Raw genomic sequence first — 115,343 nt, forward strand, 5'->3', positions numbered from 1 at the left:
GCCGGGCGGGGCGCGGCCGGTCCAGCGGGAGTTCGGGGGCGGGCGGCAGGTCGGCGTCGGGCTCGGGGGCGTGCTCCGGGAGCGGCCGGGACGAGACGGTCCGCTGCACGGGCCGGGCCTCGGCGGCGGCCCCCGTCACCTCGCCGACCGCCGCCCCGTACGCCTCACCCGCCTCCCGCAGCAGGCCCCTGGCGGACGCCTCGTCGCCCACCAGCCGGTGGAGCACGACCACCAGCAGGTGGTCGGTGGCCCCGCACCGGATCAGGCAGGCGCGCGCGAGCGGCCCGGCCGCCAGGTCGAACGGTGCACGGACGGCCGCGGCCACCAGTTCGTCGGTACGGGACGCCCGCGCGTCCGCGTCGAGGCCGCTCACGTCGTGCTCGGTCAGCGGCAGCGCACCCTCAGCGGCGGGCGTGCGGACCGGCACGCCGTCGGCCACGCCGAAGCGCTCGCCGAGGGACGGCCGTGCGGCTGCCGCGGTACGCACGGCTGCCGCGAGGGCGCGCGGGTCCAGTTCGCCGCGCAGCCGGACCGCCACGGGAACGTGCGCGAGGGGACTGTCCGGCGCCGAGCGGCTGATCAGCCACGCCTGCTGCTGGGCGGACGAGAGAGCCGCCGGGCCGGCCGGGGATGGGGATAGCGTCATGGAGACTGCCTCGGGATCGTGGGGAGTCACGCGGTGACGGGGGGCGTGGGCGGTGGGCCGGTCAGGGCGTGACCGGGGCCGTGGCCGCCGGGTGGCGGATGCTGCCGCTCCAGCGGCCGAGCATCGACTGGTGCAGCTGCGTGGTGCCCTCGATGATCTCCATGACCTTCGCGTCCCGGTACAGCCGGCCGACCGGGGCGTCCGGTCCGACACCGTGCGCGCCGAGGATCTGTACGGCGTCGGACGCCACCCGGTTCGCGGTGACCGAGGCGAAGTACTTGGCCAGCAGGGTCTGGTTCACGGCGTCCGGGTCACCCTGCTCCTTGCCGGCTCCGGCCTCGTGGCACAGCAGCCGGGCCGCGCGCGACCCGGCGACCATGTCGGCGAGCATCCGCTGCACCAGCTGGTGGTCGATGAGGGGCGAGCCGTACTGCGCGCGGTCCTGGGCGTACCGGGAGGCGGTCTCCAGGCACGCCTGGGCGAGGCCGACGCAGCCCCAGGCCGTGCTGTAGCGGCCGATGTCGAGTGAGGTGGACGCGACGAAGGCCAGTCCGGCACCGGGCCGCCCCACCATGGCGCCGGCCGGCAGCCGGCAGTCGTCGAAGGTGATCTCGGCCAGGGACGAGCCGCGCAGTCCGAGCAGGTCCCGCAGGGGCTCGACGCTCAGACCAGGGGTGTCGCGTTCGACGAGGAAGGCGGTGTGCCGCCCCTCGTACTGCGCGAAGACCAGGAAGACGTCGGCGATGTCCGCGAAGCTGATCCACTTCTTGCGGCCGGTGAGGACGATACCGGAACCGTCTGGGCGGGCCTGGGTCCGCACGCTCTTGGCGTCGCTGCCGACGTCCGGCTCGGTCAGCGCGAAGGAGGCCACGGCGTCGCCCTCGGCCAAGGGTTTGAGCCAGGTCTCCCGCTGTTCGGCTGTGCCCCACCGCCAGAGGGCGTGCGAGACCATGTCGGCGCAGGCCACGAAGTTGCGGACGTTGGAGCAGGTGCGGCCCAGCTCCTCGGCCAGCAGGCCGTAGCTCACCGTGTCCAGGGCCGAGCCGCCGGCCTCGGCGGGCAGCAGCGCGGAGATCCGGCCCTCGCGGGCGAGGTCCTTGACGAGGTCGCGCGGCATCGCCTGGCCCCCGTCGACGGCCTGCGCCCGGGGCGCCACCACCCGGTCGGCGAATTCCCGGAAGGAGCTCCAGGCGCTCCGCTGCGCCGGCGTCAGCTGACTGATCATCAGGGGTTCCTTCCCTGTCGGTGCGGTCCACGGCGGTGCGGTGTACGGGCGCGGGTCACGGCCCGGTGACCAGGTGGGCCGCCAGCTTCGCCAGGAACGCGTCCTCGTGGTCACGGAGGAAGAAGTGGTCGCCGTCGATCTCCTCGACGGTGACCGGGGCATGGGTGTACTTCGACCAGGCGTCCGCCGCGGCGCGGTCGGCCTCCTGGTCGTCGGCGCCGCAGAAGACCGAGACGGGGCAGTCCAGGGGGTCGGCGGCGGGGGCGCGGTAGTGGTCCAGGATCGTGTAGTCCGCCCGGATGACCGGGAGGTAGAGCTCCAGCAGCTCGGGGTTGGACAGCAGCTCTTCGGGGGTGCCGCGCAAGGCCCGCAGACGGGCGGTGAGTTCGGCGTCCGGCAGGTCGTGGTTGGTCTCGGCGGGGGTGGCCTCGTGCGGAGCCAGGCAGGCGGAGACCACCAGGCGGCGCGGTGCCGGGAAGCCGTGGGCTGTCAGGTGCCGGGTGAGTTCGTAGGCGAGGATGCCGCCGAAGCTGTGGCCGAAGACGGCGTAGGGCGCCTGCCGTGCCTCGCCCATGCCGCCGGTCACGTCGTCCAGCAGGGCGCCGAGTTCGCGGGCGGGCGGGTCGGTCCAGCGGGAGCCCCGGCCGGGCAGCTCCAGCGGCCGTACCGTCACCGTGGGCGGCAGCTTCGCGGCCCACGGCTCGTAGATGCGCGCCGACGCACCCGCGTACGGGAGGCAGTAGAGCGTCAGGCCGGGCGCCCCGCCGTCGTCCGGGGCTTCCGTCGCGGCCCGGTGCGACGCGGCGAGGCCGAGCAGCCCGCCGACCGTGGGGTGGTCGTGGATCTGCCGCAGGGTGACGCGGTGGCCGAGCGCCTCGGACAGCCGGCGCTGGAACTCCACGACCAGGATGGAGTTCCCGCCGGCCGCGAAGAAGTCCTCGTCGTCGGAGGCGGCGTCCGCCTCCAGGGTCTCCCGCCAGGCCCGCAGGACGGCGGCCCGGCGTGCGGAGGTGGCATCGTTCATGGCGCGCGTTCCTTACCGGCCGGCGTCGGCCAGAGAAGCGCGGTCCACCTTGCCGGAGCTGTTCCGGGGCAGGGACCGCACCACGTGGATCTTGCTCGGGCAGTGGCTCGCGGGCAGCCGGGTACGGATCCAGGCGGCGACCGAAGCGGCGGTCAGGTCCTCGGGCGCCACCACGTGCGCGGCGATGTGGGCGCGCTCCGGCCGGCCCGCGTCGTGGACCACCGCCACCGCCTCGGTCACCGCGGGGTGCTCCTCCAGTACGGACTCCACCTCGCCCAGTTCGACCCGGTGGCCGCGCAGCTTGATCTGCCCGTCGACGCGCCCGAGGTACTCCAGGGTGCCGTCGGCCGTGCGGCGGGCGCGGTCGCCGGTGCGGTAGGCGCGGGCCGGTCCGTGCGGTGTCCGCCGTACGGCGAAGCGTTCCGCGGTGGTGTCCGGGCGGCCCAGGTAGCCCGAGGCCAGGCCGTCGCCGTAGAGGAGGATTTCGCCGTCCTCCAGGAAGACGCCGCTGCCCGGCAGCGGGTCGCCCAGGTGGACGGCGTCCGGCGTGGTGACGTGGGCCGCGGTGGCCCAGATGGTGGCCTCGGTGGGTCCGTAGAGGTTCCACAGTTCGCTGCCGTGGCCGAGCAGGGCGGCGGCGAGGCTGGGGGTGAGCGCTTCGCCGCCGCACCAGACGCGGGGGCGGTGCGCGGCCGGCGGGGCGCCGGCGGCGAGCAGCAGCCGCCAGAAGCTGGGGGTCGCCTGGATGACGTCCGGGGTGTGCCGGGCGGTGAACTCCGCGAAGACCGCGGGGTCCGTGCGTGCCTCGGCGGGCACGGTGACGAACCGGGCCCCGACGGCCAGCGGCACCAGCATCTCGGCGAGCGAGATGTCGAACGACAGCGCCGTCATGGCGAACATCGTCTCCCCCTCCCGCAGCCCGGGGGTGCGGGCCAGGGCGCGGATGCGGGAGGCGAGGGAGTCGTGCGGGACCATGACGCCTTTGGGCCGTCCCGTGGAGCCCGAGGTGTACATGACGTAGGCGACGTCGTGGAGCGCGCGGCCGTCGTCCCCGTCCGATCCTGCGGCCTCGGCGTACTCGGTGGGCTCGACGGTGAAGACGCCTTCCTGCGGGGCGCGGAGCAGCCCCGCAGGCCGGGCGTCGGCGAGGACGCGGGCGCGGTGCGCGGGCGGGGCGTCGAGGTTGACCGGGAGGAGCGCGCAGCCGGCCTGGGCGCCTGCCGACAGGGCGATCGCCCCGTTCACCGGGTTCGCCGTCTCCAGGGCGAGCAGCGTTCCCGGCCGTACCGTCCGCCGGATCAGGGCGGCCAGTTCACCGGCCTGCCGGGCGATGTCCCGGTACGTGTGGACGCGCTCGCCGACAGCGGCCGGTGCCAGCGGGGTGCGCTCCGCCTGCGCGCGCACCAGGTCCCAGACCGTTTCCATCCGCGTCACTCCCCCTCGGCCCGTACCTGCTCCGCCACCCGCGCGGCGAAGTCGGCGAAGACCGGGCTGCTGAACATCACCTCGAACGGCAGGGTGATGCCGAACGCCTTCCGGGTCGTGGCGAGGACGCGGGCGGCCTTCAGGGAGTGCCCGCCGATCTGGAAGAAGTTGTCGGCGGGGGCCGGGGTGCGGCCCAGCACCTCCCGCCAGATGTCCGCGACCCGGTCCGTGACGGAGTCGCCCGCCGGGCCGCCGTCCGGCTCGCCGCCGGGCGCGGGGTCCGGGGGCAGCAGTGCGAGCAGGGCGTCGCGGTCGAGTTTGCCGTTGGCGTTCAGCGGCAGGGTTTCCAGCTTGCGCAGTACGGCCGGGCGCAGGTACTCCGGCAGGACCTCGGCGAGCGCGTCGCGCAGCCCGGCCCCGCCGGCCGTACCGGCGTAGAAGCCCCACAGTTCGCCGCCGTCCTCATCGGGGCGGAGCACGACCGCCGCCTGGTGCACACCGGGGACGCGGAGGGCGGCCCGCTCGACCTCGGCGGGCTCGACGCGGTGGCCGCGCAGGCTGAGCTGCCCGTCGCGGCGCCCGGCGAACTCCAGCTCGCCGTCGGCGGTCCAGCGGCAGATGTCCCCGGAGGTGTACCACCGGCCGCCGTCCGGCCGGTGGACGAACAGCTTGCGGGTGAGGGCCGCGTCGTGCCGGTAGCCGAGAGCCAGCACCTCGCCCCCGATGAGCAGTTCGCCGGGGACGCCCGGTTCGGTGACGGTCGTACCGTCCTCCGCGACCAGCAGCACCTCGGCGCCCGGGATCGGCCGCCCGATGGCCGGTGCGCCGTCCTCCTCCGCGGCCTCCGGCCCCTGCCGCAGGTCGCCGCCCGCCGTCGTGACCACGGTCGCCTCGGTGGGCCCGTAGTGGTTGAACACCGCGGCCGGGAAGCCGGCCGGCGGGCGCACACGCAGGCGGTCGCCGCCGGTGGTGAGGACCTGGAGCGCGCGGGGCGGCCGGGGGGCCGCGAACATCCGCTCGGCCAGCGGGGTGCTCAGGAAGCACTGCCGCACGGACCACCGGTCCATGAAGCGACACAGCGCCTCGGTGTCGGTGGTGGCCAGGCCCTCGGGCAGGACGAGGGTGGCGCCGCCGGCGAGGGCCGACCACACCTCCCACGCCGAGGCGTCGAAGCCGAGGCCGGCAAAGGCGCCGACGCGTACGCCGGGCCCGGTCCCGTACGTACGGGTGTGCCAGCGGACCAGGTTGCCCAGGCTCGCGTGGCCGACCTCGACGCCTTTGGGGGTGCCGGTCGAGCCGGAGGTGTAGATGACGTACGCGGTGCCGTCCCCGGCCTCCGGGTCCACCGCCTCGCCCGTGAGGTCCACCGTGACGGCGTCCGGCGCGTCGCCGTCCGGTGAGAGCACGGCGAAGGGCCGGGCGTCACCGAGGATCGTCGCGCGCCGCGCCTGCGGCTGGGTCACGTCCAGCGGCAGGTAGGCGGCGCCCGCCCGCCAGGCGCCCAGCTGGGCGGCGAGGTTCCGGATGCCGCGCGGGAAGGCGGTGGCGACGAGCGTGCCGGGGACGAAGCCCGGCAGCGCCGCCAGCCGGTCCGCGACGGCGCCCGCGGCGTCCCACAGGTCACGGTAGGTGATCCGTACGGAGCCGCCGGACGGGTCCCCGGAGATGACGGCCACCGTGCCGGGGCCACGGGCCACCCGGTCCTCGACCAGTTGCGGCACGGTGCCCTGTGCGGTCTTCGCGGTCACAACCACTCCTGTTCAACGGCTCTCGGCTCTTTCGGGGGCCCACGGTCCGGGGACGGTCAGCGGCGCACGCGCAGTGTGAGGTGTTCGAGCACGGTGACGCCGTGGTGCGGGCGCAGCACCGGCGGCCCGGCCTGTTCGACGTGGCGCCACCGCCGGGCGAGGCCGCCGAGCGCGGCGCCCGCCTCGATGCGGGCGAGGCCGGAGCCCAGGCAGTAGTGCGTCCCGTACCCGAAGGTCAGGTGCCTGCCGGTGCGGCGCCCGGGGTCCAGGACGTCCGGGTTCTGGTGGACGCGGGGGTCGCGGTTGGCCACGCCGAGCATGAGGAGGACCAGGTCGCCCGGTGCGATCCGCTGCCCGGCGGCCTCCACGGGGGCCACCGCGACGCGGGCGACCTGCTGTACGGAGGTGTCGAAGCGCAGCAGTTCCTCGACGGTCGCGGAGATGTCCCGGGCGGTGGCGGTGCTCCACTGCCCGGTGTGCAGGAGGGCGCGGACGGCCTTGCCGATGAAGGTCGAGGTGGTGTCGAACCCGGCGAAGACCAGCAGGCTGGCGGTGGCCGCGATGTCCTCGTACTCGATCAGGCCTTCGTCGTGGGCGCGCGACAGGACCTCCAGCACGGTCCCCTCGAGTGTGCCGGACGTCTTCAGCGCCGCCCCCACGACCTCTTCGATCTCCGCCAGCGCGCCGGTGCCGCGCTCCACCACCTCGGGCAGGTAGTCGGAGACGAGCAGCGCCGCGATGTTCAGCGCCCAGCCGGCGAGCCGGGGCGCCACTTCTTCCCCGACGCCCAGCAGCCGGCACACGACACGGCCGGCCAGCGGCACCGCGAGGTCGGCCATCACGTCGACCTCGTCGGTCACGCCGTCCAGCAGCCGGTCGACGGTGTCCTCGACGAACGGCTGGAGTTCGGCGAGCCGCCGGGTGGCGAACAGCGGGGTGATCAGGCCGCGCAGCAGCTGGTGGCGCGGCTCGTCCTGGAACATGAACCAGCGGCGGACGATGCCGGCGGTGCGCGGTGCGCCGCCGTGGCCGTCCTGTTCGTCGTGGAGGCGGGTCCTGCCGCGCTCCGGCCAGGCGGCGGACAGCGCCGGGCTGCGCAGCAGGGCGGTGACCTCGGCGGCGCCGGTGACGACCCAGACGCCGAGGTCGTCCTCGCGCCGTACGGGTTCGGCGTCCCGGAGGGCGAGGTAGTCCATGCAGGGGTCCACCGGCAGCAGTCCGGGGTCCCGTCGGTAGGGACACGTGAGGTCCATGTGGCGTCGCCTCTGCGTGGTCGGGGGCAGGCCGCGGCTCGCCCGTACGGTGCGCGGGTCCTACGGGGTGAGGACCGCGGCGAGGACCGCTGCGGCCCCGGCGTGGGAGAACAGGCCCACGGGGTCCGTGCGGAAGCGGTGGACCCGGTCCGGTGGTGCGGCGTCCCACTCGGCCGCCTCGCTGAGCAGGACGTGGTCCGGCTGCCTGGGCAGCGTGCGGCCGCGCGCGCTCGCCGCCAGGGTGTAGCTCATCCAGGCCCGCTGCTGTGCGGTGAGCGTCTCGAAGATGTCGTCGGGCAGGTCGGGTGCGCAGCGCTCGACGAGGGAGCGCAGGAAGGCCCGGACCACGGCCAGGGCGTCGTCCGGGTCGCGGCCCAGGATGCCGGGCACGTCCGCCGGGTCGAGGGCCTCGTCCATGCCGGTGGCCATCTCGGCCAGCAGGTCCTGGGTCTCGGCGGGGGTCGGGAAGACCGGGTCGGCCAGTACCAGCAGGGTGTCAGGGCCGAGGCGGGCGGCGAGTTCGGAGGCGAAGCCGGAGCCGGAGCAGTAGCCCAGCACCGCGGCCGGCCGCTCGCCGTTCCCGGCCTTCGGCGCCCAGTGCTCCGCCTGCTCGCCGATCGTGCGGACGGCCTTGCCGATGTCCGGGTGGTCGAGCGGGTCGATCCGCAGGCAGTTGTCCCGTACGGCCGGCGGGAGCAGTGGGCCGAACGAACGCGGTGTGGTCTCCCGGGCGAATTCGACCGCGATCACGCGGTACGGCTGGGCGGGCATGGCGTTCCCCTTCGATCGGGCGGCCGGGGCGGTGGGTACCAGGGGGTGTCCGACGGGTCAGGGTCGGACACCCTCTAGGGCAGCACCGGCAGCACCACACGGGACGGGTACCGGGGCCCCCGGTGGATCCGCACCACGGGCGCGGGGCTGATCTCCTCGACGTGGGCGTTGTCCCGGTCGCAGCACGTGACGCTGATGCGCAGGCGCCGTCCGGCGGCGAAGGCGTACGACGTCGGGTGCAGGTCGACGACCAGTTCCGCCGGTGCGTCCGGGAGGGGTGCGACGGCGTCCCGGGTGCCGCGGTGGTAGGGCAGGCCCATGGTGTCGAACGGTGCGTCGCCGAGGGCCCGGTGGGATGCGCGGACCGCGCCTTCGGTGACGTAGTGCGAGCGGCCCGCGTCGTCCACCTCGCTGAGGTGGACGAAGAACGCGGCGTCCGGGTGGGAGGCGGTCACCCACAGGTGGACGACGGGGTGGCCGGTGACCTCCAGGTCGCGGGGCAGGACCGGCGAGGTGTAGGTCAGCGCCTTGCGGTCGTTGGGCGTCAGGTCGTAGTGGAACCCGCCGGCGTAACCGTCGGCCCACCGGGTCGTGGTGCCCGAGGTGGTGGTGTAGTCGATCCGGTAGGCGTCCGCGGTGTCGCCGGTGGCGGCGGGCTGTTCCGGCCCGTCCAGCCGCCCGTCGTTGACCGAGGCGATGGTGCCGGTCGGGCCCGTACCGAAGCGGAACTCCGTGGGCCGGGCCTGTGGGGGCGGCCACTGCTCGGCCGTGTGCCAGCCGGTCCGCGCGGTGGTGCCCATGGTGTGGTAGCGGACCGGCGGCTCGTCCATGACGCCGTTGTCGACGCCCTTGAGCCAGTGGTCGTACCAGCGCAGGTGTTCTCGGGCCAGGTCCTCGTTGGTCCAGTTGTTGTGGCTCCACGGGCCGATGACCATCCGCTGCGGGTTGGTCAGGTTGCGGAACCACAAGGTGGTGTCGCGGGCCCAGATGTCGTGCCAGCCGCCGAGGTGGCAGACGGGGATGCCGGAGGCGCTGACCGCCGCGCACACGGCGGCCGGGTTGACGTCCTCGTACGGTGCCAGGCCCGTCACCGGGTCCCTGCTGTCCCGGAACTCCAGCTCCGCCGCCTGCCGGAAGACGTCCGCGTTGGACCGGTGCGCGCTGAGGAAGCCGTCCCCCGCGCCGGCGCCGTCCGCCCCCGCCTCGGTGTCCAGGCGCCGCACCAGCTCGCTCCAGTTGCGGGCGAAGTCGTCCCGGAAGACGCCGCCCGGCCGCAGGAACGCGTACAGGTCGAACAGGGCCATCTGCGGGAGGATCGCCGTCAGGTGGGGCGGCGCGGTGCCGGCCGCGAGAAGCTGGTTGATGCCGGAGTACGACAGTCCGTACATCCCGACGTGGCCGTCGCACCAGGGCTGCGCGGCCAGCCACTCGGTGACGGCGTAGGCGTCGGCGGACTCCTCCGCGCTGAACTCGATGCGCCGGGTGCCCTCCGAGGCACCGCTGCCGCGCGCGTCGACCACGGCGACCACGTACCCGTTGCGCAGCAACTCCTTGAGCCAGGGCTGCGCGTCCAGCTTCGTCAGAACGCCGCCGTCCACGGTCTGGGCCCGCCGGTAGCGCTCGTGGCACCACACGACGGGCAGCGGTTCGCCGGTCACCACGCCGTCGCGCTTGGGGCGGAAGACGTCGGCGGCCAGCCGGGTCCCGTCGGGCACGCTGATCCGTACGCTGGTGCGCTCGGCGATGTCGGCCTCGGCCAGGAAGGCGACGATCTCCGCCTTGCGCGCGGCCAGTTGGGCGCGCAGCGCCGCCGTCATGGCGCCGGCCGGGGCGTCGAACCGCAGCCTGCCCTGATCGGCCCACAGGGCGATGCCGTCGGCCCGCAGCGCGAGCAGGAGGTCGACGACGCCGGCGTCGGAGGGCTGTGCGGGTGCCGTCACAGTTCGCCCTGTTCGCGTTCGCCGGTGGTGTCCACGGCGGTCTCCTGGCTGCCCAGTGCCCAGCGCAGCGACTCGATGTGGGTGGCCAGGCCCTCGATGGTCGGTGTGTCGACGACGGCGCGCACCGGGATGTCCAGGCCCAGTTCCTCGCGGAGCCTGCCGACGACCGCGAGCAGGGAGAACGAGTCGCCGCCGCTCTCGAAGAAGTTGGCCCGCACGTTGACGGCGTCCAGGTGCAGCACATCGGCCCAGGCCGCCGCGACGGTGCGTTCCATCGCGGTGCGCGGCGGCAGCGCCACGGCCTCGGGGGCGGGTGCGGCCGACGGCCGGGGCAGCCGCGCCCGGTCGGTCTTGCCGGTCGGCGAGGCGGGCAGGGCGTCGAGCCACACGTACACGGCGGGCTGCATCACGATGGGCAGCTTGGGCGCCACGTGGGCGCGTACGGCGGCCTCGTCACGGTCACCGCCCGGGCCCGGTACGAGGTAGCCGATCAGCCGGCCGGATTCGAGCACCACCACGGCATCGGCCACGCCCGGGTGGCCGCGCAGCACGGACTCGATCTCCTCCAGCTCGACGCGTACGCCACGGATCTTGACCTGGCTGTCCACCCGGCCCAGGAACTCCAGCTCGCCGTTGGGCAGCCGGCGCACCAGGTCGCCCGTACGGTAGAGGCGGCGGCCGGGGCGGGCCGGGTCCGGGACGAACTTCTCGGCGGTCAGGGCGGGCCGGTTGCGGTAGCCGCGGGCGACACCGTCCCCGCCGATCCACAGCTCCCCCGGGATGCCGATCGGCTGGGGGTTGCCCCACCGGTCGACGACGGCGCAGGTGGCGTTGGCGATCAGTTCGCCCAGCGGCATAGCGGTGCGCTCCGGCGGTTCGTCGCCCATCCGGCCGACAAGGGCCGCGCCCGCGGTCTCGGTGGGCCCGTACTCGTTCCAGATCTCGCAGCTCCCGGAGACGACCTTGCGGGTACGGGCGACGAGGTCGGCGTCGAGGTTCTCGCCGCCCATGGAGACGTGGCGCAGCGTCGGCAGGGCGATGCCCGCGTCGGCGATGCCGCGCATCTGGGTGGGTGTCAGGTAGAGCAGGTGGATGGAGCGGTCGTTGAGGAAGCGGGCGGTGGCCACCGGATCGGCGCGTACCTCGCGCTCCATCATGACCAGGCAGGCGCCGGCGGTCAGCGCGTGGAACATCTGCTCCACGGACCAGTCGAAGTGGTAGAAGAGGTTGTGCACGACCCGGGTGCCCGGGCCGATCGGCCGGATGTCCTGCGCCCACTGGAGCCACGGGGTGACCGCGGAGTGCGGCAGCCCGACGCCCTTCGGGTTGCCGGTGGTCCCGGAGGTGTACATCAGGTAGACGAGCTGCTCCGGGTCGAGCGCGGAGCCGGGGGCTGCGGTGGCAGCGGCCGGGCTCTGCTGTACGGCGCTCACGACTTCCACGTCCTGGACGGCCGCGGCCGGCAGCTGGTTCCGCAGTTCCTCGCTCGTGACGAGAATCCGCATGCCGCTGTCGGCGACGACGTACGCCAGGCGCTCGGCGGGTGCGATCGGGTCGAGGGGCACGTACGCGGCACCGGCCTTGAGGATGCCGAGGATGCCGACGATCAGGTCCACGGACGGCTCGGCGCACAGGCCCACGAGGTGGTCCGTGCCGACGCCCCGCGCGGCCAGCTCTGTCGCCAGCGCACCGGCCCGCCGGTCCAGTTCACCGTAGCTGACCCGTTCGGCAGCGGACTCGACGGCGTCCGCGTCGGGCGTCCGGCGCGCCTGCTCCTCGAAGAGGCGGTGCAGGAAGCGGTCGGCGGGGTACGGACCGCAGCGCGCCGACGACCAGCGCTCGATCTGCAGGCGTTCGTCGTCCGGGAGGAGGGTGAGCTGCGACAGCCGCTTGCCGGGGGCGGCCACCGCGTCGGCGGCCAGCACGCGCAGGTGCTCCAGGATGCGCCACGCCTTGTCCTCGACGAACAGGCCGGTGTGGTACTCCAGGGCGATCCGGTAGGTCGACTCGGTCTCGGTGACCGCGAACACCAGGTCGAACTTGACCGCCTGCACGTCCAGGTCGACGCTCTCGATCGCCAGGCCGGGCAGCCGCGGCATCGGCACCTCGTGCTGGAAGGCCAGCATCACCCGGAACGGGCTCCGCGACCGGTCGGCGGAGACGGCGTTGACGACACGCTCGTACGGCACGTCCTGGTGGGCGAAGGCGGCCAGCGTGGTCTTCCGTACGGCGCCGAGCAGTTCGGCGAACGTCGGGTCGCCGGACAGGTCGCTGCGTACCGCCAGGGTGTTGAGGAAGCAGCCGAGCATGTCCGCCAGCTCCGGCAGGTCCCGGTTGGCGCTCGGGGTGCCGACGATGATGTCCGTCTGGCCGCTGTAGCGGTGCAGCAGCACATCGATCAGGGTGAGGACGGTCATGAACGGGGTGGCGTCGTGCTCCTGGGACAGCTCCCGCAGCCGTCGGGCGACGGCCCGGGGCAGCTCGACGGCCACCGAGGCGCCGCGCCCGGCCGGCACGTCGCGCGCCGGCAGGTCGGTGGGCAGCTCCAGCACGGGCAGTGGACCCCTCAACTGCCGCTTCCAGTAGGCCAGTTGCTCATCCAGTGCGGCGTCCCCGACGGTACGCCGCTGCCAGGCGGCGAAGTCCGCGTACTGGACGGCGGGCCGTTGCCCGGCTGCCGCCCCCGTACCGCTCCCGGCCTGCGCGTACAGCTCCAGCAGCTCGGCGACGGCCCGCTCGAAGGAGTGGACGTCGGTGATGATGTGGTGCTGGTTGACGAGCAGGACGTGCCACTGCTCGTCCAGCCGGTACAGCTCCGCCCGGAACAGCGGGCCGCGCTCCACGTCGAACGGCCGCTGCGCGGACTCCAGCAGCCGGTCGGCCATGGCCTGCTCGCGCCGCTCCTCCGGTTCGGACCGCAGGTCGACGACGGTCAGCGGCAGGCCCACGGCGGGCAGGACGACCTGCTGGGGCACCCCGTCGACGGCACGGACGACCGTACGGAACACCTCGTGCCGCTCCACCAGCGTCCCGACCGCCGACCGCAGCGCCGCCACGTCGAGGGGCCCCTCGATCTCCACCGCGGCGGGGACGTTGTAGCGGGAGCTGGGCCCGTGGATGTGCTCCTCCACCCACATGCGCTGCTGGGCGAAGGAGGTCGGCGCCTGGAACTCCTCCCCCTCGGGACGGTCGAGCGGCTCGATGGTCGCCCGGACCTCCGGCGCGGCGGCGGGCGCCGACGCGCGCAGCTCCTCGATCGTGGCGGCCAGCGCACCGGCCGTCTGGCTCTCGAACAGCACGCTGAGCGGGATGTGCAGCCCCAGTTCCTCGCGGAGCCTGCTGATCGCGCGGGCGCCCTGGAGCGAGTTGCCGCCGAGGGCGAAGAAGTTGGCGTCGGGCCCGGGGACCTCGGTACGCAGCACGGCAGCCCACACCGCCGAGACGACCTCCGCCACGGACGCGGGCGGCCGGCCGTCCCCCGGCCCGGTCGCGGACTGCTCAGTCATGTCGTTCCACCCATTCCCTCGTCGTTCCCAGGAGCCCGGAAGGCGGCGCGGTGCGGCTCGGCGGGGAGCCGTCGCGGCGGTGTGCCGGGTACGTGCCGGAGGTCCCGGCGGTGGTGCCGTCAGACGGCGCGGTGCGCGGCGGCGAGCCGCCCGGCGATCTCCGCCAGGACGGCGGGGCGCGCCGCGTGCACGAAGAAGTGGTCGCCGGGGAACATCCGCAGGTCGAACCCGCCGGCCGTCAGCTCGCCCCAGCGCTCCAGCGGCGCCCCGTCGGCCGGGCCGTCCTCCGTGCCGCCGAAGGCGGTGACCGGGCAGGCCAGCGGGGTCGACGCGGCGAACCGGTGGTTCTCCACGACGGCCAGGTCGGCCCGGATCGCGGGCAGCAGCAGCGCCATCAGCTCCGGGTCCGCGAGGACGGCCTCGGGGGTGGCGTGCCAGTCCCGCAGCGTACGGATCAGGTCCGCGTCGGGGCGGGTGTGCAGCGGCGGGTCGGGGACGGTCCGGCTCTGCGGCGGCACGCATCCGGAGACGAACAGCCGCTGCGGTGCGCCCGCCTCCAGCCGTTGCAGCGCACGCGCCAGCTCCCAGGCGATCAGGGCGCCCATGCTGTGCCCGAAGAACGCGAACGGCCGGTCCAGGCAGGGGATCACGGCCGGGACGAGGGCGTTGAGCACCTGGCTCATCCGGTCGAGCGGCGGCGCCCCGGTGCGGTCCTCGCGGCCGGGCAGCTGCACCGCCCACGGCTCGACGGCGTCCGGCAGCCCGTCGGCCCACCCGCGGAAGGCCGAGAGCCCGCCTCCGGCGTACGGGAAGCAGAACAGCCGGGTGTCCGCGCGCGGGCGGACGGCGAGCGGTCTGAGCAGTGCGTTCACCGGGTGGCTCCGTCCGTCGCGCGCTGCCGCAGGCTCCCCAGCCGGCGGCCCTTGGCCGGGGCGGCCAGGCGTTCGCGCCGCGCCGCGCGCAGCGGCTCGGCCAGGCCGGACAGGGTCACGGTCGCGTCCTCCAGTGCCTGCCGCAATACGGCGAGGAAGCCCGCCTGGATGTCCAGCACCTCGCTCCGGGTGAGGCGGCGGGAGTTGTAGTTGAAGCGCAGGGCGAGCCCGTCGTCGCTCGGCTTGCCGTACAGGCAGATGTCGAGCTGCGAGGTCTGGTAGGCCGGGGGCAGGAAGTCCGTGAACTGGAACGCGCAGGAGAAGACCGGGTTGCGGCCGGTCCGTGCCGCTGCGCCGACCTGTTCCACCAGCCGCGCGAACGGGTAGCGGCTGTGCGCGTACGAGCCGACGCTCTTGCGCTGGGCGCGGCGGACCAGGTCACCGAAGGTGTCGGTGCCGGACATCGTCAGGCGCACCGACAGCGGGTTGACGAACGTGCCCACCATGCCTTCCAGTTCCTTGGTGTCCCGGCCGGAGAACGGCACGCAGACCACGATGTCGTCGTCCCCGCCCACGTCGCGCAGCGCGGCCGCGAACGCGCTGAGCAGCAGGACGTGCAGGGTGACGTCCAGCTCCTTGGCCAGCCGGCCCAGTCCCGCGGTGAGGTCGGGCCCGGCCGTGAAGTCCAGCGTTTCGTTGACGACGTCCTCGGTGGGCCCGTCGTAGTCCCCCACGTGCAGCGTCGGCAGCGGGGCGCGCAGTTCGCCGAGCCAGTAGGCGCGCATCGCCTCGCTGTCCGGTCCGGCCAGCCACTCCCGCCGGTCGCGTACGAACCCTTCGAACGTCACCGGCAGGGGTGGCAGCGGTGGTGCCTCACCCGCCACGACCGCCTGGTAGGTGGTGAGCAGCTCCCGCAGCAGGATGCCCATGCTGGTGCCGTCCGCGACGATGTGGTGCACGTTCAGGTAGACGCAGTGGTGCGCGGCGGCCAGCCGGTAGATCTTGACGCGGACCGGCGGTGCAGCCAGGTCGTCGAACGGGGTCGCGTTGTCCTGGTGGATGAGGCGTTCCGCCTCGCCGGCCGGGTCTGCGGCCGCCGAGAGGTCGATCAGCGGTACGTCCGGGGTGTGGTCACGCAGCACCTTCTGGCGCGGCCCGTGCTCGGTGTCCTCGAAGGCGAGCCGCAGGGCCTGGTGCCGTTCGGCGAGGAAGGCGATGGCCGTACGGAAGGCCGGCACGTCGACCTCTTCGTGGACGTACTGCCACACCGGCAGGTTCAGCTCCGCGCGGCCCTCCCCCAGCTGGTGCTGGAGCCAGAGCCCCTGCTGGGCGTTCCACAGCTCGAAACCGGCGCCGGTGCCGGTGGCTCCGTCGTGGCGGGCGCCCGTGTCCTCGTGCTTGCGCGCGGCCCCGGAGGCGTCCTGCTCCGGTGCCAGGTGGGCCGCGAGGTCGGCGACGGTCGGGTGGGCGAACAGGTCGGCGATGGTCAGTCGGACGCCGAGGGCCTGCTGGAGGCTGTTGGCCAGGCGCAGGGCGAGCAGTGAGTCACCGCCGAGGTCGAAGAGGCTCGCGGAGATGTTGATCTCGCCGAGGCCGAACTCGGCCGCCCACAGGCGCCCCAGGTCGCGTTCGAGGCCGGTGTACGCGTCGTCGGCGCGGCCGAGCAGAGTGACGGCGGTGGGTGCCGCCGGGGCGGTCGCGGACTGAGGCCGGCCGGCCGCGGCCGAGCGCGCGGCCACGGTCCGCCGGATCGGCTCACTCAGCAGCAGGGGCGCGGTCGCCATCCGGGCGCGCAGCGCTTCGGGGTCCAGCATCCCCAGCATGTCGTGGTTGATCTCGCCGACGATCACCTGGGTGAGCGGCGACCGGGTGATCGCCTCGTAGCTCGCGACGCCGTCCTCGATACCGACGGAGCGGAAGAACCCCTGGTCCTGCTGGACCCCGTGGTCGGCGGCCATGCCGGTGCCGAGCCAGTCCGTCCAGTTGACGGTGACCGTGCGCGCGCCGCGCTTCGTGCGCCAGGCCGCGAAGCCGTCGAGGTGGAGGTTGGCGGCCGTGTAGTCGCTCTGTCCCGCCGCGCCGAACAGCGAGGTGGTCGAGCTGAACAGGATCATCTCCGGCGGGTCGTCGGCGGTGACGGTGTCCAGTACCAGCGCGCCGTTGGCCTTGGGCGCGAGGGTGGCGGCGAAGACCTCGGCCGGTTTGCGCAGCAGGAAGCCGTCACCGGCCGTGCCCGCCGCGTGCACGACCCGGGTGATCCGGCCGAGGTCCTCGCGTACGGCGGCGACGACCCGCGCCATGTCGGCCTCGTCCGCGACATCGCCCTGGTGACAGACGACGTGAGCGCCCCGCTCGGCCAGCTCCTGGAGCGCCCGGACCTGTCCGGCCTGCCGGGCCGGGCCGTCCCGCAGGATCGCGGGCCACTTCTCGCGGGGCGGCACCGCCCTCCGGCCGACCAGAGCGATCTTCGCGCCGGGCCGCCGGGCGCCGACGGACCGGGCGATCTCCAGGCCGAGGCCGCCGAGACCGCCGGTGATGAGGTGCACGCCGTCGCCGGCCGGCCCGTCCTCCGTATCGGCGGTGTCCAGTGCCGCCGCGACGAGCTCTGCGGCGTACCGGTCCTGCGCGCGGAGGGCGACCTGCCCGAGGGGGTCGCCGGACAGGATCTCCGCCACCAGCGTCTGCGGCGGCACGTCGTCCGCGACGTCCATGCAACGGCAGCTGATCTGGTGGTGCTCCTGGCCGATGACCTTGGCGAGTCCGAACAGCGCCGAGTGAGCGGGTACGAGATACGGCTCGTCGCCGGTGACGCTGTTGACGTACGGCGCGACGACCGTGATCCGCCGGGCGTCGGCGCCCCGCTGTCCCAGTTCCTGCGCCAGGCGCAGCAGGCCCATGACGCCGCTGTCGAACAGCCGTCGCTGGGCGGGCAGGTCGTAGGGGCCGTCCGCGGCGCCCTCCGCCACGTACACGATGTCCGCCGGCAGGTCGTGGCCGGTCCAGTCGGTGTCCGGCGCGGCCGTCTCCACGTGTACGCCCGCGTCCCGCAGGCACGCCGTCGTCGTGTCGCGCAGGGCCGACGGCGCACCGGCCACCAGCGCCCGCCGGACCTCGCGCGGCTCGTGCCCGCCGGGTGCGGCGGGGATCCAGTGCAGGGTGTGGTGCACGGCCGTGGCGCGCGCGTTCTGGATGGTGCGCCGGGGGCTGTTGACCCGCTTCGCCGTGAAACCCTCGATGTCCAGGACGACGGTGCCGTCCATGGCGCAGACCAGGACGTCGGCCTTACGGATCTCCGCGCTCTGCCGGAACCCGTCGGTGGGCCGGATGAAGCTCAGGCAGCGGGCGGGCATCGGGGCGTGGACGGTCAGCCGGTCGTAGGCCAGCGGCAGGTAGAAGCCGCCGCCGGTGCCGTCCCCGCCCTGGTCGCCGTCCTGTGCGCCGTCGAACATCGCCCACTGGTGGAACCCGGTCGCCTGGTCGAGCAGTGCCGGGTGCAGCTGGTAGGTGCCGGTCTCGTCCGCGTACGGGGCGGGCAGCTCCAGCCGCCCGGCGGCACAGCGGACACCGACATCGACCGTCCGCAGGCTGCCCTGCCAGCGGCTGCCGAAGTCCATCACCTGGTGGGCGGCCTGGAGCGCCGCGGTGTCCACGGTCTTGAGGCCGCAGCGGGACAGCAGTTCGTCCACGTCCTCGGGCGGCCGGGCCGGCTGCGCGTCGGCGGTGAGGCTGCCGCGTACGTGCAGGGTCCACTGCTGTCCCGCGGGGGCGGCCGGGTCGTGGCTGACCACCTTGAACTCGGCGCCGCCGGTGGCGTGCCGGACGATGGTGTGCGCGGTCCGCGGCCGGTCCGCCGTGACCAGCAGCGGGATCTGGAACTCCGTCTCGGTGACGGCCGTCACCGGCGCGCCGAGGAGCACCGAGCCCGCCGCGCGCGCCATCTCCAGGTACGTCGTCCCGGGCACGATGGCCTCGGACAGCATCTTGTGCTCGCTGAGCACCCAGTGCCGTTCGAGGTCGAAGTCGGTGCGGAAGACCACCTCGTCGACCGTGTGGACCAGCAGCTCGTCGAGGAGCGGGTGCGGCCCGGCGGCCGGCCGCGCGGCCGGGGCGGCGGGGGCGGCGGGCGCGGCTTCGAGCCAGTAGCGCTTGCGCTCGAAGGGGTAGGTCGGCAGCGGTACGCGGTGGGGGTTCTCGTTCTGGTGGTAAGCGGCCCAGTCGGGGGCGACGCCGGCCTGCCACAGCAGGCCCAGCGCGCGCTGCGCGGACGCCAGTTTGCCGCGTCCGGAGCGCGGGTGCGGCAGCGAGGCGGCGACGGTGCGCGGGTCGTCGTCAGGGAGGCACCGTGTGACCAGACTGCGCAGGGTCTGGCCGGGGCCGACTTCGAGGAAGGCCAGGTCCGGTTCCTCGGCGAGGGTCGCGATGCCGTCGGCGAACGCGACGGTGGCGAGGAGGTGCCGTCCCCAGTAGGCGGGGTCGGTCGCCTGCTCGGCGGTGATCCAGGTGCCGGTGACGTTGGAGACGAACGGCAGGGTGGGCTCGCCGCGCGGCACCGCGGCCACGGCCTCGGTGAACGGCTCCACCACGGGCCGCATCAGCGCCGAGTGGAAGGCGTGGGACGTCGGTACGGGCCGGGCCGCGATGCCCTGGCGCGCCGCGGCGTCCGCGTACCGGGCGACTGCCTCGGCGGGGCCCGCGACGACGCAGTCGGCCGGGCCGTTGTGCGCCGCCAGGGACAGCCCTTCGGTCAGCAGGGCCTCGGCGGTGGCCCGGTCGGCGGAGACGCTGAGCATGGCGCCGGGCGCCTGCTGCTGCATCAGCCGCCCGCGCAGGCTCACCAGGCGCAGTGCGTCGTCGAGGGTGAAGACGCCGGCCAGGCAGGCGGCCACGTACTCGCCGAGGCTGTGCCCGATCATGGCGCTCGGAGTGACGCCCCAGGAGTTCCACAGCCGCGCCAGCGCGTATTCGAGGGTGAACAGGGCAGGCTGGGCGTACTCGGTACGAGCCGGCAGCCGGTCGGCCTCGGCGTCCCCGGCGCCGCGGACGAGCAGGTCGCGTACGTCCCGGTCCAGCTCGGCGGCCAGCACGGCGGCGCAGCGGTCGACGGCGGCCCGGAACACCGGCTCCTGGGCGTACAGTTCGTCGGCCGTACCGGCGTACTGGGAACCCTGGCCGGTGAAGAGCATCGCGACGGACGGCGGGGCGCCGGCGGCCTCGCCGGTCGAGACCAGCGCCGGGTCGCGGGCGAGGAGCGCCGCGGCGGCCTCGGCGGCGGTCGCGGCGACGACGGTGCGGCGGTGGCGGAACTCCGCGCGGCCCAGGGCGAGCGTGAAGGCGGTGTCGACGAGCGGCTGCGGTTCGCCGCTCAGGTGCGCCGCGAGCCGGTCGGTGGCCTGGTCCAGGGCCTGTGGGGTACGGGCGGACAGGACGAGCACCTGCGACGGGCGGGCCGGGGCCGGCGCGTCCGGCGCGGGGGCCTCCTCCAGGACGACGTGGGCGTTGGTGCCGCCGAAGCCGAAGGCGCTGACACCGGCGCGGCGCGGTCCGTCCTGCCGCTCCCAGGGGGTCAGCTCCCCCTGGACGCGGAACGGGGTCCGGGCGAAGTCGATGTCGGCGTTGGGCTCGGTGAAGTGGACCGTGGGCGGCACCATGCCGTGCCGCAGGGAGAGGGTGGTCTTGAGCAGTCCGGCGATGCCCGCGGCGGCGTCGAGGTGGCCGAGGTTGGACTTGACCGAGCCGAGGGCGCAGTAGCCGGTGCGGTCGGTGCTCTGCCGGAAGGCCCTGGTCAGCGCCTCGACCTCGATGGAGTCGCCGATCTTCGTGCCGCTCCCGTGCGCCTCGACGTAGCTGATGCTGTCGGCGCCCACGTCGGCGACGCCCAGCGCCTCCAGGACGACGGCGGACTGGCCGGCTACGCCCGGCGCGGTGAAACTCGCCTTGCCGGAACCGTCGTTGTTGACCGCGGTGCCCTTGATGACGGCGTGGATCGTGTCGTTCGCGGCCAGCGCGTCGGCCAGCCGCTTCAGGACGACGGCGCCCACACCGTTGTTGAAGACCGTGCCGTCGCCGTGCGCGTCGAACGGCCGGCAGTGGCCGTCCGGCGACATGATGCCGCTCTCCTGGTAGCGGTAGCCCCGCAGCGGCGGCACCTTGAAGGCGACGCCGCCCGCGATCGCCGTACCGCACTCGTGGTTCAGCAGGCTCTGGCACGCCAGGTGGACCGCGACCAGGGAGCTGGAGCACGCCGTGTGCACGGGGACGCTCGGGCCCCTGAGGTCGAGCTTGTAGGAGATCCGGGTGGTCAGGAAGCCCAGTTCGTTGCCGATGCCGACGTTGGAGGCGCCGATGGCGGCGCCGCCTTCCAGGTTCGCGAACACGTGGGAGAGGTACGCGCTGGTGCCCGCGCCGCCGAAGACGCCGACGCCGCCCTCGGCGCGGTCGGGGCGGCAGCCGGCGTTCTCCAGCGCCTCCCACACCGTCTCCAGGAAGATCCGGTGCTGCGGGTCCATGATCGCGGCTTCCCGCGGGGTGTAGCCGAAGAACTCGGCGTCGAAGAGGTCGATGCCTTCCGTGCGGGCACCGGCCTTGACGTAGTCGGGCCGGGAGAATTCCTGCGCGGGTACGCCCGCCGCGGCCAGTTCGTCGTCGTCGAAGAAACTGACGGTTTCTTTACCGTCGCACAGGTTGCGCCAGAACCGGTCGAGATCGGGAGCGCCGGGAAAACGTCCGGCCATGCCGACAATGGCGACGTCGCAGCCGAATTCCTGCTCACCATAGGCGTCTTGCACTGGGCCACCCATTCTGTCGCCGGATTGCGCCCGCCCGCCAGGACGGCTTCTCGGTACGGCGCGGCAATGCCCCGTTCGCGAGGGGCGGTCACGCACACCGGCCCGGCGACCGTGCACACGGTCGGCGGGCCGGGATACGCGGCGCACGCGCGCCGGGAGGAGAAAGAAGGAGAAAGGCGACGGGCCGGTGCGGACACTCGGGACCGGTTCTACCGCCGCGACCAGATTGACCAGACACTTTGGCCACTCTGAGATACATATTCTTAGCCGGGTGACACCCGTGTCAAGAGCTTTCTGCCGTACGGGTTCCGCCGCCCCGGGTGCCGGCACCGGATCCGGGGCGACGGCCTCCGGTCAGAGCGCCGTCAGACGCGCCAGCCGGCCGGGGAAGCACGCGCCGAGTGCGGTGGCGAACGCGGCCGGGACCCGGTCGGGCCGGTAGCTGACGACCAGATGCGGCCCGTCGGCGCGGTACGGCCGTATCTCGGCGACCAGTTCGCTGGGGATCCCGAAGGGCGCGGGGCGGAAGAACGCGCTGCGGGCCCCTGGCAGGTCCAGCGGCGCGGGCGCGTTGTCCTGCAGCGCGAACATCGTCTGGAACAGCGGCGGCCGCTCGTCGCGTGGCGGGTTCAGCAGCCGTACGACGTCGCCGAGGGGCACGTCCTGGGCGGCGAAGGCGCCCCGTACGGTCGCGGTGACCGCGGCCAGGTCCTCGGCGTCGGTCGCCCCCGCGGTGAACCGCAGCCGCATGCACAGCACGTCGATCAGGCAGCTCACCGCGGTGTCCAGCACGCTGTCACCGCGCAGCGCGACCGGGGTGCCGACGCCGAAGTCCCGCCGGCCCGCCACCTCGGCCACCGCCCTGCCGTACGCGGTCAGGAGGACGGCGTACGGGGTCGTCCCGTGCGCCTCCGCGCGGCACGCGACCTGGTCGAGCGCTCCCGGAGGCAGCGGCACCTCCAGCACCTCGGGGCGGCCGCGGGGCCCGAGCTCTCCGGGCCCCTGCGGGTACACCAGTTGGGGTATGTCCGCCAGCTCCGCCAGCCAGTGGTCCTGCTGTGCCTGCACCTCCGCGCCGTCCAGATGGGTGTGGCGCGCCCGGGCCACCTGGCGCAGCGTGGGTGCCGGGGCGAGGGCGGGGGCGCGTCCGGCCAGTGCCGCCTCGTAGGCGGTGGCCAGCTCCCTCGCCATGATCGACTCGGACCAGCCGTCGACGGCGATGTGGTGGGCGGCGATGCCCAGCAGGTGGGACGTGCTGCCCGCGACCGTGACCACGGCGACCCGCCAGATCTCCGCCGTTTCCAGCGTGAACGGCTGCCCGAGTACGTCCCGCAGGACGGCGTGGGCCTGCTCGGCCGTCGGTGCCGTCCGTACCGTCACCTCGGGCGGCGGCACGTCGGCCGGTTCGGCGACCGGCTCCTCCTCCAGCCGGTAGGAGGTCCGCAGCGCCTCGTGCCGCCGGTGCAGGTGCCCGACGGCGCTGCGCAGCGCCCCGGTGTCCAGTTCGCCGTCGATCCGCCAGCCCATCGTGCAGTGCTCGTTGAGGCCGTCGGGGTCGAAGACGTGCTGGACGAGCATGTCGGCCTGCTGCGGGCTGAGCAGGCCGGCCGGCTCCGGGGGCTGCGGCGTGCCGGGCGGGTCCGCCCGGCCGAGCCACCGGGCGAGTCCCGCGGCGGTCGGGGTGCGGTAGATCTGCGACAGCGGCAGTTTCCGGTACCGCGGTTCCTCGAAGGCGGCGCGGATGCGGTGGAGGAGGCCGGTGGCGAGGAGCGAATGGCCGCCCAGTTCGAAGAAGTCGTCGTAGATGCCGACCGGTTCGCGTTCCAGCAGCTCGGCGAAGAGCGAGCAGAGCATCGTTTCTTCACCGGTCCGGGGTGCGACGGCCGCCCGGCCGGTCGCGGTGACGTCCGGGAGCGCGGCCCGGTCCAGCTTGCCGTTGCCGGTGAGCGGCAGCGCGTCCAGCGTTCCGATCGCCGCGGGGACCATGTAGGGCGGCAGTTCCCGAGCGGCGAACACACGGATCGCGCGGAGGTCCGGTACGGTCCCGGGCACCGGGACCACGTGCCCGAGCAGCCTCGGGGTGCCGTCGCGGGACTCCCGTACGGCGGCCGCGGCCTGACTCACCCCCGGGTGACGCGCCAGAGCGGCCTCCACCTCGCCCAGTTCGATACGGAACCCGCGGATCTTCACCTGGCTGTCGGCCCGGCCCAGGTACTCCAGGAGTCCGTCGGCGCGCAGGCGGGCCAGGTCTCCCGACCGGTAGCCCCGGACGGGCCGCCCGTCCCGGCCCGGCAGTGTCACGAAGCGCTCGGCGGTCAGCTCCGGGCGCCCGAGGTAACCGAGGCTGACGCCGGGACCGGTCACCACCATCTCGCCCGCCTCCCCCGGAGCGACGGGGCCGAGGTCCGCGTCGACCAGGTGCAGGTCGAGGTCGGGCAGCGGGCGGCCGATGACGCTGGGCCCGGCCGCCACGTCCGCCCGGCGTATCCGGTGGTAGGACGCGTGCACGGTGGTCTCGGTGATGCCGTACATGTTGACCAGGGACGGCGCGGTGTCGCCGTACTTGTCCGTCCACCCCGCGAGCCCGGCGAAGTCCAGGGCCTCGCCGCCGAAGACGACGTGGCGCAGCGGGAGCCGCCCGGGGTGGCGCGCGTCCTCGGCCGCGAGCTGCCAAAACGCCGAGGGCGTCTGGTTGAGGACGGTCACCCGCTCGCGCCCGAGGAGTTCGCGGAAGGCGGCCGGGTCCTTGGCGACGTCGCCGGGAACGATCACGGCGCAGCCGCCGTACAGGAGCGCGCCCCAGATCTCCCAGACCGAGAAGTCGAAGGCGAAGGAATGGAAGACCGTCCATACGTCGTCGGCGGTGAAACCGAAGAGGTTCTCGGTCGCCGAGAAGAGCCGCAGCACGTTCGCGTGCGAGACCTCCACGCCTTTGGGGCGGCCCGTCGTACCGGAGGTGAAGATGACGTACGCGCGCTGTCCGGCCGGTATCGGCTCGGATTCGGGGCCGGCGTCCGGCCCGTCCCGCAGGCATTCCTCCACCGGAATGCTGTTGATTCCCGGGGGCGGTTCCGCAGCCGGCTGCCGTGAAATCACCACGGCGGCAGGCTCGGCTTCCTGGAGAATGTACGCGTTTCTCGCCACCGGAGACGCCGGGTCCAGCGGAAGGTAGGAAGCTCCCGCTTTCAGTACGGCGACGGCCGCCACCACCATCTCGACGGACCGGTCGAGCAGAATGGCGACCGGTTGTCCAGGGGAAGGCGCTGTTTTGCGTATGTGTACCGCGAGCCGGGAGGATTCCCGGTCGAGGTCCGCGTAGGTGAGGCTCCGCCCGGCGCATTTCACCGCGGTCCGCAGCGGATGTGCGGCCACTGTCGCTCGGAAGGCGTCCAGCAGCGATATGGGGGCCTTCGTCGTGCGTGACGTACGGTCGTTCATGGTGCGCTCGCTCCTTCGCCGGAGGTCGTGTGGCGTGTGGGCCGGTGCACCCCTGGCAGGTGGCCGGCGGTCCGGCCTCAGCCGACGGACGCGAGCACATCGGCCTTGAAGTAATAGACGCGGCGGCCGCTCGTGCGGCGGCGCCAGCTGTTCTCGGAGGCGAGCCGGTAGACGTTGCTGATGGACAGCCGCCAGAGCTGCGAGACCTCCTTGGCGGTCAGCCAGCGCAGACCGGACTGGCTCTGCCGGGTCACCTGCCGTTCCAGCTCCCGCCACTGGTGCGCGGGCCAGACGTGCTGGGTGTCCACGTCGCAGCGGACCTCGCTGGGCAGCAGTTGTTCGTCGGCGCGGATCACGGCGACCAGCGAGCCGCCGCAGCTGACCTCGACGCAGGGGCCGACCCGGAACCGGCGGGTCTGCTGCGGATAGGCGGCGCGGGTCGCGGTGGCCGCGGTCTCGGCGATCTCGGTCACCACGTCGCCGGCCGCCGGGTGGCCGCACAGCCACCGTGCGTGCCGCAGCAGGAAGGAGGTCATGGCTTCGACGGTGCGTTCCGGCGGGGCGCCGCCGTCCGCCGTGTCGGGGGCGCGTTCCGCGGCCACCAGGTCGCACCAGGCCAGCAGGCGGGCCCGCAAGGTGTCCCGGGCCTCCACCGCGACCGCGTTGAGCTTGATGCCGTAGGACCGGGTGCCGGAGACCTTCTGGCCTTCCTGGGGCGCCGCCGCCAGCATGTTCTCGCACTGCCGGTAGAGCGCGGGCAGGGATTTCAGGGTGTGGCGGAACCCGTCGAAGCACCGCGCGCAGATCCGCAGGTCTCCCGTCACCGGACGGGGCGCCCGGTCGGTTCCCGTCTGGCGGCCGGTACATTCACCACTCTGACATGCATCCATCAAAACAGACCTCGCTGTACGAATCGTGCGGACCGTGAGGAGAGGAATGAAGGGTGTTTCCGGCGTCTGACCGCGCCGGGACGGAACGCTTCCGGCGCAGCCGGAAGCGTCCGGAGGTGAAGGATCAGGAAGGGCGCGGCGGCAGGCGGAGGGCCGGTACCGGCAGCGGGGCCGGCTCAGGCCCGTACCACCGCGCCGTCATGGGATCGGCGAGACGTACACCGAAGGAGAGGAAGTGCGCGACGCCGGTCAGCGGCCGACGGCCGCGGCGCGGCGAAGCCCGTCGCGGTACGGCCGGAGCGGCGCACCCGGACAGGAAAGGAGAGCGTCACATGCGGTGTCTCAGGGCCGCACGGCCCCTCGCCCGTCCCGCACCGACGGCGGGTGACGCTTTGTGGACAGATGCCTGGCTCCGGCGTGGGCGCGCGGGTGCGTACCGCACCGGCACCTGGTCACCGGGCAGGACGCGCAGTACGCACCTGCCGGGACGCAGCCCGGGACGTACCCCGCCGGCCGGTGTCCCCCTGCTGCCACCGTGCGCACGACAAGCGCAGGCGGCCCGTGTTTTTCTCGGATTCCTCATGCGGAACCGTCCCCCGTTCGGCATTTACCTGACACAGCGGAGTCACGACAGCCGATGCGCGCCCTGACGGCGGCCGGCCGCAGGAAGCCCCCTGCGCCCGGGCCACACGTGAGAAGCGGCTAATCCGACACGGCGGGACGCGCCCGCCCGAAGAGTTCCGCCGGCGCCGAAGCGGCAGCGATGCGGCTCGCTGCTGCCGGACGGCCGGGTGCGGCCCGGTCCGGCAGCACACCGCCGGACGGATCAGGGCCTGCCGGGAACGAGGCGTGGCGATCCACGGGTCGTTCCGTCAACCGGCCTGCTGCCCGCTCCCCCATCGACAACTCCAGTCGTTGTGCGCGGCGTTCGTCTCACGACCCCACTGGTCCGCAGATCTTGGCTGGCGGCCCGGAGCCCGTCAATCCCTTTGTGATCCACGTCACCCTCCGAGCATACACCGCGCTCCGCTTGGCCCTTGGCGCGGACGGAAGGATCAACTCCGGGGAGGGGAAAAGCCGAGCAACAGCGCCCAATGACCGCCCTGAAGACGGCAGCGCCCAACCGGTTCCGGAAAGGCGCTGGAACCTTTCGTTCACCCCCGATGGCAGTACCGCACAAACCCGGTACCGGCGCACTCCGCGATCTCCGGCGCACACCGCTGAAGGGACCTGCGGCGGCCCCGGATCAACCCCTGGTCCGCACCCCTCGGCCCGCGGCGCATTCGCTCCGGAGGCCACCACTTCGACCCACCCGGCAAAAGCGGACTTCTCCCTTCAATCTCCTGAACGCGATTGACGTATACGCCCCGGAAACCGACCGTTTCCGCGTCCTCCATTACCGCCCGGCGGGCGGCGAACAGCCCACCGGTGTCCCGCTCCATTCACACTCCGTCGCCCCCGCCCCTCTTCTCCCGTGATCTCCGGCAATTCGGGCCGGGCACGGCACGATCGCCGGCCCCGGCCCAGGCCCGGAGCCTCAGCGCCCGACGTACTCCCGCAGGTGCCGGGCCGTCAACGTGTCCGCTTCGGCGACCAGTTCGGCGGGCGTGCCCGTGAAGACCACCTGGCCGCCGTCGTGTCCGCCTCCCGGGCCGAGGTCCACGATCCAGTCGGCGTGCGCCATCACCGCCTGGTGGTGCTCGATGACGATCACCGAGTTGCCGTCGTCCACCAGCCGGTCGAGCAGGGCGAGCAACTGGTCGACGTCGGCCATGTGCAGTCCGGTGGTGGGCTCGTCCAGGACGTACGTCGTCGTTTTCTCGTTCATGTGGATGGCCAGTTTGAGGCGCTGCCGTTCGCCGCCGGAGAGGGTGTTGAGCGGCTGGCCCAGCCGCAGATAGCCCAGCCCCACGTCGGCGAGCCGCCCGAGGAGGGCGTGCGCCTGGCCGGACGGGAAGAAGCCGCACGCCTCCGCCACGGACATCCCCAGCACCTCGCTGATGTCCTTGCCGCGCAGCTTGTACGTGAGCACCTTCGGCGTGAACCGCTTGCCCTCGCACTCCTCGCACACCGACGCCACCCCCGCCATCATCGCGAGGTCGGTGTAGACCAGCCCGATGCCGTTGCAGTGCGGGCAGGCGCCCTCCGAGTTGGCGCTGAACAGAGCGGCCTTGACGCCGTTGGCCTTGGCGAATGCGGTACGGACCGGGCCCAGCAGTCCGGTGTAGGTGGCCGGGTTGGAGCGGCGCGAGCCGCGGATCGGTGACTGGTCGGCGACGGCGACGCCCGGGCGCCCCGCGACGTACCCGTGGATCAGCGAACTCTTGCCGGAGCCCGCCACGCCGGTGACGACGGTCAGCACGCCCAGCGGTATCTCCACGTCGACGTTCCGCAGGTTGTGCCGGCCCGCGCCCTCGACTCTCAGGGCGCCGCGCGGCGTGCGCACCGTCTCGCGCAGCCGGGCCCGGTGGCCCAGGTACCGCCCGGTCAGCGTCCCGGAGGCGCGCAGACCGGGCACGTCCCCGGAGTAGCAGATCCGCCCGCCGTCCGTGCCGGCGCCCGGGCCGAGGTCCACGACGTGGTCGGCGATGGTGATGACCTCCGGCTTGTGCTCCACGACGAGCACCGTGTTGCCCTTGTCGCGCAGGCGCAGCAACAGGTCGTTCATGCGCTGGATGTCGTGCGGATGGAGCCCGACGGTCGGTTCGTCGAAGACGTACGTGACGTCGCTGAGGCTGGATCCGAGGTGCCGCACCATCTTCACGCGCTGCGCCTCGCCGCCGGAGAGGGTGCCGGCGGGCCGGTCCAGGCTCAGGTAGCCGAGGCCGATCTCCACGAGGGAGTCGAGCAGGTGGCGCAGGTTGGCGAGGAGCGGCGCCACGGAGGGGTCCTCGACCGCGCGCAGGAAGGCGGCGAGGTCGCTGATCTGCATGGCCGAGCACTGGGCGATGCCGACGCCGTCGATGGTGACGGAGAGCGCGGCGGCGCTCAGCCGGGTGCCCTGGCAGGCGGGGCAGTCGGCGAAGGTGACGGCCCGGTCCACGAAGGCCCGGATGTGGGGCTGGAGCGCGTCGCGGTCCTTGGACAGGTACAGCCGCCGGACCTTGGTGACGAGCCCTTCGTACGTGGTGTTGAGGGCGGCGGCCTTCACCTTGGTCGCGGGCTTGTACAGGAAGTCCTGCCACTCCTGCTCGGTGTAGTCCTTGAGCTTCTTGTCCGGCGGGAAGAAGCCGGAGCCCGCCATGACCTGCCAGTACCAGGAGTCCACGGTGAAGTTGGGCACCGTGATCGCGCCTTCGTCGAGGGAGCGTTCCCGGTCCACGAGCTGGTCGATGTCGATCGTCGACACCTGGCCGATGCCCTCGCACTCCGGGCACATGCCCTCGGCGCTGTTGAAGCTGAAGGCGCTGGAGGTGCCGATGTGCGGGGTGCCGAGGCGGCTGAAGACGATCCGCAGCATGGTGTACGCGTCGGTGGCGGTGCCCACCGTGGAGCGGGAGTTGGCGCCCATCCGCTCCTGGTCGACGATGATCGCGGCGCTCAGGTTGCGCAGCGCGTCCACGTCCGGGCGCCCGAGGCTCGGCATGAACGACTGGATGAACGCGGTGTACGTCTCGTTGATCAGCCGCTGCGCCTCGGCGGCGATGGTCCCGAAGACGAGCGAGGACTTGCCCGATCCGGAGACCCCGGTGAAGACGGTGAGCCGCCGCTTGGGCAGGTCCAGGGAGACGTCGGCGAGGTTGTTCTCCCGCGCGCCGCGCACCTCGATGACGTGGTGCAGGTCCGCGGCGGCCGGCTGGTGGCTGGAGGGGGCAGCGGGCATGTCGGTCTTCCTTCTCCTCTGTACGGCGGTACGGCGGCCGGGCGGTGGTGCCCCGTGCGGCCGGGCGGGCAGAGGGCGGGCGGATGACCCGGACCCCCGTCGCGTCGGAGTACTCTCCCACACTTTCCGCGTACGGTGTACGGAGATTGTGGGCCGGCCGGTCCGGTGGGCTGCCGCGCTCCCGCCCGCCGCCGGGCCCCGCGGCACGGTTCACGGCCGCCGCCGGACCGTAGTGCGATCACTGTGGTCGGTCTACGGTCCGGCCGTAGAGACGTGCCCAGCGGGCGGTGGTGACACTCGGGGGCGATCCGCCGACCCCGAGGACAGACCATGCGACCGAAACTCAAGCCCGACGTGCTGTACGTGCCCACCGCGGACGGGGTGCACCTGTTCGGTGCCGGCGCCAACCTCGAACTGCGGGGCGGCGCCATCTACCGGTGGGTGGACCGGCTGGCGCCGCACCTGAACGGGACCACCACCCTGGAGGGCCTGCTGCACGGCCTGCCGGACGACAAGCGAGCCGTGGTCACGGCCCTGCTGCGGCGCCTGGAGGAGGGCGGCTGCCTGACCGACGCGGAGGAGGACGAGCCGCACGGCCTGACGGCCCGTGAACTGGAGACGTACGCGCCGGAGATCGCCTTCGTCGCGTACTACCGCGGTTCGGCGACCCGGCGTTTCGAGGCGTACCGCAACAGCTCGGTGGTGGTGCTGGGCGCCGGGCCCGCGTTCACTGCGCTGATCGCTTCGGCGCTGCACTCGGGCGTCCGCCGGCTGCGTGCGGTGCGCACCCCGGAGTTCCCCACCGACGAGGACCGGCTGACCGAGCTGACCGGCGGGTCCGAACGGCGCGACGCGGACCAGGAGCTGATCCGGACGGCCCTGTCCGGTGACTCCGACGCGGAACTCGCGGCGGCGCTGGAGGGGGCCGACGCCGTCGTGCACGTGTCCTCGGCGCCGGTGGCGGAGCGGGCCGTACGGCTGCATCGGCTGTGCGAGCAGGCGGGTCAACTGCTGGTGCAGGGCGTCGTACTGGACGACGTCGCGTGGCTGGGGCCGTCCGGCGCCGCCTGGGCGTCGGCCTGGCAGCGCCTGTCCGCGCCGGAGCCGTCGCGGCCCAGCACCTTCCTCACCGGCCCGGCCGCGGCCGTGGTCGCCGGTCATCTGGGCCTGGCCTGCTTCACCGCGCTGACGGGCGCCCGGGACGACGAGCAGCCGGCGCTGACCCGGATCGACCTGGAGACCCTGCGCACCTCGACGCACTCCTTCCTCCCGCACCCGTCCGCCGTGGACGCGCCGGAGGAGAGCGCCGAGGAGTTCGGGCAGCGCGTCGAACGGCTCCGCTCGGCCGGCCCGCTGAGCGCCGAGGAGTTCTCCGCACGCGCCGCGACCTGCTTCGACCGGTACACGGGGGTGCTGCGGGCCCTGGAGGAGGGCGACTTCACGCAGCTGCCGCTGCACGTGACCGAAGCGGTACGGCCCGAGGAGGACGGCGAGCGGGTCTTCGGCTGGGGCACCGGCTTCGCGCAGGCCCGGCAGCGGGCGGCGCTGCGCGGGCTGGCCCGGTACGCGGTGACGGCGCCCGACCCGCGGCGGTGCACCGGCGACGGCTCGGTACGGGGCTGGGACCTGGCCGGCAAGGAGGTCACGACGGTGCCGGCCGGGGACGTGTTCACGCCGGGCCCCGGCGTGGCCACCGCGCTCGACTGGACCGAGGCGGTCACCGCGGCGGTCGCGCAGCAGTGTGCGCGGCTGGCGGTGGAGGACGCACGGACCGGTGCCGTCGAGCCGGTCCGGCTGGACGTGGCGGGCGCGCCGCTGGACGAAGCGGGCCGCCGCCACCTGGACATGCTGCGCCCGGCGGGCGGCGAGGCCGTGGCCGCCGACATCGGCACGGCGCTCGGTGTGCCGGTCCTGGCCTGGTGGCAGGGCAGCCGGCCGGCCGGTGTGACCTGCGGCCCCGGCGCGGTGACCGACGGGCTCGAGCTGGTCCTGCTGGACCGGCAGTCCGAGCTGACCGGCGAGTCCGCGTACGCACCGCGACCGGTCCCGGAGCTGGGGGCACCGCCGCGCGGGCCGGGCGGCACGGCCGTACCGGCGGACGCGGACCTGCCCGCGCTGGTGGAGGCGCTGGCGTCGCGGGGGCGGTCCCCCGTCGTGGTGCCGCTCGACCACGACCCGGCCGTGCACGAGGTGCTGCCGAACATCGTCCGGGTGGTGCTCGCCGGATGACCGGGGCCACCACCGGCCGGGCCGGGACGCCGGGACTGCGGTTCTGGTACGACACCTTCGAGGGCGTACGGGAGCTGTTCGCCGAAGGGCACGGTTCCGAGGGCGGGCCGGACGATCCGCTGCCGAGCAAGACCTACCGCGGGCTGCCCCGCCACGTGCTGGCCGCCCCGCCCCGGCGTATCGGTGACGCGCGCTGGTCGTTCCCCGGCTTCCGCGACCGGCATCCCGGAGGTCCGCCGCGCAGGCCCTGGGACGGGAGCACGCTGTCCGCGCTGCTGCACCACACCTACGGTCTGGGCCGCATGGAGCTGGGCCCGCAGGCCGCTTGGCCGTACCACCGGCTGGTGGCCTCGGCGCGCTGCTTCTACCCGGTGGAGCTGTACGTGTGGCTGGGCGGTGACACCGGGGACGTACCGGCGGGGTGTCACCACTACGACCCGCTCCACCACGCGCTGACCGCACTGCGGCCCGGCGGCATCCCGGACGAGCTGCGGGCTGCGGTGACCTGCAAGGGCCGGGACACGACCGCACTGCTCCTGCTCTCCGCCTACTTCCGCAAGACCGCCTTCCGGTACCGCGACTACGCCTACCGGCTGTGCGCACAGGAGTCCGGCATGGTCATCGGCAACGCGCTCATGGTCGCCGGAGCACTCGGCCTGGACGCCCGCGTGCACCATCGGTTCCTGGACGAGCCGGTGAACCGGGCACTGGGCCTGGACAGTACGGAGGAGACCGCGTTCGCCGTGCTGGAGATCGGGGCGCGGGACGGTGTGCCCGCGGCCCCGGCGCCCGGTCTGCCGCCCCTCGTGACGGACCATGTGCGTACCAACCGGGAGGATCCGGCACGCTGGACGCGGCTGACCACGCTGGACGCCGGCAGCCGGCTGACCGGTGACGCCCGCTTCGCGCCGGTCGACCCGGCACCGTTCCACCGGCCCGCCGGCGGTCCCGCCGAACCGTTCGCCGACGACGACCGGCCGCCGGAGAGCGTGGAGCTGGGCGACGCGCTGCGCCGCAGGGACTCGGGCGGGCGGATGTTCCTGCCGGCCGGTACGGCGTTGCCGCGGCAGCAGCTCGCGGACCTGCTCCGGTACGTACTGGAACCGGTGCCCTCGGACCACGGGGACGCGCCGCTGCGGCCGCTGCTGGACTGCCACGTACTGACCCTCAACACCACCGGCCAGGCCGCCGGGCTGTACCGGCTGGACCCGTCCCCCGCGCTCGTCCCGGTGCCCGGACGCGACGGGCGGCCCACGGTGGCCATGCTGTGCGACCGCACGCCGTCGGTGAACACCGCGCGCGCCAACGCGGTCGTCTTCCTCACCGTGGACCGCTACGAGGGCGACCGCGGGTTCGGGGACCGCGGCTACCGGATCCTGCACCACGAGGGCGGCATCGCGGCCCAGCGCCTGAGCGTGCTGGCCGCCGCCGAGGGCCTCTCGGCCCGGATCACCAACGGGTACGACGACCGGGTCGTGCGGCAGCTGCTCGGCGGCGGTGACGCGCACGTGCCGGTCTTCGCGGTCGTGCTGGGCCGGCGGCAGGCCACGTCCCAGTACGAGCCCCCGCTGGACTGGTGACCACAGGCACCGTAGGGCCCCGCTCCCGGGCGAACCCTACGGGCCTCCCGTAGAGACCCGCGGCCTTCGCGGATCACAGAATCAGCTCGGACAGCGGGCGACCGCCGTCCGCAACCGTCACCCACAGAGGAAGGAGGGACACGACATGGACACGAACCTGGTGCTGGACCTCGACGACCTGAGCGTGGACCAGCTCGACATCCTGCCGACCGCCCCCGGCTCCACCCTGGAGTCGATCAACGTCGGCCACGCCATGGTCGAGATCGGCGCATCGAACTGCACCTCGCAGGGCTCCCCCGCGAGCTGCTGCTCTTGTTGCTGCTGCTGATCAGGCCGCACGGCAGGGCCGTGCCCGGCGCGTCGTACGCGTCGGGCACGGCCCGGTGCCGCTGAGGGGACGGGAAAGACGGGACGTGCGAAGGATGCAAAAGGGGAACGTGCCGGACCGGCCGACCGGACTCGCGGTACGGGGCGAAGGACTGCTCGCACAGGCGGTCCGCGACGCGGTCTCCCGCCGGCACCCGCCGGCCGCCGAGGACAGCGACCGGTGCGCCGCGCTGCTCACCGTGGACGACGGCTGGCAGGACACCGTCGGGACGAACCGCCCGGCCCTGCCGTGGCTGCCCGTCCGGGTGGAACTGGGCAACGTCGTCATCGGGCCGCTCGTCCTGCCGGGACGCCCGGGCTGCGCGCTGTGCGCCCGTACCCGCAGGGAACGCGCCCTCGGTCCGGACAGCCCGCGCACCGAACTGCTGCGCCGCCACGGCGAGGAGCTGGCCGGCCGGCCGTCGCCGCTGCTGTCCGCCTGGGCGCGCGACGCGGTAGCGGCCGTCGTGGAGGCGGAGGCCACCGCCGTCCTCGACGACCCCGAGCGCGCCGGCACCCGCAACGCGATCACGATCATCGGCCTGGCCGGCCTCACCGCCGACTCCCACCCGTTCCTGCCCGACCCCTGCTGCCCCCGGTGCGGCAGCCTCCCCGACGACCGGCCGCCGGTCCTGACGGACACCCCACGGCCCAAACTCGCCCGGGACACCTACCGCGTGCGCAGCCTGGACACCGGCTGGGACGACCTGCTCCGTACGTACGTGGACGGGCACACCGGCATCGTCCGGCAGCTGGACGTACGGACCGACTACGCCTACCCCATGGTCTCCGCGCCCCTGCGGCTGCCCGACGGCATCCAGGAGGCGGGCTTCGGACGCGGCCTGGACTACGGCGGATGCGAACGCACCGCGCTGGCCGAGGCCCTGGAGCGGCTGGGCGGCGCGCGTCCGGGCGGCCGGCGGACGACCGTGCGCGCGGGCTACGAGCAGGTCGCCGACCGTGCGGTCTGCCCGACCGACCTGGGCCTGTACCCGCCGGAACGGTACGCGGACCCGGAGTTTCCCTACCCGGAGTTCACCCCGGACCTGGAGATCAACTGGGTGTGGGGGCACTCCTTCGGCCGCGACGCGCCCGTGCTGGTGCCCGAGGACTACGCCTACTACCGCACCCGGCACGGCAGTTCCACGGCCCGCCCGCTGGCGTACGAGGTCTCCAACGGCTGCGCCCTCGGCGGCTGCCTGGAGGAGGCCGCGCTGCACGGCATCCTGGAACTGGCCGAGCGCGACGCGTTCCTGCTCACCTGGTACGCCCGGCTGCCCGTGCCGCGTATCGACCTGGGGACCGTGGCCGATCCGGCGGTACGACTGCTGGCCGAGCGCATCCGGCAGGACACCGGCCACCGGGTCGCCGCCTTCGCCACCACGCCCGAGCACGGCATCGCGACGTCCTGGGTGATGGCCGTGCACCCCGGGGACGGGCTGGAGCCCGCCGCGATCTGTGCCGCGGGGGCTCACTTCGTCCCCGAGAAGGCCCTGCTCAACGGCCTGCTGGAGCTGACCGCGAACCTGGGCTGGAACCGCGCCGCCTACCGCGAGGAACTGCGCCGGATCGAGGCGATGGTCGCCGACCCGGACCAGGTGCGGGAGATGCGCGACCACGCGCTGCTGTACTGCCACCCGGACGCCTACGGCCGGTTCGGCTTCCTGCCCGGTGAGGACGCGGAGCAGCCGGTGGCCGAGGCGTTCGCCCGGGCGACGTGCCGGCCGCGCAACGCGGACCTGCGCGACGACCTCACCGAGGTGGTCGAGCGCTTCACCGAGCGCGGCCTGGACGTGATCGTGGTCGACCAGAGCACCGACGAGCACCGCGCCGCCGGCTTCGCCTGCGCGAAGGTGATCATCCCCGGGCTGCTGCCGATGACCTTCGGGCACCGGATGCGCCGTACCCACGGCCTGCCCCGGCTGCGTGAACTGCCGGCCCGGCTCGGCCACCGGAACGGGCCGCTGGAGCCCGCGGACGTCAACCCGCACCCGCACCCGTTCCCGTGACACTCCGGCCGCCCCCTCCCCGTACGGCCGGACCCGCCCGTACGCAACGACCAGAGCCGACCCGCACGCGAAGGCAGGGACAACGATGAGTGGCTTCCACGTCGCGGACACGTTCGGCGTACGCATCGGCGGGCTGCCGGTGCCGGTGCTCGACAGCCTGCGGTCGGACGAGGTGTGGCGGCGGACCGGCACGCTGCTCGACGGCGCGCGCGAACTGGCCGAGCGCGGCGCGGAACTGTCCGACGCGCTGTACGAGCTGATCGGGCGGGCCCCCGCCGTCAAGCCGGCGCTGGTCGCGCTGCGCCGGGCGGTGCACAACCGGCGGACACCGGGCGGGCGCTGCTGGAACGACGAGGTACGCGCCGCTCTGCCTGCCGGGGTGGTGGCGGACATCGAACGGTGGTCGCAACTCCTGGCGGCCCACCGGGAGGACACCGCCCACCTGGACCGCCTGCTCCCCCAGGACGCGGCCTGCCGCCACGCCGCGCTGCGCGAGGCGGTAGCGCACCCGGTGTTCCGGCACGGCCTGATCCAGGGCAGCCCGGTCCTCCACGAGCAGTTGCGCAAGTGGCTCCAGCGGCCCGAAGGCACCCCGCCGGACCGGAAGCTGGCCCTGCGGCTGGCCAAGTACCTGTCCCGGGTGACGGCCAAGACCAGCCCGTTCAGCACCTTCACCGTCAGCGGGCTGGGCCGGTGGGACGGCCCGCGCGGGGACGCGGCCGGGCTCGCGGTGCGCGACACCGTCGAAATCAACCTCTGGGTCGTCCAGCAGCTGGTCCGCCGGCTGCGCGAGCACCCGGCCCTGGCGCCCGCCGCCCGGCTGCGGGTCAACCCGAGCACGCTCCTGGCGGACGGGCACTGGGAGTTCCTGGGGCCGGGCGAGGAGGAGCCGCTGCGTACCCTGCCGGTGTCCGCGCCGGTGCGGGCCTGCCTGGACCTCGTCTCCGACGGTGCCCGGACGCGCCGCGAGGTGGCCGCCCGCCTGGCCGATCGGAGCGGCGCCACACCGGAACAGGCCGAGCGCTACCTCGCGCGGCTGACCGAACTCGGTGCGCTGGAGACCGTGGCCCCGTTCCCCGAACAGGCGGCGGACCCGCTCGCCGAACTGCGGGCCTGGGTGGACACCGGGGGCCCGGGCCTGGCCGAGGTGTCGGCGCGCCTGAAGGAGGTGGCCGCGCTGCTGGACGGATATCCGGAGCTGCGCGACCCGGACGACCGCCACCGGCGCAACCACGAGATCCACCAGGCCCTGGAGCGGATCGCCGAACTCGTCGGGCCGGAGCGGGTCACCGTGCCGCCCAAGAACCACATCATCGAGAACGCCCTGCTCGTCGGGCCGCCCCCGGCCCAGGACCGGCGGGCGTGGGAACCGGTGCTGCGCGACCTGGACACCGTCCGCCGCTGCTACGCGGCGCTCGATCCGGCGCTGCCCGGCCGGGTGGCGCTGGCCCGGCTGTTCACCACACGCTTCGGGCCCGGCGCCGGCGTGCCGTTCCTCGCGTTCCACCGTGCCGTACAGGAAGAGCTGCGCACGGACCCGCAGTTGCCCGGCCTGCTGTCCGTCTCGCAGCACGGCTACGCTCCGCTCGCCGACAGCCCGCTGCCCCGGATCAAGGAGCTGCTGCGGGTACGGGCCGGACTCACCGGCGCGGCCCTGAACGCGCGGCCGGACGCCGACGGGGTGGTGCACGTCGACCCCGCCCGGCTGGAGGCGCTTGCCGGCACCTGGCCCGCGTGGATGCGGCCGCCCGGGTCGGTCGCGTTCTACGGCCAGCTGACCGGCGGGCCGCAGGACCCGGCCGGGTTCGTGGTCAACGCCGTCAACGCGGGGCACGGGCGGGGCCGCGACCGGATCCGCCGGCTGCTCGGCCAGGCCGGTGTCACCGTGGCGGGCGAACCGTCCGGCCCGCCCGGCGACGTGATCCTGGCGGACACCTGCCGCCACTACGGCAGCAACGTCGGTCTGCGCGACCTGACCATGACCGACGAGATCGACTACCCCGGCGCGGCGAGCCCGCGCCCCGCGGACCGCCGCATCCCGCTGCGCGACCTGGAGGTGCGCCACGACCCCGCGCTGGACCTCCTCGTCCTGTGGTCGCGCACCCGCGACCGCGAGGTGCGTCCGGTGCACCCCAGCCTGATCGCGGAGTTCTGGCTGCCACCGGCGATGCGGCTGCTGATCCAGGCGTTCGGCGACACACCGACCCTGCTGATCCCCGGCCGGCGGATGTTCGGCGACATCTCCCCCGCCACCGCGCGGGGCGTGCTGCGCGAGCCCAGGATCACGATCGGTACGGTCACGGTCAGCCGCCGCCAGTGGGTGTTCCGCACCGACGAGGCGCCGGTCCGTGCCAAGGGCGAGGCGGACCGCCCGTACCTGCTGCGGCTGGCCTCCTGGCTGCGCGAACACGGCATTCCGGAGCGCTGCTTCGTGCGCGCGCTGGACCCGTCGTCGCTGACCGGCGGCAACGTCTGGCAGCTGAAGTCACGCAAGCCGCTGTACATCGACTTCGCGAACCTGCTGCTGACCGGGCTGTTCGAGCGGATGCTCACCGAGGAGGGGAATCTGCTGTTCCTCCAGGAGGCGCTGCCCGACCCGTCCGCCGCGCCGCACTACGGCGACGCCGGAGCGCGCGTCACCGAACACCTCGTGGAGGTCGGTCACGATGCCCGCCGCTGACCATCCGCTGGATCCCGGCACCGCCGGCGCGTCCGACTGGGTGTGCGCCCACGTCTTCCAGGACACCGGCCACGACGCCCTGCTCACCGACTGCGTACGGCCCCTGGTCGCCGGGCTGGCCTCCGACGGGCTGCTGCACCGGTACTTCTTCCTGCGGTACTGGGAAGGCGGCCCGCACGTACGGCTGCGGCTGCTGCCCACCGGTACGGGAGCGGCCCACGAGGTACGGGAGCGGGTTACCACGGCGATCGGCGCCCACCTGCGGGACCACCCGGCACCGGACACCGTGAACCGCACGCGTTACGCCGGACTCGCCGGCGAACTGGCCTCCCTGGAGGGCCTTCCTGAGCACGACCGGGTGCTGCGCCCGAACAACACGGCCGAGTTCCTGCCGTACCGGCGCGAGCACGCGGTGTACGGGCACGGCGCGGCCATGGCCGCCACCGAGGAACACTTCCAGGAGTCCAGCGAACTGGCCCTGGCGCTGATCGCTGCCGGCGCGTCCGGCCAGCAGCGGGCGGCGATCGCCCTGGACCTGATGCTGGCCGTACTGGCCCTGTGCGACGAACTGCGCGCGCAGTGGGTGGCCGGCGGGCAACCGCTCGTCCCGTTCGCCGACGGCACCGAACCCGCCGCCACCGAAGAGCACTACCAGGCCAGGCGGGAACACCTGCGGGAACGCGCGCTCCGGGTGTGGAAGCTCGCCCCCGCCCCCACTGGAGCGACCCCGCAGGCGCACTGGCTGCGGTCGCTCCACCGGCTGCGGGACCGGCTCAGCGGCTGGGAGGACTCCGGCACGTTCACCTCCGAGTGGGCGCGCTCGCCGCTGGCCCAGGGCCCCGACCTGGCCGCGCTGCCGCACCCGGCCACCACGCTGATCCTGCTGCGCTGCGTGCACCTGGCCGACAACCGGCTCGGCCTGACCCTGGACCAGGAGAACCACCTGCGCTTCCTGGCCGGCCGGATCGTCGCCGACCTGCCCTCGCTCCCGGTCCGCTGATCCGGGCGACGCGGTCCGCCGGTCGTGGCGGCGCGGTCCGCTGACCCGGGGCACGCCCGCCCGTCACCTCGACGGGCTGGGCCGCAGTCCCGCGGGCCGGGAGCCGTTGTGCCACCGGGACGCCCGTACCGGGGCGTCGGAGCACGGTGGCTCGGGCGGCGCGGCCCGGGAGCAGGAGCACGGGTCGGGCCCGGTGCGGCGGGCCCGGCCGACGGCCGGCGGGGCGGCCGGGCGCGCCCGGCCGTCCGGCGGCTCGGCGGGAGGCTCCGCCGGGATCGCCGCGGCCAGTTCCCGGCGTCCGGAGATGCTCAGCTTCCGGTAGACGCCGGACAGGTGGAACTCCACCGTGCGCATGGTCAGGAACAGCATCTGGGATATCTGCCGGTTGGTGTGGCCGCTCCGGGCCAGCCCGGCGATCTTGAGTTCCTGCGGTGTCAGCAGCGGATGTGTACGGAGCGGCTTGTCGTGGGCCGGAGCGGGCTCCGGTGCCGCCCGCAGCCGCCGGGCCAGCGGCGCGGCACCGCACTCACCGGCCAGGGCCAGCGCCGCGGCGCCTTCGCGGTCCGCCTCGGCCGCCCGGCCGGCGGCACGCAACGCGGCGGCCAGGTCGGCCCTGGCCACGGCGAGTTCCAGTCGGGCAGGTGACGCTTCGAGGTGGCGCACCGCCTCGGCCAGCAGCGTGAGCCTGCGCTCGCCCGACCGGGTCATCGCCAGCGCGTGCCGGGCCACGCCGATCGTGCGTGCCGTCCCCCAGCGGCGGGCGGCCTCCAGTTCCTCGCGCGCCAGGGTCTCGGCCCGGTCGGCGGCGCCGTCGGCGGCCAACACGAGCGCCGCGCGGGAGCGCCACGGCACGACCGCCGGGTTGACGGCGCCCCGGCGCGTCAACTGCCGCCCGGCGGCCAGCAGGTCGTCGGCCGCGCGGCCCTGTTCCCCGCGCAGCCGCCACAGTGCCGCCCGTGCGGCGAGCAGGTACGGGCCCTCGTACCGGCCGTGCAGATCGTCGTCCGGCCCGTGTTCCGCGGGACCGTGCGCGGCCAGCAGCTCGGCGGCCCCGTCCTCGTCACCGGCCAGTGCCAGCGCCTCCACCAGACCGGCCACCGCGAAGCCGGTGATGATCGGCAGTCCGCCGCGGCCGGGGCCGATCTCCTCGACCACCGGCCGCAGGATCGCCACGGCGCCGGGCAGGTCGCCGGCGACCCGGCAGATCCGGGCGCGGAAGATGTCCGCCGTCAGGCAGGCCCGGCGGCCGGACATGGCGCGGCTGAGCCTGCCGGTACGCCAGCAGTGGGCCCGTGCCTCGACGAGTTCGTCGGCCCGGATCAGGGCGGCGCAGCTCTGCCAGATGCGCGCGAGGTCGCCGTCCTCGACACCGGTCAGCGCCTGCCGTGCCGCTGCGAGGGCTGCCTGCCGGTCCGTTCCCCGGTCGGCGGCGATCGCGGCCCGCAGGTTGGCCAGTTCCCTGCTCCGCCCGCCGGCCGGCTCGGGTGCGTCCGCGAGCCGGCGGGCCTCCGCCGAGGGGCCCGCCGGGTCGAGCAGGGAGACGGTCGCCTTCCGGAGCGTGAGCCTGCGCACCGCCGCCGGGTGGCCGCTGCCGATCCGGCCGGTCGTCTCCTCCAGTACGGAGACGGCGTCCACCGGCCTGCCCCGGTCGATCAGCATGCCGGCCACGTCCAGCGCCAGTCCGGCGCAGACTTCGAGGTCCTCGGACTCGCGCAGCAGGGTGTCCAGCTCGCTGAGCGCGAGGTCCGGGTCGACGAAGGTCTCGGCCTCGGCCAGTTCCCGCCGTACGGCCGAGCGGACGTCCGCGGGCAGCCGGTCCCGCAGCACGCACCGCAGATAGCGGCTGGCCTCCTCGGCCCGCCCCTCGTGCAGCAGTTTGCGGGCGGCGGTACGCAGCGGCTCTACCGCCCAGTCCAGGCCGGTCGGGCCCGCCGCGGCGAGCTGCGGGGCGATCCGTTCCGCGCCCCACTGCTCGTCGCGCATGATCCGGGCCACCTTCAGGTGCGCGGCTATCCGGGAGCCGACGGGCATTGCGGCGAGCACCGCGGCGCCCAGCAGCGGATGGCGGAACGCCGGCGGCACCCGGTTGGCGAGCACCTGCCGTGCCACGAGCGTGTCGATCGCGTGCAGGGCGTCGGACACCGGCAGCTCGGCCAGCGTGGCGGCGTGGGCGACCTCCGCGCTGTCGCCCAGAACCGCGACAGCCCTGGCCATGGCCAGGGCTGGTCGGGGCAGGTCGTCGAGCCACCGGCGGGTACATCGCAGTACTTCGGGACCGACCGCGCCGCGCAGCTCCCGGGCCGTGACGGCCGTGCCCGGGCGGCCCGCGAGGTGGGCCAGCAGCAGTCCGGGGTTGCCGCCGGTCAGTTCGTGGCACACGGCGGCCGCGGCGGCGTCGAGCGTGAGGCCGCACTGCCGCGCGGCGAACTCGGCGATCCCGTCCGCCGGCAGGCCGGTCAGTTCGATGTGCTCGGCGCGGGCGAGGAGTTCGGCCACCCCGGCCGGCCGGCCGCACCCCGCCTCGTCGCCGACCGCTCCGACGATCAGCAGCGGTACGGGCCGGTCGAGCGAGGTTAGGGCCACCAGCCAGCGCGCCGAGGACGCGTCCACGTCCATGAGGTCGTCGACGCACACCGCGAGGGGTGCGCGCGCCAGCGCGTCCCGGCCGAGGCCGACGTAGCCGTCCAGGGATTCCGGTCCGTCGCCGTCCGGGCGGCCGAGAGCCTGGCGGGCCACGGCGAACAGGGAGTCCCGTACGGCCGGCCCGCCGGCGGCGGTCCCCACCCGGAAGCCCGCGTCAGCGGCGCGGGCAACGGCCGCCTCCAGCAGCGCGCTCTTGCCGGCGCCCCGCTCCCCCCGCACCGCGATGATCACCGGTACGCCGCCACCGGCCCGCCCGATCAGCCCGTCCAGCCGGGCCAGCTCCGCTTCACGACCGGTTAACGGCATCGACAGCCCTCCCCATAGACATGAATATGTCGGGACGTCCTTACACCCGACAGGTTCGTCCATCTTTCATACTGATACGTGCCACGCCCGGACAGCTACGGCCGACCGGGCCAAGAACGGCCGGTTCAGCGCCCCTGACGGCTGGTTCCGCACTGCCGAAAGCGCGGTTCCGGGATGTCGGACAACCGCTCCGGCTTCCGCCCCGGGCCGGGCCCTGAACGTCCTCGTCCCGCCGCCTCCGGAGCACGTCCGCACCGCCGCCACCCCGAAACTCCCAGCCGCCCGCCCCCCGTCTAAGGTGCGGCAATGACCTCGCACAGGTACCTCACCGAACTGTTCTCGCTGGACGGCATGGTCGCCGTGGTGACCGGCGGCAGCTCCGGAATCGGGCGTTCCATCAGCGGCGCCCTCGCCCGTGCCGGCGCGGGCGTCGTGGTCGTGGCGCGCAAGGAGGCGGAGCTCAGGGCCACGGCCGACGAGCTGACGGCCGACGGCTGCCGGGCCGCGTGGGTGAGCGCCGACCTCGGTACGCGTACGGCCGTGCGCGCGGCGGCCGACGAGGCGGCCGGCGTGTTCGGCGAGCCCGACATCCTCGTCAACTGCGCCGGGACCAACCTGCGTCCGCCGATGAGCGAGCTGGACGACGCGGTGTGGGACAGCACGATGGCGGTCAACCTGGAGGCGCCCTACCTGCTGGGGCAGCGCTTCGGCCCCGGCATGGCCGAGCGGGGTTTCGGCCTGATCATCCACATCACCTCCCAGCAGGCGCACCGCGCGTTCGTCCAGAGCGGCGCGTACGGCGTGTCCAAGGGTGCGCTGGAGTCGCTGGCCCGCTCCCAGGCCGAGGCGTGGTCGCCGTACGGCGTCACCTGCAACACGCTCGTGCCGGGCTTCGTCATGACGCCGCTCAACGCCCGTCTGTCGTCCGACCCCGAGAAGGTGGCGGAGCTGGCCGCCCGCACCATGGTCGGACGCAACGGTCTCGCCGAGGACTTCGCGGGCGCCGCGGTCTTCCTCGCGAGCCGCGCCTCGGCGTACGTCACCGGACAGGCGCTCTTCGTGGACGGCGGCCTCTCCGTCCACTGAACGTCCGGGCCCGGCGCGGTGACCGAAGGCCCCGGCCCGGTGCGGCCGCCTGTCCACGGTCAAGGCCGGCTGCCCCCACTACACTTCTCGCGGCGCGGCCCAGTCGCACCGCACCTGATCCGGACGGACGGCGAAGGAGTGGCACATGAACCGCTGCAGGCCCGGGAACCCGGAACCGCTCCGGCGGACGCCATGAGCGCCGGGACGGAGCACCGCACCGAACGCATCGCCCTGACCCCGGCGGCCGAGGAGCTGATCCGGCGGCTCCGGGCCGTACACGGGCCGTTGATGTTCCATCAGTCGGGCGGGTGCTGCGACGGCAGCTCCCCGATGTGCTACCCGGCGGGCGAGTTCCGTACGGGAGCGTCGGACGTGCTGCTGGGGCGGCTGACCGTGCCGGGCGTCGCCGAGGCGGTGGACTTCTGGATGGCCGCGGACCAGTTCGCCCGCTGGCGGCACACCCATCTGACGGTGGACGTCGTACCGGGGCGCGGCGGGGGCTTCTCCCTCGAAGCTCCCGAGGGGGTGCGCTTCCTGATCCGCTCGCGGCTGTTCAGCGACGAGGAGCGGGCGCGGCTGGGCGACTGAGGCCGGCCGGCGCTCCCGGCCGTGGACCTGGTGAGGCCCCGCGCACGGGGGATGACGCGGGGCCTCACCCAGATTGAACGACCGAACCGGGGAAGGGGTTCCCCACCGAGACGGACTTTACGAAAAGTTTTCGTCACCAGGCGCAGACGCACGCCCGAGGCTCAGCCGCAGGCCCGCAGTACAGGCGCACGCCCGCTGTGCTCACGCCTCGTCCTGCACCAGCCGCTCCAGCATGTCCTGGAAGTCGATGTCCACGACCACCCGCAACCCGTCCCCGTCCGGCTCGCTCAGCCGCGTCATCGTGCCGCGCCGCCACCAGTACACGTTGGGGCTGATCGCGCCCGCCGCGTCCGCGTGGCCCGCCGCGGCGAACTGCGCCATGGCCTGGAGCGCCGGGACGACCTGCGCGTCATGGATGGGGTGGAAGGCCAGTTGGTGGCGGAAGGGCATCGCGACCAGCGCGCCGTCCCCCGTCAGCGGCGTCCCCATGATCCGCTCGACCAGGTCCTCCAGGACCAGCACCCGGCTGGCGGTGAAGAACGAGTCGCCCAGCACCACCTCGAAGGCCGAGCCGTCACCGCGCCGTACCGTCTCGTGCCCCTCGACCGGCAGTGCGCGCAGGTTGTTCAGCGCCCTGATGCGCAGCTCGGGCACCTCGCCGAGGTCCGCCAGGGAGTCCTCGCTGAGCATCTGCACGGCTTCGGGCAGGTCCAGGGCGAGGACCTCGCGCAGCCCGGGGGCGGGCGCGCGCCCGTAGCGGAAGGAGTCGGCGGGCGGCAGTGTGTCCTCGGCGACCACCCGCGGGAACAGCCGGGCCCGGATCTCGTCCTCCGAGAGGGTCTCCATCGGCTGCGGCCCGTCCATGGTGCGCAGCACCTTGCCCACGTGGTCGCGGATCATCGCGGGCCACACCCGCTCGCCGCGCCGGTCGCGGTGGCAGACCGCGGCGAGGTTGCCCAGGCCGAACTGGCGGCCGCCGGAGTCGGCGACCACGCCCGCGTACACCGTGACCTCCAGGCCGCGTTCGGCGAACGCCTGCCGGACCTGCGAGCGGAAGACGCCGCCCTCCCGCTCCGAGAAGAACGCGAACTCCCCGTCGCGCGGGCCTTCGCGCGGGTCCCGCTTCGGTCCACGGCGGAACAAGCCCATCTCTTCCTCCCGGCGACGGCCACGATGCCGCCGATCGTAACGGGTGTGCCGAAGCCCCAGACCGGCCCCGGCCCGGTCATGCCCCGGCTCCCCCGCCTCACCGCCGCACGGCCGGCCGGGGTCCTGCATGGTCATACTGCCCAGGACGGGGGCCGGTCATGGCGCCCGCGAGCAGCGGGTACGGAGGAGGGGCGGCGGGCGCGCGGGCAGGCACCTCCGGGACCGCGATACGCTGCCGGGGCCTGCCGTGACGGGTGACCGGGCCCCGGCGGCACCCACCGCGGCCGCCCGTACCCGGCCGCACCCGCCGTCGGTGCGCCGAGCGCCGTCCGCCGTATCCGCCCTGCCGTGACCAGCCGGAATGCGACGTCCGATTCCCGCCAGCCGTCGCGTCCCCGCGGCGGCACAGTGGACGTGACGGACGAGCCGGTGAACGGCGCGAGAGCACAGAGAAAGGGGCCGGACGATGACGGCCACGACGGTCCACACGACACTCGGCAGCCCGCTGGGCGACCTGCTGCTGGTGGGCGAGCGGTCCGCCGCCGCGCCCGGCGGCACCGCACTGGCCTCCCTGTCCGTACCGGACCAGAAGGGCGGCGCCACGGTCGACGGGAGCTGGACCCACGACCCCGCGGCCTTCACGGAGATCGCCGCGCAGCTCACCGCCTACTTCGAGGGCGGTCGCACCCGCTTCGCCATCGCGTACGCGCCCGGGGGCACCCCCTTCCAGCAGCGCGTCTGGCAGGCCGTGGAGGCCATCCCCTACGGCGAGACGTGCACCTACGGCGACATCGCCGCCCGTATCGGCGCCCCACGCGCCGCGGTCCGCGCGGTCGGCACCGCCATCGGCCGGAACCCGCTGCTGATCGTCCGTCCCTGCCACCGCGTCATCGGTGCCGACGGCACCCTCACCGGGTACGCGGGCGGTCTGCACCGCAAGGAACGACTCCTCCGCCTCGAAGGCGCGGCGTGCGTGGCGGACACCCTCACGGCCTGAGCCCTGTCACGGCCTGAACGCTCCCATGACCTGAGTTCTGCCATGACCTGAGTTCCGTCATGGCCCGGCCCGTCCCGGCCGGCGCGGGCAAGAAGAACGGCGCCAAGCCCCCCGCCCGGCGCCGTTCCGCCCGCCGCTCCTCCCTTCCCCCCACCGCCCGCGTACGCGGGCCGGGAGGAGCGGCCGGGCTGTGGCTGGACCCGAGTCGGGCAATCCCCCGCATCACCCAACCCAGGCAGCCTCGCTCGGAGCCCGTCCTTGGTGGGCCGGGCGTCCGAAGCCATGCCGAGTATATTGGCTCCGGGCCAGTCAACGCAGCGGCTGCACCATGACCGTTTTCGAGCGGCCCCCTCCGCACCCCCGACGATCATGGTTCGAACCGCCTCCAGCGTGACTTCCCGGCGCGGCGACCACGGCAGTCACACCCGTATTCGTACACTTGAGCGACCTGGCGGCGAGGGGCCGCGGCAACGGAAAAAGGGGCGGACGTGAGGGGTGCCGAAGGACTTGCGGCGGTCGGCGAGGGGGCGTATGTGCTGCGCAATGCGGCCAGCGGCCTGCTGCTGGAGGTCGAGGACGGCCGCAAGGGCAGCGGGGCGAACGTGCGGCAGGGCCCGGAGGACGGATCACCGGCCCAGCTGTGGCGGGTCACCGAGGTGCACCCCGGCAGCGGACTGCGCCATCTGACCAACGTGGGCAGCGGCAAGCGCCTGGACGTCACCGGCGCCTCCACCGAGAACGGCGCCAACGTCCAGCAGTGGAAGGCGAACCACTACGGCGCGCAGGAGTGGCTGCTGGAACAGGACGTGGCCGCGCCAGGCACGTTCACGCTGACCAACTACGCCAGCGGCCTGCTGCTGGAGGTCGCCGACGACAGTACGGAGCCGGGCGCCAACGTCCAGCAGTGGGAGGACCGGGACCGCCCGGGCCAGTGGTGGAGGCTGGAGCGCCGCTGACACCGGCGGCCGGGCCCGGTACCTCTCAGAAGCCGGCGGCGCGCTCGATACGGTCGAGGAGGCGGTGGCGGCGTGCGGCGTGGCCGAAGTCGGGGGCGTGGTGGGTGCCGTCCGTGAGGTCGGTCCGGATCTGCTCGTAGGCGTGGGCCACGGTGTACGCCACCTCCGTGGTGCGGCCGGCGAGCGCGGGGAGCGCCGCGTCGTAGGAGTCCGGGACCGGCAGTTCCGCGAGTGCCGTCTGCTCGCCCCGGGCGCCGTACACGGTGACCTGGCCGAACTGCAGATGGCCCGAGTCGCCGGTGACCAGCAGGTCGCCGGCGGTCCCGTTGATCTCCCAGTGGAAGTCGGTGGCGCGGGACAGGCCGCCGCGGAAGTGGACCGAGGCGACCGCGCCGCCTTCGAGGACGCCGTTGACGGCGATCTGGTCCGGCACGTCCATCCGGGCCGGCTCGCCGGTCACCTCGTCGTGCACCTCCGGACGGCGGGTCGCCATGGTGGCGCCCAGGTCGGTGAACTCGCCGAGGACCATGGTCAGGGCGTCGACGGTGTGCCCGAAAGGGATGGTGAGCAGGGAGCCGCCGTTGTCGCGGTCGAGGAGGTAGGCGCCGCCCGGCTCGAACAGCGGCCCCCAGCGGCGGCCCGAGGCGATGACACTGGTGGACAGGACGTCCCCGACGTACCCGTCGGCGACGAGGTCCCGTACGTACCGGACGGGCGGCGCGGAGCGGGCCTGGAGACCGACGAAGGTACGGACGCCCCTCGCTTCGGCGACGGCGGCCAGCTCCTCGGTCTGCGCGAGGCCGTTGCCCAGCGGCCATTCGCTGAGCACCATTTTCCCGGCTTCGAGGGCGGCCAGGACCAGTTCGCGGTGGTGCGGGATCTTCACGGCGACGACCACGAGGTCGACCTCGTCGCGCCGTACGAGTTCCCGGGCGCTGCCGAAGGCCAGCGGAACGCCGTACTTCCGCCCCGCCGCCCGCGCGGATTCCGGGGTACTGGCGGACAGGGCGCGCAGCTCGTAGCCCGGTACGGCGGCGAGCGCGGGCAGGTGGGCGCGGGCGGCCCAGCCGCCGGAGGCGCTGAGGCCGATGATGCCGACGCCGATCGGGGCGGCGGAGGGGGTGCGCGCGGGCATGGCGGATTCCTTTCACCGGACACGCGGTGGTGCGCTCGGTCGAGCGGTGATCATGACGGTAACCCATGTTCACTTAGAAGTGAACATGGGTCCGGGACGGTCATACGGGCGAGGCGGTGGGGGATACTGAGGACATGGCCAGCCGTACGTCCTCCCCCCTGCTCCACCCCGACGAGCGGGACTTCGATCTGTTCGCCGTCATGAGCGCGCTCACCGACCCGGTCCGGCTGAGCATCGTGCTCAAGCTCGCCACCGAATCGGCGGTGCCCTGCGGCACCTTCGACCTGCCCATCGCCAAGTCCGCGCTCAGCCGGCACCTGCGGGTGCTGCGTGAGGCGGGCGTCATCAGCCAGCGGGACGAAGGCACCCGCCGGGTCAACTCGCTGCGCGCACAGGAGCTGGACCGCCGCTTCCCCGGCCTGCTCAGCTTGGTGCTCAAGGAAGGCGCCGAGCGGGGCGCGCCGCAGCCGGTGGCCGGCTGAGGCCCATGCTGACCACGGCGCAGGAATGGCAGCTGGCCGCACGGCCCGTAGGGCGCCCGGCGCCCGGTGACTTCCGACTGGTGGAGCGGGAGTTGCCGCCGCTCGCCGAGGGCGAGGTACTGGTGCGGAACCGGTTCCTCTCGGTGGACCCGTACATGCGGGCCCTGATGAGTACCGAGCGCGCCGGCTCCCTGGCCTACCGGCTGGACCGGCCGATGAGCGGCGGCGCCGTCGGCGAGGTGGTGGAGTCGCGGTCGGCCCGTCTCGCCCCGGGCGATCTGGTGCTCAGCGATCTGGGCTGGCGCACGGCCGCCGTCGCGCCCGCGACGTGCTGCACGAAGCGGGAGCGGATCGCGGACGTGCCGGACTCCGCCTACCTCGGGGTGCTCGGGATGCCGGGCCTCAGCGCGTACGTCGGCCTCACCGAGATCGCCGGGCTGCGGGCGGGCGATACCGTGTTCGTCTCCGGCGCGGCCGGCGCGGTGGGCAGTCTGGCCGGCCAGATCGCCCGGCTGCGCGGCGCCGCGGCGGTGTACGGCAGCGCCGGGTCGCCGGAGAAGGTGGCGTACCTGACGGACACGCTCGGGTTCACCGCCGCCTTCGACTACAAGGACGGCGATGTACGCGGTCAGCTCGCGCGGATCGCGCCGGACGGCATCGACGTGTACTTCGACAACGTCGGGGGCGAACACCTGGAGGCCGCCATCGGCCTGTTGAACCGCGACGGCCGGGCGGCGCTCTGCGGAGCCGTCTCCGAGTACAACGCGACCACGGCGCCCCAGGGGCCCCGCAACATGACCGAACTGGTCAAGAAGCGCCTCACCCTGCGCGGCTTCGAGGTCGGCGACCACGCCGGCCTGCGCCCGCAGTTCGAACGCGAGGCGGCCCGGTGGCTGGCCGACGGACAGCTCGTCTTCCGGGAGACGGTCGAGGACGGCATCGCCCGCGCGGTGGACGCCTTCCTCGGGATGATGGACGGCCGCAACACCGGCAAGATGCTGGTACGGCTCTAGGGGGTGCCGATCCTGACCCGTCGGCGCCCCCAGGACGTGCCGCACGTACGAGCCCCCTCCCAGCAGTGTGTCAGGAGGGGGCTCGGGAGCGCTCACAGCGCTCAGGCGGTCAGCCGGACCTCCGAAGTGTCCGCGGGGGCGGCGTTCGCCGTGTCCTTGATCCGGTGCGAGGCGTCCGTCACCCGGGGCGCGGCCGCGAGCTGGCGGCGCGCGACGGCCAGGGCATCCTCGATCTTCCGGGTTCCCGTCGAGACGCACAGGGTGTACGAGACGTCCTCCAGCGGCTGCCGCGAGGTGTGCGTGCCCTGCTCCGCATGGAGCGTCCGCAGCGTCTCGTACTGCTCGACAAGATCCCGCAGGATCGCGGGGTGGGCCATCAACACGGTCTTTCCCTCCATGGTCGTAGGGGTGCTTCGCACAGGGGCGTCGGGCGGGGCGTCAGGCTTCGACGCACAGGCCCGTACGGAGCTTACCGAGGGTGCGGGCCAGGAGCCGGGACACATGCATCTGGGAGATGCCGAGCGCTTCTCCTATCTTGGACTGCGTCATCTCCTGCCCGAACCGCATCTCGATGATCTGGCGTTCGCGCTCGTCCAGTTCCTGGAGCAGCGGGGCGAGGGCGTGCAGGTTCTCGACGGTCTCGATGGCGGGGTCGGTCTCGCCCATGGTGTCGGCCACCGTGCGGGCCTTGCCGCTCGCCGGGCCGTCCTCGGACTGCTCGTTGGGCGAGTCCAGGGAGCCGGCGGCGTAGCCGTTGGCGGCGATGAGGCCGTCGAGCACCTCTTCCTCGGTGATCTTCAGATGGGCGGCCAGGTCCTTGACCGTGGGGTCGCGGTCGAGGGTGCCCGCGAGCTGCTCCTTGGCCTTGGCTATCTCCACCCGCAGCTCCTGGAGCCGGCGCGGGACGTGCACCGCCCAGCTGGTGTCGCGGAAGAAGCGCTTGATCTCGCCGACGATGTACGGCACCGCGAAGGAGGTGAACTCCACCTCGCGGGACAGGTCGAACCGGTCGATGGCCTTGATCAGGCCGATCGTGCCGACCTGGATGATGTCTTCCATCTCGCCGCTGCCGCGGTTGCGGAACCTGCTGGCGGCGAACCGCACCAGGGACAGGTTCATTTCGATGAGCGTGTTGCGCGCGTACTGGTATTCGTGTGTGCCTTCTTCAAGGCGGCCGAGCCGCTCGAAGAACAGCTTCGACAGCTCACGCGCGTCCTTGGGAGCGATCTTCCCCGCGTCCTCGACCCACGGCAGTCCCTCGGCAACACCCCGTGTCTCGCTCGCCGGCCGGTCCGTACCGGCCGCCTGTCCGAGTTCCACAGTCTGCACTGCTGCCGTTGTCATGACTCGCCCTTTCCTGCGTCGACGACGATGTGAGGAAGCGGGTTCCCAGATCGACACCGCTCATTCCTGACAGATCAAAAACAGTCGGCGCAGGTCGTGCCATGAGTGGCGCAATACAGACCAACGGACGGGACGGTAGGGACATTGGTCCCGAATTTCACGAAGTCCGACAACCGCGTCAAACCGTATCGCGCACGGAGAGCGCTTCAGGGGGCGGGCGTCGTCGGCAGGGGCGCCTCCGGGGGCGTCTCGCTGAACGCGTCCGCCGGTATGTTGGGCATGGCCTGGCTGGTGATCCGGTAGCGCCCGTCCAACGGCCCCTCGGCGCAGGTCACGTGGACGGTGAGCGGCCCGGCCCACTCGTAGTCGTGCTCAGCGGCGTGCCGGGCCAGGACGTCGGTCAGCTCCTGGCCGATCTGTCCGTCACGCTCGCCGAGCTGTCCGTGTACGGCGGCGGCGAGTTCCACCTTGTAGGCGTTGGGGACCAGGACGCGGCGCCGGCCGCACACCACGGCGTGACTGTCGCATTCGCGCCGCAGGTCGTCGCAGAGCTCGACCGGATCGTTGCCGAGCACCTTGTCGACCAGCGCGCTCTCCCAGTGCTCCACCGTCTTTTCCATGCGCGTGAGCATTCCCATGCCCCGCCGGGTGCCCGGTTCGGGGTATCCCATTCGGGGCGTCGGACGACGGTGGCGACGACCCGGCCGCGCGTTCTCCGTACCGGTTACGGGTCTTCCCGTACCGCTACGGGTGACGGATCTCCGGCGGCACCGGAGGCGCGGGAGCCACGGGAGCCGCCGGGGCCTCGAACGGCGGCGGCTCCTCGGCCGCCGACTTCGGGCGGGCCGGCTGCGGCACGGCCGGAGCCGGGGGCGGGGCGGGCGCGGCGGGCTCGGGGGCGGTCGGCCGGGGCGGTGCCGGAATCCGGACCTCGAATTCCGTGTTCTCGGACGATGTGTGCGAGGTGCTCATGGTCGTTTCCTTCTGGTAGTCCGGCCGCATGCGGCCGAGTTCGACTGGAACGGCTGGAGACGGCGCGTGCCCGGCGGGCGTACCGCCGCTCTCGGCTGGGGCGTTTCTGATGGATCTCCGTGGAGGGCATCGAGCGGCGTTCGGTGCGTGCGCTCGGGGTGCGGTGTGAAGGGTCATGTGGCGGAGCCACCTGTCCCTTCGCGCCGTGCGGCGAGGGTGCGTGCCGGGCGTCGCGAGGCCACGGAGATCTGTCAGAAGCGCCCTAGCGCATGACACGGCGGGCAAACGAGCGCATGGCGAGCCATACGAAGCCCGCCGCGCCCACGAAGAGGGCGAGCAGGAAGGCCCAGGTGGGCATGGAGCCGATCTGGGGTGTGAGGACGGCGCGCAGGCCTTCGTTCATGTAGACCATCGGGTTGAGGAGTACGGCGTACTGGAGCCAGGGGGTGCTTTCCAGCGCCGTCCAGGGGAAGTAGACGCAGCCGAGCATCATCGCGGGGAACATCACCAGGGTGAACAGGACCTGGATCTGGCGCGGGTCGATGCGGGTGGCCAGGTACATGCCGATCGAGGAGGCCAGTACCGCGCCCGCCAGCAGGACGAAGACGAGCATCGGCCAGTTGGCGACCTGCACGGCGGGCCCGTGGCCCTGGGCGTGTACGAGCAGGACGACGGGGAAGACCAGGATGCCGGCGACCAGGCCCTCGACGACGGCGGAGAGGATCTTCTGCAGTCCCAGTACCCGGACCGACACCGGCGCGAGCGCCCGGTCCTCGATGGCGCCGGGTCCGGACAACTCCATGACCAGCGGGAAGGTCACGGCGGCCATCGCCTGCAGGACCATGGAGGAGCCCACCAGCCCCGGCACCATGATCGTCGAGAAGGCCTCTCCCCCGGGTCCGGCGCCGCCCGAGCCAACCTTCGGCAGCACATAGGCGAAGACGAAGACGAACAGCAGCGGTTGGATGACGACGCGGACGGCGCTCATCACGAAGTTGCGCCGCAGCACTCTGGCGTCGCGCGCCATCATGGCCGCGAAGGTGTGCAGCGCGCGGGTCTTGGCGGCCGGCGCCTCGGTCAGCACGGTGGTGGTCATTCGCGGAACTCCCGTCCGGTGAGCGTCAGGAACACGGTTTCCAGGCTGGGGCTGATCTGGGACGCGTCGACGACGGCCAGCCCCGCCTTGGCGGCCAGTGCCACCAGGTCGCTGAGCACCCCGTCGGGGTCGGCGGCGAAGACCCGTACCTGTCCGTCCGCGGCCTCCACCCGGTCGGCCCGCGCCATCGCGCGGACCGCGGCGAGGTCGAAGGCGCCGCCTTCGTACACGACGGTGACGACGGTCTCCGCGCCGATCGATTCCCGCAGCGCCTTGACGCTGTCGCAGGCCAGGACCCGGCCGTGGTCGATCACGGCGACCCGGTCGCAGAGCGTCTCGGCCTCTTCCATGTAGTGCGTGGTGAGCAGGATCGTCTGGCCCTCGGCCTGCAGGCCGCGCAGGATGTCCCAGAGGTGGATACGGGACTGCGGGTCGAGTCCGGCGGTCGGCTCGTCGAGGAAGAGCACCTCCGGGCTGTGCACGAGGGCTCGCGCGATCATGACGCGCTTGAGCTGCCCGCCGGAGAGTTCGAAGATCCGCGCCCGGGCACGGTCGGTCAGCCCGAAGAGGTCCAGCAGCGCCTGCGACCTGGCCCGGGCGGCCCGGCGGCCGAGGCCGAAGTAGCGGCCGCGGAACTCCAGATTCTCGGCCACGGTCAGCTCGATGTCGAGGGTGTTGTCCTGTGCCACCACCCCGATGCGCCGCTTGACCGCCACCGCGTCGGCGGCCACGTCCAGGCCGCAGACCTCGGCGCGGCCCGCCGTGGGCCGGGCCATCGTGGTCAGCATGCCGATGGTGGTGGACTTGCCGGCGCCGTTGGGCCCGAGCAGTCCGAAGAACTCCCCTCTGTCCACGCTCAGTCCGAGGCCGCGTACGGCCTCCACCTCGCCACCGCCCGGACCTGGGAAACTCTTGCGCAGACCGTCGGCGTGGATCGCCAGATTGCCGGACATCCGGGCACCTTCCTGTTGTCGCCGCCCCGTCGGCGGGGCCGTTGTCGCGGGGTATCGGGTCATGTCGTGGGGCTCGCGTCCTGGTGGAGGGCTCCGCCGACCGCCGCGCCGTCCACCGGCGTGCCGGGCGCCGCCACGCCGTCCGGCGGGTCGATCCGGAGCCGGCCGATCCTGGCCGCGGGTTCCGCCGCGACCTGCCGCAGTACGCCGGTCAGCTGGGCGGCGAGGGCTTCGACGGTCCGCCGCTCGTACACGTCCGCGCTGTACCAGACGACCCCTTCGACGCCGGCCGGGCCGCTTCCGGGAGCCCGCAGCTCCCGCAGGGTGACGGCCAGTTCGCTGCGGGCCGCGCCCCGGTTGCGGTGGGCGGGCCGCAGTGGCTCCGCCGTCAGTCCCGGCAGGTCCCAGGGCGGTTCGGGCAGGTTCTCCATGCCGGTGATCATCTGGAACGGCCGGTGTCCGAGGCGGTCCTCGACGAGCTGGGACGGCAGGTCCTGGTGGGCGTAGGCGGCGAGGTCGGCGGTGCGGACCCGGCGTACGAGTTCGGCGAAGGCCGGGTCACCGCCCGCGTCCGCGCGGAGCACCAGGTGGTCGGCGAACAGGCCCACGACGTCGCTCGTCGCGTGGTCGGCCCGGCCGGCGGAGACCGTGCCCATCGGTACGTTCTCGGCGCCCCGCCGCGCCCACAGGGCGGCGATGGCCGCCCGCAGCACCATGAACAGCGTCGCCCGCTCGCGCCGGGCGGTCTCCAGCAGCGCGCGGTGCGCGGCCTCGTCGACCGTGAAGGTGACGTTGCCGCCCAGCCCGGTGGGCTCCGCCGGCGGTGTCCGGTCCCACCGGAGCAGAGGCTGTTCCGGCAGGTCGGCGAGTACGTCGCTCCAGTACGCGAGGCGGCGTGCGAAGGGGCTGTCCGGCTCGTCCAGGCGCGCTGCCTGTTCGTGCAGGTGCACGGCGAAGTCCGCGTACTGGACGGGCAGCGGCGCCCACCGGGGTGCGCCGCCGGCCGCCCGCGCGGCGTACGCCGTGGACAGGTCGCGGGCGATCAGCCCGGTGGACCAGCCGTCCGCGGCGATGTGGTGCGCCACGATCTGGAGCACGTGGTCGTCGGGGGCGAGGGCGAAGAGGGTCATCCTCGCCGGTGGTCCGGTGGCCAGGTCGAAGGGGCGTGCGTGGTCCGCGTCCAGTGCCCCGGACAGGTCGTCCTCGGTGACGGGGACGACGGTCAGTGGCGTCCGGGCGGGGGCGGTGACCTCCTGTCCGCCGGTCTCCGGGAAGCGGGTGCGCAGGGCTTCGTGCCGGGCCGTCACGTCGTACCAGGCCGCTTCCAGCGCGTCCGTGCGCAGCGGGCCGCCGAGGCGGACCGACAGCGGGATGTTGTACCTGCGCTCGCCGGAGACCATGGTCCGCTGGCCGGGGGTGAGCGGTATGACGTCCGGGCGCGGCCCGGCGGCCGGTCCGTCCCGGTCACCGGTGCCCGCCAGCCGTGCGGCCAGGGCGGCCGGGGAGGGCGCTTCGAAGAGCGCCCGCACTTCGAGGTCCTTGCCGAGGACGGCCTGGACGCGGCCGGCCAGACGGGTCGCCAGCAGCGAGTCGCCGCCCAGGTCGAAGAACCCTTCCTCGGCGCCGACCCGTGCCGCGCCGAGGACTTCGGCGAACAGGGAGCAGAGGATCTCCTCGACGGGTGAGCTGGGGCCGCGTCCGCTGTAGCCCGCCGGGTGGTCGGGGGCGGGCAGGGCGGCCCGGTCGACCTTGCCGTTGGCGGTCAGCGGCAGCTCGTCCAGGACGACCGTCGCCGACGGCACCATGTAGTCCGGCAGCCGCTCGGCCGCGAAGTCCCGTGTTCCGGAGGCGTCCCCGACGACGTACGCGATCAGCCGCTTGTCACCGGGCCGGTCCTCGCGCATGATCGCCGCCGCCTGCCGGACCCCCGGGCACTGTCCGAGCACCGCCTCGACCTCGGCCGGTTCGATCCGGAAGCCCCGCACCTTGACCTGGTCGTCGGCCCGCCCCAGGAAGACCAGGTTGCCGTCGTGGTCCCAGCGCACCAGGTCGCCGGTCCGGTACATCCGCCCGCCGCCGTACGGGCACGCCACGAACCGCTCCGCCGTCGGGGCCGGGCGGCCGAGGTACCCGCGGGCGACGCCCTGTCCGGCGATGTACAGCTCGCCGGTGGCCTCGGGCGGGACCGGCCGCAGCGCCGCGTCCAGCACGTACACCTGAACCGCGTCGCGCGGCCCGCCGATCGGCAGGACGGCCGGGGCGGGTGTGCCGGGCCCGACGGCGAGGTTCGTGGCGCAGAGGGTGGTCTCGGTCGGCCCGTACAGGTGGCTGACGGTGACGTCGGGGCAGGTGTCCCGGACGGTGGCGACGGCCTCGGCCGGGACCGCGTCCCCGCCCGTCAGGACGTGCCGGAGACCGGTGAAGCACTCGGGGGACTCCTGCGCGAGGACGCGGAAGAGCCCGGCCGTCAGGTGCACGGCCGTCAGCCCGTGGTCGGTGACCAGGCGGGCCAGCGCCTTCGCGGTGAGATCGGCCGGGGGCGCGATCACCACGCGGCCGCCGTTGAGGAGCGGGACCCACAGTTCGAGGGTGGAGGCGTCGAAGGTGTGCGGGGCGTGGAAGAGGACGTGTCCGGTGGCGATGCCGTCCCAGCAGGTGTCCTGGGCGAGGGCGGCGATGTTGCCGTGGGTGGCGACGACGCCCTTGGGGGTTCCCGTGGAGCCGGAGGTGTACATCACGTACAGGCCGGAGTCCGGTGTGACGGGGGCCGCGAGCGGGGCGCCGGAGCGGTGGCGCAGGGCGTCCTCGACGTCGGCGTCCGTCAGGACGACGGCGGGCGCGGCGTCGTCGAACAGGGTCCGTACCCGCTTGGCGGGCTGTGCGGTGTCCACCGGTACGGCGACGGCGCCGGCCTTGGCGATGCCCAGCAGCGCCACGACCAGTTCGGGCGAGCGGGCGAGCGTGACGACCACCCGGTCCCCCGGCCGGGCGCCCGACGCGTGCAGGTGCCGGGCGACCTGGTTGGCCCGGGCGTCGAGATCGTCGTACGTCAGGGTGGTCTCGCCGGACACCAGCGCGGTGTCGTGCCGGTGCTGCCGTACGGTCCGTTCGAAGAGGCCGGTGACGGTCGTCGGCGCGGCTCCCGTGGCACCGGTGTTCACGCCGCGCAGCAGCCGGTCCCGTTCGCCGGGCACCAGGATGTCGATGTCACCGGGGCGGATGTCCGGGTCGGCCACCAGCTGTTCCAGGATGCCGGTGAACCGGTCGGCGAGGAGTTCCGCGCTGCGGGCGCTGATCAGCTCCGGGCGGTGCGTCAGGAGGAACAGCAGCTCGGGGCCCGGGAAGACGGCCAGGCTGACCGGGTAGTGGCTGACGTTGTGCCCGCGTACGGGGGTCAGCTCCAGCGGCGGCCCGCCCTCCTCCGCCAGCGCGCCGCGCGGGAAGCTCTCGTAGACCAGCAGGCTGTCGAACTCGGCTCCGGGGCCGCCGGCCCGCTGGATCTCGCTGAGCCCCACATACTGGTGGGACATCAGGGCGCCCTGGCGGGTCTGTACGTCGGTGAGCAGCTCGGACACCGGCCGGGAGGCCGTCAGGGGCACCCGGACCGGGACGGTGTTGATGAAGAGCCCGAGCATGGACTCGACGCCGCGCAGCTCGGCGGGCCGGGCCGCCACGGTCGCGCCGAACACCACGTCGTCCCGGCCCAGCAGACGGCCGAGGAGCAGCGCCCAGGCCCCCTGGACGAAGGTGTTGGGGGTCAGGCCGTGGCGGCGGGCGAGGTCGGTGAGCGCCTCGGTGGCCGGCCGGTCCAGCTTCGCGTGCACCTGGCCGTGTCCGGCGGCGGCCTGCTGCCGGCCGGCCGCGGGTGCCAGCAGTGTCGGCTCGCGCAGCCCGGCGAGGTCGGCCCGCCAGGCGGCGCGCGCCGACTCCTTGTCCTGGGCGTTCAGCCAGCCGAGGTAGTCACGGTAGGGGGTGACGGGCGGCAGGCCGGCGGGGTCGCCGCCCGCCTCGTAGAGGGTCCACAGCTCGTGCTGGAGGGTCGGCAGTGACCAGCCGTCCATCAGGATGTGGTGGTTGGTGAGGATCAGCCGGTGCCGGTCCGGTCCGAGCCGGAGCAGGACGAGCCGCAGCAGCGGCGGTACGGCCAGGTCGAAGCGCCGGGCGCGTTCCTCGTCCGCGAGGCGCTCCGCCTCGGCGAGGGCGTCCTGGGGCGGCCTGCCGGTCAGGTCGACGTCCCGCCAGGGCAGTGTCACCCGGGCCGGGATGACCTGGACGGGGTGTTCGAGGCCCGGCGGCTGGCGGAAGCAGGCCCGCAGGGTGGCGTGCCGGGCCACCAGGGCCCGCCAGGACGCCTGGAGCGCGGCCGCGTCGAGGTCCCCTCCGATGTCCAGGACGTCCTGGACGACGTAGCTGTCCTCGGCCTGACCGTCGTACAGGGAGTGGAACAGCAGTCCCTCCTGCAGCGGTGTCAGCGGCCACACGTCTTCTATGCGGCGGTCCACGGCATACCTCCTCCACCGGGTGCTTCGTTGAAGTCGTCCTCCAGCGCCTCCAGCTGACCCAGCGTCAGGTCGACCAGCGGCAAATCGGAGGGGGTCAGGCCGCCCGCGTCCGGTGCCTCGGAGAGTGCGGCCAGGCCGGCCAGCAGGCCGGTCCAGCGGTCGGCGAGCCGGTCGGCGCCGTCCTCGGTGAGGACCCCTTCCAGCCACGACACCAGCAGCACCAGTTCCGGGCCGCCGTCGCCGTCGCGGACCAGGCCGCCGAACTCCAGCGCGTGCAGGGCGGGCAGCTCCGGGTCGGCGTCGGCGCCCATGGAACGGGGCCCGGCCGGCTGCCAGTCGCCCGTGTCGGGGCCGGCGACGGCGAACCGGCCCAGGTAGTTGAACCCGGCCGTGGGCGCGGGCAGCCCGTCCCCGTACGGCTGGGCGGCCTGTTCCCTGACCCGTTTGAGCAGCCGGCCGGCGGCCGGGCCGCCCGCGCGCACCTCGTCGAAGTCGGTGACGCCCGCGTCCAGCCGGACCGGGCGCAGGGTGGTGAACCAGCCCACCGTGCGGGAGAGGTCCAGGCCGCCGTCGCGGCCGTGCCCTTCGACGTCCAGGTCGACCGGGCCCGGCCGGTCCTCGGTGAGGGCCGCGGTGAGCGCGGCGAGCAGCACGTCGCCCGTCGTGGCGTGGAAGGCGGCGGGGACGGTGGTCAGCACGGCGGCCGCCGTCCGCGCGGGCACGGTGAAGGTGCGCTGCCGCAGCTGCCCTTCGGTGCCCTGTGCCGGTCCGGTGGTCCGCCGCGGCCCGGCCGCCACCTGCCGGGCGTACGTGCGGAACGAGGCGGCGACCGGGGCCAGCCGCGTGTCGGGGTCCGTCCAGGCCGCGGCGAGGTCGGGCAGCAGGATGCGCCAGGACACCGCGTCGAAGACGAGGTGGTGGACGACGATCGCGAGCCGCCCGGGCCGTCCGCTTCCCCGGTCGAACCAGACCGCGCGCAGGGTGGTGCCGGTCCGCGGGTCGAGGCGGCCGGACGCCGCCCGCGCCTCGGTGTCGATCAGCTCCTCGAACGCCTGGTCCGTCAGTCCGGAGGCGTCGACGCGCCGGACCCGGTCCGGTACGGGCGCCGCGTCACCGACCTCCAAGTACGGCTCGGCGCCGTCCGGGACGACCAGGCGGGCCCGCAGCATCGCGTGGTGGGCCACCACCTTCTCGACGGCCCGGGTCAGACGGTCCAGCCCGGCGCGGGCGGGGACGCGTACGACGGTCCACTGCGCGAACCTGGCGGCCAGTGTGGCCGGGCCGCCGCGCGCGGTCAGCTCCCGCATGACCGGCGTGAGGGGAACGGTCCCGTGGCCGTCCTCGTGCTGGACGTCGTCCTCCGTGACCGGCTGGGCGACCAGGGCGAGGGCCTCGGGGGTCTTGTGCTGGAAGACGTCCGACGCGCTGATGCGGTACCCGGCCTTGGCGGCGCGGGCGACGAGCAGCAGCGAGACGATGCTGTCACCGCCGAGTTCGAAGAAACCGGCGTCCGCCGCGACCGGGAGGCCCGGCCCCTCCGGCGTACCGGCTTCCGTTTCCGGCGTGCCGAGGCCCAGGAGGTCCGCGAAGAGACGGCAGAAGAGCGTTTCGAGCGGGGTGCGGGGCGCGCGTCCCGCGGACGCCGCCGCGTGGTCGGGGGCGGGCAGCGCGGCCCGGTCGACCTTGCTGTTGACGGTCAGCGGCAGCTCGTCCAGGACGACCGTCGCCGACGGCACCATGTAGTCCGGCAGCCGCTCGGCGGCGAAGTCCCGTACCCGGGAGGCGTCTCCCACGAGGTACGCGACCAGCCGCTTGTCACCGGGCCGGTCCTCGCGCACGATCACCGCGGCCTGCTCCACACCCGGGCACTGCCCGAGGACGGCCTCGATCTCGGCCGGTTCGATCCGGAAGCCCCGCACCTTGACCTGGTCGTCGGCCCGGCCCAGAAAGACCAGGTTGCCGTCCCGGTCCCAGCGCACCAGGTCACCGGTCCGGTACATCCGCCCGCCACCGTACGGGCACGCCACGAACCGCTCCGCCGTCAGCGCCGCCCGGCCGAGGTAGCCCCGGGCGACGCCCTGCCCGGCGATGTACAGCTCGCCGGGCACCCCCACCGGGGCGGGCCGCAGGAACCGGTCCAGGACGAAGACCGGTACGCCGTCGCGCGGGCGGCCGATGGGCAGGACGGCCGGCGCTCGCGTACCGGGGGCGACGGTGTGGGTGGTGGCGCAGAGGGTGGTCTCCGTCGGCCCGTACAAATGGTGCACCGCGGCGCCGGGGCAGGCGTCGGTGACGCGGGCGACAGCCTCGGCGGGCACCACGTCGCCGCCGGTCAGCACGTGCCGCAGGCCCGCGAAGCACTCGGGGGTCTCCTGCGCCAGCGCCCGGAACAGGCCCGCCGTGACGTGCACCGCGGTCACCTCGTGCTCGGCGACGAGCCCGGCGAGCGTCCCGCCGTCCATGTCCACGGCGGGCGCGACCACGACGCAGCCGCCGTTCAGCAGCGGCACCCACAGTTCCAGGACCGACGCGTCGAAGGCGTGCGGCGCGTGGAACAGCATCCGGCCCGTGCCGATGCCGCCCCAGCACGCGTCGCGCGCGAGGGCCGCCACGCCGCCGTGGGTGACCGCCACGCCCTTGGGCGTCCCGGTCGAGCCGGAGGTGTACATCACGTACAGGCCGGAATCCGGCACCACGTGTACGGGAGACGGTGACGCGGGGAAACCTTCGAGCGCTTCCCGCGTCTCGGCCTCGGTCACCACCAGCACGGGGGCGGAGTCCTCCAGCAGGAACCGCACCCGCTCGGCCGGATAGGTGGTGTCGACGGGTACGAACACGGCCCCGGCCTTGGCGATGCCGAGGAGTACGGTCACCAGCTCGGCGGTCCGCGGCAGCATCACCGCCACCCGGTCCCCCGCGCCGACGCCCTGCGCGTGCAGGTGGTGCGCGAACCGGTTGGCGCGCGCGTCCAGTTCCCCGTAGGTCAGGGTCAGCGCGCCGGACACGACGGCCGGTGCGTCCGGGTGGCGGGCCGCGACCTCCTCGAACAGGGCGGGCACGGTCCGTTCAGCAGCGCCGGTGCCCGGTTTTCCGATGTTCACCCCGGAGACCAGGTGCTCCCGCTCCCCGGCCAGCAGGATGTCCAGATCGCCCACCCGGGCCCGGGAATCGCCGGCGAGCCGGCCGAACACCTCCACCAGCCGCGCGGCCAGGGCCTGCGCGGTGGCCGGGTCGAACAGGTCGGTGGCGAACTCCAGCAGGCCGTCGAGGCCGCCTCCGTCCGGGCGCTCCCGCAGCACCACCGACAGGTCGAACTTCGAGGAGGCCAGCCCCACCGGGACGGCCTGGGCACCGAGCCCGGGCGCCGCAAAGGCCGTGTCCGGCGCGTTCTGGAGGGCGAAGGCGACCTGGAAGAGCGGGTGCCGGGCCAGCGAGCGGACCGGGTTCAGTACGTCCACGAGGTGTTCGAAGGGCAGGTCCTGGTGGGCGTACGCGGCGAGGTCGGTCTCCCGTACGCGGCCGACCAGTTCGGTGAAGGACGGGTTGCCGCTGACGTCCGTACGCAGCACGAGCGTGTTGAGGAAGTTGCCCACGAGTCCGTCGAGGGTCTCGTCGGTACGGCCGGCGACGGGCGTGCCGAGCGGTACGTCCTCGGCGCCGCCGAGCCGCGACAGCAGCACCGCGACGGCGGCCTGCGCCACCATGAACAGCGTGGCGTCGCACTCGCGCGCGATCTCCAGGAACCGCCGGTGCACGGCGGCGTCCACGCTGAACGGGAGCATCGCGCCCCGGTGGCTCGCCGTGGCCGGGCGGGGCCGGTCGAAGGGCAGCTCCAGCTCTTCGGGGAGGTCGGCGAGGGTGTGGGTCCAGAAGGCGAGCTGTTTGCCGAAGAGGCCGTCCTCGGTATCCCGGTCGAGCAGTTCGCGTTGCCAGAGGGTGAAGTCGGCGTACTGGACGGGCAGCGGCGCCCAGCCGGGCGCGCGGCCCTCGGCGCGGGCCGTGTAGGCGGCCGCCAGGTCGTCGGCGAGGACGCCCATGGACCAGCCGTCGGAGGCGATGTGGTGCACCACGATCAGCAGCACGTGGTCGGCGGGCGCCACCTCGAACAGCGCGAGGCGCCACGGCAGTTCCGTTTCGAGACGGAAACCCCTGGCGGCCTCGGCGGCCAGGATGCCGTCCACCGAGTCCGCGGTGACGGCGGACACGGAGATCCGGGCCGGTACGGCTGCCAGGATCTCCTGGCGGGCGCTCCCGCCGTCCCCGGGGTAGCGGGTGCGGAGCGTCTCGTGCCGGGCCACCACGTCACCCCAGGCCGCCTCCAGCGCCGCGACGTCCAGGTCACCGGTCAGCCGGACGGCCAGGGGGATGTTGTTGGTCGCGCTCGGCCCTTCCAGGCCGTGCAGGAACCACATCCGCTGCTGCCCGAACGACAGCGGCAACGGGTCGGGGCGTTCGGCCGCGGCCAGCGCGGGCCGCACGGCCTCGAACTCGTCCAGCCGCCCGGCGAGCCCCGCGACCGTAGGCGCCTCGAACAGCGCCCGCACCGAAATCTCCGCCCCGAGCGCGCCCTTGACCCGGCTCGCCAGCCGCGTCGCCAGCAGCGAGTCCCCGCCCAGGTCGAAGAACCCGTCGTCGATGCCGACCCGGTCCAGGCCCAGCACCTCGGCGAACAACCGGCACAGGATCTGCTCCTGCGGAGTGCGAGGCGCGCGGTCCGAGGCGGCCGCCGCGTAGTCCGGGGCAGGGAGTCCGACCCGGTCGACCTTTCCGTTGGCCGTCAGCGGCAGCTCGTCCAGGACGACCGTCGCCGACGGCACCATGTAGTCCGGCAGCCGCTCGGCCGCGAACTCCCGTATTCGAGAGGCGTCACCGACGACGTATGCCACGAGCCGCTTGTCCCCGGGCTGGTCCTCACGCGCCAGCACCGCGACCTGCGCGACACCAGGGCACTGCCCGAGGACGGCCTCGACCTCGGCCGGTTCGATCCGGAAGCCCCGGATCTTCACCTGGTCGTCCGCCCGCCCGAGGAAGACCAGATGGCCGTCCCGGTCCCAGCGCACCAGGTCACCGGTCCGGTACATCCGCCCGCCACCGTACGGGCACGCCACGAACCGCTCGGCGGTCAGCACAGCCCGGCCCAGATACCCCTGAGCGACACCCCGCCCGGCCACGTACAACTCCCCCGCCACACCCACCGGAACCGGCCGCAGGAAGGCGTCCAGAACGAACACCTGGACACCGTCCCGAGGCCCTCCTATGGGGAGGGTCGAGGGCACCTTCGCCCCAGGGGCGAGGGCGTGCGTGGTCGCGCACAGGGTGGTCTCCGTGGGCCCGTACAGGTGGCGCACCGTCACCCCGGGGCAGGCGTCCATGACGCTCGCCACCGCTTCGGCGGGGACCACGTCGCCACCGGTCAGGACGTGCTGGAGGTCGGTGAAGCAGTCGGGTGTCTCCTGGGCCAGCACCCGGAACAGTCCGGCGGTCACGTGGACGGCCGTCAGCCCGTGCTCGCCGACCAGCCGGGACAGCGTCCCGCCGTCCAGGTCCGCCTCCGGTGCCAGCACCACGCACCCGCCGTTGAGCAGCGGCACCCACAGCTCGAACGTCGAGGCGTCGAAGGCGTGCGGAGCGTGGAACAGGACACAGCCCGTGCCGATGTCCCCCCAGCAGGAGTCCAGCGCCAGCCCCGCCACGCCCCCGTGCGTGGCCACCACGCCCTTGGGCACGCCCGTCGACCCGGAGGTGTACATCACGTACAAGGCCGACTCCGGCGTCACCACCACCGGCAATGGATCGGCGGGGAGGGGCTGGAGGGCAGCGTCGCGCACCTCTGCCTCCCCCACCACCAGCACCGGAGCCGCGTCCTCCAGCAGCCACCGCACCCGCTCCGCCGGACAGGACAGATCCACCGGCACGAAGACAGCGCCCGCCTTCGCGATGCCCAGGAGCGCGACGACGAGTTCCGCCGAGCGGGGCAGTGCCACGCCCACCCGGTCCCCGTCGGTCACACCACGCGCCCGCAGCGCGTGGGCGAATCGATTCGCCCGAGCGTCCAGCTCCTCGTAGGTCAAGGAGCCCGCTGCGGACACCACCGCCATCTCGTGCGGGTACCGCCGCGCGGTCCGCTCGAAGAGGCCGGGGACGGTCGTCGGCGCGGCGCCCGCGGCGCCGGTGTTCACGCCGCGCAGCAGCCGCTCCCGTTCGCCCTCCACGAGCACGTCGAGGTCGCCGATCCGGGTGGCCGGGCCGGCGGCCAGCTGTCCGAGGATTCTCACCAGGCGGTCGGCCAGGAGCCGCGCGTCGGCGCGGGTGAACAGATCAGGACGGTAGGTCAGCCGGAAGCGTTCGGACATCGCGGTGAACGTCAGCGGGTAGTGCGCGGCGTCCCGGCCGCCGACGCTCGCCAGGTTCAGGTCCCCGGACACCGACCGTGCGGTGGTCCCGGTCAGGTCGAGCAGGTCGACGGGGTAGTTCTGGAAGACGGTCAAGGTGTCGAACAGGGTCCGGGTCCCGGCGACGTTCTGGACCTCGGCCAGGCTCAGGTGCTCGTGCGGCAGCAGCGCCGCCTGCGCGTCCTGGAGGCGGGTGAGCAACTGGGTGACGGTGTCGGTGGCCGACCAGCGGGCCCGTACCGGCAGGGTGTTGATGAACAGGCCGACGGTGGTGTCGATGCCCGGGATCTCCGGCGGGCGCCCGGCCGTGGTCCCCCCGAAGACCACGTCGTCGCGTCCGGTCAGGGTGCCGAGCAGCACGGCCCACGCGCCGCGCATCACGGTGCTCATGGTCACGCCGTTGCGACGGGCCAGGCCCGCCAGGTCCGTCACCAGTGGCGCGGGCAGTTCGACCCGCACCTCGTCCGGGTCGACCGGCGCGCGGTTGCCCGTCTCCGGCGCGACGAGGGTGGGCCGCGCCCCGTCGAGCGCCTGCCGCCACGCCCCGGCGGCGGCCGCGCCGTCGCGGCGGGCCAGCCAGGCGAGATAGCTGCGGTACGGGGTGACCGGCGGCAGCGCGTGTTCGTCGCCGCCGTTGCGGTACAGCTCGACCAGTTCGTTCGCGATGATCGAGGTCGACCAGCCGTCGCAGAGGATGTGGTGCACGGTCAGCACGACGCGGGTGCGGGTGTCGCCGACGCGGAGGGCGGTCAGGCGCAGCAGGGGCGGTGCCTCCAGGTCGAAGCGCCGGGTCCACTCCGCGCGGACCGCCTCGTCCAGGGCGTCCGCACGCCGCCCGGCCGGGATCTGACGCAGGTCCAGTTCCTGCCACGGGAGGTCCGCCCGCTGCGGGACGATTTGCACCGTCTCGCCGGACTTCAGGGTGCGGAAGCCTGCCCTGAGGGTCGGGTGCCGGCGCAGCAGCGCGTGCCCCGCCGACCTGAGGGCGTCCGTGTCGAGGGGGCCGTCCAGGTCCAGGACCACCTGGCCCCGGTAGATGTCCGTGGCCTCGGCGTCGTACAGGGCGTGGAACAACATGCCCTTCTGCATCGGCGCGAGCGGCCATATGTCGGCCAGTCCGGGCTTGCTCACGGCTACTTTCCCCATTCCGTTTCGAGCTGGTCGATGTCGTCCTGAGTCAGGGAGACGAGGTCGAGGTCCGACGGCGTACGGCCGCCCGCGTCCGCCTCGGCGGCGCACGCCGCCAGGGTCCCGGCGGCCCGGAACCACGCATGGCCGAGCCGCCGCATGTCGGCCTCGGAGACCAGCGCCGGGTCCCAGGCCCAGTGCGCCGTCAGCCGAGGGCCGTCGTCGGTGTCCACGGTGACGGCGTCGAGGTCCACCGGGTGGGTGCGTACGCCTTCGGGCGGCCGGTCGTCGCCGGTGGCGGTCCACGCGGTGGCCGCCCGGCGCTCGGCAGTGGCGGGGACCCGGCCGAGGTAGTTGAACAGGAGCGGCGGCTCGGCGAGCCCGGTCAGGGCCGGGGAGGTCCGCGCGTTCAGGTGGCGCAGCAGTCCGTGGCCGATGCCGTGTCCGGGCAGTTCCCTGAGCTGTTCCTTGACGCGTTTGAGTACGGCTCCCGGGTCGGCGGCGCCGGTGCGGGCGCCGGCTTCCGCGCCGCCCGGGTCGAGCCGGACCGGGTGGACGCTGGTGAACCAGCCGACCGTACGCGACAGGTCGGTACCGGGTGCGAGTCCGGCTTCGCGGCCGTGCCGTTCGAGGTCGACCAGGACGGCGCCGGGCCGGCCGCGCCAGTCGGCGACCGCGAGCACCAGCGCGGCGAGCAGCACCTCGGTGACATCGGCGTGGAAGGCCGTCGGCACGGTGGTGAGCAGGGCCGCCGACGTGTCGGGCGCCAGGGTCATGCTCAGCGTTCCGGAGCCGCCCGGCCCGGTGGGCACCGTCGGCAGCAGGGGGGCAGTGGGCGCGCCGATCCGTTGCCAGAGCGGCAGTTCGGCGGTCCGGGCAGGGTCGTGGGCGGCCTGGCGCAGCAGTTCGGCCCAGCGGCGGAAGGACGTACGGACCGGTGGCAGGTCCGGGGCGGTGCCCGCCGTGACCGCCTCGCAAGCGAGGGCCAGGTCGTCGAGGAGGATGCGCCAGGAGGCACTGTCCACGCAGAGGTGGTGCGCGGCGAGGAAGAGCCGGCCGGGCCGGTGCGAGCCCGCGTCGAACCACACCGCTCGGAGTACGGCGCCGGAGCGCGGGTCGAGGCGGCCGGTCGCGGCGGCGCACTGCTCGCGGACGATCACCGCCGTGATCTGCTCGGCGTGTCCGGGCAGCCGTACCGTCCGCAGCACGTCCGCCGCCCGTACGGCGCCCGGCGGCCGGACGTGCGGCGTGTCGTCGGGGCCGAGGCGGAGCCGCAGGGCGCCGTGGTGGTCCAGGACGGCCTGGAGGGCGGCGGTCAGTTCCGCGGTGGTCAGGCCGGTGGGCGTCCAGACCATGACGGTCTGGTGCAGCGGTCCGGCCAGGGCCTGCCGGTCGGCGAGCTGCCGCATGATCGGGGTGAGCGGTACGGGGCCGTCGCCGTCGTCGTGCCGGGTCTCCTCCTCCGTGACGGGCCGGGCGGCGAGGGCCAGGGCTTCCGGGGTCTTGTGCCGGAAGACGTCCGTGGCGCTGATCCGGTAACCCGCCCGGGCCGCGCGGGCGACGAGTTGCAGGGAGATGATGCTGTCGCCGCCGAGTTCGAAGAAGTTCGCGTCCGCGCCGATGGCGGGGGGCGGCGGGACGTCGGGGACGGCCGGGGGCGGGACGTCAGGGTGCGGGACCCTCGGTTCCGGGACCCTCGGTTCCGGGACGCCCGGACGCGGGACCACCGGGCGGGGGACGTCCGGGTGCCGGACGGGCGGCACGGGGCTCGCAGCCGGGGCTCCGTCCGTCGCGACCGTCGTATCCATCACAGTGACCCCATCCGTCCCGCGAGTCTGCGCCGTGGCGGCCGCCTTGCCCTCCGCCGTCACCAGCCCGAGCACCTCCGCGAAGAAGCGGCAGAACAGCTCTTCCAGTGGCGTGCGGGGCGCGCGTCCCGCGGACGCCGCCGTGTAGTCGGGGGCCGGCAGCGCTGCCCGGTCGACCTTGCCGTTGCCCGTGATGGGCAGGGCGTCGAGGGTGACGACGGCGCCGGGGATCATGTAGTCCGGCAGCCGCTCGGCGGCGAAGTCCCGTACCCGGGAGGCGTCTCCCACGAGGTAGGCGACCAGCCGCTTGTCACCGGGCCGGTCCTCGCGCACGATCACCGCGGCCTGCTCCACACCCGGGCACTGCCCGAGGACGGCCTCGATCTCGGCCGGTTCGATCCGGAAGCCCCGCACCTTGACCTGGTCGTCGGCCCGGCCCAGAAAGACCAGGTTGCCGTCCCGGTCCCAGCGCACCAGGTCACCGGTCCGGTACATCCGCCCGCCACCGTACGGGCACGCCACGAACCGCTCCGCCGTCAGCGCCGCCCGGCCGAGGTAGCCCCGGGCGACGCCCTGCCCGGCGATGTACAGCTCCCCCGCCACATCCGTGGGCACCGGGCGCAGCAGCGCGTCGAGGACGAAGACCCGTACGCCGTCGCGCGGGCGGCCGATGGGCAGGACGGCCGGCGCTCGCGTACCGGGTGCGACGGTGTGGGTGGTGGCGCAGAGGGTGGTCTCCGTCGGCCCGTACAAATGGTGCACCGCGGCGCCGGGGCAGGCGTCGGTGACGCGGGCGACGGCCTCGGCGGGCACCACGTCGCCGCCGGTCAGCACGTGTTCCAGACCGGCGAAGCAGGCGGGTGTCTCCTGGGCCAGCACCCGGAACAGCCCGGCCGTCACGTGCACGACCGTCAGCGCGTACGCGTCGGCCAGCCGGGCCACCGTCTCCCCGTCCAGGTCCAGCGGCGGCGCGACGACCACACAGCCGCCGTTGAGCAGCGGCACCCACAGCTCCAGGGTGGACGCGTCGAAGGTGTGCGGCGCGTGGAAGAGGACGCGCCCGGTGCCGATGCCGTCCCAGCAGGGGTCGAGGGCGAGCGCGGTGACGTTCGCGTGCGTCGCGAGGACGCCCTTGGGCGTCCCGGTCGAGCCGGAGGTGTACATCACGTACAGGCCGGAATCCGGCGCCACCCGTGCGGGCGGCGGGACGGCCGGGAAGTACCGCAGGGCCTCCGTCACTTCGGAGCGCGTCATGACCAGTACGGGGTCGGCGTCCTCCAGCAGGAGCCGCACCCGTTCGACCGGGTACGCCGTGTCGACCGGCACGGCCACCGCGCCCGCCTTGGCGAGGCCGACCAGCACGGCGACCAGTTCCGCCGAGCGGTCGAGCAGCACCGCGACCCGGTCGCCGGCGGTGACGCCCTTCGCGTGCAGGTACTGAGCACAACGGTCGGCCCGCGCGTCCAGTTCCCGGTAGGTCAGCGTGGCGTCGGCGGTCTCCACGGCCGTCTCGTCGCCATACCGCGCGACGGCCCGCTCGAAGCACCGCGGCACGGTCTCGTCCCGGGTGTCCGCCCGGCCCGGTGCCACGGCCGCGGCGGCCCGGGTCCGCTCGTCCTCGCCGAGCACGTCCACCGCCCCGGCCCGTACGGCCGGGTCCGCGGTGACCTGGTCGAGCACCCGCAGCAGCCGGGCCACCAGGCGCTCCGCCGTGGCGTGTTCGAAGAGGTCGGTGGCGAACTCCAGGTAGCAGTCCAGGCCCGCGGCGGCGCCGTCGGCGTCCCGGCGCTCCCACATCAGGACCGACAGGTCGAACTTCGAGGTGGACATCTCCACCGGTATCAGCCGGGATTCCAGGCCCGGGGCGTCGAAGTGCGTCTCGGGTGCGTTCTGGAGGGCGAAGGCGACCTGGAAGAGCGGGTGCCGGGCCAGCGAGCGGACCGGGTTCAGCACTTCCACCAAGTGCTCGAAGGGCAGGTCCTGGTGGGCGTACGCGGCGAGGTCGGTCTCCCGTACGCGGCCGACCAGTTCGGTGAAGGACGGGTTGCCGCTGACGTCCGTACGCAGCACCAGCGTGTTGAGGAAGTTGCCGACCAGGTTGTCCACGGCCTCGTCCGTACGGCCCGCGACGGGGGTGCCGAGCGGGATGTCCTCTCCGGCGCCGAGCCGCGACAGCAGCACCGCGACGGCGGCCTGCGCCACCATGAACAGCGTGGCGTCGCACTCGCGCGCGATCTCCGCCAGGCGCCGGTGCGCGGCGGCGTTCACCGAGAAGGGCAGGAACGCTCCCCGGTGGGTCGCCACCGGCGGGCGTGGCCGGTCGAAGGGCAGCTTCAGGTGCTCCGGCAGTCCTGCGAGGGTCTGCGACCAGAACGCGGCCTGCCTGCCGAACAGGCCGTCCTCGGTGTGCTGGGTGAGCAGGTCGCGCTGCCAGAGGGTGAAGTCGGCGTACTGGACGGCCGGCGGCGCCCAGCCGGGCGCGCGGCCCTCGGCGCGGGCCGTGTAGGCGGCCGCCAGGTCGTCGGCGAGGACGCCCATGGACCAGCCGTCGGAGGCGATGTGGTGCACCACGATCAGCAGCACGTGGTCGGCGGGCGCCACCTCGAACAGCGTGATGCGCCAGGGCAGTTCGCGCTCGATACGGAAGCCCTGCTCGACGCCGGCGGCCAGCGCCTGTTCCACGCCGTCCGCCGCGATCCCGACGGTGGTGAGGTGTACGGGCACCTGCACCGGCTCCACGATGTCCTGGCGGGCGCCTCCGCCGTGCTCGGGGTAGCGGGTGCGCAGCGTCTCGTGCCGGGCCACCACGTCACCCCAGGCCGCCTCCAGCGCCGCGACGTCCAGGTCACCGGTCAGCCGGACGGCCAGGGGGATGTTGTTGGTCGCGCTCGGCCCTTCCAGGCCGTGCAGGAACCACATCCGCTGCTGCCCGAACGACAGCGGCAACGGGTCGGGACGGTCCACCGGTACGAGCACCGGCCGCACCGCCTCGAACTCGTCCAGCCGCCCGGCGAGCCCCGCGACCGTGGGCGCCTCGAACAGCGCCCGCACCGAAATCTCCGCCCCGAGCGCGCCCTTGACCCGGCTCGCCAGCCGCGTCGCCAGCAGCGAGTCCCCGCCCAGGTCGAAGAACCCGTCGTCGATGCCGACCCGGTCCAGGCCCAGCACCTCGGCGAACAGCCGGCACAGGATCTGCTCCTGCGGAGTGCGGGGCGCGCGGTCCGAGGCGGCCGCGTGGTCGGGGGCGGGCAGCAGGGCCCGGTCGACCTTTCCGTTGGCCGTCAGCGGCAGCTCGTCCAGGACGACCGTCGCCGACGGCACCATGTAGTCCGGCAGCCGCTCGGCCGCGAACTCCCGTATCCCGGAAGCGTCTCCGACGACGTACGCGACGAGCCGCTTGTCGCCCGGCTGGTCCTCGCGCACGAACGCCGCGACCTGCGCGACACCAGGGCACTGCCCGAGGACGGCCTCGACCTCGGCCGGTTCGATCCGGAAGCCCCGGATCTTCACCTGGTCGTCGGCGCGGCCCAGGAACACGAGGCGTCCGTCCCGGTCCCAGCGCACCAGGTCACCGGTCCGGTACATCCGCCCGCCACCGTACGGGCACGCCACGAACCGCTCGGCGGTCAGCACAGCCCGGCCCAGATACCCCTGTGCGACACCCCGCCCGGCCACGTACAACTCCCCCGCCACACCCACCGGAACCGGCCGCAGGAAGGCGTCCAGAACGAAGACGCGCAGGCCGTCCCGGGGCGCGCCGATCGGCAGCACCGGCGGCACCTTCGCGCCCGGCTCGATGACGAACGCGGTGGCGCACAGCGTGGTCTCGGTCGGCCCGTACATGTGGCGGATCTCGACGCCGGGGCACGCCTCGGCGACCCGGGCGACGGCCTCGGCGGGGACCACGTCGCCACCGGCCAGGACATGCCGGAGACCCGCGAAACAGTCAGGCGTCTCCTGGGCCAGCACCCGGAACAGTCCCGCGGTCACGTGGACGGCCGTCAGCCCGTGCTCGCCCACCAGACGCGACAGTGTCCCGCCGTCCGGATTCTCCGTCTCGGGTGCCACGACCACCCGCCCGCCGTTCAGCAGCGGCACCCACAGCTCGAACGTCGAGGCGTCGAAGGCGTGCGGAGCGTGGAACAGGACACAGCCCGTGCCGATGTCCCCCCAGCAGGAGTCCAGCGCCAGCCCCGCCACGCCCCCGTGCGTGGCCACCACGCCCTTGGGCACGCCCGTCGACCCGGAGGTGTACATCACGTACAAGGCCGACTCCGACGACACCGCCACCGGCATCGGCGTGGCGGCAAAGCCTCCTTCGGCGGCCTCACGCACCTCCCGCTCCCCCACCACCAGCACCGGAGCCGCGTCCTCCAGCAGCCACCGCACCCGCTCCGCCGGACAGGACAGATCCACCGGCACGAAGACAGCGCCCGCCTTCGCGATGCCCAGGAGTACGACGACGAGTTCCGCCGAGCGGGGGAGCGTGACGCCCACCCGGTCGCCGGGTGCCACGCCCTCGGAGTGCAGGTACCGGGCGAACCGGTTGGCGCGGGCGTCCAGTTCGCCGTACGTCAGCGACGTGGCGCCCGCCGTCACGGCGGTGTCGGCGCGGGACCGCAGCACGGTGGCGTCGAACAGGTCGAGGAGCGTGCGGTCGCCGGCGTCCGCCGCTCCGACGTTGACGCCGGTGACGAGTCGGCGGCGCTCCTCGGGGGCCAGCAGCTCGACCTCACCGGCCCGCAGTCCCGGGTCGCCGGCGACCTGGTCGAGCACCGCGAGCAGCCGGGTGACCAGGCTTCGCGCGCCGTCCGGGTCGAAGAGGTCGGTGGCGAACTCCAGATAGCCGTCGAGGCCGTTACCGCCGGGCCGCTCCCCCAGGCCGAAGACCAGGTCGAACTCGACCGTGGCCGGCGGCACCGGGACCGGTGCCGCACAGAGACCGGGCAGGTCCCACCCGGGGTTCAGTTCGTCCTCCATCACCAGCAGCACCTGGAACAGCGGATGCCGGGCGTTCGACCGGGCGGGTTTCAGCGCCTCCACCAAGTGCTCGAACGGGAGGTCCTGGTGGGCGTACGCGGCGAGGTCGGCGTCCCGGGCGCGCGCGACCAGTTCGGTGAAGGCCGGGTCGCCCCCGGCGTCGGTCCGCAGCACCAGGGTGTTGAGGAAGAACCCGACGACGCCGTCCAGGGACTCGTCGGTGCGGCCGGTGACGGGGGTGCCGAGCGGGATGTCGTCGCCCGCGCCGAGCCTCGACAGCAGCAGCACGACCGCCGCCTGCACGACCGTGAACAGGGTGGTGTCGCACTCGCGGGCGATGGCGCTCAGCCGCTGGTGCACCCGGGCGTCGACGGTGAACGGCAGCACGGCTCCGCGGTGGCTCGCGGTGGCCGGGCGCGGCCGGTCGGTGGGCAGCTCGACCTGGTCCGGCAGGCCGGCGAGGGCTTCGGTCCAGTGGGCGAGCTGGGTGTCGAGCAGGCCGTTGCCGCTGTCGAGGAGCGCGTGCTGCCAGAGGGCGAAGTCGGCGTACTGGACGGGCAGCGGCGCCCAGTCGGGCGCGCGGCCCACGCTCCGCGCCGCGTACGCCGTGGAGAGGTCGCGGGCGAGGACGCCCATCGACCATCCGTCGGCGGCGATGTGGTGCACGACGATCAGGAGGACGTGGGCGTCGGACAGTTCGAACAGGGTCGCCCGCCGGGGCGGTGCCGTGTCGAGCGCGAACCGGCGGCCGATGTGATCGGCCAGTACGGTGTCGAGCGCGTCGTCGGTGGTGGGGACGACCGGGAGTTGTGGAGCGTCGGACTCCGGCCGGGTGCCGTCCAGCACCAGCTGGTGCGGCACGCCGTCGTGCTCGGGGAAGACCGTACGCAGCGGCTCGTGGCGCGCGATCACGTCCGCCCAGGCGGCGCGCAGCGCGGGCAGGTCCAGGCTGCCGGTCAGCCGGACGGCCATGGCCATGTTGTAGGCGCCGCTGGTGTCCTCCAGCCGGTTGGCGAACCACATGCGCTGCTGCCCGAACGACAGCGGCAGGACCTCCGGCCGCGGCGCCGCGACCACGGGCGGGCGGCCGGCGCCCAGCTCGTTCAGCCGCCCGGCCAGGCCCGCGACCGTGGGCGACTCGAACATCACGGTCATGGGGATCTCGACGCCGAGGGCGGTACGGGCCCGGCTGGTCAGCCGCATGGCGAGCAGGGAGTCGCCGCCCAGGTCGAAGAACCGGTCGCCGATGCCTACCCGGTCCAGGCCGAGGACCTCGGCGAACAGCCGGCACAGGATCTGTTCCTGCGGGGTGCGGGGCGGGCGGTCCGAAGTGGCCGCCGCGTGGTCGGGGGCGGGCAGCGCGGCCCGGTCGACCTTGCCGTTGGCCGTCAGCGGCAGGGCGTCCAGGGGGACGACGGTGCCGGGGATCATGTAGTCCGGCAGGCGCTCGGCGGTGAAGTCCCGTATGCCCGAGGCGTCACCGACGACGTAGGCGACGAGACGCTTGTCGCCGGGCCGGTCCTCGCGTACGACGACGGCGGCCTGGTCCACGCCGGGGGCCTGCCCGAGGACGGTCTCGACCTCGGCCGGCTCGATCCGGAAACCTCGGACCTTTACCTGGTCGTCGGCGCGGCGCAGGAACACCAGGCGGCCGTGGCGGTCCCACCGGACGAGGTCGCCGGTGCGGTACATCCGCCCGCCGCCGTACGGGCAGGCGACGAAGCGCTCCGCGGTGCGCGCGGGGCGGTTCAGGTAGCCGGGGGCCACGCCCCGGCCCGCGACGTACAGTTCGCCGGTGACGCCGACCGGTACGGGGCGCAGGGCCCGGTCCAGGACGAAGACCCGTACGCCGTCGCGCGGCCCGCCGATCGGGAGCACCTCCGGTGCCTCCGTACCCGGGGGGACGGTGTACGTGGTGGCGCACAGGGTGATCTCGGTCGGCCCGTACAGGTGGTGCAGCGTGGCGTCCGGGCAGGCTTCGGCGACCCGGGCGACGGCTTCGGCGGGGACCACGTCGCCGCCGGTCAGGACGTGCCGGAGGCCCGTGAAGCAGGCGGGCGACTCCTGGGACAGCACGCGGAACAGCCCGGCCGTGACGTGGACCGCCGTCAGCGCGTGCGCACCGATCAGCCGGGCCAGGGTGCTGCCGCTCAGGTCCGTCTCCGGCGCCACCACGACGCACCCGCCGTTGAGCAGCGGCACCCACAGTTCGAACGTCGAGGCGTCGAAGGCGTGCGGAGCGTGGAACAGGACGCGCCCGGTGCCGATGCCGCCCCAGCACGTGTCGCGGGCGAGCGCCGCGACGTTGCCGTGGGTGGCCGTCACGCCCTTGGGCACGCCCGTCGAACCGGAGGTGTACATCACGTACAGGCCCGATTCCGGCGACACCCGAACCGGGAGGGGCGCGGCCGAGAAGTCGCGCAGGGTGGCCTCCCGCATCACCTCCTCCCCGCTGACGACCAGCGTGGGGGCGGAGTCCTCCAGCAGGTGGCGCACCCGCTCGGCCGGGTAGGACGGGTCCACCGGGACGGCCAGCGCCCCGGCCTTGGCGATGCCCAGGAGCGCGACGACCAGTGCGGCGGAGCGGGGCAGCACGACGCCGACGCGGTGGCCCGGCGCCACGCCCCCGGCGTGCAGGTACCGGGCGAACCGGTTCGCCCGGGCGTCGAGTTCCGCGTACGTGAGGGTGTCCGCTCCGGAGACGACCGCGGCCGCGGCCGGGAAGCGGGCGGCGATCTGTGCGAACCGTGCCGGGACGGTCGTGTCCGGGGCGGCTTCCCGGCCGGTGTTCACCTCGGTGAGCAGCCGCTTCTCCTCGCCGTCGAGCAGCACACCGACCTCGCTGACCCGCAGCGCCGGGTCTGCCGTCACCCGGGCGAGGACCGCGGTGAGCCGGGCGGCCAGCAGGGCGGCCGTCTCCCGGTCGAACAGCTCCGCGTTGTGCCAGAGCCCGCCGTCGATGCCGTGGGGCCGTCCGCCGTCGTCGTGGCGTTCGGTCAGGTTGAGGTAGAGGTCGAAGAGGCCGAACGTCAGGTCGTCGCGCGCCGCCTCGATGCCGACCCGCTCCGGTACGGCGGTCAGGCCGGGCAGGTCCCAGGCGGAGCCGGGCGAGTCCTCCAGCACCAGCAGCACCTGGAACAGCGGGTGCCGGGCCAGCGAGCGGTCCGGGTTCAGCACCCCGACGAGGTGTTCGAAGGGCAGGTCCTGGTGGGCCTCGGCGGCGAGGTCCGTGGCGCGGACCCGGCGTACCAGGTCGGTGAAGGCGGGGTCCCCGGTGAGGTTCGTCCGCAGGACGAGGGTGTTGGCGACGAAGCCCACGAGTCCGTCGAGCGTCTTGTCGGTACGCCCGTCGGCCGGGGAGCCGATGGGGATGTCGTCGCCCGCGCCCAGCCGCGAGAGCAGTACGGCGAGGGCGGCCCGCACCACCATGAGCGGTGTGGCGTCGCAGTCGGCCGCGATCTTCAGGAGCGCCCGGTGGGTTTCCGACGGAATCCGGACCGGCACCGAACTCCCTTCGTGCCGGGGCGCGGCGGGGCGCGGCCGGTCGCAGGGCAGGTCCAGCTGGGCCGGCAGGCCCACCAGGGCCTGGCGCCAGTAGGCGAGCTGCCGCCCGTACACACTCTCCGGGTCCTCCTCCGCGCCGAGGAGTTCCTGCTGCCGCCGGGCGAAGTCCGTGTACGCGACGGGCAGGGGCGGCCAGTCCGGTGCCCGGCCCTGCGACCGGGCGGCGTACGCCCGCGACAGGTCCCGGGCCAGCACTTCCAGCGACCGGCCGTCGACGGCTATGTGGTGCACCACCAGCAGCAGGACGTGCTCGCGCGGGGACAGGGCGTACAGCGTCGCCCGGCACGGCGGTTCGGCCCGCAGGTCGAACGCCCGGCCCGCCTCGGCGGCGAGGGCCGTGGCCAGCTCTTCTTCGGTGATGGCGCGGTTCCCGAGCCCGGCCGGCGGTTCGTCGCGTACCTCCTGCCATGTTTCACCGTCCGCCTCGCGGAAGACCGTACGCAGCGCTTCGTGCCGCTCCACGACGTCGGCCCACGCCGCCTCCAGCGCCGGCGGGACCAGCCCGCCGACGAGCCGGACCGCCATGGCCATCGTGTACGCGGCGCCCGCGTTCTCCAGCCTGTTGACGAACCACATCCGCTGCTGACCGAACGACAACGGAATCCCCGTCGGTTCCGTCCGGTCACCGCGGTTATTCCGGTTTCCGCGCACGCCGAGCTCCCCCCGTGAATTACAACGCCGCGCGGCCACACCGTTATCCGGGGCGCGCGGCGGCAGCTCTTGCGGTGAACATACCCGTAACGCGGCGGACCCGCGCAGTGTCCAGACAGCGGAATGTTGACGTCCAGAAGAAGGGGAATTCCCCGCTGAGTCAGCGTGCGACGGGTGGGAATTCGACGCGGATTTCCAGTCCGCCTTCCGGCAGTGCCTCGGCGTGCAGATCCGCGTCGTGGGCGGCCGCGATGGCGGCGACGATCGACAGGCCGACGCCCTGGCCGTCGTGGCCGCCGAGCCGGGTCGCCCGCAGCCGCTGGAACGGCTGGAAGATCAGTTCGAGCTGGGACGGCAGGACCTCGGGGCCGGTGTTGCGCACACTCAGCGCCGGCCGGCCGCCGTGCCGGCCCGTCCACACCCGTACCCGCCCGTCGGGCACGTTGTGCCGGACCGCGTTGTCGACCAGGTTGATGATCAACCGCTCGACCAGCGGCTGATCGCCCATCACCGCGGCCGGCGCCAGGTCGCTGACGATCCGCACACCGGGCGGGCCGTCGGCGTCACGGGGCCGCACCAGGCACTCGGCGGCCAGCGCCGCCAGGTCCACCGGCGCCCGCCGGTCCAGGCCGCGCTGGCTGCGGGCCAGCGTCAGCAGCGCCTCGATCAGCTTCTCCTGCCGGGTGTTGCTGCCCAGCACGCGGACGCACGTCTCCCGCAGTTCGGCCGCGCTCGCGTCCGGGTCGGCGAGGGTGATCTCCAGCAGACTGCGTTCGAAGGTGAGCGGGGTGCGCAGCTCGTGCGAGGCGTTGGCGACGAACCTGCGCTGCGCCTCGAACGCGCCCTCCAGGTGGTCGAGCAGCGCGTCGAACGTGTCGGCCAGGTCCTTGATCTCGTCGGACGGGCCGGGCGCGCCGAGCCGCCGGTGCAGGTCGTTCGCCGAGATCGCCTTCGCGGTGTCGGCCATGGTCCGCAGGGGCCGCAGCGCCCGGCCTGCCATCAGCCAGCCCAGCCACACCGACAGGAAGGTCAGCAGCGCCAGGGCGATCCCGGACGAGGTGAGCAGCTTCTCCAGGTAGTCGCTGCGCTGCTGTTGCAGCTGCTGCTCCAGGTCCACCGTCGGAGCCGGTACACCGGCTGCGTCACCGAGGCCGCTGGGGCTCACGGACGCGGCCGGCGGGGCGGGCGGGTCGACACCGGCCCACGGCGGCCGGCCGGCCACCAGCAGGTAGACCACGGTGAGCAGGAGCACGCCGGTGACCAGGAAGAGCGCTCCGTACAGCAGGGTCAGCCGCAGCCGGATGGTCCAGCGGATCTTGCCGAAGGGGCCGGCGGCGGTACGGACGGACGCGGTACGGGCGGGTGTGCGGCGGGCCGGACGGCGGGTACGGCGCATCCCGGCCTCCCCTCAGATCCGGTATCCGGCCTGGGCCACGGTCTCGATGAGCGGCGGTTCGCCCAGCTTGCGCCGCAGCCGGCTCACGGTGACCTTGACCGTGTTGGTGAACGGGTCGGCGGCCTCGTCCCAGGCCCGCTCCAGCAGCTCCTCGGCGGAGACGACCCGGCCGCCCGCCGCCAGCAGCAGTTCGAGCACCGCGAACTCCTTGGGGCTGAGGTCGAGCCGGGTGCCCGCCCGCTGCGCGGTGCGCTTGCCGGGATCCAGTTTGAGGTCGGCGTGGCACAGCACCGGGGGCAGCGCGGGCTGGCTGCGGCGCCCCAGGGCGCGGATGCGGGCGACCAGTTCGGCGAAGGCGAACGGCTTGGGCAGATAGTCGTCGGCGCCGCTGGTCAGGCCCTCGACCCGGTCCTCGATCGTGGACGCGGCCGTCAGCATCAGCACCCGCGCCGGATAGCCCTCGGTGATCAGGGTCTGGCACACCTCGTCGCCGTGCAGGCCGGGCAGGTCGCGGTCGAGGACGACGACCTCGTACCGGTTGACCGAGGTGCGTTCCAGCGCAGCCGTCCCGTCCAGGGCGACATCGACCGCCATGCCTTCCCGGCGCAGGCCCGCGGCCAGCGTCTCCGCGAGATCGCGATGATCCTCCACCACCAGAATCCGCATGGCCCCCACCGTCGGTCCGTCACCGTTGCCTGTGATCTTGCGCGGGGGGCGGTTACAGCGGCGTAAGGGCTGATCGGGGTTACAGCCGCTTAACACCCGATGTTCCGTCGCGGTAACCGCCCGGTTGCTGAACTGGCTTCCAGACGTCCAGCGTCCCAGAGGAGTTGACATGTCGGCACCGTCCGAAGAGGAAACACCACGTAAGAAGCGCAGGCTGTTCGCCGTCCCGCTGCTCGTCGCGGCACTGGCGGCCGGCGGGACCGTCCTGGTGCTCCAGACCTCGTCGTCCGCGGCACCGGCCGCATCGTCGCAGTCCGTCGCCCGCGCGGCCCAGGCCACGTCCTCGGCGTCGGCCTCGGGCGGTACGCAGAAGGCCGCCGGGGACTCGGCGACGCGGGAACGCCAGGCCGAGGCCTTCACGCAGTGCATGAAGGAGAACGGGATCAAGGACTTCCCCGGGGTCACCATCAAGGAGAACGGGCAGCTCCAGCTGAAGTCCGGTGGCAACATCAACCCGGTCTCCAAGGCGTACCGGAACGCGGCCAAGGCCTGCGCGTCGAAGCTGCCCGCCGACAGCGGCCTGCCGAAGGAGCCCTCGGCGGTGACTCCGGAGACTCCGGCGCTCGGTTTCACCTGCACCGAGGACTGCCCCGCGGCGCCCAAGGCGCCGAGTCTGCCTTCCGAGTTCTGACCTCTCCGCACCACGTCCAACCGCCCCCATTGGGCGGTTGGACATTATCGGCCTGCCCGAATTCCACAGAATCGGACCTGTAACCGCGACGTAACCGCACACCCGTCATCATGGAAGTTTCGCACCACATCCAGGAATTCCGGCCACTGTTCGAATAACAGGCTCAATTCAGCTGAACGAGTCTGACGGTGGCCGAATGCGGTGCCTCCCCCGAGGGCCGCCGGAGACCGCGCGGCCGCCCCGGCCGTCCCCCGTGCGCACGACGACCGGCCGGGGCGCCGCGCCCCGGTCTCCGGCGGCCCGCCACCCTTGCGCCCCGGAAACGTAACGTTTTCGTGGCAGAGCAGAACATAGGTACGGGGAGTCATCCCATAGGGTCGAGCGGTGATCGAACGTCGAAAAGGGGCACACGCCCGGACCACCACCACCGCCGCCGCGAGCGGCCGCTGGTCCGCCCTCGGCCGGTGGTGGGCCGCGAACCGCCGCAGACTCCGGCTCCGCCGCCCGGCCTACCCGCGCCCGGGGCGCTCCGGCTTCCGGCGCTGGGTACCGTCCTGGCGCCAGACGCTGGGGCTGGCCGGCTCCTGCTCCGGCGTACTCGCCTGCCTCCTTGCGATCATGTACGCGCGTACGGAGATACCCGCCGACCTCAACGCCTTCGCCACCCAGCAGGACAACGTCTACTACTGGGCCGACGGCACCGAGATGGCCCGTACCGGAGACATCAACCGGCAGGACATGCCCCTCGACGCGGTACCGGAGAAGGTCCGGTGGGCCGCGCTGGCCGCCGAGAACGAGACGTTCTACGAGGACAGCGGGATCTCCCCCAGCGGCATCGTCCGGGCCGCCACCAGGATGGTCACCGGGGGCGACACCCAGGGCGGCTCCACCATCACCCAGCAGTACGTGAAGAACGCCTATCTCAACCAGGACCAGACCTTCACCCGCAAGCTCAGCGAGATGTTCATCGCGATCAAGCTCGACAACAAGATGACCAAGGACGAGATTCTGGAGCGTTATCTGAACACGAGCTGGTTCGGGCGCGGCACCTACGGCATCCAGCGCGCCGCGCACGCGTACTACGGCAAGGACGCCGCCCAGCTGAACGTCAGCGAGGGCGCGTTCCTCGCCTCGCTCCTCAAGGGCGCCGCGCTGTACGACCCGGCGCTCGGCGCCGAGCCCCGCAAGCGCGCGGTGGAGCGCTGGAGCTGGGTGCTGGACCGGATGGTGGCCATCGGCAAGCTCTCCCCGGAGGAGCGCGGCCGCTACACCCGCTTCCCCGAGCCGCAGGCCCCGCCCAAGCCCGCCGGCCTGACCGGCCAGAACGGCTACCTCGTGGAGACGGCCCGGGCCTACGTCGGCGCGCACACCGGCATCTCCGAGAAGGACTTCGCCCTCGGCGGCTACCAGATCCACACCACCTTCGAGAAGCCCCGGATGACGGCGCTGTCCCAGGCCGTCGAGTCCGTACGGGCCAAGCTCACCCCGGGCAGCCGCGCGGCCGACCGGCACGTACGCATCGGCGCGGCCTCGGTGACCACGGACGGGCGGATCGTGGCGCTGTACGGCGGCCCCGACTACCTCGAGCAGGGTTTCAACGACGCCAACTCCTCGGTGGTGCCGGCGGGCAGCGCCTTCACGCCGTTCGTCTACGCGGCGGCGCTGCGCGACGGTGTCGAGCGCGAGCGCGGCAAGCCCCGGACGCCGGTCACGCCGGCCACGGTCTACGACGGCGACAACAAGATCACACTGCGTACCCCGGAAGGCCCGTACTGGGACCGCGCGGGAAAGATCGCCAAGGCGGAGAACGACGGCGGCAGGTCCTGGGGCAAGCTCCCCCTGAAGAGCGCGGTCGCGCACTCCGTGAACACCACGGTCATGCAGCTGGGCATGGACGTGGGCCTGGAGCGGGTCGGCAAGGTCGGCGTGCAGACCGGGCTGCTGGAGAGCAGCCTCGGCGCGAAGCTGCCGTCCTTCGCCCTGGGCACCGCCACACCCAGCGCGATCCGGATGGCCGACGCGTACGCCACGTTCGCGGGCCGGGGCAGGCACAGCGACCCCTATTCGGTCGGCAAGCTCATGCGCAACGGCAGCGAGGTGCCGGTCGGCAAGCCGACCGCCGAGCAGGTGCTGCCCCAGGACGTGGCGGGCGCCGTGGACGACGCCCTGCGCGAGGCCGTCCGCCGGGGCACGGCCACCGCGGCGAAGGCGGCCGGTCCCGGCGCGGCCGGCAAGACCGGCACCGAGCAGGACAACAAGTCCGCCTGGTTCGTCGGCTACCGCGGCACCCTGTCGACCGCCGTCTCGCTCGCGCGCATCGACCCCAAGAGCCAGGAGCTGATGCCGCTGGACGGCATCGGCGGGCGGCCGAAGGGGGCGGTGGGCAGCCCCTTCCCGATCGACATCTGGACGCGGTACATGACCGCCCGGTAGAGCCCTCCGCGACGTAAAAGCCTCCGGTCCGCGCCCCTGCGTCAGGGGGCGTGGACCGGAGGCTTTTTGCCGCCCTCACCGGGGCGGCCGCGGCCCGGGCCTACTTCACCACCGACGCCCAGTCCGTGATCTGCGCCGGGTCGAGTCCGCGCATCCGCTCCAGCACCGCGGGGTCCTGGGCGTCCAGCCAGTCGGCCACCTGCTTGAAGGTGACGCAGCGCACGCCGTCCTTCTTGCACACCGCCTTCACGACGTCCTCGATGGCCTTCATGTAGATACCGCCGTTCCAGTCCTCGAAGTGGTTGCCGATGAACAGCGGCGCCCGGCTCCCGTGGTAGACGCGGTTGAATCCGTTGAGGTAACCGTCCCGGGTCAGCTTGCGCCACTGCGCGTACTTCGCCGGGTCACCCTTGGTGTTGTCACCGGACTGGTTGTAGAGGAAGTTGAAGTCCATGGACAGGACCTGCTTCTCGCTCTGGGGATAAGGCAGCAGCTGCAACGGGAAGTTCCATATGCCGTTCTTCTTCGACGGCCATATCTGGAAGTCGCCGGGCGAGCTGGCGTCGTAGCGCCAGTTGAACTCCTTGGCCGCCGTGAGCAGGTTCTCCTGCCCCTCCAGGCACGGCGCGCGCCCTCCCACCAGCTCCTTCTTGTAGTCGAAGGGCAGCGGAGGCAGGCTTGTGTACCCGGTGTTCGTCTTCCAGTTCTGGACGAAGGAATACGCCTGCTGGATTTCGCTCTTCCACTCCGCGACGCTCCAGTCACCGCCGCCCTTGGCCCCGCAGAAGTGGCCGTTGAAGTGGGTGCCGATCTCGTTTCCTTCGAGCCAGGCGCCCCGGACCTGCCGCAGGGTGTCCTTGATGTGCTCGTTCGTCGCATACGAAATGGCCGAAGCGCCCGGCTTGTGCTGCGGCGGCTTGTACATCGCCGCCTTCGACTTCGGCAGCAGATAGGTGCCGGTGAGGAAGAACGTCATTTTGGCGTTGTTTTCCTTGGCGACTTCCCGGAAGTGCGAGAAGAGGTGGTCGTCACCCTCCAGCGCGCCGTCCCAGGAGAACACCACGAACTGCGGCGGCTTCTCGCCCGGCTTGAGCTTCGCGGGCTTGGGCTGCTTGGGCTGGGGCCCGGTGTAGGACGTCGAACCGTCCCCGAGGACCCTGACCTTGCCGTCCCACTTCTCCTCGGGCTTGGGCGTCCCCCCGCCCTTGCCCGCGCCACCCTCCGGCGGCGCCGGCCTCGGCTGCTCGGCGCCGTGCGACGGTGCCGCCGCCTCCTTCTCCCCGCCCTGGTCGCCGGAACCGCAGGCCGTCAGGCCGAGGGCGAGAGCCGCCACGGTGACCAGAGCCGGCGCGCCGAGCGCACTCCTCTTCGACATTTCCCTACCCCCTGGCACCAAAACACGTGTTCTGGCCCAAGTATCACAGAGGTGTCATGCCGCTCATCAACCCCTGGCATCCGTATTGCGTCACCTGCGCGGGCCCGGCCGGCCGGGGCCGTGGTCCGTACGGACAGCGGCCGGGCGGCGACGTGGGGCCGCCCGGCCCGGCCGTCAGGTGCGGTAGGCGTAGTACACCGCGTCCGGGTAGGACGCGATGATGCTCGCCACCGACTTCCGGTAGGTGTTGGTCGAGTGGTACGTCAGGTACGGCACGCCGTAGCTGCTGCGGTACGTGGTCATCATGGAGTGGTCCTTGGACCCGTCACCGTCGAAGTCCATCTGCATGACGTCTCCGACGTCCATCTGGTAGACGTTCGACAGGCTGGTCACGCGCTTGGAGTTCAGCGCGTACCAGGACCACTCGTTGGCCCCCACCCAGCTGTCGGACTGGTAGCTGTCGTCGTACCACCACTTGCGGTAGTCCGAGGCCGCGCCGCCCTCGGGCTTCCAGCCGCCCGCCTTCAGGGCCTGGCTCAGGAAGTTCGTGCAGTCGCCGCCGGCCGCGTTGAACTTGCGGTACTCGGGGTTGTAGTTCCGCCAGTACTTCTCCGAGTACGCGGCCATGGCGGCGTAGTCGTACCCGCCGGTCAGCTGCTTCCTGGGCGCCGGGCGCCAAGGCCGGGAGGTGCCGGCCGGCGGCGCGCTGGGCGTGGTGTTCCCGGCGTCCGCGGCCGCCGCCGCCCGCAGCGTGGGAGCGTTGATCGCGCCGGGCCCGTCGTCCTTGGACCTGATGCCCGTCAGCTCCCAGGTGCCGCCCGGGGCCGCGGTGAAGTCCATCTCATGGCGGGCCTTGAAGCCGGTAGTGGCCGGCTCGTCACCGCGGATCTTCTTGTATGTGAGTGTGGTGCTCTCGGTGACCTCGACCGTGGCGCGCCGGCCGGTGAGCCGGGTGCTGTCCACGGTGACCCGGGTGTCGGCGGCGGTGTACGCCTCCCCCAGGGCGGCGAGCCGCTGCTTGCGGGCCCGCAGCGAGGACATCCCGGCGTTCTCGGCCCGCGCCAGGCGGGCCGACAGGTGCACCCGCTTGCGGGGCAGCGGGGCTATTCGGCCCGAGCGGTTGTCGAGCAGCGCCGCCGTCCGCTGCGTCAGGACGGCGTCGGCGGTGCGGCTGAAGGTCTGCGTCGTCGCCTGGTCCGCGCCGGCGGTCCCGGGCGCCGCGGCGGCGGAGGAGGCAGGCAGGCACACGGCCGCCGCGGCCACGGCGAGGACCGTGCCGACGGCGGATCTGAGGATCGTTGATTTCACGAATTTTCCCCTTGTCACCCCGGCCCACCCGGGCCGGGCAGGGAATCTTTACACAAAATGCCCCACAGTGGATCACGGGTCCGACGAAAGGCGGAGCCGGTCGTTCCGCCGGGAGCCCCCGGCCCGCCCGGCAGCCCGCCACCGGACCGGAGTCCGCACGGCCGGCCGAACCGATCAGGATTCGAGAAGCGCCGGCCGCCGCGCCGCGCCTAACGTGGCGCCATGGACCGCGCCGTCCACGCCGTACGGACGGCGCGCCGTCCCGGCCGACACCGACGATCATGTGGACAGCGGCCGGCCCCGCGACCGCACACATGGCGAGAAACCGGATGAACCGCTCGAATCCGGTCGGACCGGGCCAGGTGACGCCGACGGAGACCGCGCAGGCGGCCCCGCCCGACGAAGGAGACGCACGATGAGCAAGGCCGCGAGACCGCAACCGCAGTCACCTGCGCCGCACATCGCCGACAGCCACGACCTGATCCGCGTGCACGGAGCACGGGTCAACAATCTCAAGGACGTCAGCATCGAGGTCCCCAAGCGCCGACTGACGGTGTTCACCGGGGTCTCCGGCTCGGGCAAGAGCTCGCTGGTGTTCCACACGATCGCCGCCGAGTCCCAGCGGATGATCAACGAGACGTACAGCGTCTTCGTGCAGGGCTTCATGCCGACGCAGACGCGGCCCGAGGTCGACGTGCTGGAAGGGCTGACGACCGCGATCATCGTCGACCAGCAACGGCTGGGCGCCGACCCGCGCTCCACGGTCGGCACCGTCACCGACGCCAACGCGATGCTGCGCATCCTCTTCAGCCGGCTCGGGCAGCCGCACATCGGCTCGCCCGCCGCGTTCGCCTTCAACGTCCCCTCGGTCCGGGCGAGCGGCGCGATCACCGTGGAACGCGGCAACAAGAAGGCGGTGAAGGCGACCTTCCACCGGACCGGCGGCATGTGTCCGCGCTGCGAGGGCCGCGGTACGGTCTCCGACATCGACCTCACCCAGCTCTACGACGACTCCAAGTCGCTGGCCGAGGGCGCGTTCACCATCCCCGGCTGGAAGTCGGACAGCTTCTGGACCGTACGGGTCTACGCCGAGTCGGGCTTCCTGGACCCGCACAAGCCGATCCGCGCCTTCACGAAGAAGGAGCTGCGGGACTTTTTGTACCGGGAGCCGACCAAGGTCAAGGTCGAGGGCGTCAACCTGACCTACGAGGGGCTGATCCCCAAGGTCCAGAAGTCGTTCCTGGCCAAGGACCGGGAGGCGATGCAGCCGCACATCCGGGAGTTCGTGGACCGGGCCGTCACCTTCCAGACCTGTCCCGAGTGCGACGGTACCCGGCTCAGCGAGGCGGCCCGGTCGTCGCTGATCGACGGGACCAGCATCGCCGACGCGTGCGCGATGCAGATCAGCGACCTGGCCGCGTGGGTACGCGGCCTCGACCTGCCCTCGGTGGCGCCGCTGCTCGGCACGCTCCGGCACACCCTCGACTCCTTCGTGGAGATCGGCCTCGGCTACCTCTCCCTCGACCGGCCGTCGGGCACGCTGTCGGGCGGCGAGGCCCAGCGCGTCAAGATGATCCGCCACCTCGGCTCCTCGCTCACCGACACCACCTACGTCTTCGACGAGCCCACCACGGGCCTGCACCCCCACGACATCCAGCGGATGAACGACCTGCTGCTGCGGCTGCGCGACAAGGGCAACACGGTGCTCGTCGTGGAGCACAAGCCGGAGACCATCGCGATCGCCGACCACGTCGTCGACCTGGGCCCCGGCGCCGGTACGGCAGGCGGCGCGGTCTGCTTCGAGGGCACCGTCGAGGGACTGCGGGCCGCGGGCACCGTCACCGGCCGCCACTTCGACGACCGGGCCGCCCTCAAGGAGACGGTACGCAAGGCCACCGGCGCGCTGGAGATCCGCGGCGCCACGAAGCACAACCTGCGCAACGTCGACGTGGACGTCCCGCTGGGGGTGCTGTGCGTGGTCACCGGTGTGGCGGGCTCCGGCAAGAGTTCGCTCGTGCACGGCTCGGTCCCGGCCGGCGCGGGTGTGGTGTCGGTCGGCCAGACGCCGATCCGCGGCTCGCGGCGGAGCAATCCGGCGACGTACACCGGGCTGCTCGACCCGGTCCGCAAGGCGTTCGCCAAGGCCAACGGCGTCAAGCCGGCGCTGTTCAGCGCCAATTCCGAGGGCGCCTGCCCGCACTGCAACGGTGCCGGGGTCATCTACACCGACCTGGCGATGATGGCCGGTACCACCTCCACCTGCGACGAGTGCGAAGGCAAGCGGTTCCAGCCGTCGGTGCTGGAGTACCGTCTCGGCGGCCGGGACATCAGCGAGGTGCTCGCGATGCCGGTGACCGAGGCCGAGAAGTTCTTCGGCGAGGGCGAGGCGCGGACCCCGGCGGCCCACCGCGTCCTGGGCCGGCTCGCGGATGTCGGGCTCGGTTACCTCAGCCTCGGCCAGCCGCTGACCACGCTGTCCGGCGGCGAGCGGCAGCGGCTGAAGCTGGCCACGCACATGGCCGACAAGGGCGGTGTCTACGTCCTCGACGAGCCGACCGCCGGACTCCACCTCGCCGACGTCGAGCAGCTGCTCGGACTGCTGGACCGGCTCGTGGACTCCGGAAAGTCGGTGATCGTCGTCGAGCACCACCAGGCGGTCATGGCACACGCCGACTGGATCATCGACCTCGGCCCCGGCGCCGGTCACAACGGCGGCCGGATCGTCTTCGAGGGCACGCCCGCCGAGCTCGTCGCCACCCGCTCCACCCTCACGGGCGAGCACCTGGCGGCTTACGTCGGCGCCTGACCCGGGGCTGGGCCCGCACGTCGGCGGCGGGGCAGAACGGTGCGACGCCCCGCCGCCGCGCCGCTCACCCGCCTCCGCCGCTCACCTTCCGTACCCGGTGGTTGCCGAAGTCCGCGATGTACAGGGCGCCGGAGCCGTCGAGCGTGATGCCGAGGGGCTGGTCGAGTGCGGCGGTGACGGCGGGCCCGCCGTCACCGCCGCATCCTTTGGTGCCGCTCCCGGCGACCGTGGTGATACGCCCGTCGGCCGTCACCTTCCGCACCCGCTCATTGCCGTAATCCGTCAGGTAAAGGGTGCCGTCGTCGCCGATCGTCACGCACTGCGGCAAATTGAGCGCGGCCTCGGTGGCGGGACCGCCATCACCGCCGAAACCCGCGATTCCCACACCGGCGACGGTGGAAATGACTCCGGCCGGCGTCACCTTGCGCACCCGGTGGTTGTAACGGTCCGCGATGAACAGATTCCCCGAGCGGTCGACGGCCACCGCGTGCGGGAAATGCAGGGACGCCGCGGTGGCGGGTCCGCCGTCGCCCGCGAAACCGTCGGCGCCGTCACCGGCGATCGTGGTGATGACGCCGTCCGGGGTCACCTTCCGTATCCGGTGGTTGTAATCGTCGGCGATGAAGAGGCTGCCGTCGCTGTCAATGGCCAAAGCATGCGGGAAATTGAGCGCGGCCTCGGTGGCGGGACCGCCGTCGCCGCCGAACCCGGGCGTGCCGTTACCCGCGACGGTGGTCACCATTGCGTCCCGGCCCACTTTCCGTACGCGTTGATTGGACCGGTCCGCGATGTAGAGATGTCCCGCGCCGTCGACGGCCACCCCGGCAGGGTCGCGGAAAGCGGCCGCGACGGCAGGCCCGCCGTCGCCGCCGTACCCCTTCTCCCCGCTGCCCGCCACGGTGACGACGACGCCGTCCGCGAGCACCTTCCGTACCCGGTGGTTCTGGTAATCGGCGATGTACAGGCAGCCGGCCCCACCGGCCGCCACGCCGTAGGGGCAACGCAATTGCGCCGCGGTCGCGGGCCCGCCGTCGCCGCCGTGACCGGCGGTGCCGTCGCCCGCCACGGTGGTGATGACGCTCGCGGCCGGGGGCGCGAAGGCCGCCTCTCCCCCGGACACCGCGACACCAGTTTGAGTACCCGTCACGTCCATCACGCTCGTCACACACCCTCGGTAGGCCGGACCACGTCACTTCACGGAAGCCGGTGCCAGAATTCCAGAGCGTGCTCCTCGGCGTAATCGACCGGCGCGATCCGGTAGGGCGACAGGGACTGGGTGTACGGACGCGCGTCGGCGTTCCGGTATGGGCGCCACACCGGCAGGCGGGGCCCGTTGGGCGTTCCGGTGCGGGCACAAGCGGCCCAGTGGTCCGTCAAGGTGACCGAAAGCCACCGCTGCGCCACCGTGAAATGACGCTGCGCCGCCGCGTCCTCGAACAGATGGGGCGTGTCGCCCGCGTGGTAGGCACCGAAGTCGAAACGGCCCCGCAGGGGCAGGTACATGCGGGCGTTCCAGTCGGCGAATTCCTGAGCGTGGACCGGGACGCGGCGGTCGGCGCGGCGTGCTCCGCGTGCGTTCCGCGGGCCCGCATCCGGTCGGTGACGACCGCGGACCACGCGATGGCCGGGAAGGGAATTCCGGCAGAACGCCACGATCGCCGCGGCTCCGGTCTTCTTCCCCGCCCCCCTGCGACGTCTCATGAGCGGTCTCCTCCCGGAAGCGGCGTCGAGCCGCGCGGCCGCGGCGTGCACCGGTCGTGGAGGAAACGGTGACCGTGACCCGGCGGTCACGGTCACCTGTCCCGCGTACCTGTCGTCGGGGTTCCGCTGTTTCCGTCTCCCGGTCAGCCCGTCGCCGTCCGCACCCAGGCCGTCGTCCACGGCGGCAGCGCGTCGCCCGTGACGGGCGCTGAGGTCAGCAGCAGCGTGCCGTCGGGCAGCGGCTTCGGAGTGTCCGACAGGTTCGTCACGCAGTGCCAGCCGCCGGAGCGGCGGAAGTGCAGCAGCCCTTCGGCGGCCGCGTCCGGGCCGCTGACCCACTCCAGCGCTTCGTCGGCGAGCAGTTCGCGGCGCAGACGCAGTGCGGCGCGGTACAGCTCCAACGGCGCGGCAGGGTCCCCTTCCTGCGCCTCGACGGACAGTTCACCCCAGTACGCGGGCTGCGGCAGCCAGGAGCCGCCGCTGCCGAAGCCGTACGAGCTGCCGGCGCGACGCCAGGGCAGGGGTACCCGGCAGCCGTCCCGGCCCTTCGACCGGCCCTGGCTGCGGGACCACACCGGGTCCTGGAGGGCCGCGCGGTCCAGGTCGGCGACCTCCGGCAGGCCCAGTTCCTCGCCCTGGTAGAGGTAGCTGGAGCCGGGCAGCGCCAGCATCAGCAGGGTCGCGGCGAGCGCCCGGCGCAGCCCGTACTCCCGGTCGAGGGCGGGCGCCAGGCCGTCGGCCAGCAGCCACGCCTCCTCGTCGCAGCCGTCCGGCAGGCCGTGCCGGGAGGCGTGCCGGATCACGTCGTGGTTGGAGAGCACCCAGGTCGCGGTGGCCCCGGCGGCGCGGGCGTCGGCGAGCGCGGTGTCGATGCAGGCGCGCACTTCGCCGGCGTGCAGGGAGACCTCCAGGAAGTCGAAGTTGAAGGCCTGGCCCAGCTCCTGCGGGGTGGCGTAGGCGGTGCGGCGGGAGTTGCGTACCCACGCCTCGGCGACCGCGATGCGCGGCGGGTCGTACGCGTTGAAGACCTTGCGCCAGTCGCGGAAGATCTCGTGCACCTCGTCGCGGTCCCAGAAGGGGTGGCTGCCGTCCTCGGGGAGGTCGTCCGGTTCGTACGCCTCGACGCCGCCGGTGTCGCGGAGCGGCGCGGCCAGGTCCTTGGCCAGGCCGTGTGCCACATCGACGCGGAAGCCGTCCACTCCGCGGTCGGACCAGAAGCGCAGCGTGGTGCGGAACTCGGCGCGTACCTCGGGGTTGTCCCAGTTGAAGTCGGGCTGCTGCGGGGCGAAGAGGTGGAGGTACCACCAGCCGTCGGGCAGCCGGGTCCAGGCGGGGCCGCCGAAGCAGGAGGCCCAGTCGGTGGGCGGGAGTTCGCCGTGTCCGCCCTTGCCCTCGCGGAAGACGTAGCGTTCCCGCGCGGCGGAGCCGGGGGCGGAGCGCAGCGCTTCCTGGAACCAGACATGCTGGTCGGAGGAGTGGTTGGGCACGATGTCGACCATGACCTTCAGGCCCAGCCGGTGGGCTTCGTCCACCAGCGCGTCGAAGTCGTCGAGGGTGCCCAGGCGCGGGTCGACGTCGCGGTAATCGGCGACGTCGTAGCCGCCGTCGGCGAGTGGGGAGGGGTAGAAGGGGCTGAGCCAGACGGCGTCCACGCCCAGGGCGGCGAGGTGGCCGAGCCGGGAGGTCACGCCGGGCAGGTCTCCGATGCCGTCGCCGCCGGAGTCGGCGAAGCTGCGCGGGTAGATCTGGTAGACGACGGCCTGCCGCCACCAGTCGCGGGGTGCGCCGCCGGCGGTTCCGGTGGCTGCGGCGGGGTGCTGTGCGCTCATGTGGCTGCCTTTCGGTGTGCGGTACGAAGGAAAGGAGGTCCTTGGTGCAGGGCGGTCGGCCGCGGTTCCCGTGGCGTCATCCCTTCACCGCCCCGGAGGTCATGCCCGAGACGAGGGAACGTCGGAAGACCAGGACCAGGATGCCGATGGGCAGCGTGGCCGCCACGGCTCCCGCGAACAGCGTCCCGTACGGGACCGTGTACTGGCTCGTGAACAGGGCGATGCCGACCGGGACCGTACGGTGGCCGTCCTCGCTGTTGAAGGTCAGGGCCAGCAGGAACTCCGCCCAGGTCGCGGTGAAGGTGAAGATCCCGGCGGTGAACAGGCCCGGCCGGGCCAGCGGGGCGATGACGGTCAGGACGGTGCGCAGCGGCCCGGCGCCGTCCACGGTGGCGGCCTCCTCCAGTTCGCGGGGGATGCCGGCCAGGTAGTTGCGCATGATCCAGATCGCGAACGGCAGGTTGAGCGCGACGTAGGGGACGACCAGCCCGGCGTGGGAGTTGAGCAGCCCGGCCTGCCGCTCCAGCAGGAACAGCGGTACGACCAGGGCGACCGGCGGGAAGACGGAGAGCATCAGCAGCGCCGTCATGACGGCACCGCGCCCGCGCAGTGGGGTACGGGCCAGGGCGTACCCGGCGAAGAACGACAGGCCCAGGACGGCGGCCGTCGAGACCGAGGCGACCAGCACGCTGTTGAGCAGGTAGCGGCCGATGCCGTTGCGGACGAAGGCTTCCGCGTAGTTGGTGAGCGTGGGCCTCTCGGGGAACGCGGTCGGCGGCGCGGCGCTGATCTCTCCCGGGCCCTTGAAGGACGCGGTGATCATCCAGTACAGCGGCAGCGTCGTCAGGACGACGATGACCAGGGCGCCGAGGTGGACGCCGGTGAGGTGGCGGCGCAGGCCGGTACGGTGCGGAGTTCTCATGCCCGTCCTCCTTCGTCGGCCTGCGCCTTGAAGACGCGCAGGAAGAGCAGGCAGCAGCCGATGACGATGACGGCGGTGGTGGTCGCGACGGCGGCGCCCCGGCCGATCTCCAGGTTCTGGAAGAGCGTCTTGTACCCGAGCATGGCCAGGGACTGGGTGGCGGTGCCGGGGCCGCCCTGGGTCAGCACGAACGGCAGGTCGAAGACGCCGAAGGCCTGCAGGATGCGGAAGAGGACGGCGATGGCGATGATCGGGCGCAGCTGCGGCAGCGTCACCTTCCAGAACGTCGTCCAGGCGCCCGCGCCGTCCATCTCCGCCGCCTCGCAGACGTCGCCGGGAATGAGCATCAGCCCGGCGAGGACGACGATGGCGACGAAGGGCGTGGTCTTCCAGACGTCGACCACCACCATGGCGCCCATGGCGGAGGCGGGCTGGCCGAGGATGTCCGGCTGGTGGCCGAGGGCCTGCTCGAAGAGCCAGGTCAGGCCGCCGTACGTACCGTTGAAGAGGTAGCCGAACAGCTGCGCCGCGACGACGTTGATCAGTGCCCAGGGCGGAGATCGGCCGCACCGCCGTACGACTGGCCCGCGCGGTGATCGACGGCTCCGGCGGCGACCAGGGCCGCCACATCGTCCTGCCCACCGAACTCGTCCCCCGGAGCAGCACCGGGCCGCCACCGGCGGCCGGTTGACTCCGGCCCTGCGCCCTTGTCACGGCCCCTTGCCCGGACCGGGCGAGGATCCGGAGGGCCCTGCCGGACGCCCGGCACGGCCCTTCGCACGTTCCGGGGGCGGCAAGCAGTGCGCCACCACCTTTTGCCCACCGACTCGTCCGGTGACGCAGGACTGCGCGGGGCGCGCGGAGCGAACGACGGGCGCGTGAAGGGCGCGCCCCGAGGGCGGGTGCGCCCCCGGCATGCGTGCGACGAAAGCACCCTCGCGCACGCGTCAGAGCTCGCCCCGGACGACACCACCCAGCACCGCGGCCACGGACTTGCGGACGGCCTCGGGCTCCGGCGGGGTGCCCTTGCGGTCGGCGAAGAGCAGGTGTCCGGCACCGACCAGGGTGGGCGCGAGCGTGCCGATGTCGGCGTCCGCCGCGATCCGTCCCCGTTCGCGCTCGGCGGCCAGGTAGGAGGCGATCGCGGCCGTGGCCTCGGTGAGCAGCGGCAGACCGGACGGCGTGGTCCGGCGCAGCCGCGCGCGCAGCTCGTCGCGCGAGGTGACGAGGCCGACGATCGCCACGGCCACCGACTCGAACAGGTCCGTCAGCGCGTCGGCGAGGTGACCGGTGACGGCGCCCGTCCCGGCCGCATCGCGCAGGGCGGCGGCCCAGCCGTCGGTCCGGGCGATGCGGTCCTCCACCAGAGCGGCGAGGAAGGCGTCGAAGTCCTCGAAGTGCCGGTGCAGTACGCCCTTGGCGCAGCCTGCCTCCGTGGTCACCGCCCGGCTGGTGAGCGCGCTCGGTCCGTCCCGGAGCAGGACGCGTTCAGCGGCGTCGAACAGCTGCTCACGTACGTCACGGATGGCCACCCCAGTCGGCACGAACCCTCTCCTCCTTCGTTCACGCCACCCCTCCCGTTGACGAGTGGGCATGCGCCCACTCATAGTGGGCACATGCCCACTTTACCTCCGGAGCCTCCTTCCGTCCCCGACATCACGCCCCATCAGCACCGACAGGTGGCCGAGTCGTACGGCATCGACGCCGAACGCTACGACCGGGCCCGCCCCCGCTATCCGCAGGCCCTGATCGACCGCGTCCTCGCCGCCGTACCCGGCACGACCACCCCCGGCACCGCCGTCCTCGACGTCGGCTGCGGAACCGGCATCCTGGCCCGGCAGTTCACAGCGGCCGGCTGCGGCGTACTGGGCGTCGACGCCGACGCGCGCATGGCCGGCCTGGCACGACGGCTCGGACTCGAAGCCGAGGTGGCGCCCTTCGAATCCTGGGACCCGGCCGGCCGGACCTTCGACACCGTCGTCTCCGGGCAGGCCTGGCACTGGGTGGACCCGGTGGCAGGAGCCGCCAAGGCGGCCCGAGTACTGCGCCCCGGCGGCCCACTGGCCGTGTTCTGGAACGCGACCCGGCCCGCCCCCGAACTGGCGGCATCCTTCGCAGCGGTCTACCGCAGGCTGCTGCCCGACGCGCTCGCCGCCCGCCAGTGGACGACACCGGCCACGGACGCGTACGCAGCACTGTGCGCGAAGGCGGCGGACGGCATACGCGCGGCGGGCCGCGCCTTCGACGCTCCGGAGCAGTGGCACTTCGACTGGGAGCACACATACACGCGAGAGGCATGGCTGGACCAGGTACCCACCACCGGCGGCCACACCCAGCTCCCCCCGGCGCTACTGGAGGGGGTACTGACGGGCATCGGCGCCGCCATCGACGCGGTGGGCGGCAGCTTCACAATGCGGTACACCACGGTGGCGGTGGTCGCGGCACGGTCCGACGCAGCCTGAACCGGGCGCCCTTCACCCGGTCACCTGCGCCGCTGATACCCGCAGTTTGCCGATGTGCCGATAGCGCAGTCGCGTCGAACGGCCGTATGCCCATGGCGGTCGATCATGCCAGCGCCCGCACCACCACGTAGGGCTCAGAACGCGTTGGTGCGGAAGGCCGAGCGGCAGGACTGCGGTGTGACGCCGACGACGCGCTTGAACCGTTCCCGGAAGGCGGTGGGCGAGCCGAAACCGGCCTGGGCCGCTATGCGTTCGACGCCGTACCCAATGGTCTCCAGCAGGAACTGCGCGCGCCGCACCCGCGCCCGCAGCAGCCACTGCAACGGCGTGGTGCCCGTCTGCTCCCGGAAGCTGCGGCTGAACGTCCGCTCGCTCAGCCCGCAGCGCGCGGCCATCTCCGCGAGGGTCACATCCTGGGTTAGGTGGTCCTCGGCCCACGTCAGCACCGGCTCCAGCAGCGATCCCTGGGGCACGGGCGGCCGGGCCTGCACGATGAACTGCGCCCGGCCGCCCTCCCGTTCCAGCGGCACGACCGACAGCCCGGCCGCGGCGAGGACGAACGCGCCTCATTCCGCGCCTGCCCGACGGCACCGGCCTGACGGCACCGGCGTGACGGGCAGCCTGACGAACATCCCCGCTCCCCTGCGCCCTCCCCCCTGCCCCGTTACGCCGTCGAGGACGCGGCGCGCAGCACTGCGATCACCTCATCGTCACCGACCTGCCCGAAGTCGTCGTACCACTCGCCCACCGCCCGGAAATGGTCCGGCTGGTGCAGCACGAACACCCGGTCGACCTCCTCGGACAGATCCGCGACGGCGTTGCGGGAGCCGACCGGTGCGGCGAGTGCCAGGTGCGCGGGTCGCCGGCGGCGGAGGTGGCGCAGGGCCGCGAGGGCGGTCAGGCCGGTGGCGAGGCCGTCGTCGACGAGGAGTACGGTCCGCCCGGTGATCCGGGGCTCGGGGCGGCCCTCGCGGTAGAGGTCCTCGCGCCGGTGCAGTTCGGCGCGCTCGCGTGCCACGGAGGGGGCCAGCCCGTCCTCGGCCAGGCCCAGGAACCGCAGGGCCCGGTGGTCGAAGACAGGCTGTTCCTCGGCGGCGATGGCGCCGATGCCCGTCTCGGGCGAGCCCGGTACACCGATCTTGCGGGCCACCAGCACATCGAGGGGCGCCCGGAACTCCCGGGCGACCTCAGCGGCCACGGGCACACCGCCACGCGGCAGGGCCAGGACGAGCGGGTCGGCCGCACCGTACGGCCACGTCGCGGCCTCGGACGGATCGCCCACCTCATCAGCCGGCGTGCGCAGCCACTCGGCAAGGGCCCGGCCTGCGAGCCGGCGGTCGGTGAAACGCATGGAGGCTCCTTGCCCCGGGGGCGGCGGGCGGGTCACTTGCCGGTGGGCCAGGTCTCCTCCTCGCCGGTGGCGGGCGGTTCGGGGTGCAGCGGGGTCAGGGCGTGGGTGCGGTCCAGGTACAGGAAGGCGTCGTAACGGTGGGCGAGAGTGGTGGGTACATAGTTCGCGTACGCGTCGCGTTCCGGCTGGTAGACGACGCCGATGGCCCGGTGGTCCCGTTGCGCGCCGGCCCAGCCGGCCGGTGCCGCGGCCTCCGGGTGCAGGCCGGTGCCGCTGCCCCGTGGCGGGAAGACGAACAGCGCCCGTTCCTCGGGCAGCGCCTGATGGAGCAGTTCCTCCACGCTTCCCGCGCGAGCCTCGGGGACGCGCAGCGTACGGGCCGGCGCTCCCCAGCGGCTGCCCGCGACGACCGATCCCTGGTACGAGCCGAAGCCGACGAGCACGACACCGTCCGCGGCGTGCCGTTCCCGTACCACCTGGCCGATGTTGATCATCCCGGCCGGGGCCATGGCGGTGGCGCGCGCGTCGCCGACGTGCGTGTTGTGGGCCCACACCACCGCTTTCGCGCCCCGGCCGTGATAGGCGGTCAGGCGGTCCAGGGTGTCGGCCATGTGGTGGTCACGGATGTTCCACGACTCGGGCCCGCCGCGGACCATCGCCCGGTAGTACCGCTCCGCCCCGGCGAGCGTCTCGGCGTTCTGCAGCGCGGCGAGGTCCGCCACGGACGAGGTGTCCTCCGGGCGCCGGGCCCGCTCGCGCAGGGCCACCAGGAGGCGGACCACCTCCGGTTCACATCCGGAGGGCAGCATCCGGGTGGCCAGGGCGTACGTCTGCGGGTCCTGCCCGTACGGTTCGAGGCACCGGTACGCCTCCTCCGCCTGCCTCACCTGGTCCGGGTGGTGCTCGCCGAGGTAGGCCAGCACCGCCTCCAGCGACTCCCACATGCTGTAGACGTCCAGGCCGTGGAAGCCGACACGCTCACCGGGCGGCAGGCCGGTGTTGTGCGCGCGCAGCCACCTGGCGAAGCGCGCCACATCCGTATTGGCCCACATCCACCGCGGCCAGCGGCGGAAGCCCTCCAGCGCCTGTTGCGGGTCCTCGGGCGCGCCGGGCGCCGCGGTCACCGAGCAGTGCAGGCCGAGACAGTCGGGCCAGTCGCCCTCGACACCGACGAAGGCGAACCCCTTCTCCGCGATCAGCCGCTGGGTCAGTTGCGCACGCCACCAGTAGTACTCCGCGGTGCCGTGCGACGCCTCCCCCAGGAGGACGTAGCGGGCGTCGCCGATCCGTTCCAGCAGCGGGTCCAGCGTGGCGGCGTCCGCCAGCGGCAGGGCGGTGTCGAGGATCCGCGCCACATCGGAGTCCAGCGGTTCAGCGGCGGCCATCGCCGCCCCCGGGGCCGGGTGACCGGGAGGGCTCGGCGGCAGGCGCCGGCGGGTGCAGGAACCATTCCCGTGCCGCTTCCGTCACCTGCTCCAGCGTCCCGGGCTCCTCGAACAGGTGGGACGCGCCGAGCACCACTTCCACCTCGCACGGCGCCTGCATCGCGGCGGCGGCCTCTCGGTTCAGCCGCAGCACCTCGGTGTCCAGCTCTCCGACCAGCAGCAGTACAGGGGCCCGTACGTGCTCCAGCGCCTCGCCCGCCAGATCGGGCCGGCCTCCCCGGCTCACCACGGACCGGATTCGGGCGGGCCGCCGTTCCGCCGCCACCAGGGCCGCCGCGGCTCCCGTACTGGCGCCGAACAGGTGCAGCGGCAGGTCCCGGGTGGCCGGGTGCTCACACAGCCGGTCCACCGCCGCGACCAGCCGCTCGGCCAGCAGCGGAATGTCGAAGCGGTGCCGCTCGGAGACGGCGTCCTCCTCCGTCTCCTCCTTGGTCAGCAGATCCGGCAGCAGGGCGGCCAGCCCGGAACGGCGCAACGCGAGGGCGACCGCCCGATTGCGCGGACTACGCCGCGAACTGCCGCTGCCGTGCGCGAAGAGCACCACGGCACGCGGCGAATCCGGCAGCTCCAGATCACTGTCGAGCACCACCCCGCCGGGTGCGGACACCGTCTCGTGCGTTGTCACTGCGTCCTCGCCTCATTCCGTCCTCCGCCCGAGCGCCCGCGCCGCCGCGCCCCCTCCCGCCGCACCTACCACGACCGCCCGGAACACACCGCTTCCGGCCCACACCGTACGCGTGCCACCCCGCGGCCGGACGTAGCGCTCCGGTCCGTGTGTCGGACGTGGCGGGGGACGCACGTGACAAGCCACACGCCCGGACAACAGTCGACCGGAGCCGAGGCTAAGGAAAAGTGGCCGTCTTACCTGACAAAACCGCTGGTCACGGCCTGTGGTACCCGCGCGTGCGGGACTGACCCGACGCGAGAGCGCCGAACGGCTCAGGGCCTGGTGCTCCCCGCTCGGGCCACCCGCCGCCGCACCAAGCCTCCCCCCACCCTCACCAAGCCACTGGCAAACTGACCAACCCGTAAGCCACCGCATTGGACCGGTACTCCACCTCGTCCGCCGGTACCGCCAAGCGCAGTTCGGGGAAGCGGCGCCATAGGGCGAGGTAGGTGGTGCGGAGTTCCAGCCTGGACATCGCGGCGCCTATGCAGTGGTGGATGCCGTGGCCGAAGGCTACGTGGGAGACGGGATCCCGGGTGCTGTCGAAGCGGTCGGCGTCGGGGAGGAGGGTGGTGTCGCGGTTGGCCATGGGGATGGAGCAGGTGACCTGTTCGCCGGCTTTGATCAGGTGGCCTCCCACGGTGACGTCCTGCAGGGCGATCCGGGGAGTCGGCGCGTGAGCCACCGACAGGTAGCGGAGGAGTTCGTCGACCACGCGGTCGGCCGATGAGGGGTTGTGGCGCAGGAGGGCGAGCTGGTCGGGGTAGGCGAGGAGGACGAGGACGCCCAGGGCGATCATGCCGGAGATGTTGTCGAGGCCGGCGAGCATCATCAGGCCGCAGACGCCGCGGAGTTCCTCGTCGGTGAAGTCGTCGCCGTGTTCGCGGACGAGGGTGCCGATGAAGCCGTCGTCGGGGTTCTTGCGCTGGCGGCGCACCATCGCTCCGAGGTAGCGGAGGTAGGTCTCGCCCGCGTCGGCGCGCTGTCGGCGCGGCCGGTCCTGTTCCAGTTGCCATTGGACGCAGCGGACGAAGTCGGTGCGGTCGTCGCGTGGTACGCCGATCAGTTCGCACAGCGCGGCTCCCGAGACGGGGCGGGCGAGGAGTTCCACCAGGTCGGCCGGCCGGCCGGCCTCCGTCATGTCGTCCAGGCACTCCTCGACGATCGCCTCGATCCGCGGCTCCAGCTGCCGCATCCGCCGGACGGTGAACGCCGGTGTCAGCATCCTGCGCAGCCGGGTGTGTTCGGGCGGGTCGTAGTCCATGAGGTGTCCGACGATCTCGCGTGGCCGGAGGCGGTCGCTCATGGGAGCCGACGTGTCGGCGCCGAAGCGGCGCTGCGTACTGAACCGGGCGTGGTCGCCGAGGACTTGGCGTACCTCTTCGTAGCCGGTGACCAGCCAGGCGGGCGTTCCTTCGGCGTCGGAGTCGGGGGTGCGGCCGAGCGTGACCCGGTTGACGGGTCCTTTCTCATGGAGTTCGCGGACGTAGGTGCCCGGTCCGTAGCCGGCCCTGCGGGCGTGGTCGAATGTGTGCGGGGTCTCTTCCTGCATGTCCTCTCCCAGGTCTCAGGTCTCTCACCAGCCGACGGGTAGGCAATCCACGCCGTACTGGCGCGATTGCGCGGGCCGGAAGGTGATCTCGTCCGGCGGTACGGCCAGGTGCAGTCTGGGGAAGCGCTCCAGCAGCATCGGGAAGGCGATGCGCAGCTCCATCCTGGCCAGCGGGGCACCGACGCAATGGTGCAGACCGTGCCCGAAAGCCAGGTGGGGGGTGGGGTCGCGGGTGATGTCGAAACCGGTCGGGCCGTCTCCGGCGGCCGTCACGTGGTTGGCGGCGACCAGGGAGCAGGACACGCTCTCGCCGGCCCTGACCACCTGGTCGCCGATGGTCACGTCCTCCAGGGCGGTGCGGGGGGAGGCGATCTGGATGATCGTGACGTAGCGGAGCATTTCCTCCACGGCCCGGTCGGTCAGTTCCGGCCGTTCCCGGAGCAGGGCGAGCTGGTCGGGGTGTTCGAGCAGGACCAGTGTGCCCATTCCCAGCATGCCGGAGACCTGGGAGAGCCCGGCGGCCAGGACGCTCGCGCCGATGCCTGCCAGCTCGTCGTGGCTGACGTCCGTGTCCTGCTCGCCGAGCAGTGCGCTGAGCAGATCGTCGCCGGGGTCGCGGCTGCGCCGCTCGGCGAGCCGGGTCATGTACTTCCAGAACGCCATTCCGTTGGTCATCTGCTGTTCCGGGGTGCGGCCCTCGTTGTGGGTGATGCCGAGGTAGCGCGCCAGCAGCGCCTGGTCGTCCCTGGGGACGCCCAGCAGTTCGCAGCTGACCAGGCCCGCGACGGGCCAGCCGACGTGCTCCATGAGGTCGGCCGGCTGTCCGACGCTCTCCATGGCGTCCAGGCACTCCGCCACGATCTCCTTGATGCGCGGCTCCATCCGCTGCATCCGCCGTGGTGCGAACTCCGGTGTGAGGAGCTTGCGCAGGCGGGTGTGGTCGGGCGGGTCGTAGTGCAGCAGGTTTCCGGGCGCGACCAGGCTGCGGGTCTCCTCCTCGGTGTCGGCGGGCGGCCGGATGCTGAACCGCTTGCGGTCGCCGAGTACCGCCCGTACCTCGGCGTTTCCGGTGGCGAGCCAGGCCAGGTGCTGAGCGGGGCCGACGGTGAGGTCGGTCTGGACCAGTGGCGTCTCCTTGGCCATCCGGACGACTTCGGGCACCGGTTGGAAGCGGTCGCGGCGGTGGTGCGGGGGGATGTTCTGTGGCTGCGGCATCGATGAGTGCCTTTCTTTGTCGGGGCCCTTCAGAGGCATTTGTGGGGGCTTGGGAGGTGGGGCCAGGGGGCTCTTGCCAGGTGCCTTTCCTTGTGCCGGGCGGCCGGGCCCCCGTCCAGGGACCCGGGCCGCCGGACGGGCCGGTGCAGCACGGGCACGCCCCGTCACGCTTCGGCCATCGACCGGAGCTTCTCCGCGACGATGCGTCCGATGTGCCCCAGCGGTGCCGGGTCGAGCATCGAGTTGTGGTCCGTTGCCACTTCGTACGGTTGGACGTCACCGTCGACGTACGGCTGCCAGCCAGCGATCGTCTCCGGTACCGACGGGTGCGCGGGCCGGTCCTCGGTCGCGAGGAACAGGAGCAGGTCTCCCCGGAAGCGGCGCCGTGTGTACCCGTCCGAGAGCCGCGCCAAGTTGTGCAGGATGTCGCGGAGTGCCGACCGGAGCCGCGCGCTCGTCGCGGGGTCGCCGGTGCGCATGACGCCCAGTTCGCCGAGCATGTCGAGTTCGGCCTGCACCCCCCGCTCGTCTCCCTCGCGGCCGGCCGGCGCCCGGCCTTGGGAGATGAGGCCGACGGAGCCGGGGTGGGTGTCGAGGACGGCGAGGAGCGCCACGGTCTCGCCCTCTTCCGTGAGCCGGGTGGCCATCGCGTGGGCCACTGTGCCGCCGAAGGACCAGCCCAGGAGGTGGTACGGGCCGGTGGGCTGGACGCTGCGGATCTGGGCGACGTAATCGGCCGCCATCTCCTCCAGGGTCGAGGGCAGCGGTTCCGGGCCCGCGAGGCCGCGCGCCTGGAGCCCGTAGACCGGCCGGTCCTGTGGCAGGTGCCGCAGGAGTCCCAGGTAGCCCCAGCTCAGCCCCGAGGTGGGGTGCACGCAGAACAGCGGCGGGCGGCTGCCGGCGGACCGCAGCGGCAGGAGTACGGCCAGGTCCTCCCGGCCGCCTGCCGCGCCCGCGCCGGGGTCGGCGGGCGTCCTGCGCTGCGGGTCGCGGTGCCCGTCGAGCACGGTGAACAGGCCGGTGCCGCCGCGCCTGGCCCGTACGCCGGTACGGAACATCCGCTCGCCCGGGGGCCCGAAGGGGCAGGCGACGAAGCGCTCGCCGGTGGGGGCCGGCTGCGCCAGGTAGCCGAGCGCCAAGGAGGCCCCCGCCACGTACAGGTCGCCCGGGACGCCGGGCGGCACCGGCCGCAGGAGGCCGTCGAGCACGAAGGCGCGGGTGCCGGGCTCCGGTGTGCCGGCGGGCGGTTGCGGCGGGGTGCTTCGGTCCGTCCGCGGTCCGGCCCGGTGGACGAGCCAGGGGCCGGCCGTCTCCGGGGCGCCGTAGCCGGTCGTGACCAGGGCGTTCGGGTGCCGTTCGTGCCATCGGGCGATGCCGTCGGACTCGTCGGGGGCGCCGGTCCGTGTGACCAGGACCTCGGCCGGCCGGTCGCCGGGCGGGGCGCTGAAGGCGGGCAGCGCTTCGCCGGTGGTCACCAGGAGCGGCGTACCGTCCGGGCCGTGCGGTGCGGATACCTCGTCTCCCAGGGGTCCCGGGGCTTCCGGGCTCACGAATTGGACGCTGCCGCCCGCCGCGAGGGCCGAGAGCAGCGGTGTCACCAGCGTCCCGAAGGGGGCCCCGGCGTCCAGCAGGACCGTGCCGCGGTCCGGCGGGGAGGCGAGCGTGTGCCGTGCGGTGCGGTCGGCCAGCGTGCGGTGGTCGATGACCACGTCGGTTCCGCCGGAGGGTGCCGTGGTGCCGAGTACCAGCGCCGGGTGGCCGGGCAGCGGCACCGCGCGGGCCCTGCTTCCGGCCTGCCCGGCTTCGGGGGCGGCCGCGTCGGCCAGGTCCCGCGCCGGGGAGTCGAGCGGCAGTTCGGGAACCGTGGTTCCGGCGGGCAGTGGTTCCGCCCCGGCCGGGCGGACCAGTGCGGCGGGTCGGGTCCGTCGCAGGAGGGAGTGCAGCTGCGGTACGGGGTCTCCGGTGTCCGCGACGTGGCAGGCGGCCCCGGTGCGGAGTACGCCGAGCAGCGCGACCGCGAGTCCGGCGGTGCGAGGGTGGGCGACGACGACCACGTCGTGCGGCCGTACGCCCAGTGCGGTCAGCCGGCGGGCGAGCAGGGCGGATCCGGTGTCCAGCGCCCGGTACGTGAGGGAATCCCCTCGGTCTGCGACGGCGACGGCGTGCGGGGTACGGGCCGCCTGTGCGGCCAGCGCCTCGACCACGGTGCCGGGAGGGGACGGCGCCGCCGCCCGGCTGCCGCCGTCCGCCAGCCGCCTCCGCTCGTCCGGCCCCAGCAGGATGTCGACCTGGCTCAGTCGCAGTTCCGGGTCGGCCGCCACCTGCTCCAGGACGCGGACCAGCCGGTTGCCGAGCGCGGCCGCGGTGGACTCGTCGAACAGGTCGGTGGCGTAGCACAGGTGTCCTTCGAGGCCGCCCGGGCTGCCGTCGGGGCGGTGACGTCCGGTGAGGCCGATCGCCAGGTCCAGTTCGGTGGTGAGGGAGCCGGGGTCCATGCGGGTGGTGCGCACTCCGGGCAGGCCCCATTCCCGCAGCGCCTCGACGGGGTCGTCCACGACGGCCAGACCGACTTGGAAGACGGGGTGGTGCGCCACGGACGGTGTCAGGTCGAGGGTGTCCATCAGGTGCTCGAACGGCACGTCCGCGTTCCGGCGGGCCTGCCGTTCGGTCTCCCGCACCCGGCCGAGCAGCGTGCCGAAGCCGGGGTCGCCGGAGGTGTCCGTGCGCAGCGGCAGCGGTCCGGCGAACGGGCCGACCAGCCCTTCCAGACCGTCTTCGGTCCGGCGCGGCAGCTCGGTGCCGATGGTGAGGTCGGTGCCCGCGCCGAGCCGGGTGAGCAGCAGGGCGAGCGCGCTGAGTACGACGGTGAAGGTGGTGGCCTTGTGCGGCTCGGCCAGTTCCGTCAGCCGGGCGTGCAGGGCGGCGTCGAGGCGCAGCGGCACCCGGGCGCCGCGGCGGGACGCGAGGGCGGGCCGGGGGCGGTCGGCCGGCAGGTCCAGTTCCCCGTCGACACCGGCCAGGGTCTCCTTCCAGTACGCCAGTTGGTCGCCGATCAGGCTGCCCGGTTCCCCGGCGCTGCGGAGCAGTTCCCGCTCCCACAGGGCGTATTCGGCGAACTGGTACATCAGCGGGGAGCGTTCGGGTGCCCGGCCGTCGCGCCGTGCGCGGTAGGCCGCCGACAGGTCCCGGACGAGCGGGTCCAGCGACGCCTCGTCGGCGGCGATCCGGTGCAGTACGAGCAGCAGGACGTGCTCGTCGTCGGAGAGGACGTACAGGTACGGTGCCCAGGGCGCTGCCCTGGTGAGGTCGAACTCGTGCGCCAGGCCGGCGGCCAGCAGGTCCGGCAGGTCCTTCTCCCCGGCGGCCGTCACCACCGGTTCGGGACGGGCCGCCGCGGTGTCCAGGATGTGCTGGCGCAGGTCGCCCCGCGCTCCGGTGAAGGTGGTCCGCAGGATTTCGTGGCGCTCCGCGACGTCTGCCAGCGCCTCCTGGAGTGCCGTGCGGTCCAGTGCGCCGTGCAGGCGCAGCGCCACCGCGACCCGGTGTCCCGCCCCGCCGTCGTCCAGGCGGGTCAGCAGCCAGGTACGCAGCTGGGCCGCGGTGGCGGGTACGTCGGCGCCGTATTCGGCCGACTCCAGGGCCGGCCGGGTCTTCACCGTCAGCGCCCGGGCCACGCCGGCCGGTGTCGCAGCGCTGAAGAACTGCCGCAGGGTCATCTCGGAGTCGAACTCCTCGCGGATCCGCCCGAGGAGCCGCATCGCCAGCCCTGATTCCCCACCGAGCTGGAAGAAGTCGTCGCCCGGGCCCACCCGTTCGAGCCCCAGTGTTTCGGCGAAGAGGGCGCACAGGGTCTCCTCCGTCTCGCCCTGCGGGGCTTCCCGGGTGACCAGTCCGGCGAGATCGGGGGCGGGCAGGGCCCTGCGGTCCACTTTGCCGTTCGGTGTCAGCGGCAGATGGTCCAGAACCTCGACGGTCACCGGCACCATGTAGTCCGGCAGCATGGTGGCGGCGTGTCGGCGTACCGCTTCGGGGTCCATGTCGTACCCGGCGGAGACGACGTAGCCGACCAGGCGGCGCTCGCCGGGGTGGTCCTCCCGGGCGGCCGCCACGGCCTGCGCCACGGACGGGTGGGTGGCCAGGGCGGCCTCGACCTCGCCGAGCTCCACCCGGAAGCCGCGGATCTTGACCTGGCCGTCGGTCCGCCCGGCGAAGACCAGTTCGCCGTCGGCGGTGCACCGCACCAGGTCCCCGGTGCGGTACATGCGTTCACCCTGGGCGAAGGGGCAGGCCACGAACCGTTCCGCGGTCGCGCCGGGCCGGCCGAGGTAGCCGCGGGCCAGGCCCGCGCCCGCGAGGTACAGCTCTCCGGTCGTGCCGGGCGCGACCGGCTGGAGGAAGGCGTCCAGGACGTACGTCCGCCGGTTGTCCAGCGGGCGGCCGAGGGGGAGTTCCGCGTCCGGTGCCTGGTTCGGCGCGAGGGTGAACCGGGTGGCGCTCAGGGTGCTCTCGGTCGGTCCGTAGAGGTGGTGCACCGGCACGTGCGGGCAGGCGTCGCGTACGCGGGCTACGGCGGTGGCGGGCACCACGTCCCCGCCGGTCAGCACGGCCCGCAAGCCGGCGAAGCACTCCGGCGACTCCTCCGCCACCACTCGGAACGTGCCCGCTGACAGATGCGCCAGTGTGACCCCTTCGGCCACCGCCGCCCTGATCTGCCGGGCGTCCACCACGCCCGGTGGCGCCACCACGACCCGGGCTCCGGCGGCCAGGGGCACCCACACCTCGAACAGCGAGGCGTCGAAGGCGTGTGGTGCGTGCATCAGCACGGCGTCCTGCGCGCCGGCCGGCCAGCCGCGTTCGCCCACCAGGCCGGCCACGGCGCCGTGGGACACCGCCACGCCCTTGGGCGCACCGGTCGAACCGGACGTGTACATGACGTATGCAAGGTCCTCCGGCCCCGTACGGACCGCCGGCCGGTCCGCCGGGCAGGCTGCGACCGCCGCCGACACCCGCGGATCGTCCAGCACCACCGGATCCGCCGCGCGGTCCGGCGGCACCACGCCCCGGGTCGTCCGCGTGCACAGCACCGCCGCCGGCCCGCTGTCCGCCAGCAGCGCCGCCACCCGCTCGGCAGGGTGTCCCGCGTCCACCGGTACGTACGCGGCACCCGCCCGCCACACCGCCAGCAGCGCCACCAGCAGGCCGGCCGAACGTTCCATCACGACCGCGACACGGTCGCCGCGCTGCACCCCCAGGCCGGTCAGATACACCGCCAGCCGTGCGGAACGTGCCGTCAACACCTCGTACGACAGCCGCTGCCCGCCGTCGGCGACGGCCACCGCCGTGGGATCCTCCGCCGTCCGGGCCGCGATCGACGCCACGACCGAAGCGCCCGGCGCGGGAACCTGCGCCGCGGTCCATCCCCGTAGCGCCTCGCGGCTTTCCCGGGGGTCCAGCACACCGATACGGCCCACCGGTACCGAGGGGTCGGCAGCCAGCTGCCCCAGGACCCTGACCACCTGCTCCCCGATGTGCCGGGTCCGCGCCCGGCCGATCAGGTCCGGCCGGAAGGACAGGCGCATGCTGATGCGGTCGCCGGGAAGCACGCCGAGGGTGAGGGGATAGTGCGCCGCGCTGTGGGAGAGGCCCGTGGGCACGAGGGCGAGCCCGCCCGGCACGGACGGCCCCGCAGGGGTCCTGGGCAGGCTCTCGTACACCACCAGCGTGTCGAAGACCGCGCCCGGACCGCCGAGCTTCTGCACCTCCGCCAGCCCCAGATGCTGGTGCGGCCCCAGTGCCGACTGCCGGCCCTGAAGTTCCTTGAGCATCTCCAGCACCGGCTGCCCGCCGTCGAGCCGTACGCGGACGGGCAGGGTGTTGATGAAGAGCCCCACCATGGACTCGACTCCCGGCAGGCCGTGCGGCCGGCCGGCCACCGTGGCGCCGAAGACCACGTCCGTACGGCCGGCCAGCCGGGCCAGCACCAGTGCCCAGGCGCCCTGCACCAGGGTGTTGACCGTCAGGCGGTGCTTGCGCGCCAGCTCCGTCAGCCGCCGGGTGGCCCCTTCCGGGATGTCGAGCAGTACGTCCTCGGGCATCGCGCCGCGCCTGCCGGGATCGGGCGGCACCACCAGCGTGGGTTCCTCCGCGCCGGCCAGCTCCACGCGCCACGCGGCCCGCGCGGCCTCCTTGTCCTGCCGGTTCAGCCAGGCCAGGTACTCCCCGTACGACGTGGCACGGGGCAGAACCGAGCCGTCACCGCCCGCCGCGTAGATCTCGGACAGTTCCGCGAGGAGCACCGGCATCGACCAGCCGTCGAGGAGGATGTGGTGGGTGGTGACGACCAACTGGTGTTCGTCCGGCCCCAGACGGATCAGCAGCAGCCTCAGCAGCGGCGCCTCGGCGAGGTCGAACCGCCGGGACCGCTCCTCCTCCGCCATCCGCCGCGCCTCGGCCCTGGCCTCGGCACCGGACAGCCCCGAGACGTCCGCCTCGCACCACGGCACCGTCACCTCCCGGGCGACGACCTGCACCGTCTGCGCCCCGCTCACCCGGCGGAAGCAGGCGCGCAGCGCCCCGTGCCGGGCCACCAGGGTTTCCCAGGACGCCCGTAACCGGTCGGGGTCCACGGGCCCGCCGACGGCCAGCGTCGACTGGAGGGTGTAGACGTCCGGTCCCTCGTCGTCGAAGGTGGCGTGGAACAGCAGTCCTTCCTGGAGGGGGGACAGCGGCCACACGTCCTCGACCATGGTCTGGGTCATCGTTCTCTCCTCACGAGGGCTTGCGCTTCGTCGGCTGTCGCTGCGCGGTGCGGAACCCGGCTTCGAGTTCGTCGATCTGGTGCTGGGCGAGATCGACGAGGCGGAAGTCGGAGGGGGTGCGTCCTCCTGCCGCGGAGCCGGCCGCATGGGCCGCCAGGCCGTTCAGCACGGCCAGCCAGGCCTGTCCCAGCCGTTCCGGCCACGCCGCTCCCAGCCGTTGCGCCGCGGCGTCCGCCGGTGCGGAGGTCCGCCGCCAGCTGAGCGTGAGGGTCAGCTCCGGTCGTCCGGCGGGGGTGTCGTGCACGGCCGATACGGCCGCCAGGTCGTACCGGCCCGGCCCGCCGCGTACGGCCGGACCGGTGACCGCCGACCGGCCGGTGAACCGCCAGGCGGCGGGCGCCGCACCATGGCCCGTGCCGGCACGGTCGTGGTGGGTGAAGGCGAGCCGTGGCGGAGCTGCCTCGGCCGGGTGGGTGCCCGGACCGTCGTCGTGCGGCGGCCCGTCGCCGGACACCACCCCCCGGATCTGCTCCTTGACCGCCGCCAGCAGGGCACCGGCGGCCGGTGGGCCATCCGCCGTGGCGCTGTCCAGGCCGACGGACGACAGGTCCACGGACGGCAGGCCGGCCTCCGACAGGTCCACGGCTGACAGGTCGAGGCGGACGGGGCGGGTGACGGCGAGCCGGCCCACGGTCCGGGACAGGTCGGTCTCGCCGGTCCCGGCGGCCGGTTCCCGGCCGTCCGCCTCGATCTCCACCACGACGGCGGAACCGCCCTGTCGGCCGGTCCGCTCGCGTACGGCCGCGCCCGCCAGCCCCGCCAGGACCAGGTCGTGCACGGTGCAGCGGAAGACCTCCGGGGCCCGGTCGACCAGGACTTCCGCCGTTTCCTGCGGTACTGCCCAGGAGCGGTGGTGCCGGGCCGGGACGGCGTCCGGCGCCCGGTCCGCCCCGGCGGGCTCCGCGGCCGCCGGTGACGGGACGCCGCCGGTCCGCCCGGCCGTTGCGGCCGCCCACTGCCGGAAGGGCGTCGGTTCCGCCGGGAGAGCCGGAGCCCGGCCGGCCGCCGCGTCCGCGCAGGCCGCGGCGAGATCCGTGATCAGGATGCGCCAGGACGCGGTGTCGATCACCAGGAGGTGCGCCGCCAGGGCCAGGCGCCCGGGCCGGTCAGGGCCGGTGTCCGCCCATACGGCCCGGAACACCGTGCCGTCGGCGGGATCGAGGCGTTCGGCCGCTTCGTGTGCGGCCGACGCCACGGTCTCCTCCAAGTCACCGTCCGGGATGCCCGCCGCGTCGATGCGGGTCAGCAGTCCCGTGCCGTCCGCGTCCGCCGTGTCGCGCTCCGGCACGATCAGCGCCGGCTGCCCGCCGTCGGGGGCCGAGCGGGCCCCCAGCACGGCGTGCGTGTGCACCACCGCGCTCAGCCCGGCCGTCAGCACGTCCCCGGTCAGTCCGGCCGGAGTCGCGGTCATCACCCACTGGGCGGCCCCGGGGCGCAGGGCCTCCGCACCCAGGGCCCGCAGGGCGGGCGTCCAGGCGACCTCGCACGCGGCCGCGTCCCCGGCCCCCGGCTGCCCGGCGGTGGCCACCTCCGCAAGGCGCTCGGGCGTCTCCTCCTCGAACACCTGGCGTGGTGACAGTTCCAGCCCCGCGCGCGCGGCCCGTGCCGCCAGCTGCATCGAGGTGATGGAGTCGCCGCCCACGTCGAAGAAACTGTCGTCGGCGCCGACCCGTTCGAGGCCGAGCACCTCGGCGAACAGGGTGCACAGGATCTCCTCGGCCGGAGTCCGCGGGTCCCGGCCGGACACCTGCCCCACGAGGTCGGGGGCGGGCAGCGCCTTGCGGTCGATCTTCCGGTTCGGGGTGAGCGGCAGCCGGTCCAGCGGTACGAGGACCGCGGGGAGCATGTACGCGGGCAGGGTCGTGGCGAGGTGCTCCCGCAGGGCGGTGAGCAGGGCGCCGGTGCCGCGTCCGGCGGCGGGGTCGTTGGTCCAGGCCCGCAGGGGAGCTTGGGGGCCACGGTCACCGGCCGGTTCGTACGTCTGCACCGGTTCGTACGTCTGCACCGGCGCGGCCTCGGCGGCCCGTTCAGCCTGTACGAAGACGGCGTCCACCGCGTCCGGGGACGCGGCCGACCACGTCGTACCGACCCAGTAGCCCAGCCGCTCACCCAGCTCGTGGAAGTCCTCCGCATCAGGGACGACGGTCCCGGAGGAGGCCGTCGGAGCGTCGCGCAGCGCCTTTCGGGTCCCACCGGCGGACAGGCTGCGCGCGAGTTCCACCTCGTGCGCCACCCTGTTGTTGGGAATGCCGGTGACGCGCAGCAGCTCGGGCCCGTCGCCGCTCAGGTACCGCTCCAGCGCGGTGAGGCCGCCGTTCTCCTGGACGGCCGGCCAGTCCCGCCGCGGCGCACCGGCCACGTCGAGGACCGCGGCGCCCTCCTTGTACAAGGTGACGTCGTACCGGTACCTGCTCAGCTCGTTGTGGTACCGGGCGCGCTTGACCTGGACGTCCACTCCGGCGATGCCCGGCAGCCGGCTGCCCGGTGCCGCGAAGAACTCCGGGTCGACCAGCAGCTCCTTCTCCAGCAGCACACTGCGCTCCACCGCGTTGCGCAGTTCCTGCGCGTCGCCGCCGCTACCCGCCCGGCCCGCCTCCACGGCGGTGGTCAGGGCCCGCAGCAGGCGCACGTTGCGTACGTCGCCGACGAACAGCGCGCCGCCCGGGGCCAGCAGGCCGACCGCCTGTTCCAGGACGTCGCGCAGGTAGTCGGCGCTGGGGAAGTACTGCACGACCGAGTTCAGGACGACCGTGTCGAAGTGGCCGGCCGGCAGGCCGTCCGTCTCGTGGGCCGCCTGGGTGCGCAGCACTACCCGCCCGGCCAGGGCCGGATCCCGGCTCACCTGCCGGGACAGCGTGTCGATCGCCGACGCCGAGAAGTCGGTGCCCCAGTACTCCGCGCAGTCCGGTGCCAGCCGGGAGAGCAGCAGGCCGGTGCCCACGCCGATCTCCAGGAGGCGGTGCGGTCGCAGCGCCCGTATGCGTTCGACCGTCCGGGCGCGCCACTCGCGCATCTCGGGCAGGGGTATCGGCAGGCCGTCGTAACTGCTGTTCCAGCCCGCGAAGTTCTCGCCCAGGGTGTCGGACTGCGGGTCGGCGTGGAGCGCGTCGTACAGTTGCCGCCATTCACCGACCTGTTCCCGTTCGGTGTGCCCGTCGCGGGAGCGGGCCGTCGGGTCCGCGACGACATAGCCCACCAGGCGGCGCTCGCCCGGCCGGTCCTCGCGGGCCAGCACCACGGCCTGTTCGACGACCGGGTGCGCGGCGAGGGCGGCCTCGATCTCACCGGTCTCGACCCGGTAGCCGCGGACCTTGACCTGGTCGTCGGAGCGGCCGACGAAGACCAGTTCGCCGGTGTCCGTGCGGCGTGCCACGTCCCCGGTGCGGTACATCCGCCCGCCGGGTATGGAGGGGCAGGCCACGAACCGCTGGGCGGTCAGGGCCGGCTGCTTCAGGTAGCCGCGCGCCAGGCCCGTGCCGGCGACGTACAGTTCTCCGGCGGTGCCCGGCGGCACCGGGTGGAGGAACGCGTCCAGTACGTACGCCCGCGCATGGTCGGCCGGCCGGCCGATCGGCACCGCGTCCGTCCCGCCGGCGTCGGCGGACAGCGGCTCGCTCATCGTGGCGCACACCGTCGCCTCGGTCGGCCCGTAGGCGTTGATCATGCGCCGTCCCGCCGCCCACCGCGCGGGCAGCCCGGGCGGGCACGCCTCCCCCGCCACCACCAGCGTCCTCAGTGCCGGCGGCAGTTCCTCCTCTGCCGCCAGCATGCTCGGCGGCACCGTCACGTGTGTCGCTCCGCACGTGCGCAGGGCCGTCTCCAGGGACACCTGTGGCGGTAGCTCCGGCGCGCCGGGCACCAGCAGTGCGGCGCCCGACAGGAGTGCCGTGCACAGTTCGGAGACCGCCGCGTCGAAGCTCGGCGACGCCATCTGCAGGACCCGCGCGTCCGGGGTCACCGCGAACCGCTCGATCTGCGCCCGTGCCAGGTCGCCCAGGCCCGCGTGCGTCACCACGACGCCCTTGGGGACGCCGGTCGATCCGGAGGTGTAGATGACGTACGCCGCGTGCCGCGGATCCAGCGGAGCCGCCCGTTCGTCGTCCCTGACCGGGCCGTCCCCGCATGCCGCCACGGCGGCCGCCACCGCCGGGTCGTCCAGCACGACCACGCGCGCCGCGCAGCCGTCGGGGACCGCCGCCCGGGTGCCGGTGGTGCACACCACCACCGGCGGGTCCGCGTCCTTCAGCATGAACGTCACCCGTTCCGCCGGGTAGTCCGGGTCCACGGGCACGAAGGCTCCGCCCGCCAGCGACACTGCCAGCAGTGCGGTGACGGAGGCCACCGACCGCTCCATCAGCACCGCCACCCGGCGCTCCGGCCGCACTCCCGCGCCGATCAGGAGGCGCGCCAACTGCCGCGCCGAGCCCGCCAGTTGCCCGTACGACAGCGTGCCGCCGGATCCGGACACCGCGATCTCGCCGGGCGTCGCCGCGGCCTGCCGTTCGAAGAGCACCGGCAGCGGCTCGGCCGCCGCGGAACGTTCCGGCCGCCGCGGTCCGCGCCGGCCCCGGTCCGGCGCGCCCGCCCGCCCCACCGGGACCGACGGATCCGCCACCACCCGCTCCAGGGTGCGTACGAGGTACGCCAGCGCCTCCTCGGCCCAGGCGCGGCTGAAGACGTCCGGCCGGTAGATGAGATCGCCCTGATAGCGGTCACCGGGGGCCACGATCCACGTCAGCGGGTAGTGCCCGCGGTCCTCCGGCTCGAAGGCGGGACGCATGGACAGGACGTCCGGACCGGTGGGCCGTTCCGGCGCGTGGGGGTAGTTCTCGTACACCACGACCGTGTCGAAGCCCGCTCCGCCGCCTGCCAGTTGACGGATGTCGGGCAGCCCCATGTGCTGATGGGGCAGCAGCCGGGAGCGCCGCTCCTGGAGCCCGGCCAGCATCTCGGCGAACGGCTGCTCCCCCGCCAGGCCGACCCGTACCGGCAGGGTGTTGATGAAGAGGCCGATCATCGTCTCCACGCCCGGCAGCTCGGGGGGCCGGCCGGCCACCGTCGTGCCGAAGACCACGTCGGTACGTCCGGTCAGGCGGGCCAGCAGCAGCGCCCACACCCCCTGGAGCACGGTGTTCACCGTCAGGCCGTGGCCGCGCGCCAGCGCCGTCAGGCCGCGCGAGAGGTCGTCGGTCAGCTCGAAGCGCACCCGCTCCGGTACGGCGGGTGTCCTGACCAGCTCGGCGGGCACCACCTCGGTCGGCTCGTCGAGCCCCGCGAGTTCCGCCCGCCAGGCGGCCCGCGCGGCTTCCTTGTCCTGCCGGGCCAGCCAGGCCAGGTAGTCGCGGTAGGACGGGGCGGCGGGGAGCGTGCGGTCGTCGCCGCCCGCCTCGTAGACCGCTGCCGCCTCGCCGAACAGGACGGGGAGGGACCAGCCGTCCGTCGTGATGTGGTGGCTGGTCAGTACGAGGTGATGGCGTCGGGCGCCGAGGCGGATCAGCAGCAGCCGCATCAGCGGCGGCGCCGTCAGGTCGAACCGCTCCGCCCGCTCCTCCCGGGACAGCCGCTCCACTTCGGCCGACGCCTGCGCCGGCGGCAGCCCGGAGACGTCCGCCTCCCGCCACCGCAGGGGCACATCACCGTGAACGGCCTGTACGGCTTCGCCCGACGCGCGCCGGTGGAAGCCCGCCCGCAGCGTCGGGTGCCGGCGCAGCAGCGTCTCCCAGGCCCTGCGCATCCGGGGGGCGTCCAGCGGCCCGTTCAGTTCCATCACCCGCTGGCCCTCGTAGATGTCGGGGCCTGCCTCGTCGTAGGAGGCGTGGAAGAGCAGGCCCTCCTGCAGCGGGGAGAGCGGCCAGAGGTCCACCAGCCCCGGCACCTCGGCCTCCAGCTCCGCCACGGCGTCCTGTGTGAGGTCCAGCAGCGGGAAGTCGGACGGGGTGTGGCCGCCCGCTTCCGGGGTGCCGGTGTGCGCGGCGAGTCCCGCGAGGTGGTCGAGCCATGCCTCGCCCAGTCGGTTTGCCTCGGCGTCGTCCAATACCCCGCCCGGCCAGGCGAGGGTGAGGAGCATCTGCGGCCCTTCCGCGGTGTCCCGTACCTCGGCGCTCGCCTCCAGGACGTACCGGGCGGGCATGCCGGGACCGGCCGCACCGCCGAGCGCCGCCTCACCGGCCGGCTGCCAGGCGTCCGGGGCTTCGGCGGTACGGGAGCCGGCGGCGAACCGGCCCAGGTAGTTGAACGCGATCTGCGGGGCGGGCAGGTCCGCCAGCCTCGGCCCCGTCTCCGGGTTGAGGTGGCGCAGCAGGCCGTGGCCGAGTCCGTCGCCGGGCACCGCCCGCACCTGTTCCTTGACCGCTTTCAGCAGCGCGCCGGCCGCCGGGCCGCCGGGCCGTGCCTCGCCCGGGCCGACGCCCGGCAGGGCGAGCCGGACCGGGTGGACGCTGGTGAACCAGCCCACCGTACGGGACAGGTCCTCGCCGTCCGGCTCGCGGCCGTGCTTCTCGATGTCCATCAGCACGCCGTCGGCCGGCCCGGTGTTCCGGCCGCGTTCGGTGCGCCGTTGTGCGACCGCCCCGGCCAGCGTGGCCAGCAGCACGTCGTGGACACCGCAGTGGAACGCCACCGGGGTCCGCCCTGTCAGGACGGCGGCCCGGGACCGCGGGACCGTCCACGAACGGTGGCGTACGGTCGCCACGGTGTCCCGTGCCGCGTCGAGCGGCCGGTCGCCCAGCAGCGGATCGGGGCCGTCCGCCACTGCCAGCCAGTGGTCCAGCTCGGCGGTCCGCTCGGCTGAGACGGCCTGCTCGGCCAGCAGTCCGGCCCACCGGCGGAAGGAGGTTCCCACCGGGGCGAGTGCCGGTTCCCGGCCGGCCGCCACGGCTTCGCAGGCGGCCTGGAGGTCCGGCAGCAGGATGCGCCAGGACACCCCGTCCACCGCCAAGTGGTGGACGGCCAGGGCCAGTCGGCCCTGCCGTTCCGGGCCCGCGTCCACCCGGACCGCGCGGATCATCTCACCCACGGCCGGATCCAGTTGCTCCGCCGCGTCCGTCACGGCCTGTTGCGCGATGCCGTCCAGGCTGTCGTCCGTGGCGTCCACCGCCTCGACGCGGGTGATCCGCTCCGCGGCGTCCACCGTGCCGCGCTCGCCCACGGTGAGCGTGTACGTGCCGGGCACCGTCCGCGCCCGCAGCATGTCGTGGGTGTCCAGGACAGCACCGAGACCGGCCGCCAGCACGTCGTGTCCCAACCCGGCCGGTACCCGTACGACCGCCCACTGAGCGAAGCCGGCGACGGCGGCCTGTTCGCCCAGCGACCGCATGACCGGCGTCCAGGGCAGCGCGCCCGCGCCCCCGTCGTCGGCGGTGGCGGCGGTGCTCTCGGCGGCCTGAGCCACCTGGGCCAGCCGTTCGGGAGTTTTCAGCTCGAAGACCTGCCACGGCGTCAGCAGCAGGCCGTTCCGGCGGGCGCGCGCCACCAGTTGCAGTGACGTGATCGAGTCGCCGCCCAGTTCGAAGAAGCTGTCACCGACACCTGCCCGATCCAGGCCGAGCACGTCGGCGAAGAGCGCGCACAGGGTGTCCTCGGCGCCGGCGCGTGGCGCCCGGTCCGGCGCCTTGGCGGCGAAGAGCGGGGCGGGCAGCGCGGCGCGGTCGACCTTCCCGTTCACCGTCACCGGGATCGCGTCCAGCACCACCAGCGCCGCCGGAACCATGTACTCGGGCAGCACTCCGGCGAGGTGGCGCCGTACCGCTTCC

At 73.4% G+C, this 115,343-nt stretch carries 60 protein-coding genes and 1 pseudogene (2 of these 61 cut by a window edge); 17 read left to right on the plus strand and 44 right to left on the minus strand.

The genetic code is table 11. From position 1 onward, the window contains the following. From ACZ4Z1_RS23055 to ACZ4Z1_RS23120, 14 genes are all read right to left on the minus strand, one after another. Positions 1–646 carry the beginning of a non-ribosomal peptide synthetase gene (locus ACZ4Z1_RS23055; RefSeq protein WP_468488486.1) on the minus strand. It extends 2,531 nt beyond the left edge of the window, so only the first 646 of its 3,177 coding nucleotides appear in the window; the start codon lies at positions 644–646; the stop codon falls past the left edge of the window. Between the two features lie 61 nt (positions 647–707). Next, entirely contained in the window at positions 708–1,871 is a 1,164-nt protein-coding gene (locus ACZ4Z1_RS23060; protein ID WP_468488487.1) for an acyl-CoA dehydrogenase family protein, read from the minus strand. Positions 1,872–1,926: 55 nt separating this feature from the next. Then, complete coding sequence (locus ACZ4Z1_RS23065; RefSeq protein ID WP_468488488.1) at positions 1,927–2,895, minus strand: alpha/beta fold hydrolase; 969 nt, start codon at positions 2,893–2,895, stop codon at positions 1,927–1,929. A 12-nt stretch (positions 2,896–2,907) separates the two neighbouring features. Then, positions 2,908–4,320 (minus strand): amino acid adenylation domain-containing protein, encoded by a 1,413-nt coding sequence (locus ACZ4Z1_RS23070; protein WP_468488489.1) that lies wholly within the window; start codon positions 4,318–4,320, stop codon positions 2,908–2,910. A 5-nt stretch (positions 4,321–4,325) separates the two neighbouring features. Further along, positions 4,326–6,068, minus strand: coding sequence for a non-ribosomal peptide synthetase (locus tag ACZ4Z1_RS23075; protein ID WP_468488490.1), 1,743 nt, complete (start codon positions 6,066–6,068; stop codon positions 4,326–4,328). A gap of 56 nt (positions 6,069–6,124) precedes the next feature. After that, on the minus strand, positions 6,125–7,321 hold the full coding sequence (locus tag ACZ4Z1_RS23080) for a cytochrome P450 (protein WP_468488491.1): 1,197 nt from the start codon (positions 7,319–7,321) through the stop codon (positions 6,125–6,127). Positions 7,322–7,381: 60 nt separating this feature from the next. Next, positions 7,382–8,092, minus strand: a complete 711-nt coding sequence (locus ACZ4Z1_RS23085; RefSeq protein ID WP_468488492.1) for a hypothetical protein — start codon at positions 8,090–8,092, stop codon at positions 7,382–7,384. 74 nt (positions 8,093–8,166) lie between these two features. Beyond that, positions 8,167–10,032: a CocE/NonD family hydrolase gene (locus ACZ4Z1_RS23090; protein WP_468488493.1), complete on the minus strand. Its 1,866-nt coding sequence runs from the start codon at positions 10,030–10,032 to the stop codon at positions 8,167–8,169. Continuing rightward, on the minus strand, positions 10,029–13,538 hold the full coding sequence (locus tag ACZ4Z1_RS23095) for a non-ribosomal peptide synthetase (RefSeq protein ID WP_468488494.1): 3,510 nt from the start codon (positions 13,536–13,538) through the stop codon (positions 10,029–10,031). The genes ACZ4Z1_RS23090 and ACZ4Z1_RS23095 overlap by 4 nt, the downstream gene beginning before the upstream one ends. 119 nt (positions 13,539–13,657) lie before the next feature. Then, positions 13,658–14,410, minus strand: a complete 753-nt coding sequence (locus tag ACZ4Z1_RS23100; RefSeq protein ID WP_468488495.1) for a thioesterase II family protein — start codon at positions 14,408–14,410, stop codon at positions 13,658–13,660. Continuing rightward, positions 14,407–21,195: an SDR family NAD(P)-dependent oxidoreductase gene (locus tag ACZ4Z1_RS23105; RefSeq protein WP_468488496.1), complete on the minus strand. Its 6,789-nt coding sequence runs from the start codon at positions 21,193–21,195 to the stop codon at positions 14,407–14,409. Before ACZ4Z1_RS23105 ends, ACZ4Z1_RS23100 begins: the two co-directional genes overlap by 4 nt. A gap of 354 nt (positions 21,196–21,549) precedes the next feature. After that, a complete protein-coding gene (locus tag ACZ4Z1_RS23110) occupies positions 21,550–24,633 on the minus strand; it encodes an amino acid adenylation domain-containing protein (RefSeq protein WP_468488497.1) in 3,084 nt (1,027 codons plus the stop codon). A 77-nt stretch (positions 24,634–24,710) separates the two neighbouring features. Then, positions 24,711–25,457 (minus strand): helix-turn-helix transcriptional regulator, encoded by a 747-nt coding sequence (locus ACZ4Z1_RS23115; RefSeq protein ID WP_468488498.1) that lies wholly within the window; start codon positions 25,455–25,457, stop codon positions 24,711–24,713. A gap of 1,603 nt (positions 25,458–27,060) precedes the next feature. Next, on the minus strand, positions 27,061–29,346 hold the full coding sequence (locus ACZ4Z1_RS23120; protein WP_468488499.1) for an ATP-binding cassette domain-containing protein: 2,286 nt from the start codon (positions 29,344–29,346) through the stop codon (positions 27,061–27,063). 330 nt (positions 29,347–29,676) lie between these two features. Between ACZ4Z1_RS23120 and ACZ4Z1_RS23125 the strand changes: the two genes are divergently transcribed. The 6 genes from ACZ4Z1_RS23125 (at position 29,677) to ACZ4Z1_RS23150 (ending at position 39,210) form a co-directional block, all read left to right on the plus strand. Beyond that, positions 29,677–31,575: a hypothetical protein gene (locus ACZ4Z1_RS23125; RefSeq protein WP_468488500.1), complete on the plus strand. Its 1,899-nt coding sequence runs from the start codon at positions 29,677–29,679 to the stop codon at positions 31,573–31,575. After that, positions 31,572–33,155, plus strand: coding sequence for a SagB family peptide dehydrogenase (locus tag ACZ4Z1_RS23130; RefSeq protein WP_468488501.1), 1,584 nt, complete (start codon positions 31,572–31,574; stop codon positions 33,153–33,155). The genes ACZ4Z1_RS23125 and ACZ4Z1_RS23130 overlap by 4 nt, the downstream gene beginning before the upstream one ends. A 145-nt stretch (positions 33,156–33,300) precedes the next feature. Beyond that, positions 33,301–33,483, plus strand: a complete 183-nt coding sequence (locus ACZ4Z1_RS23135) for a hypothetical protein (protein ID WP_468488502.1) — start codon at positions 33,301–33,303, stop codon at positions 33,481–33,483. Between the two features lie 94 nt (positions 33,484–33,577). Continuing rightward, on the plus strand, positions 33,578–35,530 hold the full coding sequence (locus ACZ4Z1_RS23140; protein WP_468488634.1) for a TOMM precursor leader peptide-binding protein: 1,953 nt from the start codon (positions 33,578–33,580) through the stop codon (positions 35,528–35,530). 85 nt (positions 35,531–35,615) lie between these two features. Beyond that, on the plus strand, positions 35,616–38,210 hold the full coding sequence (locus ACZ4Z1_RS23145; RefSeq protein WP_468488503.1) for a lantibiotic dehydratase: 2,595 nt from the start codon (positions 35,616–35,618) through the stop codon (positions 38,208–38,210). Beyond that, entirely contained in the window at positions 38,197–39,210 is a 1,014-nt protein-coding gene (locus ACZ4Z1_RS23150) for a lantibiotic dehydratase C-terminal domain-containing protein (RefSeq protein ID WP_468488504.1), read from the plus strand. Before ACZ4Z1_RS23145 ends, ACZ4Z1_RS23150 begins: the two co-directional genes overlap by 14 nt. Before the next feature lie 63 nt (positions 39,211–39,273). On the opposite strand, the gene ACZ4Z1_RS23155 is transcribed toward ACZ4Z1_RS23150, so the two are convergent. Next, positions 39,274–42,159, minus strand: a complete 2,886-nt coding sequence (locus ACZ4Z1_RS23155) for a LuxR C-terminal-related transcriptional regulator (protein WP_468488505.1) — start codon at positions 42,157–42,159, stop codon at positions 39,274–39,276. Between the two features lie 306 nt (positions 42,160–42,465). Between ACZ4Z1_RS23155 and ACZ4Z1_RS23160 the strand changes: the two genes are divergently transcribed. Next, complete coding sequence (locus ACZ4Z1_RS23160) at positions 42,466–43,245, plus strand: SDR family NAD(P)-dependent oxidoreductase (RefSeq protein ID WP_468488506.1); 780 nt, start codon at positions 42,466–42,468, stop codon at positions 43,243–43,245. Positions 43,246–43,437: 192 nt separating this feature from the next. Next, entirely contained in the window at positions 43,438–43,833 is a 396-nt protein-coding gene (locus ACZ4Z1_RS23165) for a DUF779 domain-containing protein (protein WP_468488507.1), read from the plus strand. A 201-nt stretch (positions 43,834–44,034) separates the two neighbouring features. On the opposite strand, the gene ACZ4Z1_RS23170 is transcribed toward ACZ4Z1_RS23165, so the two are convergent. Next, complete coding sequence (locus ACZ4Z1_RS23170; RefSeq protein ID WP_468488508.1) at positions 44,035–44,982, minus strand: hypothetical protein; 948 nt, start codon at positions 44,980–44,982, stop codon at positions 44,035–44,037. Positions 44,983–45,448: 466 nt separating this feature from the next. Between ACZ4Z1_RS23170 and ACZ4Z1_RS23175 the strand changes: the two genes are divergently transcribed. Together ACZ4Z1_RS23175 and ACZ4Z1_RS23180 are read left to right on the plus strand one after the other, a co-directional pair. Beyond that, the gene (locus tag ACZ4Z1_RS23175) at positions 45,449–45,979 is read left to right on the plus strand and encodes a methylated-DNA--[protein]-cysteine S-methyltransferase (protein ID WP_468488509.1); all 531 of its coding nucleotides are present in this window, start codon (positions 45,449–45,451) and stop codon (positions 45,977–45,979) included. A gap of 488 nt (positions 45,980–46,467) precedes the next feature. Further along, positions 46,468–46,935: an RICIN domain-containing protein gene (locus ACZ4Z1_RS23180; RefSeq protein ID WP_468488510.1), complete on the plus strand. Its 468-nt coding sequence runs from the start codon at positions 46,468–46,470 to the stop codon at positions 46,933–46,935. Between the two features lie 25 nt (positions 46,936–46,960). On the opposite strand, the gene ACZ4Z1_RS23185 is transcribed toward ACZ4Z1_RS23180, so the two are convergent. Continuing rightward, positions 46,961–48,070, minus strand: a complete 1,110-nt coding sequence (locus ACZ4Z1_RS23185; RefSeq protein WP_468488511.1) for a Gfo/Idh/MocA family protein — start codon at positions 48,068–48,070, stop codon at positions 46,961–46,963. A 134-nt stretch (positions 48,071–48,204) separates the two neighbouring features. On the opposite strand from ACZ4Z1_RS23185, the gene ACZ4Z1_RS23190 reads away from it, so the two are divergent. After that, positions 48,205–48,552 (plus strand): ArsR/SmtB family transcription factor, encoded by a 348-nt coding sequence (locus tag ACZ4Z1_RS23190; protein ID WP_468488512.1) that lies wholly within the window; start codon positions 48,205–48,207, stop codon positions 48,550–48,552. A 5-nt stretch (positions 48,553–48,557) separates the two neighbouring features. Next, positions 48,558–49,565 (plus strand): NADP-dependent oxidoreductase, encoded by a 1,008-nt coding sequence (locus ACZ4Z1_RS23195; RefSeq protein ID WP_468488513.1) that lies wholly within the window; start codon positions 48,558–48,560, stop codon positions 49,563–49,565. A gap of 101 nt (positions 49,566–49,666) precedes the next feature. Here ACZ4Z1_RS23195 and ACZ4Z1_RS23200 read toward each other — a convergent pair whose 3' ends face one another. The 11 genes from ACZ4Z1_RS23200 to ACZ4Z1_RS23250 form a co-directional block, all read right to left on the minus strand. Continuing rightward, positions 49,667–49,963 (minus strand): DUF5133 domain-containing protein, encoded by a 297-nt coding sequence (locus tag ACZ4Z1_RS23200; protein WP_468488514.1) that lies wholly within the window; start codon positions 49,961–49,963, stop codon positions 49,667–49,669. 40 nt (positions 49,964–50,003) lie between these two features. Beyond that, entirely contained in the window at positions 50,004–50,909 is a 906-nt protein-coding gene (locus ACZ4Z1_RS23205) for an RNA polymerase sigma factor SigF (RefSeq protein WP_468488515.1), read from the minus strand. 206 nt (positions 50,910–51,115) lie between these two features. Further along, a complete protein-coding gene (locus ACZ4Z1_RS23210; protein ID WP_468488516.1) occupies positions 51,116–51,529 on the minus strand; it encodes a DUF3662 domain-containing protein in 414 nt (137 codons plus the stop codon). A 124-nt stretch (positions 51,530–51,653) separates the two neighbouring features. Further along, positions 51,654–51,881 (minus strand): hypothetical protein, encoded by a 228-nt coding sequence (locus ACZ4Z1_RS23215; RefSeq protein WP_468488517.1) that lies wholly within the window; start codon positions 51,879–51,881, stop codon positions 51,654–51,656. A 262-nt stretch (positions 51,882–52,143) separates the two neighbouring features. Beyond that, a complete protein-coding gene (locus ACZ4Z1_RS23220) occupies positions 52,144–52,977 on the minus strand; it encodes an ABC transporter permease (RefSeq protein ID WP_468488518.1) in 834 nt (277 codons plus the stop codon). Further along, entirely contained in the window at positions 52,974–53,930 is a 957-nt protein-coding gene (locus ACZ4Z1_RS23225) for an ABC transporter ATP-binding protein (RefSeq protein WP_468488519.1), read from the minus strand. The genes ACZ4Z1_RS23220 and ACZ4Z1_RS23225 overlap by 4 nt, the downstream gene beginning before the upstream one ends. 59 nt (positions 53,931–53,989) lie before the next feature. After that, positions 53,990–58,432 (minus strand): amino acid adenylation domain-containing protein, encoded by a 4,443-nt coding sequence (locus ACZ4Z1_RS23230; protein ID WP_468488520.1) that lies wholly within the window; start codon positions 58,430–58,432, stop codon positions 53,990–53,992. Next, entirely contained in the window at positions 58,417–65,970 is a 7,554-nt protein-coding gene (locus tag ACZ4Z1_RS23235) for an amino acid adenylation domain-containing protein (protein WP_468488521.1), read from the minus strand. The genes ACZ4Z1_RS23230 and ACZ4Z1_RS23235 overlap by 16 nt, the downstream gene beginning before the upstream one ends. Then, positions 65,958–76,901 carry a non-ribosomal peptide synthetase gene (locus tag ACZ4Z1_RS23240; RefSeq protein WP_468488522.1) on the minus strand — a complete coding sequence of 3,648 codons (10,944 nt, stop codon included), beginning with the start codon at positions 76,899–76,901 and terminating at the stop codon, positions 65,958–65,960. Before ACZ4Z1_RS23240 ends, ACZ4Z1_RS23235 begins: the two co-directional genes overlap by 13 nt. Positions 76,902–77,115: 214 nt before the next feature. Further along, a complete protein-coding gene (locus ACZ4Z1_RS23245; protein WP_468488523.1) occupies positions 77,116–78,351 on the minus strand; it encodes a sensor histidine kinase in 1,236 nt (411 codons plus the stop codon). Between the two features lie 12 nt (positions 78,352–78,363). Beyond that, positions 78,364–79,017 (minus strand): response regulator transcription factor, encoded by a 654-nt coding sequence (locus ACZ4Z1_RS23250; RefSeq protein WP_468488524.1) that lies wholly within the window; start codon positions 79,015–79,017, stop codon positions 78,364–78,366. A 169-nt stretch (positions 79,018–79,186) separates the two neighbouring features. Between ACZ4Z1_RS23250 and ACZ4Z1_RS23255 the strand changes: the two genes are divergently transcribed. Together ACZ4Z1_RS23255 and ACZ4Z1_RS23260 are read left to right on the plus strand one after the other, a co-directional pair. Continuing rightward, complete coding sequence (locus ACZ4Z1_RS23255; RefSeq protein ID WP_468488525.1) at positions 79,187–79,708, plus strand: hypothetical protein; 522 nt, start codon at positions 79,187–79,189, stop codon at positions 79,706–79,708. A 384-nt stretch (positions 79,709–80,092) separates the two neighbouring features. Next, on the plus strand, positions 80,093–82,141 hold the full coding sequence (locus tag ACZ4Z1_RS23260) for a transglycosylase domain-containing protein (protein WP_468488526.1): 2,049 nt from the start codon (positions 80,093–80,095) through the stop codon (positions 82,139–82,141). Between the two features lie 100 nt (positions 82,142–82,241). Here the strand turns inward: ACZ4Z1_RS23260 and ACZ4Z1_RS23265 are convergent, their stop codons facing one another. Together ACZ4Z1_RS23265 and ACZ4Z1_RS23270 are read right to left on the minus strand one after the other, a co-directional pair. After that, the gene (locus ACZ4Z1_RS23265) at positions 82,242–83,516 is read right to left on the minus strand and encodes a polysaccharide deacetylase family protein (RefSeq protein ID WP_468488527.1); all 1,275 of its coding nucleotides are present in this window, start codon (positions 83,514–83,516) and stop codon (positions 82,242–82,244) included. 174 nt (positions 83,517–83,690) lie between these two features. Then, positions 83,691–84,824, minus strand: a complete 1,134-nt coding sequence (locus ACZ4Z1_RS23270; protein WP_468488528.1) for an amidase domain-containing protein — start codon at positions 84,822–84,824, stop codon at positions 83,691–83,693. Positions 84,825–85,239: 415 nt separating this feature from the next. Between ACZ4Z1_RS23270 and ACZ4Z1_RS23275 the strand changes: the two genes are divergently transcribed. After that, a complete protein-coding gene (locus ACZ4Z1_RS23275) occupies positions 85,240–87,630 on the plus strand; it encodes an ATP-binding cassette domain-containing protein (protein ID WP_468488529.1) in 2,391 nt (796 codons plus the stop codon). 64 nt (positions 87,631–87,694) lie between these two features. Here the strand turns inward: ACZ4Z1_RS23275 and ACZ4Z1_RS23280 are convergent, their stop codons facing one another. The 5 genes from ACZ4Z1_RS23280 to ACZ4Z1_RS23300 all read right to left on the minus strand — a co-directional run bounded on the left by ACZ4Z1_RS23280 (position 87,695) and on the right by ACZ4Z1_RS23300 (position 92,627). Beyond that, positions 87,695–88,777: an NHL domain-containing protein gene (locus ACZ4Z1_RS23280; protein WP_468488530.1), complete on the minus strand. Its 1,083-nt coding sequence runs from the start codon at positions 88,775–88,777 to the stop codon at positions 87,695–87,697. 47 nt (positions 88,778–88,824) lie between these two features. Then, positions 88,825–89,331: a carboxylesterase family protein gene (locus ACZ4Z1_RS23285; protein ID WP_468488531.1), complete on the minus strand. Its 507-nt coding sequence runs from the start codon at positions 89,329–89,331 to the stop codon at positions 88,825–88,827. Between the two features lie 143 nt (positions 89,332–89,474). Beyond that, the gene (locus ACZ4Z1_RS23290) at positions 89,475–91,160 is read right to left on the minus strand and encodes a glycoside hydrolase family 13 protein (RefSeq protein WP_468488532.1); all 1,686 of its coding nucleotides are present in this window, start codon (positions 91,158–91,160) and stop codon (positions 89,475–89,477) included. A 76-nt stretch (positions 91,161–91,236) separates the two neighbouring features. Continuing rightward, complete coding sequence (locus ACZ4Z1_RS23295) at positions 91,237–92,082, minus strand: carbohydrate ABC transporter permease (RefSeq protein WP_468488533.1); 846 nt, start codon at positions 92,080–92,082, stop codon at positions 91,237–91,239. Further along, complete coding sequence (locus ACZ4Z1_RS23300; protein ID WP_468488635.1) at positions 92,079–92,627, minus strand: carbohydrate ABC transporter permease; 549 nt, start codon at positions 92,625–92,627, stop codon at positions 92,079–92,081. Before ACZ4Z1_RS23300 ends, ACZ4Z1_RS23295 begins: the two co-directional genes overlap by 4 nt. On the opposite strand from ACZ4Z1_RS23300, the gene ACZ4Z1_RS23305 reads away from it, so the two are divergent. Continuing rightward, positions 92,627–92,773, plus strand: coding sequence for a hypothetical protein (locus tag ACZ4Z1_RS23305; RefSeq protein ID WP_468488638.1), 147 nt, complete (start codon positions 92,627–92,629; stop codon positions 92,771–92,773). The two genes, ACZ4Z1_RS23300 and ACZ4Z1_RS23305, sit on opposite strands and share 1 nt — an antisense overlap. Before the next feature lie 256 nt (positions 92,774–93,029). Here ACZ4Z1_RS23305 and ACZ4Z1_RS23310 read toward each other — a convergent pair whose 3' ends face one another. Then, entirely contained in the window at positions 93,030–93,626 is a 597-nt protein-coding gene (locus ACZ4Z1_RS23310) for a TetR/AcrR family transcriptional regulator (protein ID WP_468488534.1), read from the minus strand. 72 nt (positions 93,627–93,698) lie between these two features. Here ACZ4Z1_RS23310 and ACZ4Z1_RS23315 point away from each other — a divergent pair, with 72 nt between their 5' ends. After that, positions 93,699–94,544: a class I SAM-dependent methyltransferase gene (locus ACZ4Z1_RS23315; RefSeq protein WP_468488535.1), complete on the plus strand. Its 846-nt coding sequence runs from the start codon at positions 93,699–93,701 to the stop codon at positions 94,542–94,544. Between the two features lie 134 nt (positions 94,545–94,678). Here the strand turns inward: ACZ4Z1_RS23315 and ACZ4Z1_RS23320 are convergent. From ACZ4Z1_RS23320 to ACZ4Z1_RS23355, 8 genes and pseudogenes are all read right to left on the minus strand, one after another. Further along, positions 94,679–95,092 (minus strand): annotated as a pseudogene (locus tag ACZ4Z1_RS23320) (AraC family transcriptional regulator); the annotation flags it as partial. Positions 95,093–95,208: 116 nt separating this feature from the next. Further along, positions 95,209–95,895, minus strand: a complete 687-nt coding sequence (locus tag ACZ4Z1_RS23325) for a phosphoribosyltransferase (RefSeq protein WP_468488536.1) — start codon at positions 95,893–95,895, stop codon at positions 95,209–95,211. A 32-nt stretch (positions 95,896–95,927) separates the two neighbouring features. Continuing rightward, complete coding sequence (locus ACZ4Z1_RS23330) at positions 95,928–97,280, minus strand: erythromycin esterase family protein (protein WP_468488537.1); 1,353 nt, start codon at positions 97,278–97,280, stop codon at positions 95,928–95,930. Next, on the minus strand, positions 97,267–97,965 hold the full coding sequence (locus ACZ4Z1_RS23335) for a dienelactone hydrolase family protein (RefSeq protein ID WP_468488538.1): 699 nt from the start codon (positions 97,963–97,965) through the stop codon (positions 97,267–97,269). The genes ACZ4Z1_RS23330 and ACZ4Z1_RS23335 overlap by 14 nt, the downstream gene beginning before the upstream one ends. A 373-nt stretch (positions 97,966–98,338) precedes the next feature. Next, on the minus strand, positions 98,339–99,559 hold the full coding sequence (locus tag ACZ4Z1_RS23340) for a cytochrome P450 (protein ID WP_468488539.1): 1,221 nt from the start codon (positions 99,557–99,559) through the stop codon (positions 98,339–98,341). A 24-nt stretch (positions 99,560–99,583) separates the two neighbouring features. Next, on the minus strand, positions 99,584–100,774 hold the full coding sequence (locus tag ACZ4Z1_RS23345) for a cytochrome P450 (protein WP_468488540.1): 1,191 nt from the start codon (positions 100,772–100,774) through the stop codon (positions 99,584–99,586). A gap of 164 nt (positions 100,775–100,938) precedes the next feature. Continuing rightward, on the minus strand, positions 100,939–107,532 hold the full coding sequence (locus tag ACZ4Z1_RS23350; protein WP_468488541.1) for an amino acid adenylation domain-containing protein: 6,594 nt from the start codon (positions 107,530–107,532) through the stop codon (positions 100,939–100,941). Between the two features lie 10 nt (positions 107,533–107,542). Continuing rightward, positions 107,543–115,343 carry the 3' portion of a non-ribosomal peptide synthetase gene (locus ACZ4Z1_RS23355; protein ID WP_468488542.1) on the minus strand. It continues 7,343 nt past the right edge of the window, so only the last 7,801 of its 15,144 coding nucleotides appear in the window; its start codon lies off the right edge, out of view; it ends in the stop codon at positions 107,543–107,545.

The sequence above is a fragment of the Streptomyces sp. NPDC030165 genome (genome assembly GCF_055573595.1).

What these genes read in the sequence shown, in the direction of transcription:
- ACZ4Z1_RS23060 (WP_468488487.1), bottom strand. Translation starts at nt 1,871, where the DNA reads ATGATCAGTCAGCTGACGCCGGCGCAGCGGAGCGCCTGGAGCTCCTTC.
- ACZ4Z1_RS23065 (WP_468488488.1), bottom strand. Translation starts at nt 2,895, where the DNA reads ATGAACGATGCCACCTCCGCACGCCGGGCCGCCGTCCTGCGGGCCTGG.
- ACZ4Z1_RS23070 (WP_468488489.1), bottom strand. Translation starts at nt 4,320, where the DNA reads ATGGAAACGGTCTGGGACCTGGTGCGCGCGCAGGCGGAGCGCACCCCG.
- ACZ4Z1_RS23080 (WP_468488491.1), bottom strand. Translation starts at nt 7,321, where the DNA reads ATGGACCTCACGTGTCCCTACCGACGGGACCCCGGACTGCTGCCGGTG.
- ACZ4Z1_RS23085 (WP_468488492.1), bottom strand. Translation starts at nt 8,092, where the DNA reads ATGCCCGCCCAGCCGTACCGCGTGATCGCGGTCGAATTCGCCCGGGAG.
- ACZ4Z1_RS23095 (WP_468488494.1), bottom strand. Translation starts at nt 13,538, where the DNA reads ATGACTGAGCAGTCCGCGACCGGGCCGGGGGACGGCCGGCCGCCCGCG.
- ACZ4Z1_RS23110 (WP_468488497.1), bottom strand. Translation starts at nt 24,633, where the DNA reads ATGAACGACCGTACGTCACGCACGACGAAGGCCCCCATATCGCTGCTG.
- ACZ4Z1_RS23120 (WP_468488499.1), bottom strand. Translation starts at nt 29,346, where the DNA reads ATGCCCGCTGCCCCCTCCAGCCACCAGCCGGCCGCCGCGGACCTGCAC.
- ACZ4Z1_RS23125 (WP_468488500.1), top strand. Translation starts at nt 29,677, where the DNA reads ATGCGACCGAAACTCAAGCCCGACGTGCTGTACGTGCCCACCGCGGAC.
- ACZ4Z1_RS23130 (WP_468488501.1), top strand. Translation starts at nt 31,572, where the DNA reads ATGACCGGGGCCACCACCGGCCGGGCCGGGACGCCGGGACTGCGGTTC.
- ACZ4Z1_RS23135 (WP_468488502.1), top strand. Translation starts at nt 33,301, where the DNA reads ATGGACACGAACCTGGTGCTGGACCTCGACGACCTGAGCGTGGACCAG.
- ACZ4Z1_RS23140 (WP_468488634.1), top strand. Translation starts at nt 33,578, where the DNA reads ATGCAAAAGGGGAACGTGCCGGACCGGCCGACCGGACTCGCGGTACGG.
- ACZ4Z1_RS23145 (WP_468488503.1), top strand. Translation starts at nt 35,616, where the DNA reads ATGAGTGGCTTCCACGTCGCGGACACGTTCGGCGTACGCATCGGCGGG.
- ACZ4Z1_RS23150 (WP_468488504.1), top strand. Translation starts at nt 38,197, where the DNA reads ATGCCCGCCGCTGACCATCCGCTGGATCCCGGCACCGCCGGCGCGTCC.
- ACZ4Z1_RS23155 (WP_468488505.1), bottom strand. Translation starts at nt 42,159, where the DNA reads ATGCCGTTAACCGGTCGTGAAGCGGAGCTGGCCCGGCTGGACGGGCTG.
- ACZ4Z1_RS23160 (WP_468488506.1), top strand. Translation starts at nt 42,466, where the DNA reads ATGACCTCGCACAGGTACCTCACCGAACTGTTCTCGCTGGACGGCATG.
- ACZ4Z1_RS23165 (WP_468488507.1), top strand. Translation starts at nt 43,438, where the DNA reads ATGAGCGCCGGGACGGAGCACCGCACCGAACGCATCGCCCTGACCCCG.
- ACZ4Z1_RS23170 (WP_468488508.1), bottom strand. Translation starts at nt 44,982, where the DNA reads ATGGGCTTGTTCCGCCGTGGACCGAAGCGGGACCCGCGCGAAGGCCCG.
- ACZ4Z1_RS23175 (WP_468488509.1), top strand. Translation starts at nt 45,449, where the DNA reads ATGACGGCCACGACGGTCCACACGACACTCGGCAGCCCGCTGGGCGAC.
- ACZ4Z1_RS23185 (WP_468488511.1), bottom strand. Translation starts at nt 48,070, where the DNA reads ATGCCCGCGCGCACCCCCTCCGCCGCCCCGATCGGCGTCGGCATCATC.
- ACZ4Z1_RS23190 (WP_468488512.1), top strand. Translation starts at nt 48,205, where the DNA reads ATGGCCAGCCGTACGTCCTCCCCCCTGCTCCACCCCGACGAGCGGGAC.
- ACZ4Z1_RS23195 (WP_468488513.1), top strand. Translation starts at nt 48,558, where the DNA reads ATGCTGACCACGGCGCAGGAATGGCAGCTGGCCGCACGGCCCGTAGGG.
- ACZ4Z1_RS23200 (WP_468488514.1), bottom strand. Translation starts at nt 49,963, where the DNA reads ATGGAGGGAAAGACCGTGTTGATGGCCCACCCCGCGATCCTGCGGGAT.
- ACZ4Z1_RS23205 (WP_468488515.1), bottom strand. Translation starts at nt 50,909, where the DNA reads ATGACAACGGCAGCAGTGCAGACTGTGGAACTCGGACAGGCGGCCGGT.
- ACZ4Z1_RS23210 (WP_468488516.1), bottom strand. Translation starts at nt 51,529, where the DNA reads ATGGAAAAGACGGTGGAGCACTGGGAGAGCGCGCTGGTCGACAAGGTG.
- ACZ4Z1_RS23215 (WP_468488517.1), bottom strand. Translation starts at nt 51,881, where the DNA reads ATGAGCACCTCGCACACATCGTCCGAGAACACGGAATTCGAGGTCCGG.
- ACZ4Z1_RS23220 (WP_468488518.1), bottom strand. Translation starts at nt 52,977, where the DNA reads ATGACCACCACCGTGCTGACCGAGGCGCCGGCCGCCAAGACCCGCGCG.
- ACZ4Z1_RS23225 (WP_468488519.1), bottom strand. Translation starts at nt 53,930, where the DNA reads ATGTCCGGCAATCTGGCGATCCACGCCGACGGTCTGCGCAAGAGTTTC.
- ACZ4Z1_RS23235 (WP_468488521.1), bottom strand. Translation starts at nt 65,970, where the DNA reads ATGGGGAAAGTAGCCGTGAGCAAGCCCGGACTGGCCGACATATGGCCG.
- ACZ4Z1_RS23245 (WP_468488523.1), bottom strand. Translation starts at nt 78,351, where the DNA reads ATGCGCCGTACCCGCCGTCCGGCCCGCCGCACACCCGCCCGTACCGCG.
- ACZ4Z1_RS23250 (WP_468488524.1), bottom strand. Translation starts at nt 79,017, where the DNA reads ATGCGGATTCTGGTGGTGGAGGATCATCGCGATCTCGCGGAGACGCTG.
- ACZ4Z1_RS23255 (WP_468488525.1), top strand. Translation starts at nt 79,187, where the DNA reads ATGTCGGCACCGTCCGAAGAGGAAACACCACGTAAGAAGCGCAGGCTG.
- ACZ4Z1_RS23265 (WP_468488527.1), bottom strand. Translation starts at nt 83,516, where the DNA reads ATGTCGAAGAGGAGTGCGCTCGGCGCGCCGGCTCTGGTCACCGTGGCG.
- ACZ4Z1_RS23275 (WP_468488529.1), top strand. Translation starts at nt 85,240, where the DNA reads ATGAGCAAGGCCGCGAGACCGCAACCGCAGTCACCTGCGCCGCACATC.
- ACZ4Z1_RS23285 (WP_468488531.1), bottom strand. Translation starts at nt 89,331, where the DNA reads ATGAGACGTCGCAGGGGGGCGGGGAAGAAGACCGGAGCCGCGGCGATC.
- ACZ4Z1_RS23290 (WP_468488532.1), bottom strand. Translation starts at nt 91,160, where the DNA reads ATGAGCGCACAGCACCCCGCCGCAGCCACCGGAACCGCCGGCGGCGCA.
- ACZ4Z1_RS23295 (WP_468488533.1), bottom strand. Translation starts at nt 92,082, where the DNA reads ATGAGAACTCCGCACCGTACCGGCCTGCGCCGCCACCTCACCGGCGTC.
- ACZ4Z1_RS23315 (WP_468488535.1), top strand. Translation starts at nt 93,699, where the DNA reads ATGCCCACTTTACCTCCGGAGCCTCCTTCCGTCCCCGACATCACGCCC.
- ACZ4Z1_RS23325 (WP_468488536.1), bottom strand. Translation starts at nt 95,895, where the DNA reads ATGCGTTTCACCGACCGCCGGCTCGCAGGCCGGGCCCTTGCCGAGTGG.
- ACZ4Z1_RS23330 (WP_468488537.1), bottom strand. Translation starts at nt 97,280, where the DNA reads ATGGCCGCCGCTGAACCGCTGGACTCCGATGTGGCGCGGATCCTCGAC.
- ACZ4Z1_RS23340 (WP_468488539.1), bottom strand. Translation starts at nt 99,559, where the DNA reads ATGCAGGAAGAGACCCCGCACACATTCGACCACGCCCGCAGGGCCGGC.
- ACZ4Z1_RS23345 (WP_468488540.1), bottom strand. Translation starts at nt 100,774, where the DNA reads ATGCCGCAGCCACAGAACATCCCCCCGCACCACCGCCGCGACCGCTTC.
- ACZ4Z1_RS23350 (WP_468488541.1), bottom strand. Translation starts at nt 107,532, where the DNA reads ATGACCCAGACCATGGTCGAGGACGTGTGGCCGCTGTCCCCCCTCCAG.